Origin of the sequence: Kolteria novifilia, assembly GCA_007748055.1 — a bacterium.
Classification (GTDB): domain Bacteria; phylum Planctomycetota; class Planctomycetia; order Kolteriales; family Kolteriaceae; genus Kolteria; species Kolteria novifilia.
Genome location: CP036279.1, coordinates 6,286,196 through 6,401,538, shown reverse-complemented (window position 1 = coordinate 6,401,538; position 115,343 = coordinate 6,286,196). Strand labels below are relative to the sequence as shown.

Sequence of the window (115,343 nt, the reverse complement as noted above, 5' to 3'; positions counted from 1 at the left end):
GTCGCGTCCTGGGAATGGTCTTCGAAAAGCCCTCGTTGCGGACTCGGGTCAGCTTTGAGTCGGCGATGGCCCACCTCGGGGGCTCGAGCATCTTCCTCACCGGCCAAGACGTCGGGCTGGGAAAACGCGAGAGCATCGCCGACGTCGGACGCATCATGAGCACGTACGTCGACCTGCTCGCGGTGCGAACTTATTCGCACGATGTGCTCGAGGCGCTATCCCAGCACGCCAGTTGTCCGGTGATCAACGCCTTGAGCGACTTCCTGCACCCGTGCCAGGCGTTGGCCGATATGTGCACGCTTCAAGAGCACTTCGGTCGGCTGGACGGGTTGACGTTGGCGTTCATTGGCGATGGAAACAACGTCGCTCGGTCGCTCGCGTTCGCGTCGTCCTTGTGCGATGTCGAGTTCGTCCTGAGTTCCCCGGAAGGCTACAGCTTCGAACCGGAGTTCAAGGCTCACTTGCAGGCGTCGGGCATGGCGAGCCGCATTCGCTACGAGCCCGATCCCCTGAAGGCGGTCGAAGGGGTCGACGCGGTTTACACCGACGTTTGGGCGAGCATGGGACAGGAAGAGGAACGCGAGCAGCGCCTCAAGACCTTCCGGCCCTATCAAGTCGACTCCAAGATGATGGGGCAGGCCAAGCCGGGAGCGACCTTCCTGCACTGTCTTCCCGCCCATCGCGGCGAAGAGGTGACCGCGGAGGTGATCGACGGGCATCAAAGCATCGTCGTGGAGCAGGCCGCCAACCGAATGCATGCCCAGAAAGCCCTGATGCTCTGGCTTCTCACCGAGGCAAGCTAGGCAAGTCTGGTTTGCCCTGTTGATTCGACATTTTGCCATTGTCCGATCGCTGTGTCCCCTTGTCCAAGGGGCATTCCGATCGCTCTCCCTTGTCCAAGGGGGGCATTCCATTCGCTCCCCCTTTTCCAAGGGGGAGAAGGAGGGGGTCTTTCCTTTCGTCAACTGGCGGCCCTTTCCCAGCCTCGATGCGGGTGATCAAGACTCCATTGGTGAGGAAAAACGGGTGTCGCGAGAGAATGGGCGAACCCCCCTCAATCTCCCCTGGGTCGTTGGGAGCGATTGGAAAGCTCCTTTGCCATCGCATCTGGCGGAATTGCCATTGGCGCACGATTCGGCGCGCGCTATAGGCCGTCGTCACACCAAGGATATCTCCTCACACTGCGCTCAATCGAGAACCCAAACGACTCGAGAGAAGGGGCGAGACGGATGCGGTTTTTTGGATTTGCCGGGCTCTTGCTAGCCATTTGTTCCAGCCAAGCGCTGGCCCAAAGTTTCTTTGATCCCGCGGTCGCCAAAGTGGTCGACCTCCCGAAGGAGTTCGAACTCGCCGAGGACGATGGTCCCGTCTTGGTGAAAGTCTCCTCCTTCGCGGGAGATTCCGCCAGGCGTTCGGCGATCAACTTGACGCGCTACTTGCGTGAAGAACTGGAGGTCGACGCGTACGCCTTCCGTTACAAGGCCAACCCGACCGGACGGCCCTCCGACGAAGAGATCAAGAAGTTCAAACGCCAGTTCGAAAAGCGTTTCGACATCAAGCCTCGCCTGGGAACGCTCAACACGCCTCCCCAGGAGAACTGGGTCGTCCTCGCCGGCAACTTCGAGGAGTTCAACGACCGGACCGCCAAACGGATCCTCAAGAAGATTCGCAAGCTCGATCTCGAGGACCTTCCCAAGGGAGTCGTGATGACCCGCTTCATCACCGATCGCAGTCAGATCGACCACCCGTTCAAGACGGCCCACTTGGTTCGCAACCCGCTGGCCAAGAACGATCAGGGAGAGGGGATCGAGAAGGGCAAAGCCCGCATGCTCCTGGCGATGAACCAGGGCGAGATGTCGGCGTATCAGATTCCCGACCCGTTCACGATCTCGGTTCGTCAGTTTCGTGGGATCTCGGTGGTCGGCGACGAGCGGGCCGACGAGGTCTTCCGAAAGGGGCCGCTGCTGAGCAGCAAGCGGACGGGGTTGCAGATCGCTGGGGAAAACGCGACCAATCTGACGCAACTCTTGCGAAACATGGGGTACGACGCATACGTTTTCCATGGGGAATACGCGAGCATCGTCTGCATCGGTGGCTACTCGCATCCGAACGATCCCCGGCTCAAGGGCGACTTGAACAAGTTCGTGAACCTTCGCGTCGGGGAACTGCCATTGTTGCCGAAAGTCATCCCGACGCCGCGACAGCCGACCATGCGGGCGAACTAAGCTCCGTGATCGGCGAACCGATGGGGATAATCGGCGGACCCGGAGCCGGCCAAATGGCTCCGGTCTTGGTTCACTTTGGGGGCTTTTCCGTCCAGTTTGGGCGGATCATCCCCCGTTTCCGTTTACAAAGAGCCCGTTTCTCCCGAAAAACCGTTCGCGAGGAGGCTGGGAAATGCGTGGCGGGCGGGAATTCGTTTTGGAGCCAAAAGCCGCGGACCGCTAAAATATCCAGCAGTGCCTTGTTGTCCGCACTCCGCGGAACATGGAGAATCTGGCCGGTACGCTCGGGGCACGCGGTGGCGACGTCGTGTCAAAACTTCGGGAGGACCCACAAGCCGGCCCTGAAGTCACTTCTCACGTCCGTGTCCATTTGGCAAAATGGCGGCTCCGCGTTCCCTCACGATGGAACGGCCCTTCGTGGCTTCTCATTCGGATGAGGTAAATACATCGGTGAATTCGGCGAACAATCCGATCGAGCGTTGTCTTACAATCCTCGCGGAGGCGATCCGGCGTCCTTGCCGACGCACCGTCGGGGGCTTCTCCGCCCTGGCCGTGTGCTTGGTGCTGGCGACGTTTGCCCAGGCACAAGATGAGTCGAGCGGTCCCAGCGAGCGCCAAGACCGTCCCGTTCGCAATCGCGCGGTCATCGAATCGCTGAAGATTCAGAAGGATCTCAGCCGGAGCGCCGCCAAACCGACCGGCCGAGAGTACGACACGTTCGACGACATGAGGCAGCGAAAGATCGCCGCCGATCCCGCCCTCATCGACAAAGTCGCCAAGTACCACGTTTACAAGCTGACCGATCCCAACGAACTCGCCGACCTGACGCGGCATGCCGACCTGATCATGCGCGATGTTCGGGGCGCGAGCGTCGCGGGCAATTCCAAGCAACTAAGCGTCGAATTTCTCAAGGCGTACAAGGCCTCGCTCTTTAAGTACCTCAAGGATCTGACGGACAACAACTTCGTCGTCCGCATCAACGCTCTGGTGCTGATTGAGCGTCTCTACGATCCCAAGTCGGTCAACATTCACGACGGCGTGCCGATCCTCCTCGAGGTGCTCGGGGACAAGAAGCAGGAAGAAGCGGTTCGCTACCTCGCCCTGAGCGGCCTCGACGCGGCCAAGGAGGTCGGCCAAGCTCGCGTTGTCGATGAGCGCAAGGCGGTCAACGCGATCCTCGACATGGCGTCCGAGCCCGATGTTCAAGAAGTCACGCTCGAACAGTTGGTCACCACGCTCGGCAACCTCGAACGTCCCCACCGAGGCGACATCGCCGAACGAGCCGAAGTCGGCAAGTTCCTGGCCGATACCGCTCTCGACACCAACATGCCCGCGCGGGTTCGGGTCGCCGCGGGTATTTCTCTCGGCAAACTCCAGACCTCCGGCATCCGCGGCTGGAACTTTCGTCTCCAGTCGGTCGTGATGGGCAAGGCCCTCCAGGCACTCATCGATGCTCACACCGCGGTCTTCATCAACGATGAGAAGTACCGCCACTTGGCCCTTCGGCTCGGCCTGGCGATCGGGGCGATGAAGCGAGAGATGGCGGACAACACGAGCGTCAGCGAGGAAGAGAAGAAGGATGTCACGGAGTTCACCCAGATCGCCTTCGCCGTGATCACCCAAATCATCGACCGCGCGGATGTGAACATCGACCCCCTTCAGGAATGGCTCAAGAAGAACGACAACCCGCAGCAAAAACGTCTCGCTCCGCGAGCCGGCGATTTGGTCATGATCGGCCAAAAGCCTGCGGGGTGAAGACTCGCGGCCCCTCAAGGACGAGGTGGTCGGACGCGAACGCGTAACTGGGGCCAGGGAGGGTCCCGATGGCTTCAATCACGACCCTTTGCCTATCCCTGACGCTTCTCGGCGCCGATCCGGCGATGGGACGTTCCCTCCCCGCGGGCCACTCGCCGCTCGTCCGTCGGCAACGTCTTCGCGCCGTCCAGGACCTACTCACCGCCGAGCTCCTCGCCGAACTCGAGCATCCCTCGTGGAGTCTCCGCCCCATTCGCGAGGATGATCCGCCCGCGCCGATCTGTCCCTGGCATCATCCGGCGATCACCGAACTCGTTGCTCGGGCGAGCGATCCGTCCCATCGCGACGACAAGACTCGGATCACGACCTCCCTGCGGGAGGGACTCGTCGACGCGACGAACCGTTGGCGTCGCTTCAACGCCGCTGTGGCTCTCGCGCACTTGGGGAGCGATTCCGGCGTCGCGGTCTTGAGCGAAACTCTCCTCGATCCGGAGGTTCCACTGTCGGTCCGAGTTGGCAGTGCGTTCGCTCTCGCACAGCACCCCGGGCGGCTCGACGAGGCACGCTTGCGACGGCTGATGAGCACCTGGTTCGATGTCGTTCAAGAGCGGCAAATCGCGCCAAGCGATCCCGAGCAGATCTTCGACGAGGACCAGACCAAGGCGATTCGCCATTTCCGCGAGAAGCCGGTCCTCGTGGGGGCCGTGTTCCACGCGATCGTTCAAGTCGCGTCCCGACGGTCCAGCTTCGATGCCTCGCGCGACGAGGTCGTCATCGCGGCGGTCGGGATGCTCCCCACGGGAATTGTCGCGGTGGAGAACGATCCGAAGCTGCTTCGCCAAGTCGCCGCGATCGCTCATGCGAACCGCCCATGGCCCACGATGCCCGAAACGCTCCGTCGACTGCTGCGCGATCCCGACGCGATCGTTCGGCGAACGGCCCTCGCCGCCTGTGCGACGCACCCGACCAGCGCCGCTCACGATGTGGTGCTCGATGCCTCGTACGACGCGGATGCATCCGTGCGGCGGGACGCTTTGGAAACCCTTGCTCGCTTTCCGGGGCTCAAGTCCGCCGACCGCTTGCGCGAAGCGTCCGCTAGCAGTAGTCCAAGCGACCGACTCGCTTCGATTCCCTCCGCCGCGACGCTGGGATTGGACCGTCTATTGCTCAAGGCGACCGGCGACGAGTCGAATTTGGTTCGCGCCAAGGCCGCCGCGTTCTTGAGCGACTGTCAGGCACCCGGCATGGAGGAGGTGCTCCGGCGTCTGCTCGCGGATCGTTCCTCGGCGGTGCAAGAGGCGGCGATCCGATCGATCGTCCGTCGCCCGAAGAGCGAAGCAATTCCGCTGCTGATCGAGGGGCTCGATTCTCCCGCGTCACGAACCCGCGCCACCGCGGCCAAGGCGCTGGCGTATCTCTGGCCGGAGGCGCCGGCGTTCGACGCGGTCGCCTCGCCGGCGGAGCGCACGCAGATGCTCGCCACGATCGAGAACGAGTGGCGATCGGGACGGCGTCGGCATCTGGCGCGTCATCGCGGGAAGCTCTCCCTTGAATCACGACGGCAACTGAAGGAGAGCGTCGCGGCGCTTCTTGGTCGTTGGTATGGGCCGGAGCGACGGCCCCGAGGGGAGTTGAGCGAGGAGCTACTCGCCCTGGGACCACAAGCCGTTCCCTTCATCGAAGAAGTGCTCGAAGAGCACGACTCCTATCCCGGCCCGCAACTGCTCACGAAGGTGCTCGGACCACTCGACCCCACCTACGCCCTCTTGAACGATCTTTGGTCGAGCAACCCGCGAACCGAGACCGCCCGGATCGCCGCGATCGAGGAGGAGCTGGCTCATCTCTCGTTGACGCCGATGCAGGCGGCGGAAGTCGTTCGCTACACCCGGCGCCGCGACAGCGATGGCGCTTGGCTTCGCTTGCTAGAGTTGGTGGAACGCGACGCCCCCGAGACATCGCGGTCGATCGACGAGCTGGGATTGCGCCACCAGAACCCACACATCCGTCGGCGCACGCTGGAACGCATGCTCGAACGATCGGGTCCCCAGAACGCCCAGATGCTGGTGCCGCTACTCAATGACAGTCACTCGTTGACCCGGATGCTGGCATTGCGAGCTGCTGGCCGGACGGGGGATGACTCGATCGCGCCGCTCCTGCGGGAGTCGATGCAGTCGCGCGACGACCGGACGAGCCTGGAAGCCGCCCATAGTTTGAGCCAACTTGGCGATCGCGAGGGCCTGTTCGGACTCTTGCGGCTGTGCCAAGCCCGGGACGAGTCGGTTCAGCGCGACGCGGTTCGTTACCTCGGCGACGTCAAGGTCGGAGGCGAGGATCAGGAACGCTTCGTCATCGGGCTCTTGCTTCGGTCGCTCGATGATCCGAAGCTGGAGATGCGGCGGGCGGCGTTGGCGGCGCTCGAGAAGCGGACCGGGCGCAGCGTCAAGTATGATGATCGCGGGCAACTTCTCTCGGAAGGAAAGCAAGCAGAGCTGTGGAGAAAGTCACTCGCGGGAATGTTCGACGAGAGCCCGACGCCGGAGTTCTCCATGCCGCGGCTGCCGCTGCCGTAACGATCCTGTCGCTGTTCGGTGCGGGTTGCCATTACACGCCGCCGGGCGGGCCGAGGACCTTTCCAACAACGACCCTGTCGGGAGTGGTGGTCTTTGGTGGGCGACCACTGCGCGGCGGGTTCGTGGTCCTCTACCCGACTAGGGGGACGGTCGGCAACCACGTCAGTGCCCGAATTGACGAGGAGGGCCGCTTCGCGTTCGAGGAGGCACCGGTTGGACCGGTCTCGATTCGGATCGACGTGGAGCGTCCATCGCTCCCGCCGGAAGAGCAACGGTTGGTCGACCCGCGGTTTCTCGAGCGGCTTCGTGGCCCGAGTTCTCCCTTCACTGCGACCACCAAGGCGGGGCGGAACGTCGCCTTGCAGATCAACCTTCAGCCACTTTCGATCAGAATATTGGAGTAGCGTCCTCGGGTTGAGAACGGAGAGGGCGTATCCCGCTTGCCGACGAACTCGCACGGCTCTGGGATGTTTCGATGGGAGAGTACTGGTGGAGAAGGAACCCCCTCACCCCTAACCCCTCTCCCACGGGGAGAGGGGGAACAAGAGGCTCACTCTCCCACGGGGAGAGGGGGAACAAGAGGCTCACTCTCCCACGGGGAGAGGGGGAACAAGAGGTTCACTCTCCCGCGGGGAGAGGGGGAACAAGAGGCTCACTCTCCCACGGGGAGAGGGGGAAGCCGGGTGAGCGGAAGCGTTCGGGTCAGTCGAGACCTTCGATCTTGATGACCGAGCCCTTCATGCCGCTGCCGCTGTCGGCGGGTTGACCCAACGCGGTGATGTAGAGCGAACCATCCGCGGCGAACGCCATCGCGGTCGGGTGCAGGATCTTCTGGAGCTGCGTCGACTTCGCCGAATCACCATCGACCTTGATGGTGAAGAGACCACCATCCTCCGGCTTGAGCCAAGCGAAATCGAGAGCGTAGATCTTCCCACTCTTGGAGAAGGCCAGCCCCGTGATGTCGTGCAGTCCGATCTTCACCTTCTTGGTCAGCTTGTGCGAGGCGGGATCGTAAGTCGTGTAGAGCGAGTCGTGGGGGACGGTGATTTCGCCGAGTTGGCCCACCGCGAGCTCTCCCTCGGGGCTCTTCGCCACCGGGGTGGGAGCGTCGACGCCGGTCACGACTTTGGTGGCGATCGTCGGGGTCAGCTTGCCGGGCTTGCCTCCCTGCAGCGCGATTGTCGAGACCCAGCCCTTGGTGTCGTCGCCGTTGCAACTGATGAAGAGCGTCGTTCCGATCGGCACGACGCCGTAGAAGTTGCCTTCGCCGCGCACCGAGTCCTTGCCGGGAGGAATCGGGCCGCTCTTGAACTTCATGTCGTCGGCCTTCTTCGGCTGGCCGGGCGTCGAGCCGACCTCGTAGAAGCGAACGATTTCCTTGCCGTCGGGGAGTCCGCCGCCACCGACCACGAGCGTGTTCGAGTCGAGGAAGGAGGCGCCCAGCCCGCTGATGTTGTACTTGGGGCCCTTTCCGTAGACGTCGGTCGGAAAGCCGACGATCTCCTCATGGGTTTTCCCGGGAGCCTTGGGGTCGATGCGTAGGACACTCTTGTTGCAGGTGACGAAGAGGTGTCCGGTGTCGGGTTGGATCGCGATGCCGCAGGGATTGTCGAGGCCCGACGCGATGGTCGTCATCTTCAGGTCGTCGGCGCTCACAAGCGACGCTCCCGAGAGAAGGGTGGCCAGCACCGAGAGCGAGAGGAGGGGGGCGGTAGTCTTCAGAAACGGCATCGAGTTCCCTTTCCTGGAGCTGGCAAGCGGCCGTCGCCGTGGCGGACGCTTGCCATGGAGAGCAGAATCCACGTGATCATTGGGGCAGTGTCGGCACTTCGACATACGGGTAGTTGTCGCTGGCGAGCCCTTCCTTGAGGAAGGTGATCAGGTCCTTCTTCTCCTCGGCGGTGAGGTTCAGAGGGAACATCTCCTCGTCCAACTGATCGTTGATGATGCCACCTTTGTCGTAGAGGTTGATGACATCTTCGAGCGTCGCCAAGCTTCCGTCGTGCATGTAGGGGGCGGTGCGAGCGATGTCGCGCAGGGTCGGGGTCTTGAAGCTGCCTCGATCGCCGAGCAGATGCGTCACGGTCTCGCGTCCCACGTCGGGGTTGTCGCGATCCATGCCGACTCCGGTGTTGTGAAAGCCGCCGTCGGTGAAGCTCGGTCCGCTATGACAGGCCGCGCAATTCGCCTTGCCGAAGAAGAGATCCTTGCCTCGCAGCGCCGCGGCGGAGAGGGCCGACTTGTCACCGGCCTCGAAGTGATCGTAGGGAGCGTTGCCGCTGAGGATGGTTCGCTCGAACGCCGCGATCGCCTTTTGCAGGTTGGTCGCGGTGATGCCGTCGGGGAAGACCTTGCCGAACTCCTCTTGGTAGCCGGGCACCTTCTTGAGCTTGGCCACGACTTCGTCCATGGAAGGCATCGCCATCTCCACGGGGTTCAGGATCGGGTGCATTGCCTGGTCCTCGAGGCTCGGCGAGCGACCATCCCAGAATTGAAAGTAGTTGTACGCGGCGTTCATGACGGTGGGAGCGTTGCGGGTGCCGGTCTTGCCCTTGACGCCGTCGGAGACCGGTTGGCCATCGCTCCAGCCCGTTTTGGGATCGTGGCAGCTCGCACAGGAGGTGCTGTTGTCGAGGGAGAGGCGGGGATCGAAGAAGAGCCGCTTGCCGAGTTCGACCTTGGGGTGGGTCATCACGTTGTCGTCGGGTACCGGAACGGGGTCGAGTCCCTTGGGGGCCTCGAGCTGGAACGCTCCCGGGGCGGCTTGTGACTGGCCCGAGGTTCCCTGGCCGTTGGCCACGCTCAGGACCAAGAGGAACGCTCCCGCGACGACCGCCATTCCCGCGACTGTCTTACTCCGCATGCGCGCTTTCATCGTCCGCATCGTTGGATCTCCGAAACCCTATGAGAGAGAATGTCACGAGAAACGAACAGATGTTTCTCAGCCGGTGACTGTCGGAACGTCGCGCTCCCTCGTTTCCGGAAGGGTAACCTTCCAGCGTTCTCATCGTGTTGACCGGCTGGGGTTCGTCGAGCGTGCAGCGTGGCGGCCAGATCCTGGCCTCCACGAAAACCCCCGTCATCGTAGTCAGCTTAGCTAGTGAGACAAGTCGCCGAAGGCGGCTCCGCGAATCGAACGTCCGCCCGAAGACGGGCAAGAGTTTGTCCCATCCGGTGACGGGGACTTGAAACTCCTACCCAACCTGGCAAACCTTGAACGAGATCTTCGCGGCGCACGCTTCGGGCGCCAACGGTCCTGCCGATCTGAGTGTGGGAGAACTACGAGTGAGCCAACCACGGTTGTTGTTACGTGTTATGCTGCTCTCCGCGTTTGTTTGCAGCACGCTTTCGTTGGAGACTGGGGCGACACGGGCCGCGGAGCTGCTCCACGATCCCAAGTCGGTTCGAGGAGGATTGGTCGTCTCCGTCGATCCTGTCGCATCGGAAATCGGCGCGAGGGTTCTGGAGCGGGGTGGCAACGCCGTCGACGCGGCCGTTGCCGTTGGGTTCGCCCTGGCGGTGACTTACCCGCGAGCGGGGAATATCGGTGGTGGTGGATTCATGGTCGTGCGGATGGCCAAGGGCCCGCGCGCGTTCATGGTCGACTACCGAGAGAAAGCTCCCGCGGCCGCCAAAGCGGATCTCTTCCTCGACGAGGACGGCAAGCTCGATCAAGCGAAGGCGACGCTCGGCTGGCTCGCGGTCGGCGTGCCGGGAACGCCGATGGGGCTCTGGCTCGCTCACCAAGAGGCCGGCAACCTGCCGTGGGAGCAGCTCGTCGACCCCGCCATCAAGCTCGCCCAGGAGGGCTTCGTCGTCGATGACGTCGTCGCCAGGGGCTTGGCGAGTCAGCGGCAAATCTTCGACCAAATGGGAGAGCCCGCGAAGGTCTATTTCCCCGACGGCGAACCTCCCAAGGCCGGGACTCGGCTCAAACTTCCCGAACTGGCCGAGAGTCTTAGACGCATTCGCGATGAAGGGCCCGCCGGTTTCTACACGGGCCGGACCGCCGAGTTGCTCGCCAGCGCCATGAAGTCCAACGGCGGCATCATGACGACGGAGGATCTCGCCTCCTACAAGGCGGTTCTTCGCGATCCGGTCCGAGGAACCTACCGCGGCTTCGACATCCTTTCGGTCGCTCCGCCCAGTTCCGGCGGGACGGTCATCACCGAAGTGCTCAACATCCTCGAAGGTCGAGACGTCAAGGCGATGGGGCCGACCTCGGCGGAGCGCTACCACCTCCTTGCCGAGGCGATGAAACGAGCCTACTACGACCGGGCCAAGCATCTTGGCGATCCCGACCATTCGGACATCCCCGTCGATCGGCTGACGTCGAAGGAACACGCCGAGCTGCTGCACAAGAGTATCAACGCGCGGGCGACGCCGTCGGACACCTTGGGCGCCGACATCCTGACAAAGAGCGAATCGGAGGAGACGACGCACTTCTCGGTCATCGATGCCGAGGGGAACGCGGTCAGCAACACCTACACGCTCGAGGGCAACTACGGGGCGAAGGTGATCGCCCCTGGGACCGGATTTCTGCTCAACAACGAGATGGGCGATTTCAACCGCAAACCCGGCCTGACCAATCGCTCGGGGCTGATCGGCACATCCCCCAATCTCATCGCTCCGGGCAAGAGGATGCTCAGCTCCCAATCGCCGACGATCGTCTTGAAGGATGGCAACCCGTTCCTCGTCATCGGCTCTCCCGGCGGGCGGACGATTCCCAACACGGTCCTGCAGGTGATCGCCAACGTCATCGACCACGACATGGAGATTCAGGCAGCGATCGACGCGCCGCGCATTCATCATCAGTGGCAGCCCGATCTCCTCTATCTCGAGAAGGGCGTCCCGGAGTCGACCGCCGAGGCGCTCCGGGAGAAGGGCCATCGGGTTGGACGCCGAGGATCGCAAGGAGACTGCCACGCCATCTTCGTCGATCCCAAGACCGGCGCGTATGTTCCCGGCATCGATCGCCGGATTCGCGGCAGCGCCGTCGGATTCTGACTGGCGCGAAACTTGCACCGCGAAGGAGGCGTAGTGGATTCGCCACGCGTTCGGCAGATAGTAGGGTAGACGCTCATCTCGATCGGGAGACTCTTGTTCATGGCACGCATCGTTGCACTCTCCGCGGCCCTTTGTGTCGGCTTCGGTTTCGTCTCGTCAACTCTGGCGGCGGAAGCGGCCCAACGCTCGGGGGTCAGTAAGGAACTGCGGGAGAAGTCGAGCCAAGCGATCGATCGGGCGGTCGACTTTCTTCGCAAGCAACAGCTCGATGACGGTCGCTTCGCCGACGGCGCCAACGCGCCGGCCATCACGTCGCTCGTCGTCACCGGTCTCCTGAAGTCGGGACACGTGACGGCTTCGGATCCGATGGTCTCCAAGGCTCTCGGCTACTTGGAGAAGCACGTCCAACCCGACGGGGGAATCTACCTCGAGGGGGGACGCAAGAACTACCCGACCGCGATCGCCACGATGGCCTTCGCCGCGGCCAACACCAACGACCAGTATCGCTCGCTCCTGGACAATGCGGTCAAGTTCCTCAAGAAGGAACAGTGGGATGAAAGCGAGGGAATCACCCCCGAGGATGCCCGCTATGGCGGCGCCGGCTACGGTCGCAAGACCCGCCCCGATCTCTCCAACACCGCCTTCTTGCTCGAGGCGCTCAGGGACTCCGGGCTCTCGAAGGACGACCCCGCCTTCAAGCGGGCTCAACTCTTCATCAGCCGGTGTCAGAACCTCACCGGCGAAGGGGCCAACGACTTGCCCCAAGCCGCGAAGATCGACGATGGGGGCTTCTACTACACCCCCGCTGAGGACTACAACCCCGGTGGCGGAACGACCGGCGCTGGGCTGCGGTCCTACGGCAGCATGACCTACACCGGCCTGAAGAGTTTCATCTACGCGGGCGTCGGCCCGGACGATCGCCGGGTGAAAGCCGCCCTCGGTTGGATCAAGCGACACTACACCCTCAAGGAGAACCCCGGGCTCGGCGCTCAGGGGCTCTACTACTACTACCACACCTTCGCCAAGGCCCTGGCGGCGCTCGAACTCGATGAACTGGTCGACGTCGATGGCGTTCACCACGATTGGCGCGGCGACCTCGTCAAGCAACTCCTCGCCAAGCAGCAGCCCAACGGCAGTTGGATCAACGAGAATCCGCGATGGCTCGAGAACGATCCGACCCTCGTGACGGCCTATGTCCTCCTGACGCTCGACGCGACGATGGGCAAAAAGTAGGCGTGCGGTGATTTTTTGCCCGCGGCTGGTTGTGCAATCCTTTCTCTTTCCTTCCTGACACGGCGAATCGTCCCCATCGCTTCCCCCCGGCCACACCGGGCGATTCGCCGCGACCGCTCTCCCGTGAAATTCTTTAGCTCCCCGACGCAAACTTTCATGGCACGCGCCACGGTTCCCCGTCTAGGATGGGGAAATCATCGGGTTGTCCTCCAGCCCGGGGAAACTGGGGATCGACGCAAAATCTCAACTGTCCGACATCGAGCATGGCATCGGACCGAGCGACGCCAGGAGACGATGGCGCCTCGCGGTCGGCCGAGTTCGAATGGACGAAGTCGCTGAGCTTGCGTTCGACCACGAATTGACGACCTACCGAGATGGGAAGCTCTCCATGCGAATCACTGTCGGTGTCTTGACACTCTTGCTGACGCAGTCGCTGGCGTCGAAGGCGGACGAGTATGTCATTCGTCCGTTTAAGAAGCACCAGTTGTCGACGGACTTCTACGCGGAAGGAGTCGCGGTCGGCGACATCAACAAGGACGGCAAGCCCGATGTCGTGGCCGGGCCGTTCTGGTACGCCGGCCCGGAGTTCGAGGAACGCCGGGAGTACCGCCCCGCGAAGGTCTACAACAAGAAGGGCTACTCCGACAACTTCCTGACCTACGCCGATGACATCAACGGCGACGGCTGGGACGACATCCTCGTCGTCGGCTTTCCGGGCAAGGAGGTCCACTGGTACCAGAACCCGCAGTCGAGCGAGGGACACTGGAAACAGCATCTCATTCACCCCGAGGTCGACAACGAAGGGCCGCTCTATGCCGACCTGACCGGCGACGGCCGCAACGAGCTGATCTTCCACACCAAGGGAGTCTTCGGTTGGGCCGGGCCCGATCCCAAGGATCCGACCAAGCCCTGGACCTTCCATCCCGTTTCGGAAAATCGTCGCTATACCCGCTTCACTCACGGGCTGGGTGTCGGCGATGTCAACGGCGACGGCCGTGCCGACATCCTCGAAAAGGCCGGCTGGCACGAGCAGCCTCCCGCGACGTCCGACGTGAAGGAATGGGCATTCCATCCGGTCAAGTTCGGCGACAACCCATCGCAGATCCTGGTCTACGATGTCGACGGCGACGGCGACAACGACGTCATCGCCGCGAAGAACGGCCACGGTTACGGCTTCGCCTGGTTCGAGCACGTTCCCAAGGGGGGCGCGGTGACATTCGTTCCCCATCGCATCATGGGGGAGAAGCCGTCGGAGAACGACTACGGCGTCGTCTATTCCCAACTGCACAACCTCGACCTGGTCGATATGGACGGTGATGGCATCAAGGACGTCGTCTCCGGCAAGCGGCACTGGGCGCACAACGGCAAGGACCCCGGCGGCAACGATCCCGCGGTCCTCTATTGGTTCAAGATCGACCGCGCGCCCGACGGCGTTTCGTTCATTCCCCACAAGGTTGATCCCCATTCCGGGGGCGGCACGGAGATCCTCGCGACGGATGTCTCCGGCGACGGCAACCCCGACATCGTGATCTGCAACAAGCTCGGCACGTTCGTCTTCGTCCAGGAGCCGAAGAAGGTCGACCGCGCGACGTGGGAGAAGCAGCAACCCAAGAAGGTCGGGGAGAAACCGAAAGGGACGACCAAGGCGGTCCGCCGTCGTCCTCCCGAGCAGGTGGGGCGTCAGCCGGAGGAAGCCGCCAAGGCGATGACTCTGCCCGAGGGGTTCTCGGTCAAGGTCCTCGCGAGCGAACCGGACGTCCGCCAACCAGTCGCCCAGGCGATCGATGACAAGGGACGCCTGTGGATCGCCGAGTTCTATTCCTACCCACATCGTCGGCCCGACAACGAGGCGAAGGATCGCATCCTCGTCTTCGAGGACACCGACGGCGACGGCGCTTTCGACAAGCGGAGCGTCTTCTACGAGGGACTCAATCTTCTCTCGGGGCTCGAGGTCGGCCACGGGGGCGTTTGGGTCAGCGCCGCTCCCAACTTACTTTTCATCCCCGATCGCGATGGGGACGCGGTCGCCGACGGCAAGGCGGAGATCCTCCTCGACGGCTGGGGCTACCACGATACCCACGAGCTCCTCAACTCCTTCATCTGGGGCCCCGACGGTTGGCTCTACGGTTGTCACGGCGTCTTTACGCACTCGCTCGTCGGCAAGCCGGGCACGCCCAAGGAGGAGCGGACGCCGCTCAACGCCGCGATTTGGCGTTATCATCCGGTTCGCCACGAATTCGAGATCTTCGCTCACGGAACCAGCAACCCGTGGGGGTTCGACTTCAACGATCAGGGACAGTCCTTCCTGACCTGTTGCGTGATTCCCCATCTCTTTCACGTGGTGCAGGGGGCTCGCTACCATCGCCAGGCGGGCTCGCACTTCAACCCGTACACCTACGACGACATCGAGACGATCGCCAAGCATCGCCATTGGACGGGGGCCCACATTCGCGATCCCAAGTCGAAGATCGCGGGGGGCGGCCATGCCCACGCCGGGGCGATGATCTATCTCGGCGGCGCCTGGCCGGACAAGTACCACAATCAGATTCTCATGAACAATATTCACGGCGCCCGGCTCAACCAGGATCAGCTCGAGCCGAAGGGATCGGGCTACGTCGGCGATCGCGCTCCGGATTTCCTGATGGCCAACGACATCTGGTCGCAGATCATCAACCTGCAATACGGCCCCGATGGCCAGATGGTCATGATTGACTGGTACGACCGGACACAATGTCACCAACAGCGTCACAACACCGACCGTTCCAACGGCCGCATTTTCAAGGTGATCTACGGCGACGAAAACCCGGTGAAGGTCGATCTGACGAAGCTTTCCGACGCGGAACTGGCCGAATTGCAGCTTGATTCCAACGACTGGTACGTGCGGCACGCTCGTCGCTTGTTGCAAGAGCGAACCGCCGCCGGCACGCTCGATCCGAAGGTGCGTTCGCGGCTCGTGTTGATCGCCTTCGACCATCCCGAGGAGAGTCGACGGCTTCGTGGACTATGGGCTCTCTTTCTCACGGGAGGACTGTCGGACGACGAGATCCTTCGCGCCCTTGAGGACGAGAGCCCCTATGTCCGCGGGTGGGCGATCCAGCTCTCCCACGATGACCGCAAGGTGTCACCCGCGTTGCTCGAACGATTCGTCGCGTTGGCGAAGGACGACCCCTCGCCGGTGGTGCGGCTCTACCTGGCGTCGGCGCTACAGCGACTTCCGCTCGCCGACCGCTGGGCGATCGCAAGGGCGCTGGTCGCTCACGCGGAGGACGCGGACGATCACAACCTGCCGTTGATGTACTGGTACGCCATCGAACCGCTGGCGCCGGTCGATCCCGCCAGGGCCATCGAGCTGGCCTATTCGTCCGGCATTGACCTGTTGCCGATGTACATGACTCGCCGGGTGACCTCGATCGGCACGCCCGAGGTGTTGACGATGTTGGTCGACCGCCTCGGATCGTCATCTTCCGCCAAGGAACAATTGACGCTTCTGCGAGGGATGAACGAGGCGTTCCGCGCCCGGCGCCAGGTGCCGATGCCCAAGTCGTGGCTCGACGTCGCGACCAAGCTGCGGGCCCACGCCGATCCGGAGATTCGCTCGCAGGCCCAGTCGCTGGCCCTCACCTTCGGCGATCCCAAGGCGCTCGCGTCGCTTCGCGCGACTGTCCTTGACGAGAAAGCACCGACCAAGCGTCGCGTCGACGCGATCGAGGCATTGGTCAAGGCCCGCGACGCGGCGCTTCCTGAAACGCTCCATCGCGTCTTGAGCGATCCGAAGATCCGCTCGGCCGCGATTCGCTCCCTGGCCGCGATCGAACACCCCGAGACGCCCAGCGTGTTGCTCTCCGCCTATGCCGGCTTGCCGCTTTCGGAGAAACGCGACGTGCTGGGAGCACTCGCCACGCGCGAAGCCTTCGCTCATCGGCTTCTGGACGCGATTGACGCCGGCCAAGTTCCGCGGACCGACGTGACGGCCGACATTGTCCGGCAGTTGCGGTTCCTGAAGAGTGACGCGATCGCCAAGAAGCTCACCGACGTCTGGGGCATCGTTCGCGAGACCGCCGCCGACAAAGCGAAGCTGATCGCCGACACGAAGACGATGATTGTCAAACGCCGGCCGAAGAACCTCGACCCAATGCACGGCCGGGCCGTCTTCGCCAAGAACTGCGCTCAGTGCCATCGGCTCTTTAGCACCGGCGGCAACGTCGGCCCCGACTTGACCGGCTCGAACCGGGCCAATCTCGACTATTTGCTCGGCAACGTCCTCGACCCGAGTTCCGTGATGGCCAAGGACTATCAACCGACTGTCTTCGCCACCGCCGACGGCCGCGTCATTACCGGGATCATTCGCGGCGAGGACCAGGAGAGCTACACCGTCGTCACCGCGAACGAGGTCGTCACCTTGCCGAAGGAGGACATCGACGAGCAGCGCCGCAGCGAGAAGTCGATGATGCCCGACGACCTACTCAAGCAACTCACCGAGCGACAGGTTCACGACTTGGTCGCGTACCTGCGGGGTGGCCGTCAGACCCCGATGCTCGCGACGCCCGAGAACGCGGGCTCTTTTTTCGACGGCAAGGGACTCGTCGGTTGGCATGTCCATGGGGCCGATTGGAAGGTCGACGACGCCACGATCGTCGGCCGCTCGGACCCATCCGCGAAGTTCGCTCGTTTGGTTTCCGACATGGCTCTAGGCGATGGGGAGCTAAGCTGCCGGGCACGCCTTGTCCCATCGGACGCGGAGGCGTCGTTGATCCTTCGTGGAAAGCGCCGAGGAAATGACGTGACCGGTTGTCGATGCATGCTTGGTCGAAAGAGGCAGGGACATCTCGATGGCCAAGCCGCGGTCGCGTTGCGGAACGCTTCCCACGACGACAAGGAATGGATCGATCTTCGCGTCGTGCTCGACGGTGCTCGCGTGACGACCTTTGTCGATGGGCGCAAGGTCGCCTCGTTGCAACGCGACGACTTGCCCGAACGCGGGCTGATCGCGTTCGAACTTCCCACCGGCCAGGAGGCCGAACTTCACGTCAAGGATCTCAAGCTAACGCTGCCGCCTGTCGCCAAGTAGCGTCTCCTCGACGTTCGCGCGCCAGGACCCCTCGAGGGCTATTTCGCCGAGTCGGGGTTCTCGTGGAGGGAACTGCTTCCGGTATGCGCGAGGGGCCCCTTGTAGAGCCGTCGACGCATCGAGGGATCGTAAGCGGTCCACGCCGAACCGGGATTGGCGTCTTCGCGGATCATGTGGACGTAGCCGTGGACCTTGGCATCGAGATTGTCGAGGTGGTGCAGCGCGATCGCTTCGGGCGTCATCGGCAGCCGCGGGCTTCCAAACTCGTACGTTCCGTGGTGGCTGAGGATGAGGTGCTTGATGCGGCAAACGACCTCTTGGGAGAGGGGCTCGCCGAGCAAGTCCTCCGCGACCGGCAGCTTTTCGTCGAGCATCTCCACGCCGAGGACGAGGTGACCGATCATCTCGCCGACGTCGGTGTAGGAGAAGACGCGATCGAACGCGAGTTCGCGCACCTTGCCGACATCGTGCAGCAGGATTCCCAACCGCAAGAGATCGTGGTCCAAGTCGGGGTAAAGGTCCGAGATTCGCTCGTGGATATCCAGGAGCGTCGTCACGTGTTCGAGCAAACCGCCGACGTAGGCGTGATGATTGCGGATGCCGGCCGGCGCCCGCATGAACTTCTGCATGAACTCGTCGTCCATCAGGAACGAGCGGGCGATCGCCTGCATCGTCGGGTCGCCGATGCGCTCGAGATAGCCCCGGACGCGGTTCATCATTGCGTCGACGTTCTTTTCCGTGGTCGGGATGAAGTCGGCGGCGTCGACGGTATCGGGATCGCAACGGCGAAAGGCATTGACGATGAGCTGGAGCTGACCTTGGAAGGTCTGCACCTTGCCACGGACCGAGAGGAAATCGCCCGGTTCAAAGGCGCGGGTCTCCGATTCGCTGGAGTTCCAGTACCGCGCGGCGATGGTCCCGGTGCGGTCATCGAGGTTGAATTGGAGATAGAGATTGCCGTTGCGATTGGCGCGAACTTGCTTGTCGCGGACAAGCAGCACGCGGTCCACAGCATCTCCATCGACGAGGTCTCGAACGTAGCAGCGGGTCATCAAATAGTGCCTTGATCACGATCGTCCTGAGTGTTCGAGGGATCAAGCGCGATGCACCCGACCCGACAGCCGACACTCCTTGCGTCGGCACGGCGCGAATTGGTTGTTGTACGGCGAGGACGTCCACGCGGCCAGCGATGGGGGTCGAGTCGAGGAGATCCTACGAGCGCCGGGCTCGGAAGTGTTCGACGAACTTGCGCTTCATCTCGCGATCGGCGGGTAACCCGAGACGTTCGCTATTGGCCCGCAGCGCCAGGTAGTACTCACGAGCCATCCAGGTCAACTGTTCCGGCGGGACCGCGACGGCATCACGCTCGTTGAACATCTCCACGAACGACTCGTTTGACGTCTTCGCATTTCCCTGACGACTTTCGACAATGCCCCGAAAGAGATAGCCAACCGACTGAAGGACCTTGGCGTCACGCTGGGTGAGTTGGTTGGACAACGCCAGCGCGTCACCATAGGCGCGCTGGTCGAGTTCGTGCTGGATGAGTTCTTGCGCGGCGGCGATCGTCTCATCAGTGTCCTCCGGATGCCATTCGATGACCTTGCGCAACCGCGCGAGTCGTTCCTCGGGGGAGGCGGCGATCCGGGCATACATCAATTGCAGCCACCCTTCGGACTTCTTGTCGATCGCGGGGGCTTCGGCGATCTCGGGGCTCGCGGCGACCGAATGACGAACGCGCCACGCCCATCCCGCGGAGGCTCCAACCAGGATGGTCACGAGGAGTCCCAGAGAGAGAAGTAGCGTTCGCGGCAACGTCGGGGCCTCGAGACGTCTCAGCACGCTAGGGGAGTTCTTCTCGTTGCTCGGCGGCGAGAGCGACGCGTTGTCCGACTTGAGCGCCGACAGGGCGGAGCGGACTTCTCTCGGGGTCGCGAAGCGGTCGACGCGGTTCTTCGCCATCAGCTTCTCGATGATGCGCGCCAGTTCGGGGGGAACATCGGGGCGCAATTCGGGAAGCGGTGTCGCCCGGCCTTGAACATGAAGCAACGCCACCGCCATCGCGGTCTGGCCCATGTAGGGCGGATGGCCGGCGAGCATGTGGTAGGCCATGACACCGGCCGAGTAGAGATCGGTGCGGATGTCGAGATCCTTGCCCTCGATCTGTTCGGGGCTCATGTAGAGCGGCGTCCCCATCGTCATGCCCGGCTGCGTCAAGTTGAGGTTCTCGCTCGTCAGCCGCGCCAGGCCGAAGTCCGCGACCTTCACTTCGCCCTTGCGGGTGATGAGGACGTTGTCGGGCTTGATGTCGCGATGGATGATTCCCGCTTCGTGGGCACGGTCGAGGGCCGAGGTCACCTTGCGCAGCACCCCGACGCAGTTTTGCCAACTGAGCGTCCCCTTCTTGTTGAGAAAGGTGCGGAGGTTTCCCCCTTCGACGTACTCGAACGCGATGTAGTGGATCCCGTCGGCCTCGCCGATGGCGATGACCGAGACGATGTTCGGATGGCTGATCGGGGCGACGGTGAGGGCTTCCGCCTTGAACCGCTTCAAGTAGTTCTCGTCCTTGACGAGTTCCGCGCGCAGGATCTTCAAAGCGACACTGCGTTTGAGCGATTGTTGCTCGGCGAGATAGACCTCGCCCATGCCCCCGCGTCCGAGTCGTCGGATCACCGCGAAGTCGCCGAGGGTCTTGCCGGTCAGGTCGACCTGGGGAGCTTCCCCCGATGCGCGAGCTTGGTCGGGACGTTCGATCGGGACGGTGAGGTCCGTCGGGGACGCCGTGGTCGGTTCGCTTTTTGGTTCGTCGCTATTGGACATGGCATCGGTTCCGCAAACTTGGCGACGTTCACCACCAAACGCGTCACGTTCCCCGCTTGAGTATAGCGCCCGCCCCAACGGCGAGTCGCCCCAAGGACGACGAGACGAGAGCGGCGCTTCCCATGGGAAGCTACCCCATGAGGAGCCGATCGGTGTCATCGCGGAAGACGACACCGGCGCCGACCGCTCCGTAAGTCGTGTGGAGAAGGTCTCTTGGAACGTTGTTGTACGGGGAGCGTTCCTCGGCGGCGACCGGGAAGGGGCGCCGCGACGTTCGCGGAAGCGAGATCGCTAAGCGTCGCCTCAATAGGCGTGCTTGTCCCACATCGCCCGAACGGTCATGAAGAGGATCCGGAAGTCGAACCAAATCGACCAGTTCGTGATGTAGTAGAGATCGTACTGGATGCGTTTTCGCAGCGAGGTGTTGCCGCGCCAGCCATTGACTTGGGCCCAGCCGGTGATCCCCGCCTTGACCGAGTGCCGGAGCATGTACTTGGGAATCGACTCGCGGAAGTTGTTGATGAAGTAGGGACGTTCGGGACGTGGCCCGACGAGGCTCATGTCGCCGCGAAGGACGTTGAAGAGTTGCGGCAGTTCGTCCAGGCTCGTTTCCCGAAGAAAGGCCCCAAAACGAGTGCGGCGCTGATCGCCCTGACTGGCCCAGACCGGCCCCGACTCCGTCTCCGCGTTGACCCGCATGCTGCGGAACTTGAGCATGAGGAATTTGCGGCCATCGAGCCCCATCCGTTCCTGGCCGTAGAAGATCGGGCCGCCGTCACTGAGCTTGACGATCAGCGCGATCAGCCCCATCAGCGGAGAGATGACCACGAGGCCGAGACTCGCGAAGACGACGTCGACGGTTCGTTTCAGCAGGCCGTCCAAGAAGCTGTAGGGACTGGAGCGAAGATTGAGGGTCGGGAGGCCCTCGAGTTCCCCGATCTGGACCGCCAGCGGCGTCAACGCCGGGACGTCGGGGATCAGGCGAACCTCGACCAGCGTGTCGCGCAGCAGTCGCAAGATTTTCTTCGTCGCGGCATAGCGGCTCAGCGGCAACGCCACGAAGACGCAATTGATGCCATGTTCCTCGACGAGCTTTGGCAGGTCCTCGATGCCACCGACCGTTTGGGTCGCCCGGCCGACGGAGGAATGCACGCCGTCATCGATGAAGCCCATCGGCTCCATCGCCATCCAGTTGTTGCTTCGCAGGGCGACGTCGAGGTTCTTGGCCAGTCGTCCGGTTCCGACGATCAGGGCCTTGCTGTCGACGAGTCCCCAACGGCGCCGCAGACGGAAGTAGATTCCCCAGCACCGCCGTCCGAGGACCAACCCGACGGAGGTCAGGGCCAGGAAGATGACGCTGGCGAGACGAGACTCGTAGGGATTGCGGGCGAAGAAGGTGGTGGCGACGAGCAACAGGAGCATCAGCCCCGTCGCTTTGAGGACATGGAAGACCTCCTGCCAGAGGGGCCAGCGTCGGCCGAGCTGATAGAGCCCCGAGAGGCGGTAACTGAGCAAGGAGACCAGGATGACCGCCGGGACGGTCCGCAGGCACCACCAGAAAGGGGGCGTTTCGCCCTGTTGCGGGTAGAAGTCGAGGCTCCACGCGAGGCTTGAGATGAAGTACGAGGCAAGCCAGCTTACGACCGTGATGAGCACATCCATCGTGCACAGGTAGGCGAGAAACGCTTGCTCGAAACGCGACTGTCTCATGGCGATCGGATCTCCTATCCGTCGGCGGCGCCATCTTCCCCGGATCGGATTACCGAGTCGGCCGGCACCAAACGCGGAGCGCCTTCGCCGCACCGCTCCCAGGTTGCCCATGCTGCCACGAGGCGGAGCGATCACTGCGGGAAGGTCGTCCGCCGGGACCGTATCTGCTTGTTCCTTCGCTGTCAAGGCAGCGAAGGGGACTCGTCGCGCCGTCAGGTAGGTGTCTTGGTCGTTGTCATCCTTCCTGGCTCAACGGAGCAGAACGTTCATCCTCGCCTTCGACAAGGGGAGCAATCAAGCAGGGGTACCCCCGGTTGCTTCGCTACCGATTTCCTGGGTACCCCCGGTTGCTTCGCTACCGGGGCCGACGCAGTCGGCTCGATTCATTCTCGCCTTCGACAAGGGGGAGCAATCAGGCAGGCGTACCCCCGGTTGCTTCGCTACTAGCTTTCTTGGGTACCCCCGGTTGCTTCGCTACCGGGGCCGACGCAGTCGGCTCGAAGTCTCGTGGGGACGTCGGTCAACGAGCGATGACCGCCACGAACGACAGTCGTTGCCAATAAACTCCGTTTCACCAGCGATCGAACCTCGGACCGAGACTTCCGACGGCTTCGCCGCACCGGTAGCACAGCAACCGGTGCTACCCCTTGAGAAGAGACCCCCTCCTTCTCCCCCTTGGACCACGGGGAAGCGGTAAGAGTGTTCCTTGGACAAGGGCGAGCAATCAGGCAGGCGTACCCCCGGTTGCTTCGCTACTAGCTTTCCTGGGTACCCCCGGTTGCTTCGCTACCGGGGCCGACGCAGTCGGCTCGAAGTCTCGTGGGGACGTCGGTCAACGAGCGATGATCGCCACGAACGACAATCGTTGCCAATAAACTCCGTTTCACCAGCGATCGAACCTCGGACCGAGACTTCCGACGGCTTCGCCGCACCGGTAGCGAAGCAACCGGGGCTACCCCTTGAGAAGAGACCCCCTCCTTCTCCCCCTTGGACCACGGGGAAGCGGTAAGAGTGTTCCTTGGACAAGGGCGAGCAATCAGGCAGGCGTACCCCCGGTTGCTTCGCTACTAGCTTTCCTGGGTACCCCCGGTTGCTTCGCTACCGGGGCCGACGCAGTCGGCTCGAAGTCTCGTGGGGACGTCGGTCAACGAGCGATGACCGCCACGAACGACAGTCGTTGCCAATAAACTCCGTTTCACCAGCGATCGAACCTCGGACCGAGACTTCCGGCGGCTTCGCCGCACCGGTAGCGAAGCAACCGGTGCTACCCCTTAAGAAGAGCCCCCCTCCTTTTCCCCCTTGGTAAGAGTGTTCCTTGGACAAGGGGGAGCGGTCGGGATGCCCGTCGATGTGGGGGAGCCGTCGGAATGACCGTCGATATGAACCCAAGATTCGCCAGTTTTCCTCGAATACCACCAAGGGAGGCCGGCTTGGCTTTCGGGGTAGAATGGCCTTGGAGGAGGGGGCGTCGCCGTCGCTAAGGAGGCACGATCCCCCGATTCGACTCAACAAGGGATTCGTGGGGAGTTTCGTCATGGAACAACGACCCGGTCAGCTTCGGACGGCGTTCATGGGCATCTTCGTCTGTGCGGCCCTCGCGGCGGGAAGCCTCGGAGTCCTTCTGCTCGGGCAACGCGACGGATGGTTCAGCGACCCGATCGAACTCACCACGTCGATGGAGCAAGTCCACGGTCTTCGCACCGGCACCCGCGTGCGTGTCCTGGGAATCCCAGTCGGCCAGGTGTCGCGCATCGAGCCACCGGCGACGCCGGGTGAACCGGTCCGGGTCCATTTCTGGATCGAGGAGGAATACCAGTCGCTTATCCGAACCGACGCCACGGTGGAACTCGTGAAGGAGGGATTCGTCGGCGAACGCGTCCTCGAGATCAACCCCGGCACGGCCGAGGCGGCGATCGTCGCCGATGGCGCCGAGCTTGCTTCGCGGACGAGCCCGACGTGGGAGGAGCTGATGCAAAAGGCAAATCAGCTTAGCGAACAGATCGCCGAGGGCCAGGGAACGCTCGGCAAGTTGATCCAGAACCCCGAGGCATACGAGTCGCTGGAGCAGCTCTTGGGCGATGCGCGCAACGTCCTCAGCGGCGTCGACGAGAACCTCAGCTCGCTCAAGCAGAGTTGGCCGGTGAAGGGTTGGTTTTCCGACCGCTACGACATCCTCGTGCGTCCCGAAGCCGAAACCTTTCGGAAGATCTTCGCCGAGGAGGAGCTATTTGAGGCGGGGCGAGCCATCCTGACCGACGGGGGACGGGCGAAGCTCGACGAGGTCGCGACGTGGATTCACGACTTCGACCATCACCAGTCCGATGTCGTGGTCGCGGGGTTCGCGGCGGACATGCAAGATGGCCGCTTGGCCGACTTGATGAGTCAGAAACAAGCCGAGGCGGTGCTCGAGTACCTCACCTACCAGCATGGCATCCAGCGGACCGGATGGCTGACGCGGCGTACCGCCGACGCCCACGGTTTCGGAAACCTGCCCGCCCCCGACCAACGGAAAGACTTGCCTGCGCGCCGCATCGAGATCCTGACGATTGTCGAATAGCTTTCGCCGAGTGGGCCATTGAAAAAGGGCAGCCCCACATGCTCGCGGAGCTGCCCGTTAAGTTCAGGTTCAACCGATCGGCAGCCGAGAGGAGACTGCCGAGGGTTCGAGGCGTTTACTCCTCGACGTTGGCGCCGGTCGCTTCCGCCGCAGGAGCGGACTCTTTCGGGGCCGGTGTCTCGGCGACTGGTTCCGGTGCCCGGGTGGTCTTCCCCTCGAGTTCCTCGAGAGCCTCGGGCTTGATGCGAACCTCCGCCTCGTGGTGCATCCGGAATCCGGTCCCGGCGGGGACGAGGTGCCCGAGGATGACGTTCTCCTTGAGGCCGACGAGGTAGTCGATCTTGCTGGCGATCGCCGCTTCGGTGAGGACCTTGGTCGTTTCCTGGAAACTCGCCGCCGAGATGAAGCTGTCCGATTGAACCGAGGCCTTGGTGATGCCCAAGAGTTGGGTGCTCGCGGTCGCCGGGATCGGCTTGGCACACTCGGGAGGCGTTCCCCCCTCCTCGGTGATGCGGTTGACTTCCTCTTCGAAGACGTCCTTCGGAACGAGCACCCCTTCCTTGAAGTCGGAATCGCCCGCGAGCGTGACCCGGACCGAGTCGACGAGCTCTTGGTTGCGGCGACGGAAGCGGAATTTGTCGATCGTCGATTCGGGCAACAGTCCCGAGTCCCCGACCGTCTCGACTTTCACCTTGCGGAGCATCTGGGCGATGATGATCTCGATGTGCTTGTCATCGATCTCGACCCGTTGGCTGCGGTAGACGTTCTGAATCTCCCGCACCAGGTAGTCTTGCACCGCCTCTTCGCCCTTGATGCGAAGGATGTCGTGAGGAACGAGCGGACCTTCACAGATCGGATCGCCGGCACGGACGTAGTCGCTACTGTGAACGCGAAGCGACTTACCGGTCGTGACCAGATGCTCGCGTTCCATGCCCGACTCGTTGCGGACGATGATCGACCGCTTGCCGCGCTTCTTGTCGGGGGAGAGTTCGACCTCACCGTCGATCTCCGCGATGATGGCCGGCTCCTTCGGACGACGTGCCTCGAAGATCTCCGTGACCCGCGGCAGACCACCGGTGATGTCCTGGGTACCGGCGACGTCGCGAGGCGTCTTGGCGACCTGGGTTCCGGCGGTGATCTGCTGACCTTCCCGGACTTCGACGTAAGCCTTTTCCGGGATGTAGTAGACGTGCAGGATCTGGCCGGTGGCGTCCTCGAGGATGATCTGCGGGTGCAGATCGCCCTTGTGTTCCATGATCTGCCAACGCTCGGAACCGCCGGCGTCCTGCTCCTTGCGAAGCGTTTCGCCTTCGATGATGTCCTCGAAGCGGACGCGACCGCCGACTTCCGAAAGAATCGGCACGGTGTGCGGATCCCAGCGGCAGAGCGGGGCTCCTCCCTGGACTTCCTGGCCTTCCTTCACGTAGAGGAACGCACCATTGGGGATGGAGTACTTTTCGAGCTCACGACCCTTGGCGTCCTCGACGTAGACTTCACCATTACGGGCAAGCGCGACGAGGTTGCCGTCGCCGGTGTCGACCGCGGAGACGCGCTCGAAGCGGATCGTTCCGGTCTTCTTACAGCGGACTTCGCTCTCCTCGACCGAGCGGCTCGCGACACCACCGATGTGGAAGGTACGCATCGTGAGCTGCGTGCCCGGCTCGCCGATCGACTGGGCCGCGATCACGCCGACCGCGGTCCCTTCCTCAACGAGAGCACCGGTGGCGAGATCCATGCCGTAGCAGTGACGACAGACACCCAGCGGGGCGTCGCACGTCATCGGGCTACGGACGGTGAGCTTGTCGATGCCGAGGGCCTCGATTCGCTGCGCGATGTGGTGAGTGATCATCTCGTTCTCACGCAAGATGACCTCGTCGGTGATCGGATCGACGATGTTGTCGCGTCCGACCCGCCCGTGGATACCGTCGGAGAGACTCCGTTCGATCTGCTCACCCTTGTAGATGACACCTTTGGTGACACCGCGGGTGGTGCCGCAGTCGACCATGGTGATGACGACGTTTTGGGCGACGTCGGCGAGTTTACGCGTCAGGTAACCGGAGTCGGCCGTCTTCAGCGCCGTGTCGGCCAAGCCCTTTCGAGCACCGTGCGTCGAGCTGAAGTACTCCAGCACCGTCAGGCCCGAGCGGAAGTTCGCCTTGATCGGCTCTTCGATGATCGCCCCACTCGGCTTGGCCATGAGGCCACGCATGCCGGCGAGCTGACGAATCTGGTCGACACCACCACGAGCACCGGAGTGGGCCATCAAGTAGATCGGGTTGAGGTATTGCTCGCCACGACGGCGGTCGTCCTCGAGCTCCTTCATCATCGCCTTGGTGATCTCGTCACGGGCGTGGGTCCAGGCGTCGAGCACCGCGTGGTGACGTTCGGTGTCGGTAATGATGCCGCGTTGGTAGTTGCGGCGGTGCTGCATGATCTTCTTCTCGGTCTCGGCGATGACCGTCGGCTTGTTGTCCGGCGTCTTGAGGTCGTCGGTCGCGAAGCTCAGCCCGCTTCGGGTCGCCTCGTGGAAGCCGGTCTCCTTCATGCGATCGAGCAGGTCGATCGTCTCGCGCCGACCCAGCATTCGGTAGCAGTCGGCGATGATGCCCGAGAGCTGCTTTTGACCGTTGGTCTGGTTGTAGTACGGCATGCGATCGCTGACGATCTCGTTGAAGAGAATGCGACCGACGGTCGTCTCGAGCAGCCCACCGGGTTGGTAGTTGGACGCTCCTTCGCCGACGACCTTCTTGTTGGCGGGAATTCGGACCTTGATCCGGGCGTGGACGCCGACGGTCTTCAGCGCGAACGCGAGGAAGACCTCCATCGGCGAAGCGAAGATCTTGCCTTCGCCGAGCTCCCCTTCGCGCGGGACCGTCATGTAGTAGCAACCCATGACGATGTCTTGGCTCGGGCTGATAATCGGCGCCCCGTTGGCCGGGGAGAAGATATTGTTGGTCGACATCATCAGCGTCGAGGCTTCGACTTGCGCTTCGATCGACAACGGCAGGTGGACCGCCATTTGGTCGCCGTCGAAGTCGGCGTTGAAGCCCTTGCAGACCAGCGGGTGGATCTTGATCGCGTTGCCGTCGATCAGGACCGGCTCGAAGGCTTGGATACCCATGCGGTGCAAGGTCGGAGCACGGTTGAGCAGGACCGGATGGTTGCGGGTCACCTCTTCGAGGATGTCCCAGACTTGCTCGTCCTTGCGTTCGAGCATCTTCTTGGCGCTCTTGATCGTGTCGGCGTGACCGAGTTCCTTGAGGCGCCGGATGATGAAGGGCTGGAAGAGTTCCAGGGCGATCTTCTTCGAGGGCAAGCCGCACTGGTTGAGCTTCAGCTCCGGACCGACGACGATGACGCTTCGGGCGGAGTAATCGACGCGCTTGCCGAGCAGGTTTTCGCGGAAGCGGCCCTGCTTACCCTTGATCATGTCGGTCAAGCTTTTCAGCGGCCGGTTGGAGGAACCGAGGACCGGTCGCTTGCAGCGGTTGTTGTCGAAGAGGGCGTCGACCGACTGCTGAAGCATCCGCTTTTCGTTGCGGATGATGACTTCCGGCGCGTTGAGGTCGACGAGCTTCTTGAGACGATTGTTCCGGTTGATGATACGGCGATAGAGGTCGTTCAAGTCGCTGGTGGCGAAGTTGCCGCTATCGAGCAAGACGAGCGGGCGAAGGTCCGGCGGGATGACCGGGACGACATCGAGGACCATCCACTCAGGCTTGTTCTCGCTGTCCCGCAGCGCTTCGACGACCTTGAGCCGCTTGGAGAGATCCTTTTGCTTTTGCTTGCTGGCGGTCTTGGAGAGATCGTCGCGTAGCTCGTCGGGAAGCTTGACGAGGTCAAGACGGGTGAGCAGACGGCGCACCGCTTCGGCGCCCATGTCGGCTTGGAAGCCATCGCCAAACTGCTCGCGGGCGCGGCGATACTCCTCGTCGGTGAGGAGTTGGCGCTCCTTGAGGGCCGTCTCGCCCGGATCGACCACCACGTAATCCTGGTAGTAGATGATCTTCTCGAGGGCGGTGGTGCGCATGTCGAGCAGGGTGCCCAGACGGCTGGGCATCGCCTTGAAGAACCAGATGTGCACGATCGGGGCGGCGAGCTCGATGTGCCCCATCCGCTTGCGGCGCACCCGGCTGTGGGTGACTTTGACGCCGCAGCGATCGCAGATCATCCCCTTGTACTTCATCCCCCGGTACTTGCCGCAGGCGCATTCCCAGTCCTTCTCCGGGCCGAAGATGCGCTCGCAGAAGAGGCCGTCCTTTTCGGGACGGTAGGTCCGGTAATTGATCGTTTCCGGTTTCTTAACTTCACCGAACGACCAGCTCCGAATGTCGTGGGGGCTCGCCAAGCTGATCTTGACGGCTCCGTAGTCGTTGATGCGGTCGTAGGCATGTTCAGCGATGCTCACGCCAGGCACTCCTTAAGGAACATGCTGATAGTGGGACGAGCCCCGAGCGATCGCGAGAGATGCTGGGGAACAAAAGCAAAGGGAACTTGAGAGGACACGATAGGAGCGTGCCCGTTCATTGCGAGGTGGGTAGACGCTGTCCGTTCCCCGAGACAGACCCGCGATGGCCTGCTGGGGTTGCTTGACTCTTGTTCATCGCAGGGTCGCGGCAAAGCAACTCTCATGCCAAGTAAGCGTCCGAGCCTCTTAGGATAACCAGTGACGGGACGCCTGTGCAAGCGCAAAGCGTCCCCCGCGTCGGAGTTTTCCGTGCGTCGATCGATTAGATCTTCTTCTTTTCCAGTTGGAGATTCAGGGCAAGGCCGCGAATTTCGTTGGTCAACACCTCGAAGCTCGCCGGCGTACCAGCTTCGAGCGTATTCTGGTTCTTGACCATCGCTTCGTAGATCTTGGTACGCCCTTCCACGTCGTCACTCTTGACGGTGAGCAGCTCCTGTAGGATGTGAGCCGCTCCATACGCCTCGAGTGCCCAGACTTCCATTTCCCCGAAGCGTTGCCCGCCGAAACGGGCTTTCCCGCCGAGAGGTTGCTGGGTGATCAACGAGTAAGGACCGGTCGCCCGCGCGTGGACCTTGTCATCGACGAGGTGATGCAGCTTGAGCATATAGATGTAACCGACGGTTACCTCTTGCTCGAACATGTCCCCGGTACGGCCGTCGATCAGTCGCGCCTTGCCGTTCTCGGGCAAGCCTTGCTCGACGAGGAGTCGGTTGATTTCCGACTCCTGGATTCCGTCAAAGACCGGGGTGATGACTTGGACGCCCTTCTTCGCGGCCGCCCAGCCGAGGTGAGTCTCGAGAATCTGGCCCACGTTCATACGGCTCGGAACGCCCAGCGGGTTCAGAAGGATCTGCAGCGGCGTGCCGTCTTCCAGGAACGGCATGTCCTCCGCGGGCATGATCTTGGAGATAACACCCTTGTTACCGTGGCGGCCGGCCATCTTGTCGCCCACCGAGATCTTGCGACGGGTCGCGGTGTAGACCTTGACCATCTGCAAGACACCCGAGGGGAGCTCATCGCCCCGCTTGAGGCTGTTGAGCTGTCGTTCCCGCGCGTCGATCGCCGCTTCGACCTTCGGCCAATACTTGCGATAGATGTCGCGGGCGGCGTCGACCTTCTGCGGACTGCGGATGTCGATGTCGTCGAAGAGGAAGAGCGAGGCTTGCTCGGCGACGATCTTGTCGTCGTCCTCCTTGCCCATCGGACGGCCCTTGGCGTCGTTGAGCGTGCGACCGAGCGTTTCTTCCAGCTCGACGATCATCGGGCGGAAGAACTCGCAGATCGCCGCGTTACCTTCGGCTTCGGACTCCTTGAGTTCCTTCTCGAAGGCCTTGCGCTCTTCGTCGGTGAGGCTCATCCGGCGCGAGAACCGCTGCGTGTGGATGACGATGCCTTCGATGCCCGAGGGGACCTCGAGGCTGTCATTCTTGACGTCCTCTCCCGCACGCCCGAAGATCGCGTGCAACAGCTTCTCTTCCGGAGTCAGCTCGCTCTTGGACTTCGGCGAAACCTTACCGACCAGGATGTCGCCCGGCAAGACCCGCGTGCCGACGCGAACGATGCCGGTGTCGTCCAGGTTGCGAAGGGCGCGATCGCTGACGTTGGGAATGTCGCGCGTGAACTCTTCGCGGCCGAGCTTGGTTTCGCGGATTTCCGTCTCGAACTCCTCGATGTGGATCGAGGTGTAGACGTCGTCGCGGACGAGATCCTCACTGATGATGATCGCGTCTTCGAAGTTGTAGCCTTCCCACGACATGAAGCCGACCAGGACGTTCCGGCCCAGGGCCAGTTCGCCATTCTTGGTCGCGGCTCCGTCGGCGAGGACCTGACCCTTCTTGACCTCCTCGCCCAGCTTGATGATCGGCCGTTGGTTCAGGCAGGTCCGCTCGTTGAGTCCGGTGAACTTCCGCAACTTGTGGATGGTGTCGTTGACGACGATCCGCTCGGCGTCGACGTAGGTGACCACGCCATCTTCCTCGGCACGCACCACCATGCTGCTGTTCTCGGCGACGACGCGCTCCATCCCGGTCGCGACCACCGGCGGGTCGGTCTCGAGAAGCGGCACCGCTTGCCGTTGCATATTCGATCCCATGAGGGCGCGGTTGGCGTCGTCATGCTCGAGGAAGGGAATCAAGCCGGCCGAGACGCCGACCATCTGCATCGGCGAGATGTCGATGTACTCGACGTCGGTCGTCGGTGTCGGGATGAAGTCACCCGCCAGACGAGCGGTCGTCGACCCTTCGGCGAACTTGTCGCCATCGTTGGGCGCGTCCGCCGGGGCGATCTTCCGACGGCTCTCCTCGTCGGCCCGAAGCCAGTCGACATCCTTGGCGACCTTCCCCCCCTTGCATGGACGGTAAGGCGTGATCAGGAAGCCGAGCTCGTCGACCTTCGCGTAGATCGCGAGGCTCGAGATCAGGCCGATGTTCGTGCCTTCCGGCGTCTCGATCGGGCAGATCCGGCCATAGTGGGAAATGTGAACGTCACGCACTTCGAAGCCGGCACGTTTCCGGTTCAGACCGCCCGGGCCCAACGCACTCAGACGACGTTCGTGAGTCAACTGCGAGAGGGGGTTGGTCTGGTCGACGACCTGGCTCAACTCGCCTCGACCGAAGAAATAGTCGATCGCGGCCGAGATGCTCTTCGGATTGATCAAGGAGCGCGGCGTTAGCTCCTCTTGATCCTTAAGGTTCATCCGGTCCTGGACCGTGCGGCGAAGCTTGAGGAAGCCCTTGCGGAGCTCCTCGGCGGCCAGCTCGTCGATTGTCCGCAGACGACGATTACCAAGGTGGTCGATGTCGTCGATCTCACCTTCGTTGCGGCGCAGTCCGACCAGGTACTTCAGGGCGTTGACGAAGTCGCGGGCGCTAAGCGTCATCTCCTCTTCGGGGACGTTCTGCTTGAACTTGCGGTTGATGCGGAAGCGACCGACGCGACCGAGGCGGTAGCGGTTGGAATCGAAGAACTTCTCCTGGAAGAGGGTCTTCGCCTTGTCGAGTTGCGGCGGGGTGCCCGGGCGCAAGCGCTGGTAGATCTTCAAGAGCGCCTGTTCGTGGGTGTTGGTGCCATCCTCGACGAGCGAATTGAGCACGAGCGGGTCGTTCGTGTCGGAGATGACCGGCAGCGAGGTTCCCTGGAGCTTGCTGTCGGCGATCTTCTTGGCTTGCAGCTCGGTGATCGTGGCGCCGGCATCGGCGTAGATCTCGCCGTCGACCGGGTCGATGACGTCATCGGCCATCACCTTGCCGACCAGGCCTTCGCCGTCGCCGCTGACTTTGACCTCGTTGAGCTGGTGGAACTCCTTGATGATCGCGGCATTGCTCGAGAACTCGGGGCTCATCGCTCGCAGAAGCGTCATCGCGGAGAACTTGCCGCTCTGGTCGATGCGGACGCCGAGCGTCTCCTTGCGGGTGACGTTGACCTCGATCCAGCTACCACGCTCGGGGATGATCCGGCAGGAGTGGAGCTTGCGGTCGGTGCTCTCGGAGTCGATGACGAAGTCGACGCCGGGGCTACGGTGGAGCTGGTTGACGACGACGCGCTCGGCACCGTTGATGATGAACTCGCCGCCACCGATCATGATCGGCAAGTCGCCGAGGTAGACCTCTTCGTCGACCGGCTCGTCCTTGACCAAGCGGAGCCAGACGCGGAAGGGACGACCGTAGGTGAGGCGCAGTTGGCGGCACTCTTCCGGATCGTAGCGAGGCTTACCCAAATCGTAGCGCAGGTACTCGAGCTTGATTTGCCCGTCGTAGCTTTCGATCGGGAAGGTTTCGCGCAGAACTCCCTCGAGACCGACGGCTTCACGTTCGGGGGCGGGGATTTCGTACTGAAGGAAACGATCGTAGGACTTTGTCTGGATCTCCGTCAGAGGTGGCACTTGCACCGAAGAGAGATCGGTGGTACGACCAACATAGGTACGACCAGAGGAAGCCAAGGTTCGTTTCGCGGGAATCGGCATACGGCCCTACGCTCCAGACCAAAAGGAAACCCGTGACCACCGCAACGGACACGGGCTTATAACGCGACCCTCAAATTCGACTGCCCGGGTAGCCGGGAAGGTGTGACGCCACACGCTCCCCGCGAGGGGGAGCGGCGTCGGTAGTGTAGCGAAGCCGAATGGCAAACGCAATTTACTTGAGGGCGACGGTACCGCCAGCCTCTTCGAGTTCGGCCTTGAGCTTCTCGGCGTCTTCCTTGTTGACCTGCTCCTTGATCGGCTTGGGAGCGCCCTCGACCAGTTCCTTGGCTTCCTTGAGGCCAAGGCCGGTCGCGCCGCGGACGACCTTGATGACGGCGATCTTCTTGCCGGAATCGAAGGCCTCGAGAACGACGTCGAATTCCGTCTTTTCCTCGACGGCTTCCGCCGCTCCGCCACCGTCGCCGGGAGCGGCCATCATGACACCACCACCGACGGCGGCTTCGATGCCGTGGACGTCGGAGAGGTAATCCTTGAGTTCCTTGGCTTGCAGGACGGTCAGGCCGACCAGTTGATCACCGAGGCCCTTGATATCGTCCGAGAAGGTCTTCTCTTCAACCGCTGCTTCAGACATCGCTTCTGAACCTTTCGTCAATCTTCCGAGAGAGAGTATGTTTTCCACCGTGCGAACGCCGGCCCACGCCGCGTTCGTCGGACCGTTGCCGCGTTAGCCGTCGCCACTTTCGCGTTCGGCCAGTTGTTGAATTTGGCTGGCCACCTGAGCACCGACGTTGTTGATCATCGCCACCGGAGCGGAACCCGCGCCCAGAAGCATGCCGACCACTTGGCCGATCAATTCGACCCGGGAAGGGAGCTTGCTCAGCACGTCGACGCCTTGGGCATCGACCGCTTGGCCTGAGACGCACGCCCCCTTGACCTGGAGCTTCTCGACCTTTTTGGCCCACTCGGAAATCTCGCGAGCCAATTCCACAATCCCTTCGCCACCCCAGGCGATGGCCGAAGGTCCCGAGAGGATCTCGTCGACCGGGGGATACCCCATGTCGGCGAGCACCTTGCGGGCGAGACTGTTTTTGACGACCTGCATCTCGATCCCCTTCTTGCGAAGTTCGAGACGCAGCTCGTTGCTCTCCAGTGCCTCCATGCCGACGACGTTCACAATGACGACGTCTTCGACGCCATCCATGCGGCGTCTGAGGTGTTTCATCTCAAGTTCTTTGACGAATCGGCTCATCGTGAGTGATCCATGTTCGGGGGCCGGAAAGCCGGCCGAGCGTGTTAGAGACTGATGGCGATACCCGGGCCCATCGTCGAAGTCAGCGTGATGGACTGGATGAAGATACCCTTGACGCTCGACGGACGGCTCGAGCGAATGTGATTGATGAAGGTCTCGATGTTCTGCTTGAGCTTGTCTTCCGAGAAGCTCAGCTTGCCGACCAACGCGTGGACGTTGCCACTGGCGTCGGAGCGGTATTCGATCTTGCCCGCCTTGAACTCGCTGACCGCCGTCCCAATGTCGTTGGTCACCGTTCCATTCTTGGGCGTCGGCATCATGCCGCGGGGGCCGAGGACACGACCGAGCGGTCCGACCACCCCCATCATGTCGGGCGTGGCGAGCGTCATGTCGAAGTCGAGCCAGCCGCCCTTGATCTTGTCGGCCAAGTCCTTGCCGCCGACGAAATCGGCGCCCGCGTCCTTCGCGGCTTGCTCGTTGTCACCCTTGGCGAAGACGAGCAGCCGGACTTCCTTGCCGGTGCCGGCGGGCAGACTGATCGCGCCGCGGATAATCTGATCGGCTTGACGCGGATCGATCCCCAGGTGCAGAGCCGCTTCGACACTCTGATCGAACTTCGTCGTCGCGAACTGCTTGAGCAGCGCGATCGCCTCGTCGACGTCGTGGTATTCCTTCTTCAGCAGCTCCGCGAGCTTGCGATAGCGCTTCGAATGTTTCGCCATGAGCTTTGTCTCTCCGGACTCGCGGCGGAGAGCCCCCTCTGTGCTAAATGGATGAGTCGTCTTTACTCGACGTGAATGCCCATGCTCCGAGCCGTTCCCGCGATGATGCGCGCGGCATGATCGAGGTCACGGGCGTTCAGATCGGCGAACTTCTTATTCGCGATCTCTTTGAGTTGATCTTCCGAAACCGTCCCGACCTTCTCGGTCCGGGGATTGGAAGCTCCCTTGGCGATTCCCGCTGCTTGCTTGAGCAGGACCGCCGCTGGCGGACTCTTCAAGATGAAGTCGAAGCTGCGGTCGTTGTAGACCGTGATGACGACCGGAATCGTCACGCCCATCATGTCCTTCGTCCGGTCATTGAACTGCTGGACGAATTGACCGATGTTCACGCCATGCTGACCCAGCGCCGGACCAACCGGCGGGCTTGGGGTCGCTTGACCGCCCGGTACCTGCAACTTGATTTCCGCGACAACCTGTTTCGCCATCGCCCATTCATTCCCTATTCGCTGGCCACGAGGGCCAGCATGGTTTGATGTTGGAATCTGCTATTTTGGGAAGAGCAGACGCAAATTCCAGTCCCGGAATTGAAAAACCGGTCTGGAGCCTGAAGTAACGTTCGAAACCGGGCGAGGTTCCCGGCTTGCGGCCCAACCTCCGTGTGCCCAACCTAGGCGACGCCAATGTCTTAGCGTCTTGGGCACGCCCAACGTTGTTGGTACGGACTCCCCCCTTGCCCAAGGAGCATTCCGATTGCTCCCCCTTATCCAAGGGCAAGCCAAATTGCTCCCCCTTGTCCAAGGGGGAGTTAGCTGGGGTCTCCTTGCACGGCGTTTCCGGCTAAACCATCAGGAGGGAGAAAGCCCCGACTCCCCTCATTCCCCCTTCGACAAGGAGGGGGGATGCTGGGAATCCAAAGGCCATGCTCGTTCATTGGCGAGTACTCGCGGCCGGACGGTTCCCGGTCGGCGAGCCTTAGACCGGTTCGACCTGCCAGTACTCCAACTCGACCGGCGTCGGACGATTGAAGATCTGGATCATGACGCGAACGACGCCCTTTTGCTCGTTGACTTCCTCGACATCCCCTTCGAAGTTCTCGAAGGTGCCTTCCTTGATCTTGACGCGGTCGCCCTTCTGGAAGTTGATCTTGAGTCGAGGAGCGGCTTGCTCGCTCTCTTCCTGTCGCCCGAGCATCCGAGCGACATCTTGGTCGGTCATCGGGACCGGACGTCCGCCGGCGCCGACAAAGTCGCCCACGCCGGGGGTTTCGCGAATCACGAACCAGACCTCGTCGTTCAGATCGAGCTGGACCATGATGTAGCCGGGGAAGAACCGACGTTCGACCACCCGCTTCTTGCCATCCTTGATCTCCGAGACCTTCTCGGTCGGGATGACGATCTCGGTGACGTACTCCTCGACCCCTTCGATCTTCAGGCGCCTAAGGATCGCCTCGCGAATCGACTTCTCGCGGTTACTTTGAACCTTGAGGACATACCAGGGGCGAGTCTCTTCGGGAGGAGCCTCTTCGACTTCCTCCTCTTCAGCCTCTTCCTCGTCGCCCTCCTCCGCGGAGGCTTCGGCGTCGTCTTCTTCCTCGGCGACCTCATCCTCGTCGGCGTCGTCGCTGTCCTCGGGCTCGCTTTCCGCGGCGGCGGCTTGCTCGGCCATCTCCGCGCCGTTCTCTTCCGCAACCTCTTCGGCGACTTGCTCGTCAACGTCGGACGGGTCGGCTTCGACGTCGGAGGAGTCCTCCGCATCGTCGGATGCGGCGGCGGGCTCGTCCTCTTCGTCGGACGCGGCCGCGACGGGTTGCTCGTCTTGGGCTTCGTCGGTCGATTCCGCGGGAGCGTCGGCGTCGCTCGCGGCGGGGTCCGTTTCGAGAGGGGCACCGTCGGCGGCGGTCTCTTCGACTTCGGCTGGCTCTCCCGTCGACGTGTCCGGAGTTACTGCCGATTCGGGAAGACGCTCGTCACTGGACATGAAACCGACCACCTGTCGTATCGATCAAAAGAGGAACCACGATGCCCAATCTCCAAGACTGGGCAATGAAGGAATCCAATCCTGCCACGAGAAGGGCACGATCATGTTCGGGTTGCCGCCACCGAGGATCCCGCCGATGCGGAGGAATCCGCACACCGTCAGCAGCCATTGCCACATCCGGTCGGCGACAAACATGAACCCGGCGACGAGCACGACCGTAATCAGGACGACGATCGTCGAGACCTTGACCTCGTCGCGCGTCGACCAGGAGACCTTGTTCATCTCCGCTTCGGTGCTGATCAGGAAATCGGCAAACCGCGGAAAGTGAACGATCCGGTACGCGAGCCAAAGGAAGATCACGCCGCCAACCGCAGGCACACCCCATTCCAGGATTGGCCCGGAGGTCGCATTGATCCGGCTCCAGGAATACATCCCGAAGAGGATGAGGATCCCGAGGGCCGCGATCGTGCCGTGGCGGGCCTTTATCCCTTGGCCGGGCTTGTAGGCCTGGGAGGAGAGGATCGCCCGAAAGAAATCGCCGCTTGTTCCGGTCATCAACGCCATCTGCCAACTTCCCGCTTCTTGCGGCCACGCACCGAATCGTCGCGATGTCGGCTCGTGTATGCCATCATGACTTGATTCGCCCTTCCCACGTCCAGCGAACGACTAGGCCTCGCGTCGCGCGGGAAACGTTGTCTCGTCCTAGAGCAGGATGCCTCGTTCCGCTCTCGGGCGGGACGGAATCCTTCGAATGCACATCAGTGTACCCGAGATAGACAAACGGGAGGGAGACGAGTCTTGCCAATGTCCCAGCGTTTCTCTCGTCCATCGGGCCCCGGCATCGCGTACGTGTGGGGAATCGGTCACGCGATGACAAAAGAACAGGGGCGGAGGGACTCGAACCCGCAACCGCTGGTTTTGGAAACCAGTGCTCTACCGATTGAGCTACACCCCTCTGGCGGACTGCCTGGCGAGCCGGCAACGCCTCCCACGATGGCGAGACGAGATGGCTTTCGCGGCGAACAAGGCGGTCGGCAGTGTCGCGCTCCGGGCGAGGCGGCCTGCTCCTTGGTTCGCCACGAATCGCCCTTAGGGATCGCTGAACATCGCACAACCTCGCCGCCCCGACCTCAAGGGCGAAGCGACGAGGAATTCGCGAATCGCAGCTCGGATTCCTCCGGCGATACGCCGAAAGTCACCCGGCTACTTACTCGATGACCTTGGTGACGACGCCCGCGCCGATCGTCCGGCCACCTTCGCGGATCGCGAAACGGAGGTTCTCCTCCATGGCGATCGGCTTTTGCAGCTCGACTTCCATTTCGACGTTGTCGCCGGGCATGCACATTTCCGCGCCACCCTTGAGCTTGGTGGTTCCGGTGACGTCGGTCGTCCGGAAGTAGAATTGCGGGCGATAGCCGGCGAAGAACGGCGTGTGACGACCGCCTTCTTCCTTCGACAGGACGTAGACGTTGGCGTCGAACTTGGTGTGCGGGGTGATCGAACCCGGCTTGGCGAGGACGTGGCCCCGCTCCAGGTCGTTCTTTTCAACACCACGAAGCAGAACGCCGACGTTGTCGCCCGCGATCCCGCTGTCGAGTTCCTTGTTGAACATTTCAACGCCGGTGACAACCGTCTTGCGGGTGTCGGTCAAGCCGACGATTTCCGCTTCGTCGCCAACCTTGATCTCGCCACGCTCGATACGGCCGGTGCCGACAGTACCACGACCCTTGATCGAGAAGACGTCCTCGATGCTCATCAGGAAGGGCTTGTCGGTTTCGCGAACCGGATCGGGGATGTACGCGTCGAGAGCGTCGACGAGTTCGTCGACCGACTTGCCGGCCTCGTCGCTGGAAGGATCCTTCATGCAGGGAAGGGCGCTTCCACGAATGACGGGGATGTCGTCGCCGGGGAACTCGTACTTGGAGAGAAGTTCGCGAACTTCCATCTCGACGAGGTCGAGCAGTTCGTCGTCATCGACGAGGTCGACCTTGTTGAGGAAGACGCAGATCGCCGGCACGTTGACCTGGCGAGCCAGGAGGATGTGCTCGCGGGTCTGCGGCATCGGGCCGTCGGCGGCGTCGACGACGAGGATCGCACCGTCCATCTGGGCGGCACCGGTGATCATGTTCTTGATATAGTCGGCGTGGCCCGGGCAGTCGATGTGGGCGTAGTGACGCTTTTCCGACTCGTACTCGACGTGAGCCACGGAGATCGTGACGATCTTGGAATCGTCACGCACGGTACCGCCCTTGGCGATTTCCGCGTAGGTCTTCACCTTGCTCCCTGGGAATTTGTGTGCCTGCCGCGTCAGAAGGGCGGCCGTTAGCGTCGTTTTGCCGTGGTCAATGTGACCGATAGTGCCAACATTGACATGCGGCTTCGTACGCTCGAACTTCTCCTTGGCCATCGTTGCTCCTACACCACTGCGGGTTTGCCTATAACTGTTTCACCTAAGAAAGACTGGGACACAACCTTCCAGTCTTTACCGGCGAAGAGCTGCTGAAGGGATTTGAACCCTTGACCTCATCCTTACCAAGGATGCGCTCTACCACTGAGCTACAGCAGCCCGAAGATCAGCTAGCCCAGTGCCCGGCCAGCCCCCATCTCGCATCCGGGACGGACCATTTCTATGCTGTCGGCCGGTCATCGTCCAGCAGCATAAGCCCGTCTCGGACACCAAGAAACAAAACGCGACGGGGCTGGCCACCCGGTGGCCCAGGTCGCCGCCTCGTCGGTGTGAACTCGAGAGCGGGTGAAGGGAATCGAACCCTCACAACCAGCTTGGAAGGCTGGGGCTCTACCATTGAGCTACACCCGCACCGATCGACAACTCGCTCACGAGTCGCCTGCTTCGTCGCTCATCGGCAATCTCGCGATTGACGATGGAGCGAGGAGCCATCTGATTCGTCGCTCACCGGCAATCTCGCGATTGACGGTTCGACGACGAGTGGAGGGAACAGGATTCGAACCTGTGTAGGCATAAGCCGGCAGATTTACAGTCTGCTCCCATTGGCCGCTCGGGCACCCCTCCGTAGGTCGCTCTCCCTCGGTCTCGTCTCGCAGCCCGTCGACCTATTCGACGCCGGCTGTGAACGACCCTTTTGACCAGCCTCGGCTACAAAGAAACTCGACGAATTGACAGATTCGCCTCCGTTTCCTCTCTTTGGTCCTGGCCAACATGGCTCGTGCTCGCCTTGGCCCGCTTACATCAACGGACTGCTAGCCCAGGAAGCTGTCACTCCAGATTGGCCTGGAATGGCATTTCCCTGCTTGGGGAAGAGGGACAAGGACGGAATTCGTCGGGCTCCAGCCTGTCGGTGGGTGCCTCGGGTTGTCCGCCCAGCGACGCTTGTCGCGAGCTTTCGCTCAGTGGCTCGTCGTGTTTCGCGTCACCGCCAGAGCTAGCGGTCAGACTCGAACTGACGACCTGCGGTTTACAAAACCGCTGCTCTACCAACTGAGCTACGCTAGCCTCGAATCCACATCACGCTCGCTCAACAGCATACCATCGGGCGAGCCAATTTCGAAGAGCCACTCTAGCAGTGACTTTAGGGCGATCAAGGCCAAATTCCCCAAAGGGCGTATTGTAGGAGCCGCACCCCGATGCGTCCATCGACCCGTTGCCGAGATTTACGACACGTTTTCCCACGACGACGTTCGGGCCGAATGGGGGAGTCGGATTTGGTCGTTGCGGGGCTGCGGGAGCCCCGCCGTCAGGTCCGTCGGATCGCGCCGATTCCGCATCAGGCTCCGCGGACGAACTTCTCGTCCGGAAGATCGTGAGGGCTCGGGCCGAGTTCGCTCGGGAGGCCGGCCGATCGAGCGGTGCGCAGGGGGCTCTTGCCCACTCCTGCAGCAACCTGGATAGGATTGGTACTTCCAATTCCATAAGAACACTAAACGTGGGGCAAACGGCTTGACAGGGTTGCGATTGGCCCACTAAGGTGATTAGTGAACGTTCCGGGGAACCATCGTTTCCCAATCCCCAACCTGAACCGGGTGACTCGGTGGGTCTCTACGCTCTCATTTCCGATATTCACAGCAACTACGAGGCCCTCACGGCGGTGCTTGAGGACATCGAGCAGCACGACGTCGATCAGGTCTACTGCCTTGGCGATGTCGTCGGCTACGGGCCGAATCCGTGCGAGTGCATCGATGTCGCGATGCAGTGCGATGTCTGCATTCTCGGCAACCACGACCAGGGAGCTCTCTTCGACCCGGAAGGTTTCAATTCCGGCGCCGAACGAGCCATCTTCTGGACGCGAGCCCAGCTCGAGAACGCCACCGACGCCCAAGCCGAGGAACGCTGGGACTTTCTCGGCGAGCGCCCTCGCTCCCACCGTCACGGCGACTTCCTCTTCGTGCACGGGTCGGCACGCAACCCGCTCAACGAGTACGTCTTCCCCGAGGACATCTACAATCCGCGGAAGATGGAGCGGATTTTCCAGCTCATCGACAAGTACGCTTTCCAGGGACACACGCATGTGCCGGGTGTCTTCACGGAAGATTTGAGCTTCTTCTCGCCGGCCGATCTCAACTACTCGTACAAGCTCGACGGCAGCAAGGCGATGGTCAACATCGGCTCGGTCGGGCAACCCCGCGATGGAGATCCGCGAGCGTGCTACGTCCTGCTCGACATCGACGAGGGGACGTTGAACTTTCGGCGGATTCAGTACGACATGGACACGACGATCGAGAAGATCTACGCGATTCCGGATCTTGACAAATTCCTGGGCGATCGCCTTCGCGTCGGACGCTGACGTTCTCTTTTCCTACCTGACTTGATTCTCGTGACAGGAACGCCGCGCGGCTGGACCTCGGCCATTGTGCCGTCGTCACCGGTACAGATTTCGATGGTTGGAGGGCGAGGCGTTCCCAGCATGCCCACGACGAGGCGTGGGCAGGCCCCTGGCCAGCCGAAGCCAGAGCCGACTTTTGAGACGGAGCCTCGTGCTCTGTTCCGACTTGTAGTTGGTGTTGGCGCAACCCTAACCCGTTGGCACTGGAGGACAAGCAGCCAGTGGCGCCCCAAAACTTAGATGGACCAGCGCACTAGCGGCTGAAGGGCATCTCGGCGCCCCGCGGGTCCGTCTTGGCGGCGGTCGCTTCGACCTTGCGGCGGATGATCCGCCACTTGTCGCCTGTCGGCATCCGGCCACGGAAGTCGTCCGGGCTGATGTCGATGTTGATCCAGATCCGCGTTCCGGTCTCCTTCGGGTCGGGATCGGCGAAATCGAAGGTCACTTCGCTCTGATTCGGCTCGGTGAAGAAGAGCTTCTCGGGAAGGAACGTCTCGCGATTGAGCCAGAGCTCGACCGTCGTGAAGTTCTGCATGTCCTCTTGGAGTTTCGGCGTGATCTTCAGGTGAACGAGCTTCTCGTCCTCGGCGATGATGTCGATCCGGTAGCGAGCTTTCGCCTTCCCAGGATCGGCGCCAAGCAAGAACGGCAGCGGGCCGTCCTGAAGATCGGCGTCCTTGCGCATCTCCTCGGGGAGTTCGAAAATCGTCAGTTGTTCGATCGCGGCTTTGTACTCCCAGATCTCGCCGTCGCCGGTGAGGACATACGATTCGGGGTTGTCGCCGCCGATGTCGAGTCGGGCCATTTTGGGCGCCAGGTAGCGGGCGCTGCCCTTGGCGACTTCCTTGGCCCGCCAGACCGGATCGAAGGTCGTTCGCGTAAACTCGACGTAGAGCGACTCGATCTTCGAAGTACGCTCGGACCACTGGCGAAGGAGCGTGTCGACCCGATCGTCCAGGATCCCGATCGGCGGTTGGGCAAGGGCGACGCCAAGGCTGGCGAGGGTCCCAATGAGTAGGGGAATGATGATTTTCAGGGTCGGCTTCACCTCTGTCTCCTCACGGATGCTGCGACGTCCGGGGTGATGGGCCCCCAACGTCGCGTGCTTATAACAGCGGCTCTTCAACGGGGGAAGGCCGGCTTTGCGAATTCGGGCCCACCGCTGCGCGACTTCGAGGCAATCAGCGACGTTCCTCTCCAAAGTGACCGATTTCTGCCGCCATCCTGAGCCGAATTCGTACGATTTTCGTCTGATTTGGAACGATTCCGCGCAAAAAAGGAGCCGACGATGTCACGTGATGACGGTCGTGCCAATGATGTCCATCGTCCCGTGACGATTCAGCGTCGATTCACCCGCACTGCCCCAGGCAGCGTCCTGATCGAAATGGGAGGAACCCGCGTCCTCTGCACCGCCAGTGTCGAGCAGGAGGTCCCCGCTTGGCTCGAGGGCAAGGGGAAGGGATGGCTCACCGCCGAGTACTCGATGATGCCCTCGTCGACCCGTCCCCGCAAACGGCGCGATCGTGGCCCCAAGACCGATGGGCGGACCGTCGAAATCCAACGGCTCATCGGCCGGAGTCTGCGCAGCGTCGTTGCGATGGACCAGTTCGCCGATCACACCTTCTGGATCGACTGCGATGTCCTCGATGCCGACGGGGGGACCCGAACCGCGAGCATCACCGGGGCCTACGTCGCGTTGGTCGACGCAATCCGGGAGTCCCCATTGGCCGGGCGCGAGCAAACAATCCTAACCGGGAGCGTCGCGGCAATCAGCGTCGGCATCGTCGGGGGAACGCCCGTCTTGGATCTCGACTACAGCGAGGACTCGACCGCCGACGTCGACATGAACCTCGTCATGACGGGGTCCGGCCAGTTCATTGAAGTCCAGGGGACCGGCGAGCAGCAGACCTTCTCCTGGGAGCAACTTCAGCAGTTGATCGAACTTGGGCGAAAAGGGATTGCCAGCCTGACGGAATTGCAGCAAGTCGCGCTCTCGGCCGAATGAACCATGACGCTGGCTGGCGGCTAGCTTGCGTTGACGGAACCAGTTGTTTTTATTACCGTTACAACCACATGGGACTGTCACACTCCGCGAACGGGTGGCCCGGTTGAGCCGAGTTGGGCAAGTCGGGGTATCGGGAAGCCGGAAATGACGCTCCGGCTTGAGCGAGCAAGGGCGAGAGTGACAGTCGAGCAGTAAGCCGGCTTGCGGAAAGGAACTCCATGGGCGGGAGTATCGGGGAAGGGACCACCAACGAACTGCGCACGGGTCGCGATCGCGACTATCCCAGTATTCGTCAGTTCTCTATTTTCTCTCCGAACAAGGTCGGGGCTCTTCAGAACCTGGTGCGGCTCATTGAGACGCATCGGCTCCGCGTTTGTGCTCTCTCCGTCTCCGATTCGGCCGAGTGTGCGATCATCCGTCTCGTGGTGACCCATCCGGAACGGGCATTCGAACTCCTCGAGCAGGATGGCTATGCCTTCACGGAGGTCGACCTACTCGTGGTCGAGCTTCCCAATCGCCCGCAGCCGACGTTGGCGATTTGCTCGACTCTTCTTCAAGCCGAGATCAACATCCAGTACTGTTTCCCGATGACGGTCCGCCCCTATGGCCGGCCGGCGCTCGCCTTCAAGGTCGACGACCACGAGCAAGCCTCGAACGTCCTCGATTCCAACGGCTTTATCGTTCTCACCGAGAACGACCTCGAAGCGTAGAGCCTCATATGCTCCCCCTTGTCCAAGGAATACTCTTACCGCTTCCCCTTGTCCAAGGGGGAGAAGGAGGGGGGCTCTTCTCAAGGGGTAGCACCGGTTGCTTCGCTACCGGTGCGGCGAAGCCGTCGGAATTCTCGGTCCGAGGTTCGATCGCTGGTGAAACGGAGATTATTGGCAACGATGGCCGTTCGTGGCGGTCATCGCTCCCTGACCGCCATTCCCACGAGGCCTCTAGCCGACTGCGTCGGCCCCGGTAGCGAAGCAACCGGGGGTACCCCTGCTTGATTGCTCCCCCATATCGACGGGCATTCCGACCGCTGCCCCATATCGATGGGCGTTCCGACCGCTCCCCCTGGTCCAAGGAATACTCTTACCGCTCCCCCTTGTCCAAGGGGGAGAAGGAGGGGGGCTCATCTCAAGGGGTAGCACCGGTTGCTGTGCTACCGGTGCGGCGAAGCCGCCGGAAGTCTCGGTCCGAGGTTCGATCGCTGGTGAAACGGAGATTATTGGCAACGATTGTCGTTCGTGGCGGTCATCGCTCCCTGACCGCCATTCCCACGAGGCCTCTAGCCGACTGCGTCGGCCCCGGTAGCGAAGCAACCGGGGGTACCCAGGAAATCAGTAGCGAAGCAACCGAGGGTACGCCTGCCTGATTGCTCCCCCTTGTCCAAGGAATACTTTCACCGCTCCCCGTGGTCCAAGGGGGAGAAGGAGGGGGTCTCTTCTCAAGGGGTAGCACCGGTTGCTTCGCTACCGGTGCGGCGAAGCCGTCGGAATTCTCGGTCCGAGGTTCGATCGCTGGTGAAACGGAGATTATTGGCAACGATTGTCGTTCGTGGCGGTCATCGCTCGTTGACCGACGTCCCCATGAGACTTCGAGCCGACTGCGTCGGCCCCGGTAGCGGAGCAACCGGGGGTACCCAGGAAATCAGTAGCGAAGCAACCGGGGGTACGCCTGCCTGATTGCTCGCCCTTGTCCAAGGAATACTCTCGCCGCTTCCCCTTGTCCAAGGGGGAGAAGGAGGGGGGCTCTTCTCAAGGGGTAGCACCGGTTGCTTCGCTACCGGTGCGGCGAAGCCGTCGGAATTCTCGGTCCGAGGTTCGATCGCTGGTGAAACGGAGTTTATTGGCAACGACTGTCGTTCGTGGCGGTCATCGCTCGTTGACCGACGTCCCCATGAGACTTCGAGCCGACTGCGTCGGCCCCGGTAGCACAGCAACCGGGGGTACCCAAGAACAATCAGTAGCGGAGCAACCGGGGGTACCCAGGAAAAATCAGTAGCGGAGCAACCGGGGGTACCCAGGAAAAATCAGTAGCGGAGCAACCGGGGGTACGCCTGCCTGATTGCTCGCCCTTGTCCAAGGAATACTCTCGCCGCTTCCCCTTGTCCAAGGGGGAGAAGGAGGGGGGCTCTTCTCAAGGGGTAGCACCGGTTGCTTCGCTACCGGTGCGGCGAAGCCGTCGGAATTCTCGGTCCGAGGTTCGATCGCTGGTGAAACGGAGTTTATTGGCAACGATTGTCGTTCGTGGCGATCATCGCTCGTTGACCGACGTTCCCGCGAGACTTCGAGCCGACTGCGTCGGCCCCGGTAGCGGAGCAACCGGGGGTACCCAAGAAAAATCAGTAGCGGAGCAACCGGGGGTACCCAAGAAAGTTCAGTAGCGGAGCAACCGGGGGTACCCAGGAAAGCTAGTAGCGAAGCAACCGGGGGTGCGCCAAGACCGACGCTGCCTTGATCCCCCCTTGGCCAAAGGAGGCCAAAGAGAGGCCACCCTTGTGGTGGCTACTGGCTTGCCGATGATGAGGAACCGGTGCTCGACAACACCGGGTCGTTGATCTCCTTCATCTTCGTTCGGATCTTCTGGTCGAGCTTGTCGATGACGCCTTTCACCTTCTCATCGGAGCTGTCGATGAGGTTGTGGGCCTCGGCGGCGTCGCTCTTGAGGTCATAGAGTTCGTCCCGCCCGGCGTTGTTGAAGTCGCGAATGAGCTTCCACTCCGGCGTCCGATAGGCCCGCATGTCGGTGCGCGTCTGGTGGCTGGTGCTGTACTCGGCATAGAAGTCGTTGTCCCAAGGGATCACTTCTCCCTCCAGTAGCGGCAGGAAGTTGTGCCCGCGAGCGCCGGCCTCCTTGGGGACCGGAACGCCCGCCATCGCGAGGATCGTCGGATACCAGTCGAGGTTCGAGATCGTCTCGGTGATGACGGTGCCCGGCTTGATCTTGGCCGGCCAACGCACCGCTGCGGGAACGCGGAGCGAGTTGTCGTACATGTTCGGCCGCTGGCCCTTGGGAACGTTCGTCGTTCCGGCGGGCGGATCGGTCAAGATCCAATGGCCGTTGCCTTTCATCCACATGCCGTTGTGGCCCATGTTGTAGCCATGGTCGCTGGTGAAGATGACGACCGTGTTGTCGCTCAGCTCAAGTTCGTCGAGTGTCCGCAGGAGCCGGCCGAGATTGCGATCGACGCCGCGAACGCTGGCGAGATATTCCCGCGTCGCGTTCTTCACTTTGGGCACGTCCAACTTGGGATAGTCCGGGTTTGGGATTTTGGGGTCCATGTTCTCGAAGGGGGCCCAGTCCTCGTCGGCGACCGGCAGCCATTTCCGATGGGGAGCGCGGTAGTGAACCGAGAGGAGGAACGGGCGCTTCTGATTCTCCTTGAGAAACTCAATCGCGTGATCGGTCAGGATGTCCGTGGTTAGTCCCTCGAACTTCTGGACGACTCCATCCTTCTCCAAGGGAGGGTCTTTCGGCCTAGTCCCCCCCGCCCGGAAACCGAAGAAGTGCTCGAAGCCCATTCGCGTCGGATGAAACTTGTCGAGCAGGCCGAGATGCCACTTGCCGATCAAGGCGTTGGTGTAGCCATGCTCGGCGAGGACTTCGGGCCAACAGATCGTTTCGGGGTCGAGTCCCTTCTTGGCATCCTTGGTCGGATGGAGCCACTCGGTGATGCCGAGTTCAGTTCCGTAGCGTCCGGTCATCAGGGCCGCTCGCGACGGGCTGCAAACGGGGGTGACGACGAAGGCGTTGGTCAGGTGGGCTCCCTCGGAGAAGAGCCGATCGAGGTTGGGGGTCTTGGCTTGGTCGTAGCCCGAGGCGCCGAGGGCCCACGGGGCCTGATCGTCGGTGAGGACGAAGACGATGTTGGGTTGCTCGGCGGCGATCGTGACCGAGGCCAACCAGAGCGCGAGCATACTCGCCATGGGAGCAATCTCCTGAAACAGAGAGTTCGCGGCCACCGGCAAGAAGGAGGCGGCCATTGGGTGAAACGTGAGCGAGTGTACCAAAGTCGCCGGAGGTGATCAGCAAAAGGAGGGGAGAGGAGATGATCGTGGGAGCAACGCGTTGCTCCCCCTTGTCCAAGGGGCAAGTCAGATTGCTCCCCCTTGTCCAAGGGGCAAGTCAAATTGCTCCCCCTTGTCCAAGGGGGAGTTAGTGGGGGTCTCTTCTTCTTTCTCCTCTTGGGTAGCACCGGTTGCTGTGCTACTGGTGCGGCGCAGGTCATGGGCAGTGGAGGAATGCCGACAACGTGTGTTTGTCGCCAGATGGAGGTTTTACCCGAAACCTCTTACGTGCTTCGCACGCCCAGGTTGAATCAACCAGAGGGCCCCCAAAGCTGGGGCTCGTCGCCCCTGCCTACCCTTCCATCCCTACTGGCCCGCTGATGACGACGAACTCGCGCTGCGCAACACCGGGTCGTTGAGTTCTTTCATCTTCGCGCGGATCTTCTGGTCGAGCTTGTCGATGACGCCTTTGACCTTCTCGTCCGAACTGTTGATGAGGTTGTGAGCCTCGTCGGCGTCGTTCTTGAGGTGGTAGAGCTCATCCCGTCCGGCGTTCTTGAAGTCACGCACCAGCTTCCATTCCGGGGTACGGTACATCCGCATGTCGGTTTTCGATTGATGCTTGGTGCTGTACTCGGCATAGAAGTTGTTGTCCCACGGGATGCTCTTGCCTTCCAATAGTGGCAGGAAGTTGTGCCCGCGAACGCCGGCCTCCTTGGGAACGGGAACTCCCGCCATCGCGAGAATGGTCGGATACCAATCGAGGTTGGAGATCGTTTCGGTCACGACGGTGCCCGGCTTGATCTTGCCAGGCCAACGGACCGCGGCCGGAACGCGGATCGAATGGTCGTACATGTTGGGGCGTTGGCCGGCGGGGACGTTGGGCGTCGGCTTGGGATTCTTCGTCAGCACCCAGTGGCCGTTGCCCTTATGCCAGATTCCGTTGTGGCCCATGTTGTAGCCATGATCGCTGGTGAAGATCACGACGGTGTTATCCTCGAGATCGAGTTCGTCGAGCGTCGTGAGCAGGCGTCCGAGATTGCGATCGACGCCGCGAACACTCGCGAGATACTCGCGGGTCATCTTCTTCACACGCGGCGTGTTGAGATTCGGGTAGTCGGGGTTAGGGATCTTCGGGTCCATCTTCTCGTAGGGGGCCCAGTCCTCGTCGGCGACCGGCAGCCACCGGGCGTGCGGGGCGCGGTAGTGGACTGAGACTAGGAACGGACGCTTTTTGTTCTCCTTGAGAAACTCGATGGCGTGATCGGTCAGGATGTCGGTCGTCAGTCCCTCGAACTTCTCGACGATCCCCTCCTTCTCAAGCTTTGGGTTGCTCGGCGAGTTGCCGCCGCCGCGGAACCCGAAGAAGTGGTGGAAGCCCATCTCGGTGGGATGGAACTTTTCGAGCATCCCCAGATGCCACTTGCCGATCAGGGCGTTGGTGTAGCCGTGCTTGGCGAGCACTTCGGGCCAGGCGATCGTCTTGGGATCGAGGCCTGCGTTGGGTTCCTTGCTGGAATGGAGCCAGTCGGTGATGCCGAGTTCGGTCCCGTAGCGTCCCGTCATGAGCGCCGCCCGTGACGGGCTACAGACAGGGGTAACAACAAACGCGTTGGTCAGGTGAGCGCCTTGCGAGAAGAGGCGGTCCATGTTGGGCGTCTTGGCTTGGTCGTAGCCCGAGGCGCCGAGAGCCCAGGGGGCTTGATCGTCGGTGAGCACGAAGAGGATGTTGGGTGGCTCGGCGGCAACGGTCATGGTCGCCAAGCAAAGAGCGAGCAGGCTCGCCATGAGGAGTGTCTCCTGGGAATGAGCTTTGGTGCGCAAGGTTGATGCTTGCGGCGTTTTGTCGAGGCCCGAGGAGAGTGTACCAAGTTCGCGGGTGGCGATCAGCAAAAGGAGGGGCCCTTCGCTGACTTCTCTTGGGTAGCACCGGTTGCTGTGCTACCGGTGCGGCGAAGCCGCTGGAGGTCTCGGTCCGAGGTTCGATCGCTGGTGAAACGGAGTTTGTTGGCAACGATTGTCGTTCGTGGCGGTCATCGCTCCCTGACCGCCATTCCCACGAGACTTCTAGCCGACTGCGTCGTTCGATCGCTGGTGAAACGGAGATTATTGGCAACGCGATGGCCGTTCGTGGCGGTCATCGCTCGTTGACCGACGTTCCCGCGAGGCCTCTAGCCGACTGCGTCGGCCCCGGTAGCGAAGCAACCGGGGGTACCCCTGCTTGATTGCGCCCCCTTGTCGAAGGCGAGAATGAATCGAGCCGACTGCGTCGGCCCCGGTAGCGAAGCAACCGGGGGTACCCAGGAAATCAGTAGCGAAGCAACCGGGGCTACCCCTGCTTGATTGCTCCCCCATATCGACGGGCATTCCGACCGCTGCCCCATATCGATGGGCGTTCCGACCGCTCCCCCTTGGACAAGGGGGGACAAAAGGAGCTTCCTACTTGCGGCTCTTAAGGAACGCGATCAGGTCGGCGAGGTCGGTGACCGAAAGATCCTTCTCGAAACCTTCGGGCATGATCGACTTGCCGGTCGCACGCATCTCCTCGATGTCACCACGAGGAACAATGTTCTCCTTCCCCTCGGCACCGCGAAGGACGATCGCCTCGGATGTCTCTCCCGCGAGCAGGCCGTTGACGACGTTGCCATCGTTGGTGACGATCACGTAGTCGGTGTAGCGGGGATCGACTGCTCGGTTCGGATCGAGGATGTCGTAGAGGAGCGTTTGCGGCGTCTTGTTGCGAACGTCGCTGATGTCGGGGCCGACAATATGGCCCTCGCCCGCGATGCGGTGACAAACCGAACAGCGTTTGCGAAAGACAAGCTGTCCGTGATGGGGATCGCCCGGATTGCCGAGGGCGGGGAGGTACTTGTCGACGACTTCGCGACGGTTCTCGCTGATCTCACCACCGAAGACCTTCACTGCGAGCGCCTTGATGTCCTTGTCGCGATGACGCAGCAGCAACCGACGTCGCTCAAGCCCGACGACGCCACGCGGAACATCGCCGCTGTCCATCGCCTCAAGCAGTCCCTTGGTCGTGTCGGACCGGCGGAAGGCGAGTTCGAGTGCCGCCGAACGTTGGGGGGGGAGAAGCGTCGACCAAGCGTTGACGAGAATGGGTAGGCTGCGGGGATCGTTCAGCGTCTTCATCGATTCAATGGTCGCCGTCGCCAAGGCGCCGGTCTGGTTCGGCTTGAGCAGGGCCGTGAAGACGGGACTCGCCTCCTCGAAGGAGAGATGCCCGACCAGACGCACCGCGCCGATGCGATCGCGCTGGGGACGGCTTTCATCCTTCGCGATGTCGGTGGCGCTGGTGAGGATCTTGCGGATGTTTTCGACCGAACCCTGAAGAGGTTCCGGCGGTGACTGAAGTAGTTTACCGAGAGTCGTTCGCCCCAACCCCCCTCGGTGGTAGCGAAGGCCCTCGGCAAGTCCGTCGATCGTGACGGTCTGCCACCAGGCGTCCGCGTCGTCACTCTCGGCGATTAGCTCGAAGAGCAGACGCAGTTCGTCGAGGTCACCCCGTTCGCCGACCGAGCGGGAGAGCGACCGCATCAGGTCCATGCCTCGGGTTCCCTTGGCGACCTTGAACTCGGAACGGTCCACGAGTCGGGACAGCAAGAGAGCCGACCGCGTCGCGCACGAGGTGAGCAGGGCACGACGCATCCAAGGATCGTCGCCGTCGCGAACCGCCAGTTCGGTCAAGGTCGGCAACAGGCCGGGATGATCGCTTTCGCCCAGGGCGAGCATGAGCTCGAAGCGGACCTTCGGATCATCCGACGTGGTGAGGGCGATGAACTTCGCGAGTAGCCGAGGATGGTCCTCGAGTTCCCCGACGGCGAGCTTGATCGCTTGGCCTTGGACGCGAGGATCGTGATCGTCGAGCAGACGCTCGAGATCGCTGACGCTGACTTTGTCGAGGCCGTCGAGCGCGCCGAGGGCGTGGACCCGGGCAAGGGCGCTCGGAGCGGTCAGCATCGAACGCAGTCGCGGCACCAAGTCGGTGCGCTGCTGGTCGACGATGAGTCGCTGGGCGAGGTCGCGCTGCCAGCCGTTGGGAGACGTTAGCAGTGTCAGCATCTCGTCATCGGAAGCGGGTGGCGTGTAGTCGAGCGACGGTCGCCCCTTGACCCGGATGCGATAGATGCGCCCCTTGTCCTCGCCGGCGCGAAGATCGAGCGTTTCCGCGAGCCCCTTGGGCATGAACTGCGGATGTTCGATCACCTGGCGGTACATGTCGGCCAGGTAGAGGGTGCCGTCGGGGCCGTTGGCCATGCTGACGGGGCGGAACCAGGGATCGTCCGATGCGAGGAACTCCGACCGCTCCTCGGTGCGGAAGGCCTTGAAGGTCGGTCCGTCGGGTTCGAGACGATAGCGGGTGACCAGGTGCCCGGTTGGTTCGCAAACGAAGACGTTTTCCAGGAAGTTGGGGCCCAACGCGCTGCCGCGATAGCACGTCACGCCGCACGCGGCGGTGTTGGTCCCGGCGTGGGTGTCAGCGGTCGTCTTCGTCGCCACGATCGGGTAGACCTTGGCGTCGCCGCCGAAGGGGGCCACGTCGGTGGAGGTGTCGGTAAGCAGCGCGTAGGGGTTCCGCTCGACCGCGTAGTGCGGCAGAACCGCGTGGCGGATCGGGTTGCGGTTGCTGCAATAGAAGCGGTGTCCCCAGTTGTCGAACGTGTTGCCGAACTGGGCACGCCCCGTCGTTCGCTCGAACGCGAGGCTATTGGGATCGAAGCGAAGATCGAAGCCGCGGATGTCGAGTCCCTTGTCGGCCGAACCCGGTTTGGAAATCTCGCCGCCGCTGAGTCCATTGGTGACGTAGATCCAGTTGTCGAGGCCGCGACGCGGGTGGGCGGTGCGCAGTTGCGGGTTACCCGGCTTGAAGCCAGTCAGCAGTGTCCGCTTGACGTCGGCGCGGTGATCGCCGTCGGTGTCCTTGAAGAAGCAGATGTTCGGGGCGGCGGTGACGATGACGCCGTCGTTCCACGCTAGGACGCCTTGCGCGAAGGAGAGATCCTCGGCGAAGATGTGCGACTGGTCCATGATCCCGTCGCCGTCGGTGTCCTCGAGCAGCTTGACCCGCGAGAGGGGCGGTTCCCCTTCGTTGGGGCCGTTGGGGTAGTCGCGATACTCGACGACGTAGAGTCGGCCGAGCTTATCGAAGCTCATGGCGACCGGATCGACGACCAAGGGCTCCGACGCGACGACCTCGAGCACGATGTTGTCGGGATGTTCAATACGCTTGAGGGACTCGCTCGGCGAGAGCGGCCCGGGGGCGTTGCTCGACGGTTCCGCCGAGAACGTGCAAACGATAGCGACGATCAATCCAAAGGTCACGGACCAACCTCCGACGGAATTTGCCTGCTGGGTAAGTGGAGGGCCAACGGGGCGGGAAAGTCGCGACGCCCTCCATCCTCACATGGTAGTCGAAATGGCCGCCTACTTGGCGCCTTTCTGAGCGGTCGCCAGTTCGTCGAGCAACGTCAGCAACGTTTTCTCGATCTTCTCGGCGACGTCGACCTCGAGATAACTCGAGCGCGCCCGCCAGGTCTCGTAGCCCTTTAGGCCGTGATGCTTGCGGGTCGGCAGGTAGCCGTTGTAGCCGTTGGCCAGCGAGACCACGAAGGTCGGCTTGAAGGGGCTCTCCTCCTTGATCGCCAGGCCGATCTCGACGAAGGTTTCGCACGGAATCGAGGCGATGCCGAGCTCCCCGACGCGGAAGGCCTGCAGGATGAAGTCGACCTCGTCGGGGTAGTCGGCGAGTTTGATCGCCTCGCGAGCGTAGATCTCCTGGAGGGTCTTCATCCGCTCGCCTTCTTTCTTGTTCTTGAGCAGTTCCCGGGCCTTGGCGAGCTCCTTCTTGTTGGCTTTGCGGACGCCGCCGCTGATCTCCTTCTGCCGGGCATCGAGCGAGACCCAATCGCGGAATTCGATCTGCTGGTAGGTGTCGTAGGCGACGCGGGCGACCGAATCGGCGACGACGCGGATTTGTTCGAAGGGTTGCTGGCGGACGCGCGGTTTCGAGAAATCGATGTTGTTAATATCGCCACTGGTGCCGTTGGACATGATGCCCACGAACTCCTTGTCCGCGTCGAGCAATTGGCCCAGCCGGTCGGCATAGACCGCGAAGTAGTCCGCGGAGAGTCCGCCACTGGTGCCGCCGACGTAGTGCAGGGAGTAGTTGGTCAGCACCGCCATCGGCTTGCCGTCGGGAGAGCGGACCGCCAACAGCGAGACCTCGGGATCGGTCGGACCGGCCGACTTGATGAGATTGGGGCTCGCGGCGGGCGGGTTCATCTTCACCTTGTCGTCAAACGTTCCGAAGGCGTTGACCGGAACCGTTCCCTCTTTCATGTACCAGCGGCGATTGAAGACCTGGGTCGGATCCTCGCCGACACCCCAGCCAACCTGGGCGGGGGCGAGCCGCTTGTTCGCGTTGATGATCCCCGCCGCGATCATCGCGGGGACTTCCTTGACGTAATTCTCGTCGGGGTCGGTTTGAAAGGCGGCGGTGACCGCCGGGGCGCTGTGAGTGTGTGTCGCGGAGATCAGGATGTGGCTCGTGGGGATGCCTGTCTCTTTCGACGCGATCTTCTTCGCCTGATCCATGATGAAGCGGGGCATCAGGCAGCTATCGCAGACCGCGAACGCGAGCTTGGTCGTGCCGTCGTCGAGTACCAGGCAGCGAGCGTGCATCCGGTCATGGGCGGCGGTGGCGGTACGGTTGCTCATGCCGCCGTTGACGTCGACAGGGAACTTGGTCGGCGTGATGTCTTGGGCGACGGCTCCCGCCTTGAAAACCTTCGCGGCTTCGGCCTGGGAGATCGTGAGGCAGCCTAGGGCTAGCACGAGCGGTAGGGTGAACCGGCGAGCGATCATCGGAAAAAAACTCCTGTGGGTCAGCGAGTTAGGCAAGCGGTCGCGGCAACGAGGGAGTGGGCCACGGGGGACATGCTTGCCGGCGGGTGGGAGGACTCGACGAAGCCAGCCTCCCCGACCGTAGGTAGCCTAACGATTTGAAAGCCCATGATGCAACGAGAAATCATCGAGAAATTGGCGATATCTGGGTCGGCCAGAAATCGACTTGTCTTCGCCCGCCGCCCCGTGGTTCAATGGGAAATCGAAACGTGACACCATCCCCCGGTTTCTTCTCGCCGTAGGACAGACTTTCCAGCCACGATTTCTTTCCAGGAGTTCGTCTGATGTCCCGCCAGTTTACGCGTCGCCATTTTCTCAAGACGTCGGCTATCGCCGCGACCGCCTCCCAAGTGACTTGGGGCGGTATCGTTCGTGGCGACAACGCCTCGCCCAACGACAAGCTCAACATCGCGATCATTGGACCGCACAACCGGGGCCATAGCAACCTCGTTGGCGTTCAGCACGAGAACATCGTCGGCATTTGCGATGTCGACGCGAACTTCCTCGAAAAGGAAGCCGCTCCGTTTCCCGACGCCAAACGCTACCGCGATTTCCGCAAGATGCTCGACGAACTCGAGCCGAAGATCGACGCCGTCGTCGTCTCGACCACCGACCACGTCCATGCTCCCGCCACGGTAATGGCGATGAACATGGGCAAGCATGTCTACTGCGAAAAGCCCCTCACGCACACTGTGGCCGAGGCCCGCTTGGTCGCCGAACTCGCCAAGAAGACGGGACTCGCGACCCAGATGGGCACGCAGATTCACGCGACCGACAACTACCGGCGGGTCGTCGAACTGATCCAATCGGGAGCCATCGGCCCCGTTCGCGACGTCCACGTGCTGATGGGCAAAAACCGTTGGCGTGACGGACGGTTCAACACCGGCAAGCCGGTGCCATCCCAACTCGATTGGGAACTCTGGCTCGGCCCCGCGACCAAAAGGCCCTACACCGACAACGTTCATCCCGCCAACTGGCGTAGCTTCTGGGACTACGGCATGGGGGTCCTCGGCGACATGGGATGTCACCTGATCGACCTCGTCCAGTGGTCGCTCGATCTTGGGCGTCCCAGCGTTGTTTGGGCCGAAGGGCCCGCGCCCCACGCTGTCGGCTGTCCCGCGTATGTCGAGGCCCATTGGGAATTCCCGGCGCGCGGTTCGCTCCCGCCGGTGACGCTGAATTGGTACGACGGGGGCCGTCAGCCCGCGGTCGCCAAGCAATTCAAGAATGCCGATGGATCGCCGATCAAGTTCGGCAACGGCGTCCTCTTCGTCGGCGACGACGGTTACCTCTTCGCCGACTACGGCAAGCGCATGCTCCTGCCGGTCGAGAAGTTTGGCTCCTTCACGCCGCCGCAACCGAGCATTCCGAAGTCGGTCGGTCATCACCAGGAATGGATCAACGCCTGCAAGACTGGCTCGCCGACGACGTGCAACTTCGACTACGCCGGCCGGCTGACCGAGACTGTCCTGCTTGGGACCGTTGCCTATCGCACGGGGAAAAAGCTCGAGTGGGACGCCGAGAAACTGACCGCGACCAACGCCCCCGAAGCACGCGACTTCCTCACCAAGGAGTATCGCAAGGGCTGGATTCTGGGGTAGGTTGACGCGATTGCCCGAGGGAGGCTCCCAATGAATCCGCCGAGGTCCATGGACCGACGGGTACCACGCTCGCGCGAGCATGCGGGGACGCCTCTAACGTCTTGATTGGCTAATGCATTGCTCAAGGAACTCTTGGGTGCCATGCACACGCTTGCGTGGGCATGCGGGAAGCGTCTCTGTTTTCGTGCAACTCTCGCCCAAGTGGGGACGAGCTTTCTCACGCGGCGACCTTGTCCCTCCCGCCACGATGGGCTATTGGCGAGTTAACCCTCAAGTTGGGGGCGTCCGCCGAGTTCGTTGAGGGCGTTTTCCGAGACTGGCGTCGCTCCGGCTCGCTTTTTCGCGCTCTTCAGCAGCGACTCCATCTGCTCGACCGTCGTCGCGTGCTCGGGATCTTCGGCGAGATTCGTGAACTCATCGGGATCGCTCAAGTAGTCGTAGAGCTCTCGCCCATTCTTGCCATTGCCCCACTCAGTGTAGCGGTAGCGCGGCGTCCGAATCGAGTACCCCATCACTCGTTCCCGCTTCCCTTGGGGGCCCTTCACGCGTATCCCGCGGCTCACCGTCACTGTCAGCGCTGCCTCCTTGCCCGGTTGGCTCGGGTCTTCCAGGATGGGAGCGAGGCTCCTTCCCTTGAGGTGCTTCGGTTTCGGCAGCCGGCAAAGATCGGCGAGCGTTGGGTAGAGGTCAACGAGTTCGGTGATCGCCTCGGTCGTCTCCCCACCGCTCTTTCCGTTCGGGTCGGTGATGATCAGCGGTACCCGGGCGGAACCCTCAAACAGATCCGACTTCTGCCACAACCCGTGCTGGCCGAGGTGATAGCCGTGGTCGGAAACGAAGACGACGATTGTGTTCTTCTCCAGGTCGAGTCGTTTCAGCGCCGCGAGTAGTCGGCCTACTTGCGCGTCCATGTACGTGACCGAGGCATAGTAAGCCTGGATGATCTCTTGCCGCTGTTCCTTCGTCAATTCCCGCTGCTTTGGCCGATCGGGCAGGGCCGCCTCGGGGATGTCGTCACGATCGCCCGGTTTCTCCATGACCGGCTCGATCGCGTTTCGAGGGTACATCTCGAAGTAATTGCTTGGCGCGACATAGGGCGTGTGAGGCCGGTAGAACCCGACCGCCAGAAAGAAGGGCTGCCCCGTCTTCTTCGGGTCGTGCGTTTCCATCAACTTGATCGCTTCGGTCGCGCCGATGCCGTCGGTGTGCTCGAGATCGTCGCTCTCGATATTCAGCCAGCTGAGCGTTCCGCCGAACTTCCCTTCCTGAAGGGTGTGGATCTTCTCGTGAACCTCTCGATCGATCCCGCGCGGGTTGACGACCTGGTCCCACGAGGCGGGATCGTCCTCCCCCGAGGTCCCGATCTGCGTTGGCACGCCGTAGTGATAGATCTTTCCCACTCGAGCCACGAAGTAGCCATGCTCGCGAAAGAGTTGCGGCAGCGTTGTCACGTTGGGGTTCTTGTCGCGAAAGTTGTCCTTGTTGGAAAGCACGCCCGTCTGATCGGGATAGAGCCCCGTCATGAACGACGACCGGCTCGGATTGCAGACCGGGTACTGGCAGTACGCTTTGTCGAACGTGACTCCCTTCTTTGCCAACGCGTCGATGTTCGGGGACTTGACGAGTCCATCCCCATAGCATCCCAAGTCGTTGTTGAGGTCATCGATCGTGATAAACAGCACGTTCTTCCGCGGCTTCTTGGTTTTCCCTTCCGCCGCCCGCGTCTTGCCATGAATGCTTCCGGCGACCATCACGGTCACCGCCATCAAGAGCCATACTCTCAAGCCGAGCATTCATCCATCCTTCCTTCTTGCAAGCCAGCAACCTCCACTCGCTCACATCATAACAAACAAGGCACCCAAAAGGGTGCCTTGTAGGGGGGGAATACAAGTTGACCGCCTCGTGTCATTCGTAACCGTTCACACCCTGTGAGTTGGTCTTTTCACGAAAGGGAGTTCGTGAGAGAATTCGCTCATGACAGGGAAGTCGAAGATACCTCCTGAACTCGCGGCCCAGATGACGCCGGAGGTGCGTGCCTTCGTCGAGTCGTTGCTGCTGCGAATCGCGGAATTGGAAGAAGCACTTGGCCCTCCCAAGACCCCGCGGAACTCGTCGCTGCCTCCCGGCAGTCAGCATCCGCATGCCAAGACACCACGCAAGTCGGCGCGATCGAAGCGGAAGCGTGGTGGCCAACCAGGTCATAAGAAACACGAACGTTCCTTGGTTCCCACCGAGGAATGCCAGGAAGTCGTGACGCTGCTGCCGAAGACCTGCCGGCGCTGCGACACGCCGTTGACGGGAGAGGACTCCGATCCGTTGCGGCATCAAGTGTGGGAACTCCCCGAGATCAGGCCGATGATCACGGAGTACCGTCGTCATCGACTCGCTTGTCCTTGCTGCGGCGAGAGCACCTGTGCTCCCCTGCCCGAAGGGGTACCGACCGGGCAATCCGGACCGCGTCTGATCGCGTTTACCGGCTTGCTGATGGCTTGCTTCCGCCAAAGCAAACGCCGCACGGCGTTGTTTCTCGAGTCGCTGCTTGGCCAGCCTTGCAGCGTCGGCTTGACGGTCAAACATCAGGCGATCCTCACCGAAGCCTTGCGGCCGGCCTACGACGAACTGGCGACGACCCTCCCGACTCAACCGCAACTGGGGGCCGACGAGACGCCGACCAAACAAGCGGGGCAGAAGGCATGGTTGTGGACCTTCGTGGCCAGCACCTTCACCCTCTTCACGATGCGTGGCTCGCGGGCGGCTACCGTGCTGAACGAACTGCTTGGCGAGAACTTCTCGGGCGTCGTGATGTGTGACCGAGCCAAGATGTACTGGCAGCTTGGCCGCCTGCAATGGTGTTGGGCTCATCTCAAGCGTGACTTCCAAGCCTTGATCGACAGCAGCGACCACCAAGTCAAACGCCTGGGTCATGACCTGATGCGACCGACCAAAAGACTCTTTCGCGAATGGGCACGCTGCCGAGACGGAACCATCACACGCCGAACACTCAAACATCGTCTGGCTCCCGTTCGTCGCGACATCGAGCACTTGCTGCTGCGCGGTCTCTTTAGCGGCAACCCGAAACTGATCGGCATGTGTCGTGAACTCTACGACCATCGCGAATGGCTCTGGACCTTTCTCGATCAAGATGGCGTCGACCCGACCAATAACCTCAGCGAACGTTCGCTACGTCACGCCGTGATCTGGAGGAAGCTCTCCTTCGGCACTCAGAGCAACGCCGGCAGTCGCTTCGTCGAAACCACACTGACCGTCATCGAGACCTGCCGACAACAATCCCGCGACCTCTTCACCTACCTCACCGACGCCGTCGACGCTCATTTCCGATCGCAACCAAGCCCATCCCTTATCACCAATCCGTGAACGGTTACCTGGTGTGTGTGCTTCGCCACCTCGAAGAAAGAGATCAACTCCGGGTGGGCTCTTGGAATCCAGTCCTCGTACCAATTCCATGTATAGTCCACTTCTGAGCTTGATTCAAACGCCTCTGCTGAGTCCTCGGGCTTGACGAATGGGAACTCTGCCGCCAGTTCACGAGTTGTGACCAACTCGACGATCCAGCAATGAAGTGATTTGGCAAATTTCTTCAGTTCCGGCGTGGCGCCGTTCGCAAGAGTGACGCCTCTTTGCCAGAAGTCGAACAGAAACATCCGCCTCTCGGCGCCGATGTAGACTTGAGAAGACCTTTCGTGTCGTTCGACATAGGCATACGCAGGAAAACCCTTGATGACTTTCCTCTGCTTGGGATCCAGTAGTTCGTCGAGGGTACGGACGTGAAGCAATGCGCCAACCTCGACGAGTGCCTGCTCAAGTCCAACCGCAAGCCCTCCTACCGCCAGTAGGTCCGGGTACAGTTTCGCCGTGTTGTTCGCATCTTCCGAGTTCATGACTCCGGTTCGTGCACCAACTCCACCGACCGGCCATCGGGATCTTTGACCACGGCTCGCAGGCCCCACTGTGTCTGTTTCCGATTACTCACGACGTCGCACTGATCTTTCAGTAACGCAAGGACTGACTTCACATCATCAACCTCGAATCCGATCCGAGTGGTCCCGTCCACTTCCTCAAACGACTGGGCAGGGTAGACTTCAATGACCAGACTGTCGACTTCGGCAGCCCAGTGAACTGGCCCCTTGCCGTGCTTCTCCTCCTGAAAATTCAGGCCGAGCAACTCATAGAAGCCGACCGTTTGGACAGGGAATTCGGATCGGATCACTAGCAGGTTGAGTCGAGGCGTGGTTATGTCTCGTTCTCCGACGAATTGCCACGCCATTCAGCAAGGCCCACGTTGGTTGCAGCGGTCGCACTCTTCGGAACGTAGACTCGCTCGGCAGGAGTGAGCAGACTTCCTGACCTCCAGTCGCCAATGAACGGTCGCTGCTGAGCTACGAAGCCACTCAAATCGACAATCTTGACAATCTCCTTCTTCCCGTAGGCTTCCAGTGTCTTGCCTCGAAGGCCGAGTTGAATCGCCCTGCGCTCGCACTTGCCGCCACTCGGATTGTGGTCTGGATCCCATTGGAGTCGCACGTCGGAACGTGCCCCTGCCGCCTTCCATGTGTCTTGGCTATCAAACAACTCCGGAACGAACGACGACGGCACGGACTGTTCCAGCAGCGAATCGAAGAAGGCCCGCCGAAGGCGGATCGCCAGAACGACTTCCTGTCCCTGTGACCGCCCCCAATCGCTACGATACATCATTCACAGGAAGTTCGGCTTGATCCAACTCATGCGGCTGTAGCTGAACTCACCGCCAAAGGCACTGTTCTTGACGGCGAAGTGCCCGATCTCCGGACGGTACGCCTGATAGACGATGATCGTCTCGTCATCAAACTGGGCGAGGATGTGGCGGCCGGAATCGGGCCATCGACACACTTGTTCGGAATAGGGGGTGGTTTCCACGTTCATCAATCGGTCCATCACAACAATCGCAATGCTCCCGTGACCTCGTCGATTCTTCCGGCCTCGTCCGGGCCGAGGGTTCATTGTCCCTTTCCCTCGCTCGTCACCAGACTATGACACTCGATCCACGTCGGTGGCTCGCACCTTTGGGCGAGTTTGCGGATCACCGGCTCAGGTACGGAATTACTCCGAGCGTTGTTCTGGCGAAGTAACGTCTCAAGGGGTGGTTCGAGATAGACGATCTCGATTCGGGCGTTGTAGTCGGCGAACAGGGAAAGCCAGCGGCCACGGGTCTGCCGCATCGTGTTGGTGGCGTTGAAGGCGAATGATGCTCCCGATCGAAGCAACTCCCGGCATCGCTCTTGCGCAGCCTGTGCCACTCGTCCCTGATCGTCGGTCGGCTCGAGACCGAGGTCTCCACGGATTTCATCCAGCGACACGACGGGAAGACCGCTGCGGTTCCGGGACAGCCATGTGTCCTTGCCACTGCCGGGAAGCCCCGCTATCAACGTCGCCGTGCAGGCGAATACTTCGTGGGGAACATAGTGCAGGTTGGGCTCCCGTTGCCGAAAGAACGTGAATCGGGCATGCTCGGTGGCGAACGGATAGGGCTGTTCATAGCAACCCGCTTCCTCGGCCATGAGTTTCCAGTAGTGCAGATTCTCCTCGGGCCGAGTCATCGAGTCGGTGTCCCTGCCTCGGGTGTCGGCAAGAGCGAAAAGATACAGCAGCCGATTGTTGACCAACCAAGACATCCGGACGACTTCGTGAGTCGGCTGATCACGTTCGAGCAGGAAGGCGGGACGCCCATGGTATCGGACCAGACGGGCGATCTCCTCACGTGTCGTCAGGTCGCAACCGAGATCACGCAGAACGGCACGGGCCACATGCTCTCCTTTGACGGCATGTTTCGGGGAGCGGACGCGGCCGGTTTCCGCATCGACTTCGGTCGTCAGCGGCTTGGCAACATCGTGGAACAGCGCCGTGTAGGTCAAAACGGTCCGCTCGTGTGGCGTGAGCGACGGCCACTCATCGAGTTTGGGCAGTTCGCCAAGGACCAGCTTGGTGTGGGTCCAGACATCACCCTCGGAATGCCACTCAGCATCCTGAGCGCAGGCCGCCATCGCCTGACACCACGACTGGCTTTCGGCCCAGTCGACGATGCCATCCAGCGACAACAGGTTGAGCTGATCCCATGTCATGACCAGATATCCACACCTTCGGCAAGCATGTTGGGCACCATCCGCTGGCGCTGCCAGTGCGTGCTTTGCTTGATCTTTTCGACAAACTCGGGCCGCACAAACTTGGCTCGTCCCGTGACGACACCGTGCGCCTCCGTCCGCAGGTAGAGACCTTCCATCAGGTTGTCGGGGCGATTGGTGGTCGGATTCTCAAAGTGACTGTCGAATTGCGATGGTCCGATCAAGTCTTCGAGATCATCACGTGTCACTGTGCCCCGATGAACGATGGGCACCGTCTGGATTCCCATTCCTTCGAGCAACGCCAGCCGCTGGTTCAGATCGAGAAAGACTTCCCGCTGCTTGTCGTAGATGTCGAACTCGAAAAAGTAGTGCGGCAGCTTCCGGTAGTGAACCGAGTGCCGGGCGTAGACCCATTCTCCGAAGAGCAAGTATCGGTTTTCGAGCCGTTCGTCGAGCACGTGACGCTTAACCGCTGTCCACTGTTTGAACAGGTCATACTGCGGGTGCATCCCATCAGTGATGAGATGGCCTCGGCATTGGAGGATCATCTCGCCCAAGTCCGAGAAGTGGATGCCGACGTTGGTGCCGTCGATCTTCTCTTCGACGATCAGCGACTCATCAGCGATGAATGCTTTCGATTCCGCCTCACCGAGATGCTTGTCGTCGTCCGTCCCCTTCGACCCGAACAGGTGGGGCGTGCGGGGATACTTGGTGAAATCACCTTGTGAAGCCCCCATCGTCAGGCTCCTTCCGCTTGGGCTGGGAGGCGGACCCACCTCGCTAGGGCTCCAAGAAGTGCAATCGGCCCGCCCGGTCATTTCGAACCGAGCGAGCCATTGATTTCTTCTTGAGACGGTCAGTCCCTAAAAGTAGTGGTCCCGGTTCACGCCATCAAAAGCGGCCTTTCGAGAGACAGCACGTTGCGAAGCGTTTGCCGGAATCGCAGGGGCAAGAATCATGTCGCCCGAGCTTCTCTTCCAGCAACTTGTCGCCGTGGACGACCCGCACTCCCTGCTTCACGTGAGTTTCGGACGGGTATCCTCGGCGGCGTTTGCTCATCGTCTCGAAAAAAATGGCAGTTCGTCAAGTTGCTCGTGGTTGCCGTTTCGCATGGCGCACCTCTTTCATTCCGGGTGCCGTACTCTCAGACACCACTTGTCGGGAGAGGTTCGGGGTGCTGCAGCGATTGTTGGAATCAAATGGCTTTGACTTCTGGAGAGGATCGAAGTGTTTAGGCGCCGTCTTCCACAACTCGTTTCCAACCGGATGGTTTCCCTTGAGCGACGACTGGCCAATGCGCAGGTGTGGTCTTTTGATCTGACGGAGCAGGGAGGAGAAATCAACCGACCGTAGCGGTCGCTTGGCGCATCGAGCGCCAAGGTCTGGAAACGGGCTGCCTTCACAAGATGAACAGATAGTTGAAGTCGGATGGAGTCGAGTCGGCGGGAGAATACCGCAACGCAAAGAGGGCCGAATTGGATACGGATTCGGGACGGTCAAAATTGGATACGAATAGAGCCAAATAAAAAAGCCATAAACCCTTTTGGCTTATGGCTTTCCGAGTACACCCGCAGGGATTCGAACCCCGAACCTTCGGTTCCGTAGACCGACGCTCTATCCAATTGAGCTACGGGTGCGGCAAACGGACATTTTAAGAGGTGATGGCCTTCAGACAATCCCTGGATGGCACTTTCGTTGAATCGGCTCGCGAAAGGCCGGAAAAATGCCGCCGACGGGAACGGAAAAGATGACGCGCGGAAGCAACGAAGGGTTCACTGGCGATGAAACGGGCGGGGAAAAAGGAGGTGGGATTCGACTCGTCAGAATCGATGAATTGCGACTTCTCGCGACAAACCCGACCAATCGCTTGATCCAACACAACCGGATGCACCCGGCCAGCCCCAACCCAAACTTGCGCCCGCCGATGCCGCGGCGGTTCCCACGGTCAAGCCATCGCCGTCGGGGGACCGAAACTACCCGTGGTACAAGCAAATGCCTGGCATGACGCCGTGGGGCCGAACCGACCGCGACCGCGTTCTTCCGACGAGGAACCTGGCGCCAAAGGGTCCTCGCTGTCGATGCCGGCGATGTGGACGGACCCCTCATGAAGCACCCTCGAATCAGCACCTTTGCCATGGTGGTCGCCGCTCTCCTTGCCGTTGGCGGGCTCGCGCAAGCAGGTCCATCCTCGAGCCGCATGACCCCGTTGGTGAAGGCCATCGCGCGTGTCCGCCCCGCGGTCGTCAACATTCACAGCGAGAAGAATGTCGCTCCCGCGAGCGGCCCCTTCACGAACGTCGCCGCCACCCCCAACCGGCTCAGCGGGATGGGGACCGGCGTGGTGGTCGACGCTCGCGGCTACGTCGTGACCAACTACCACGTCATCGAGGACGTCAGCAGCATTCGCGTCACCCTCTGGGATGGCTCGACCTACTCCGCCCAAATCGTTTCGCACGATCCGGGAACGGACCTGGCCCTCTTGCGGATTCATCCCCGCAAACGGCTGCAAACGATGCCCTTCGGATCGAGCGACGATCTGATGCTCGGCGAGACCGTCATCGCGATCGGCAACGCGTACGGCTATGAGAACACCATCACGCGGGGCATCATCAGTGAACTGCACCGCGACGTCCGACTCTCGGACCATCAAGCGTACCGCGACCTAATCCAGACCGACGCGAGCATCAACCCCGGAAACTCGGGCGGGCCGCTCATCAACGCCGACGGGGAGATGATCGGACTGAATGTCGCCATCCGGGCGGGAGCTCAATGCATCGGATTCGCCATCCCGGTCCGCGAGGTGATCCACGTCGTCGCGAAGTTGATGAGCGTCGAGCGGGTCGGTCAGGTTTGGCACGGACTGGAGCTTCAGCCGGCGGATCTTGACGATACCAAGCCTGGCAAAGTCATCATCAAGCGGATTACGTCGTCAAGCCCCGCCGACAAGGCGGCGATTCGCGTGGGGGATCGGCTCCTGAGCGTGGACAACGAGAGCGTCAACACGCCGATCGATCTCGAGCGGATCCTGTTGGATCGTCGGCCCTACGACAAGATCGAGGTGACGCTCGCTCGCGGCCATCGCCAGGTGACGACGACCTTGGTGCTTGAGCCGACCCCGTCACAGAAGGACCGCCCGGGCGAATATGTCTGGCGACACTTGGGGGTCCGTCTCCGGCAGCAATCGGGCGACAGCGACATCAAGCAGATCTCTCGGCAGCTACGCGGTGGGATGCGGATCCTCGAGATCGAGGAGCACAGTCCGTGTGACCGAGCGGGGATGCAGGTGGGCGATGTGCTGGTCGGCTTGCATCACTGGGAGACGCTGTCGCTGGACAATGTGCTCTACGTGATCTCGCGTTCGAATAAGCAGAGCCTCAACCCGGTGCGGTTCTTCGTTGTCCGCAACGGGCAGATTCAGCGCGGCTGGTTGCAGATTCCGGAGACGTCCAACTAGCGGGAGATCGTCCGGGGGCGCGTCCGCAGCAACGCGGGGGCGCCCCGAAGGTGCGGTGGTGGTTTCTCGTTGGATGCCCACGCAAGCGTGAACAAGCCGTGGTTCGATGAGCCTGCACGCTCCAGAGGGGAACTGGCACCTCGAAAGTAGTTGTTCCGTCGAAAGATGGCTCAAGAAATGAAGTGGGCCGCCCGCATCGAGTGAATCGACGGGCGGCCCGTGGCGTTTCTTGGGCTCCAATCGACTAGTGAGCCGAGAGGAGCGATTCCTTGAGGCCGTCTTGGCTGGCGGCGGCACGGAGCTTGTCGAGAGCGCGGTTCTGGATCTGTCGGACCCGCTCCTTGCTGACGAGCAAGACCTTGCCGATGTCGCGAAGGCTCAATCCGCCCTCGCCGGTGAGTCCGTACCGCAGCGTCAGCACGGTCCGTTCCCGCGGCTGCAGGTGATGCATCAGGTGCCCGAGCAGTTCCTTGAGCTCGAACTGATTGCGTTCGGCGAAGGCATCCTGCTGGGTCACGACATGCGAGAGCGAGAACTCCGACGACTCGTCGAGGGTTGCGTCGATCGAGACCGGCGAACGAGCCACGGCTTGCAGACGCGTCAGTTGGGCGCTTTCGACGCCCTTCTTCTTTTGGACCTTCTCGTTGGAAGGGATCTTGGCGTCGGCGTGGGCCATCGCCTCGACCTCTTGCTGCCAGCGGCCGAGCTGCTGGAGGTGGTGAGGCGAGAGCGACACCAGGTGCGACTGCTGCGCGACCGCGATCTGAAGGGCCTGACGGATCCACCACGTGGCGTAAGTCGCCAGACGGGTATCGAAGTTCAGGTCGAAGCGATCGATCGCGTGCATCAAGCCACAGACCGCTTCGTGAAGCAGGTCGGAATAGGGGACGCCGTAGCTGCGAAAACGCTTGGCCAAGTGAGCCGCAAGCCGAATATTCGCGGAAGCAAGACGGTGCTTGAGGTGCGTGTACTCGCTGATCAGGTCGCGCGTCTTCTTGTCGCGCCAACGACGGCGGTGCATGCGGTTGGAGATGAACTTCGCCAGGGCGAGCGGGTTCTTGCGCTCTTCGACGGTGATCTTCTCCTTGAGCGCCTCGCTGAGCCGCTTACCAAGCGCGCGCTTCGTCTTCCAGAACTGCTTGAGAAGCTTGCGTTCTTCATCCGTCGATAGAACCCGCGAAGAGAGCTGACCTTGCTCAGTCTCGCTGATGCCATCTTCCATGTCGGTTGGCCTCGATGGAGTCGACACTTTTCCCCCTGACCTCGTGGAGGTCGATCTAAAGATGCTGCTACTTGTCAGGTAGAGGTGGCAGGTAAACTAATTCGTGCGTCGGGTGGCTTGCTGCGAAATTGCCATCAACTCGGCTTCCGCGAGCCAAATTTGACGTGCACGGGGCACTCGTTGGCTGTGATTTCTCCACGGATTGTAGCCTCGAATAGAGGGACTTCAAGCATCATTTCTCGTTCGTTCGATATTTTCGCCAAAAAACGCAGTGCCCTAACACAACCTCTTTCAGCTTCGCGACTTGTGGCTCTGATGGGCCCCTTGGAACGTGCCGCGACCGATGACGCACCCTGCCTACAACCTCCTGTGGTTCAACGTGTTACGCCAAACTGGCTGATCGCTTTTCCCGCCTGGTAAGCCTTTAGGGACGAGCCCGATCTGACACCTGGGAAAAGATGAATGCCAGAGCCGACCGAGGAGCATTCCTCCTACGATCCGTTCGTCTCCGACAATCGTTTGGAATGGCCCTTGCACCCTACTACGTCGATTTCGAGACCGATCGTTGTTGCAGCCAACCGAATATCCATTCACTACGCTGAATCTTTACAGGGAACGCTCGACGGGGCGCTTCGTCCACCAATATTGCCCGACGTCGTGTCACGCGAGGACGTTCCCCCTCGGGGAATCGACGCATAGGGAGAGAGCCGATGGGCATGCTAGCGAGTCGCGTGCGGATAGATCGCCTTGGGTTGGGAGGGTTGCTCTCGACGGTGCTGCTCGTCGCCGGTTGCGGCGAGAGCGTGATGCCCAAGGGCTCGGGAGCCTCGGGACGCCTGCAGGGCGCTCAGGTCGAGCCTCAGGAGACGCTCGGGCTCAAGGAACTCAATAAGCTCACCGAAGATCAGCAGCGGACCGCCGACTACCTCCAGCAGCCTTTCGACAAGGTCTTCTCCAAGGGAGGTTCCGGCAAGGCCTACGACATCCTCAAGGAGGGCTGGGACAAGCTGCCCTTCATCGACGCCCCCGGGGATGAGCGCCACTCCTACGCCGTCCGCATCGAGACCAACGTCGCCGCGATCACCTTCAACCTGGCTCCCGACAGCGTCCCCAACGTCGTGCGGAGCTTCTTGCTGTTGGCCGAAGCGGGCTACTTCGACGACCAGCCCTTCACGGCCGAGGACGCGGTCGCGACGGTCGACGCCGACAAAGGGGCATCGGCCCCGCGGATCGAGCCGATCTTCTTCTCCCGAGCGCCGGGCGAGGGTTCCCTCGTCATGCTGACCGACGCGGAAGGCCTTTTGCCGGTGACGTCGTTTTCGCTGACGTCCAAGCCCGCCCCCGAGCTTCTCGGCAAGGCGACGGCGTTCGGAGTCGTCTACACGAGCATTGGCCGTCAGAACGTCGCCAAGATCGTCGACCAAGCGCATGGGGAGCCGGGATCGGTGCGGATCAAGTCGGTCGAAGTTCTCAAGAATTCCGAGCCCCTCTTCTCGCCAATGTCGTCGGAACCGGCGATTCCAAAACTAGGGGCCAACGGCCTGCCTCCCGGATTGGTCTCCGCCAAGGAACTCGAACTGCTCACCAAGCCGAACGAGGAGCCGAAAGACTCTCCCCCCGGCAAAGCGACTCCGAAAACCGAGCCGAAGAAGGCCATGACGACGGAACCGGCCAAGACGCCGAAGAAGCCTGCCGAGCCCAAGCCGTCTTCGAAGACCCCCGCGAAGAAGGAGCCGGCACCCTCGAAGCCAAAGGCGGAGAGCAAGGGCAAGCCAAAGGCGGAGAGCAAGGGCAAGCCAAAGGCGGAGAGCAAGGGCAAGCCAAAGGCGGAGAGCAAGGGCAAGCCAAAGGCGGAGAACAAGGAGAAGCCGAAAAGCGAGCCGTCGTCGACAAAACAGACGAAAGAGAGCCCCAAAACGGCCCAAAAGGCGAAGGAAAAGGCCGAATCGTCTAAGAAAACGAGCGAAAAAGGCCAAGAACCCGCCAAGGCAAAGGACGACGCCTCGTCCGCCGAGAAGCCGAAGAACTAGGTCGCGACGCGAGCGAGGAGGTAGAGCGATGGCCATGATGGAGAAGAACATCTTCCTCGACATCGTCGAAGGGAAGATTCCCGCCGAGATCGTCTACCAGGATGATCACTGCCTGGCGTTTCGAGACATCAGTCCCAAGGCGCCGACGCACATCCTGGTGATCCCCCTCAAGGAGATCCGCACGCATGCTGACGTGACCGAGGAGGACTGCGAACTCCTCGGACGCATGCAACTCGCCGCCGCCAAGATCGCCAAACAGGAAGGGCTCGACGGCTATCGGCTCATCATCAACTGCGAGGAGAGCGCCGGCCAAACCGTCCCCCACCTGCACTTGCACGTCATGGGGGGGCGTGACTTCACCTGGCCGCCGGGCTAGGCGAGGAGTGAATTGGAAGTCCAGGGTATCGTGTTCTCACTGGCTGATCCCCAGCCAGTGACGCCCGAACTTCATCAGTAGGAAGGACTTGCTACGAGTTCTTTTGGAAGGAGACGGCTTCCGCGAGCATCGTCTCGCTGACGGTGTGGCCGAGGCGCCGTTCGATCTCGGAGACCTTTTTCACGCGGCGGGCATGGCGGCCCCCCTCGAACTCGGTTGTCAGGAAGATATCCAGCATCGGGCCGACCAAGCGATCGCTGACCAAGTCACCCGCCAAACACATGATGTTCGCGTCGATGTAACGCCGCGCCGACTCGGCGGAGACTTCGTCGTGCACGGGGGTGGCGCGAATGCCGGGAACTTTGTTGGCCGTGATGCACATGCCCAAGCCGGTTCCGCAGCACAACACGCCGAAATCCGCGCGGTTCATGACCACTTCGTTGGCCACGAGCAACGCGAAGTCGGGATAGTCGACGGAGCTGTCTCCGTTGCACCCGACGTCGACGACTTCCGAGCCGCGATGGCAAAGCCAGTCGACGATTCGCTGTTTTAGGCCGAAGCCCCGATGATCACTCCCCACCGCCACTCTCATGCGCTTTCTCTCCTATCGACCCCACCGCCTCTGCGGCCTAGTGGGCCTTCCCGACTCGTCCGTGATCTCGGGAACGAATCTCCTTGGATCGTATGCCGGCTTGAGATTGCTAGGAAGTGGCCGCTGTGGCTCTCCCCCCCCCACCGGAACGAGCTACCTATGATTCGCAACGTCTTCAATTGGGCGCCGTGACATCGTCGAGCAATGATCGCAACTGGTCGGCGATCTGACCCGCGCAGCGCTCGTAGCGATCGTACGTGCCACCGATGGGATCGCTGACGTTCCGATCGCCACACAACAAGGTCGTCCTAGATTCTACTTCAGGCCAGAGCCGACATACCAGCGATTTATGATCTTCCGTCATCACAATGAGTCGATCGGAGTAGAGCGCCAACTCGTCGGTCAGCGGCTGGGAGATGTGGTCTTCCAGGTGCGCGTTGTATTCTCGAACGACGGATACCGCATTTTCCGCCGCCGGGGTGCCCGGGTGGGCCGCGATGCCCGCCGATGCCACGGTGTAGCCTCGCTCGGGAAGCTCCTCGATCGAGCAGCCCAATTTGTCCGCCAGAAACCGTTTGAAGAGCGCCTCGGCCATCGGGCTACGGCACGTATTGCCCGTGCAGACGAACGTGATCATCTCCCCGGAGAGCCGCCGAATCCAAGATGAGGAGACGACGCCCTCCTGCTCGACCGCGACGCCGTCGGTTCCGATCCGGACGATCGTCGAGGGCTGACCGAAGCGGGTCTTGCCGTCGTCGATCATCGCGTCCGCAATCTCGCCGAATTCCTCCATCGCGACACTCTGATCACTGAGAATCCGCGTCGGATCCTTCGCTCTTGAGGCCAAAATCAGTGGAGTTTTGAGGAATTGGGCCGTTGAGGCAATGGCCGGATGTCCAGGACAGGCCAAACAGGCGGCTCCCAAATCCGCCGTAAGCGATTTGACCATCTCGGCCGTATATTCAACCAGGGACGCGTCGGGGGCAACGACGAAGTCGATCGGGCCAGGCCAAGTCCGCCGGGCCAAACGTCGGCCTTCGGGTGTCTGACCAGGTAGCGACTCGACCAGTTCCTTGGTCGGCGCCAGCGCGAAATGGATCCATCGGGTCGGCCGGGAATACGACTGCCACAGCGCCGCGACCGCGTCGGCTTGATCCGCGGACGCCGCCAAGACGTACTCCGTCTCCGTGGGGAAGATCACGAGTCGTCCCATGACGAGGTGCTCGACCGCTCGATGCACGAGATCGCGCTTGTCCTCGGAGTTCGTCCAATCGAGTTGATCAAGCATGCCGTGTCCCGGTTTCTCCGTCCCGCGAAAGCGACGTGGTGAGGTGATTCAGCCAGGCTGCCATGCCGGCGGTTGCCGTCGCGAGAACGAATATGTTTGCCCAAGGAAGAGTGGATCGCACCACGACCAGCCCACATCGTCGCGAGTGTCGACGGACCGACCTCTCCCCCTCCAGTTAGGCAATTGTAAAAGGACAGGCCCCACAAAGTAGGGAAACCCGATTTGCTCTTCCCGTAGCACGGGGCTGTGACCCACCCGCGGAGCGAACCGACCCGTAGGGCAGGCCATTTGCCTGCCGTGAACGACGGAGATACCGACGTAGGCAGGGGCGGCTCGAGCCTGTCCCGCTAATCCCCCTTCCCAAAATCTTCCGGCAGCTCCAGCGACCAGACGTCGTTGACCAAGGGCGGTGTCATCCCGCCGGCCACGATGATCTTGTCCTGAAACACGTAAGTCGAGTGTTCGTGGCGTTCCTTCCAGATCACCTTCGAGCGGAGCCGGCGCCAGTCGCGACCGTCCTTGCTGAACCAAACATCTTGCCAGTTCTTCGACGGATGATTCGACCAGCCGCCCAGCACCCACATCCGGTCCCGGTAGACCACCGACGAGAACCAGAGCCGTGGGGACCAGGGAGCGCTCTCGGTGACTTGCTCCCAACTCGTTCCGTCGCTCGAGGCCCAGACATCGTTGAAGGCCCGGTACTCGGGAACATAGTTGCCGCCGCCGAAGAGGTAGATCTTGCCATCGAGCACCGCCGCCTGATGATAGGCCCGCGGCGCCCAGCCCGCATCGGCCGTTTCGAGCCGCCATTCTTTACCATCCGCCGACGACCAGACATCATTGTTGAGGCTGCCCTCGTCGCCGAAGTAGTAGTTCTCGGTGCCGCCCAGGATCCACATCCGGCCCTTGAATTTTACGATCGCCGACGCCGCCCGTGGCGACCAAGTCGCCTTTCCCGCCAAGTCCCACGTCACCCCATCGGCCGAGGACCAGACTTCGTTCGTCGCCCCGTGCCCCTCGAGCCGGCCGTTGTACCAGCCTCCCATTAGCCACATCCGGTCGGCAAATGCGATCGTCATCGGTAGATCGCTGTACTTCCACGGCGCCCTTCGCTTCGTCAGCGACCAGGTCTTTCCCTCCCCCGACGCCCAGACATCGCGTGGCGGCGCCTCGTACGAATTGAACCACCCGCCCAGCAGCCAGAGCTTGTCCTCGAACACCATCTCGCCGCTCGAGTCCCGCGGCTTCCACGCCGCCTCCTTCGTCACCAGTTTCCAATCGGGGCCATCGACGACGAGCGGTTCGTTGGCTCGGGCTGTCGTGACAGCGGCTGCGACGAGGCAAAGGAGGACGGTGGAGAGGGGAAGCTGTCGACGCGTCGTGGGCATTGGCAGGTACGAGATCATTGGGTCCTTTCGTGTCCTCGGGTCGTCGGCCACTTTGACAAGCGGTCTCGAGAGTGTCCAGGAAAACCTTGCCCACGGCGGAAGAGTTCCCCAGCGTGCGCTATCGCGACGCCGGGCTATATTGTTGCATCCTTTCGGCATGCTTGGGGTTCCCAGCGTGCGCTATCGCACCTTGGGTTATGTTGTCTCATACCTTCGGCATGTTTGGAGTTCCCCAGCGTGCGCCGGGCTATGTTGCTTCATACCTTTCGGCATGTTTGGATTCTTCTACGGCAACGCCGTTGCACAACACAGCCCAAGGTCGCGCAGCGCACCTTGGGTCATGGAACCACCCCAATCCAAACCCCGAAGCGGGTTTGACACGTGATGCGTTCGATTTGTCATCACAATGACATCTCGGTCGAACCCTTGCAGGGTTCTGGTGGGACGGACAATCGTTCCCCAGCGTGCGCTATCGCGACGCTGGGCTGTGCTGTCGCATACCTTCGGCATGCTTGGAGTTCCCCAGCGTGCACTATCGCGACGCCGGCCTCTGTCGTTGCATCCTTTCGGCATGTTTGGATTCTTCTACGGCAACGCCGTTACACAACACAGCCCAAGGTCGCGCAGCGCACCTTGGGTCACGGAACCACCCCAATCCAAACCCCGAAGCGGGTTTGACACGTAATGCGTTCGATTTGTCATGACAATGACATCTCGGTCGAACCCTTGCAGGATTCTAATGGGACGGACAATCGTTACCCAGCGTGCGCTGTCGCATACCTTCGGCATGTTTGGATTCTTCTACGGCAACGCCGTTGCACAACACAGCCCAAGGTCGCGTAGCGCACCTTGGGTCACGGAACCACCCCAATCCAAACCCCGAAGCGGGTTTGACACGTAATGCGTTCGATTTGTCATGACAATGACATCTCGGTCGAACCCTTGCAGGGTTCTAATGGGACGGACAATCGTTACCCAGCGTGCGCTGTCGCGACGCTGGGCTGTGCTGTCGCATACCTTCGGCATGCTTGGGGTTCCCCAGCGTGCACTGTCGCGACGCCGGGCTATGTTGTTGCATCCTTTCGGCATGTTTCGGGTTTCCTAGCGTGCTATCGCACCTTGGGCTATGTTGCTTCAAACCTTCGGCATGTTTGGAGTTCCCCAGCGTGCGCCGGGCTATGTTGCTTCATACCTTCGGCATGTTTGGATTCTTCTACGGCAACGCCGTTGCACAACACAGCCCAAGGTCGCGTAGCGCACCTTGGGTCACGGAACCACCCCAATCCAAACCCCGAAGCGGGTTTGACACGTAATGCGTTCGATTTGTCATCACAATGACATCTCGGTCGAACCCTTGCAGGGTTCTAGTGGGGATATCGCTCGTTTCCCAGCGTGCGCTATCGCGACGCTGGGCTGTGCTGTCGCATACCTTCGGCATGCTTGGGGGTCCCCAGCGTGCACTGTCGCGACGCCGGGCTATGTTGTTGCATCCTTTCGGCATGCTTGGATTCTTCTACGGCAACGCCGTTGCACAACACAGCCCAAGGTCGCGCAGCGCACCTTGGGTCACGGAACCCCCCCAATCCAAACCCCGAAGCGGGTTTGACACGTGATGCGTTCGATTTGTCATCACAATGACATCTCGGTCGAACCCTTGCAGGGTTCTGGTGGGACGGACAATCGTTACCCAGCGTGCGCTGTCGCGACGCTGGGCTGTGCTGTCGCATACCTTCGGCATGCTAAGACGCGAGGACAAGTAGGGCAGGGCATCTCAAGTAGGGCAGGCCATCTGCCTGCCGTCGAACTTGCCGGGGATCGATCCCCAAGAGAAGAATGTCAGGCAAATGGCCTGACCTACGGAAGAAGTGTTTCGTCGAAACGGGCCGCGCATGAAAAAGGGAGCCGCGATAACGTGGCTCCCTTCCATCAACGTGTCGCCGAGCTTGGAAGGCCTGGCGACCCTTAACAACTACTCGACGCCGACCGCCTCGGCGGCGCGCGCCTTTTTCGGTTTCGCTTTGGGCTTTGAACGCGGACGCTTGGTCGCTTCCGGGTCGCGGGGGCGGAAGGCGAGGGTGCCGATCACTTCGTCACGCTGGACCTGCTGGTTGAGAAAGATCTCAACGTCGGTCAGCAATCGACCCTGTTCGCGCGAGAGAAGGGTGTAGGCCTTGCCGTCTTTGCCCATGCGGCCGGTGCGGCCGATGCGATGGACGTACGCCTCGGGATCTTCCGGGATGTCATAGTTGATGACGTGGGAGATGCCCTGGACGTCGATGCCACGGCCGACGACGTCGGTCGCGACCAGGATGCGGATTTTGCCATCGCGGAATTGCTGCATGACGCGGCTGCGGACATTCTGAGCCATGTCCCCTTCCATCGCCATGACGCCGCGGATGCGTTTGCCGAGTTCGGCCGCGAGCTTGCGCACGCTGACCTTCATCTGGCAGAAGATGATGCACTGACGGGGCTTTTCGCGAACGAGCAGCCTCATCAAGAGGTCGACTTTGTTCTGGTTGTCGACCGAGATGTAGCGCTGCTCGACCTTCTGCACCGCGACGGTTTCGGGGGTGATGTTGATCATCACCGGATCCTTCATGTAGCGCCGCGCCAGTCGCAGGACCGGAACGGGCATCGTCGCCGAGAGGAGCATGGTTTGCCGCTCTTGACGAACTTGCTTGAGGATCCATTCGATGTCGGGACGGAAGCCGATATCGAGCATGCGGTCGGCTTCGTCGAGGACGACGCAGTTGATGGCCGAGGTCTTGATGACCCGGCGTTTGAGCAGGTCGATGACGCGACCAGGCGTGCCGCAGACGAGCTGCGAACCCTCTTCGAGCGAGCGAATCTGACTGGCCAGGCCTTGGCCGCCGTAGGCCGCAGTGACAACGATGTCGCGGTCCTTGACGAGCCGTTGGGCTTCGGCGACTACCTGGCAGACGAGTTCGCGGGTCGGTCCGAGGATGAGCGCTTGCGGCTGTTTTTGTTCGTTGAGGCGTTCGATGATGGGGATGAGAAATGCAGCAGTTTTGCCGGTCCCGGTTTGTGCCTGCCCGATGACATCCGACCCATTAAGGGCTTCGGGGATGACGGCGGCTTGGATGGGCGTCGGCGCGGTGTAGCCGATCTCTTTGAGATTCGCCCTCATGGTGGGACCAAGCGGCATTTCGTCAAAGCCAGCTTGGCATTCGGTGATCATAAAGACTCGCGGTGTACTCCAGTTTTTCCATTGACGTGATCGAGAAGACTGTTCTCGATTGCACCCTAGTATACGACAACGGCCGTTGCGTCAACAGAATCGTTTTGCCGTCTCAAGAATTTCTCGTCTTTTTCATCAAGCTTGCACCCTGCGAGCGGATCGGTCGGAAGAACCATCCAGGGGAGGCAAACGAAAGGCCCCGTCAGGGGAGATCCGGGTCGAGGGCTCGGGCTCGCTCCAGGTCGGCGTTGCCCCACTCGGTGTGGTTGGCGGAGAGGTAGGAAAGTCCTCGATAGTAGTAAGCCTTTGCTAGGTCTGGGTTTATCGTCAGGGCTGCGTTGAAGTCGGTGACCGCTTCCCGGAGCTTCCCGGTGCTAAAGTAGACCCGGCCGCGGTAGAAGTGGGCCTGGGCACTCTTGGGGTTCATCTCGACAGCTTGAGTTAGATCCGTGAGCGCTTTGGCGTAGAACTCGTCGCTTCCGAGACGTCGACCAGCCTTCCAATAAGCTTCCCCGCTTCGGAGGTAGCCGTTGGCACGCTCCACATTCGTCGAATGGTCACCTGGGGAATTCGAACCGTCCGTCGGGGTTGCCTTGTGGTCCGATCCGAGCGTCTTTTGCTCCGTTTTGGGCGATTTTCTCGCCATTTCACGCGCTTTTTTGTGCATATAGGCTCGATATTGGTCGAAATCGAACCCGTTTCGGCTCGGAACGTAGTGTTGTTTCCTCGGCTGCGTTCTCGTCGGAGGAGCCTGCTTGACCATCGGCGGGACCGCGCGATTCGTGCCTCCCTGGAGTTGGTCGAGGAGTCCCGGGAGCGCCCCGAGGCCTCCAAGTCCCTGGTTGCCGCCGGTTCGACCATTTGTCAGTTTGCGCAGATTGCCGAGTTGACCTTGAAGCTGCTGAAGGTTGCCGAGCGGGTTTCCCCCCGCGCCCCCTTGGCCTCCTAGTCCGAGTCCGCCCAGGCCTTCGAGACCACCTAGCTCCCCGAGGCCGCCAAGTCCTGGCATGTTCACGGTTTCGGTCTTGCCGTCGACGGTGACTTGGAATTGGCCGTTGGCCCCTCGTTTGACGTCGATCGTTTGGCCGGCGACGTTGACACGGTACTTGTCTCCGCCGAGCGATTGAGCGGAGAAGCTCTCGCCGGCGACGGTGCCGCCGTACTTGCCGCCACCTAAGTCCTTGATGCCGACTTGTTTACCGCCGACGTTGAGGTTGAGCTGTCCCGGTTGTTGGGACTGAGCCCAAGCCGTGCCGGTGAGAAAGGCGACCAGTCCGAAGCTGAAAAGTGTCGGGCGCATCTGCCAATTCCCTGGGGAGCAAAGGTACTTCGAGACGCTCTGCCTAGACCCTAGGTCACGCCCATCGGTCTGTCAATTGGTCGCGACATTGATGAAGAGGTTCAGGGGTGATGGACCACGAGAGGCGAAACCTCGGGTGATGCGCGAGCCCCTTCCGCTACCAGCGGCGCCAGCCGACCGGGCACGATCCCGAGGGGATCTCGTCGCCTTGTGGAAAGAGACTCTCGGCCGCCGAGGGGCCCCAACCACCGGCGGGGTAGTTCGGGTACTTCGGCGGAGGGATCTCGTCCCAAGCACTGAGAATCGCGTCGGCCCACGTCCATTGAGCACGCACCTCGTCCGACCGGGTGAAGAGCGTCGGATCGCCGACCAAGGCGTCGAGCAGCAATCGCTGGTAGGCCTCGGGAATCGACTCGTGGAATTCCCGTTCGTATTCGAAGTCCATCGAAACGGTCGAGATGCTCATCCCCGCACCGGGCTTCTTCGCCCCAAAGTAGAGCGTGATCCCTTCCTTCGGCTGGATGCGAAGCACGAGCATGTTGGAGCAGTGCCCGCAAATCTCGTGACCGCGGAAGAGCGACAGCGGCGGCGTGCGGAACTGAATGGCGATCTCGGTGCCGCGTTTGGCCATCCGTTTGCCGTGCCGCAAGAGGAAGGGAACGTGGGCCCAGCGCCAGGTGTCGATCTGCAGGCGAAGGGCGACAAAGGACGGGGTCGTCGAGTTCGGATCGGTGTCCCCCTCCTCGCGATAGCCGGGGACCGATTCGCCGTTGATCGTTCCGGGGCCGTATTGCCCGCGAACAGTCGATTGCTCGACCTCCGACAGCGACTGGGGCACCCGCACCGCTTGCAGGACCTTGACCTTCTCGTCGCGAATCGACTTGGCGTTCATCCGCGCTGGGGGCTCCATCGCCGTCAGGCAGACGAGCTGCATCATGTGGTTAATGACCATGTCGCGCATCGCGCCGGCTTTCTCGTAGTAGTCGCCGCGATTGCCGATGCCGAGCGACTCGGAGACGGTGATCTGCACCGAATCGATGTACTTTTGGTTCCAAACCGGCTCGAAAAGGCCGTTGGCGAAGCGAAAGGCCAGCAGATTCTGCACGGTCTCCTTGCCGAGGTAGTGGTCGATGCGGTAGACCTGCTCCTCGTCGGCACACGCGAGGATGCGACGATCGAGTTCCTTGGCCGAGGCCAGGTCGGTGCCGTAGGGCTTCTCGATGACGAGCCGGGTCCACGGTCCCTTGTAGTCGGGGCCCTGTTTCTCCAGGAGGCCCGACGCGGCGAGGTTCTCGGTGATCGGGGCGAACCACTGCGGGCCGACGGCATAGTAGAAGAGCCGCTTGCCGGGGAGCCCGCGCTCCTTCTCGAGGCTTTCGAGCTTCGCCCGCAGGCTCTTGAAATCCTCTTCGGTGCGGATCTCGCCCTGGTGGTAGTCGAGTTGCTTGGTGAATTCCTTCCAGTCGGCGGGGTCGGTTTGAGCGACGCCGACCTTGCCGTCGAGCAGTTGGAGGTACTCGTCGCGGTCCTTGGCTCGTCGGCCGATGCCAACGATGAGGCAGTCCCTCAGTCGCTTTTGTTGCCAATTGTTGAAGAGAGCGGGAATGAGCTTTCGCCCGGCCAAGTCGCCGGTGCCGCCAAAGAAGACCAAGGTTGCGTTGGTCACAACGTCGTTCGTCATGAGAGTCCTCGTTGTTCGATCGCCGCTCATCCCCGGGTCCGTCCCCGGTCCTGCCGACGTTGTAGCGAGATGCCCGGGTTGGGCCAGAAGGTTTCCTTTCGGGACGCTCGGCGCAGCCAACGACAAGGGTACGAAGGTGCCATGCCCCACGCTTGCGTGGGCATGCGAATGGGCCGGGTGGCCCAGGTTGCTCGTCAATCTGGGCGTGCGAAGCACGCAAGAGTCCCCGAGGAGAACGCCCGATGCCAAGGTGCGACTGCTCTATTGCCGGGTGGCCCAGGTTGCTCGTCAATCTGGGCGTGCGAAGCACGCAAGAGTCCCCGAGGAGAACGCCCGATGCCAAGGTGCGACTGCTCTATTGCCGGGTGGCCCAGGTTGCTCGCCAACCTGGGCGTGCGAAGCACGTAAGAGTCCCCGAGGAGAACGCCCGATGCCAAGGTGCGACCGCTCTATTGGCTCTCGTCATGCTAAGCAGGCCGTCGCACCATTCTCTTCAATGCCTGTCAAGGCGCCCCGAGAATCGGTGAGTCGAGTGGGACATCGACCGGTCCATGACGACGAGATGTTCGCCCACTTCGTCACGTTCTCTTGCTTTCGAAGGAGAAAGATCCTCGACCCCTTGGAGTTCCGCTTGCTACTACGAGTTGGGCAAGTCAATCGGTGTGCCCATTGAGTCTGTCGGCGACAGGGGCTCTTGTGGCTTTCCACCCAGGTTGACGAGCAACCTGGGCCACCCTGTCAATGGCGTTCCCACGCAAGCGTGCGTCCGGCAACCTGGGCGTGCGAAGCACGCAAGAGTCCTTGAGGTGAACGCCCGATGCCAAGGTGCGACCGCTCTATTGCCGGGTGGCCCAGGTTGCTCGCCAACCTGGGCGTGCGAAGCACGCAAGAGTCCCCGAGGAGAACGCCCGATGCCAAGGTGCGACCGCTCTATTGCCGGGTGGCCCAGGTTGCTCGCCAACCTGGGCGTGCGAAGCACGCAAGAGTCCCCGAGAAGAACGCCCGATGCCAAGGTGCGACTGCTCTATTGCCGGGTGGCCCAGGTTGCTCGTCAACCTGGGCGTGCGAAGCACGCAAGTGTCCCCGAGGTGAACGCCCGATGCCAAGGTGCGACCGCTCTATTGGCTCTCGTCATGCTAAGCAGGCCGTCGCACCATTCTCTTCAATGCCTGTCAAGGCGCCCCGAGAATCGGTGAGTCGAGTGGGACATCGACCGGTCCATGACGACGAGATGTTCGCCCACTTCGTCACGTTCTCTTGCTTTCGAAGGAGAAAGATCCTCGACCCCTTGGAGTTCCGCTTGCTACTACGAGTTGGGCAAGTCAGTCGGTGTGCCCATTGAGTCTGTCGGCGACAGGGGCTCTTGTGGCTTTGCCACCCAGGTTGACGAGCAACCTGGGCCACCCTGTCAATGGCGTTCCCACGCATGCTACTACGAGTTGGGCAAGTCAGTCGGTGTGCCCATTGAGTCTGTCGGCGACAGGGGCTCTTGTGGCTTTGCCACCCAGGTTGACGAGCAACCTGGGCCACCCTGTCAATGGCGTTCCCACGCAAGCGTGCGTCCGGCAACCTGGGCCACCCAACCAGCTCGAACAGAATCCGGATTTGTCACCACTCGCCCCATTCATGACCTAAGCTTGCCTGTCCGCCAATTGGTGTAGTGGTCGGGCGTGCGCAGGATGACGTCCGCGCTTGGCGAGTGGGTGAGCAAACGAGGGGATGACGATGAGCGAGAAGGACGACGCCGAGGAACTGATGCGCATCCTTAAGGAGCATCGCGTCTTGTTGTTCCCCAAGGACCCCGTGAGGATCGAGTTGCTCAGCTTGCGAGACGACTGCATCACGGAAGAGGTCTTTTCGCGGCTCCACGCGCTGCCGCGGCTGAAACGAGTCTCCCTGTCCGGTTCGCACATCACCGATGCCGGGTTGGAGTATCTGGCCGACGAGTGTCAACTCGAGGAGTTGAACCTCCGCTCCTGCAAGGAGATCACCGATGAGGGGATGAGACACCTCGCGACGATGACGTCTCTACGAAGGCTGGACCTCTCCGATACGAACATCGGCGATGTCGGTCTTGAACATTTGACGTCGCTCGGCGACCTCGAAAAGCTGGATCTTCACAGCACGCGCATCACCGATGCGGGGCTTGCCAAGATCACCAGCCTCTCGAAGCTCAAGCACCTCGACGTCGGCGGCCCGGGGGTGACCGATGCTTGCTTGGAGCACGTTGGTCAGGTGACGTCGCTCGAGTGGCTCATTCTCTGCGAGTCGACCTTTACCGATGCCGGACTTGCGAAACTCGGTGAGTTGGTTTCGCTAAGGTATCTGTCGATCGCGTGGACCGAGATGACAGGCGTGGGATTCAAGACGCTTTCCAAGTTGAAGAAGCTGAAGTCATTACTGGCCACCGATACCCGGTTCGGGGATGAAGGTCTCCGGTATCTTGCGGCTTGTCAGGGCCTTGGCGACCTCGGTCTTTCTGGCACGAGAGTGACCGACAAGGGACTGGTGCATCTCCAGGAACTCAAGCACTTGAAGTCGCTGGGTCTGGGAGGGACACGCGTCACGCAGGAAGGCAAGATGGCTCTCAAGGGGGCGCTGCCGCGTTGCGTGATCACGATCACCGAGGGTCAGGAAGAGGTCGATCTCAGCCAGTTCGACGAGGAGTACTACTGGACCCACCCGCCGCACTGCATCGCCGGCTTCAACGCGAAGGCTCTTCGGAGGAAGAGATTGGTCACCTTCCAGCTCGCCTGTTCGTGTGGTAGCGGGACGGGGCAAGTGCTCGGTTACCCGCTCTCGAAGTACAATGAGGACTACGAGGGCGACATGTTCGTCGGCCCCTTGGGCTTTCAGTGCTCGGCGTGTCAAAAGACAACGGAGATCATCGACACCGAGAAGCACGGTTGGAATGGAGAGCTTGGGTGTTCCTGCACCAGTCGAGGGACGGGGCCTCGCGTTGGCTTTCGTTGTCCGGATTGCGGGTCGCAGGAGATGAGCGTCGTCGTGTGGTTCTCGAATGATGGCAACGAACTGGAGATGGTCGAAGACGATCCGACCATCGCGCCCGAGGACTTCTTCGGCTGGTTCACGGCGACTGGGATTTGCGCTTCCTGCCAAGCCGAGCACACCATCGCCGACTTCGAATGCGCGTGAGTTCTGTAGGGCAGGCCATTTGCCTGCCAATGAATTGCTCGGAAACTCCATTGCGAGAGAAGACCGTCAGGCAATGGCCTGAACTACGGGATCGTGGAACCGCGATCTCTCTCTTACGGCAACGCCGTTATAGAGCACAGCCCAAGGTCGCGCAGCGCACCTTGGGTCACGGGAACAGCACAAGTTCAAACCCCGAAGCGGGTTTGACCCGTCCAACGAATGCGTGTTGTCATGATGGTGGCACCTCGGTCGAACCCTTGCAGGGTTCGTGAGATGGACGCCTGTCGTTACCCAGCGTGCGCTGTCGCGACGCTGGGCTGTGCTGTCGCATACCTTCGGCATGCTAGGACGTGCGGACAAGTGCGCTGTCGCGACGCTGGGCTGTGCTGTCGCATACCTTCGGCATGCTAGGACGCGAGGACAAGTGCGCTGTCGCAACGCTGGGCTGTGCTGTCGCATACCTTCGGCATGCTAGGACGTGCGGACAAGCCGGGCAGGCCATCTCAAGTCGGGCATGCCATTGCCTGCCATTGGCTCGCTCGGCAACTTCATTGCGATAGGAGACCGTCAGGCAATGGTCTGCCGTACGGGATCGTGGCACCGCGAACCCTCTCTTACGGCAACGCCGAAATAGAGCACAGCCCAAGGTCGCGCAGCGCACCTTGGGTCACGGGTCACACAAATCCAAACCCCGAAGTGGGTTTGACAGGCCCTGGGAGGCGCTCTCATGATGGGACGACTTGGGTCGCCTTGCGCTTGGGGGATGGAAGCAGAAGGAGGAAGAATGTCGCGGGCTATTGGTGTTGTTTATCTGTGTTGGTCGCTGCTTGTCACCACGGTCGCCGCGGCTTGGGCCGATGCTCCGGTCGAGTCGGTCGAGTCGCCGGGCGAAGCGAAGTCGGCTGTTGACAAGAGCGACGCCCAAGGGGACGAGGTGCGTAACGCCCGAACGGCGAAGCATTCCCCGGTGTATTTGACGGCGAACAACATGTCGATCGCGACGGGCAAGCCCTCGCTCGTGCTGATGTCGAGCGTCTCGACGCACATCCCCGTCTGGTCGCTCTCCGGTGGCACCCCTGGGCAGTCGGTCGCCGGCTTCGTGACGGGGATTCCCAGCGATTGCGACGCGGTGAAGGTCGAGATCGTGGTGACGACGACCGACAAGGCGACGAGCCCCGACCATGAGGATGTCTACCGGGTGCACCTGACGCAGATGGTGGACGGCGAGCCCTTCACGGCGAGGTATGTGCTCGGCAAGCCGGTGCGGACAGCGCTTCCCGCCGGGCCATTGCACACGCGGACGATCGGTCTGGAGTCCTACTACGAGGTGGTGCCGGGCACGCCGCTCTACGTGCGGATTCAACGAGAACCCACCGACCCAGGCGACTCGTTCACCAGGCCGACCGGCTTGGCGATGGTCAAGGTGACACCCCTGGAGGCTCCCGAGAAGGCTCATGTCGTGCAGGACGTGAGCGGCTACAACTCCTGGCAGATGATTCAGGCGATTGGCGAGAAGCTGGTCTGTGCGTACAGCCGGGGCAGCGGGCACACGATCAACGAGGATGCCCGCGCGGTCTACGCTCGCACCTCCACCGACGGCGGGAAGACGTGGACGCCGGAATCGGTGGTCGCCGACTCGCCGGGCTTTGGCGACGTCACCGTCGGGAAGGGACTCGACTCCAAGGGGGCGATGCTGCTTTGGATTCGTCGGGTGGGGGCGAAGGGATGGTTCCACGATCTCTATCGGACGACCGATGGGGTGACTTACGAACTGATCGCGACGCCTGATCTTCCCGTGAGGCCGGTGCAAGTCACCGATATCTTCTCGGTCCCGACGGTCGGCCTGATGGCCCTCTGGTTTGGGGGAGACTATCGCGAGAGCACCAATCACTCGTGGGGAACGCTGACCAGCAGTGACGACGGCGCCACCTGGAAGCAGACCACCATCGAGTCGGAGCTTCCCAAGGACCAGTGGCCGACCGAGCCGGCCGCGGTCTATCTCGGCGATGGCCGGATCTTGGCCATCGGGCGGACGGAGATGGGGGGCAACTCCACCATGCGCTCTCAATTCCAGATGGTCTCGACCGACTACGGCAAGACGTGGACGCGGGAGAAGACGAACATCGGCGATGTCCATCTTTCGACGCCGACGCTAATCCTCGACACCAAGACCGGGCTCTTGAGCAACTATCACTTCGAGCGGGGACGGGGGATTCTTTGGCGTCGCGTCGTCGATCCGAACAAGGTGTTCGATCATCCGCGCCGTTGGCCCGCGTCCGAGGCGATCGCGATCGGCAGTCAAGTCGCGTTGGACACGGGCAACGCGAACGCCACCGCGATCGGGGAGACGCACTACATCTCGTTCTATTCGGGCAAGGCGCCCGACACGTCGGTCCTGGTCTCGGAGGTCCCCGCGCCGAGGTCGGGGGAGTAGGCTCTTTACCGGCGAAGGCGCTCGGCGTCGCGGGCAACGCTCAACTGCCGGTTGCCATCGGTCGCCAGGCCGCCTCGCCAGCGTGGAGAGGCGATCCTACTCGGTTTTCTCGGCGACCGTCAGGCAGTTGATCCCGAGCATGAATCTCTGATGGCGCAGGTTTCCGAAGCCGGCGTCCATCAGGAGCGTGTCGACCTCCTTGACGGTCATGCCGTAGACTTCGCCCTCTTTCATGCCGCGTTCGTGTTGGTCCGCGTCCCAAGGTCGTCGCACCCAGTGCCACCAGGCGGACAGTGTCGGAGGAATCATGGTGACGACGACTCGGCCCCCGTCCGCCAAGACCCGGTATGCTTCCTTCAGCACATCCTTTCGATTCGGAATGTGGTTCAGGGCCGCGATGACCGTCACGGTGTCGAACTCGCCGTCGTGGAAAGGGAGATGGGCGGTATTTTCGACAACCAGGTCGACGCCCTCCCACTGGTGAACATCGACACCGACGCCATTGCCGTGAAGGTCGACGAGTTGGTTGGCGCCGCATCCGATGTCAAGGAGTCGGCCCCGCACGAACCTCGCGGCCATTCGGTGTCGCCATGCGGCCAGCAGTGTTCCGAGCCTGTCATTCATCGATGAGTGTTCCGTTCCTCGGGGAGCGCGATCGCCAAGGGAGTCGCGGAGGGATTCCCCCCTGACACCATGGAGCCATCGTGCGATAGCATAGAGACCGGAACACGCGAGGGGGCGGCCTTTTCGCGGCAACTCGCGGTGCGGTGGAGGCGGCTCCCTCGAAATCCAGCCGTCCGGAACGTATGAAGAGATAGAGGCCACCGACGACCAACCATCGACTTTCACGGACTCCACCTCATGAGCACGCTGACCGCCGAGGATCTCGAACTCCTCAAGAGATACGACACCCCCACGATCGACAACGTCATCGAACTCTTTGACGTCCGTCCGCGCAACACGGGCTTCATGGACCCGCGGATCAAAGCGTGCTTCCCGGACCTGCCGCCGATGGTCGGCTTCGCGACGACCGCGACCTTTCGCTCGGGCTCGCCGCCGCGCGGTGGGGAAGTCTACGCGTCACTCGATGCCCAGGTAAAGGCGTTGCTGGAGATTCCCGCGCCGCGTGTCGTCGTCTTTCAGGACCTCGACGATCAGGCGGTCGGAGCGACCTTCGGCGAGGTGATGTGCACGACCTACAAGGCCTTCGGCGGTGTTGGCATCATCACCAGCGGCGGGGGAAGGGATCTCGACCAGGTGCGGTCGATCGAGTTTCCCGCCTTCGTCCAGAGTGTCATCTCCTCGCACGCCTACTGCCAGATCGTTGACATCAATGTCCCCGTCCGGGTCGGTGGGGTCACGATTCATCCCGGCGACCTGATTCACGGCGACCTCAATGGCGTCACGACGATCCCCAAGGAGATCGCGGGCGCCGTCGGGCGGACCTGTGATCCCTTCATCAAAGCCGAGGAACACGTCCTCCACTACGTTCGCCAGCCAGGAGCCACGCCCGAAGGGTTCTCCGAAGCCCGCGCCCGCATGACCGCCGCGGTGGCGGAGTTGAAGAAGAAGGTGCGGGGGTAGGTGGCTGCCACGCGAAGGGCCGTGGCCCCGTTCACGCTACTCGTCGACGGAGTTGAGGAACGTGCAACCGGCGGCGATGGTGGCGGCGCACTGGATGGCTTCCTGGATCGCTTCGTCGGGGATCTTCAAATCGCGGGCCTTGGTGACGTGCCCGGAGGTGCAAGGCTTGCACGCGTTGATGTCGCTGATGACGACGTTGATCAGTTCGACCGTCTTATCGTCGAGCGAGGTGTTCCCGAAGGCGTGAGCACGCAGGCCGACCGACATGCCGCCGAAGACGTCGCTGCCGGCGATGTCGCGGAATTTGAAGAAGATGTTATACATGTAGCACGTCGAGACGATCGCGAGGGCGTCGGCCAACTCCTGGTCGGAGTAGCCAAGCGACTTGCAACGCTCGGTGAGCGGGTCGATCCACATCTTGCAGTGCATCGAGCGAGCGACGCACAGGGCGATCAGGGCTTTCAACTTCGCGTCGAGTTTGCCGTCGGTGTAGACGAACTTCTTGACGTTCATGTAGAAGTCTTGGAGGAACGCCGGGACGCGACCATAGTAGAGGAAGGGCTCGGGGATGGTGTCGCTGCCGAGCATCTCCTTGATGCGGCCGTAGGTTTGCGCGGTCTTGTCGACCGCCTCGGACTCGGAAACGGGGGCAACGGGCGACATCGCTAAGACTCCTCAAGGGCTCGCAAGTCAATGCGGGCGGTTCAACTGGTGGTCGCGACCCGCCCTTACGAGTCGCGTTCGTCCGCGATTCATGCCGGGTTTAGTGCCCACGCGAGCGTGGACATGGCAACCTTGTTCAGGTTGAAGACGTCGTCGCCTCGTGCTCTTATTGGCCGGTGCGGAACGTGATGACTCGGCCCCCGAACGTGCGGGAGCCTTGCCGAGTTCAAGGCGTGTCCGGCCTGCCCACGACAAGCGTGTCCGGCCTGCCCACGACAAGCGTGGGCAGGGCACCCAGAAGGACTCTTGCGACAGAGCGTCCAACCAAGACCTTCGCGAGCAACTAGTTGAGGGTTTCTTCGCCCTTCTTCCAGTTGCAGGGGCAGAGCTTGTCGGTCTGCAGGGCGTCGAGGACGCGAAGGACTTCGTCGACGTTCCGGCCGACGCCGAGATCGTGAACCGCCATCCAGCGGAGAACGCCTTGGGGGTCGATCAGGTAGACGCCGCGATAGGCGAGGCCCTTGGTTTCGTCGAGGACGTCGTAGGCTTCGGTCAGGGCGTGGCCGGGATCGGCGAGCATCGGGTACTTGAGCTTGCCGAGGTCCTCGTGGACATCGCACCAGCCCTTGTGGGAGAATTCGCTGTCGGTCGAGGCGGTCAGGACGGCGCAGTCGCGGTCCTCGAAGTCGCCCAGGGCGTCGTTGAACGAAACGATCTCGGTGGGGCAGACGAAGGTGAAGTCACGCGGGTAGAAGAAGAGGCAGACCCACTTGCCCTTGTAGTCGCTGAGCTTGATCGTGCTGAACTGCTCGTCGGTGCCGTCCTTGGGACGGTTGTAGGCGGTGACTTCGAAGTCGGGGGCGGGCTTGCCGATTTTCGCGCTCATCAATGAATTCCTTCTGCTCTTGGATGAACTCTCGACGTGCCGACTTCCGCGTGGGCGCCGTCGAGTTGGTCACGACTGCTGTCTCGACCGCTTGGGGACTAGGCTCCGTCTCAAGACTCGGCTCTGGCTTCGACTCGCTGCATCGGCACGGGACTTTGTCGACCCGCACCGATTCATAGAGTCTCGGGCCGACGATCTACTCTTGAGACGAAGACCGCCTGGGCGGTAGTCAATCCGATGGCGCGATCAACGTGCCGGCACTGAGGATGGCCGGCGCGATCGACCCGCCGACGGCGAGGACCGCCGAATCACGCGGCCAATCGGTCGCGGATCGTCGAAGGTCCGGGTTGCTTGTCGACTCGGTTCTCTCCCGGGAATGTTAGACAAGCCTGTGGGGACTGGCAACTAGTCGCGGCGTGAGCTCGTCGGCGACGGTCGCGTGCGAGCCGATTTCATAGACAATAGGTGGGGTTGCTCCGAGTCACGAAGGGACGATCGTGGCCGATGGCCCACAAGATTGGGCATCCGCTGTGGTCTTCGCCGTCGCGACGACGAACTTGCGTTCGTGAGCACGAGCAACCAGCCATCCTCTGGCTGGCCGAAGTCAGCGCGTACCCGTTTTCCTCCCTCACGAAATGGACGGTCGATCATGCCTCGCATCATCCTCGTCGCCCTGCTGGCCTCCTTCCTTCCCAGCGGTGTGCTCTCGGCATTGCCTCCGGAGCTGAAAAAACACCAGGCTCTGGTCTACGGTCTATCCTTCTCGCCCGATGGCAAACTCCTCGCGTCGGCGGGCTTCGACAACAAGGTCGTGATCTGGAACACCGCCGACGGCAAGCTCGTTCGCGAGATCAACGCCGCCGGACAGCCGATCTACGCGGTCGCGTTCAGTCCCGACGGCAAGCTGGTCGCCTCCAGCGGTCTCGACGGGACGATCAATCTCTGGAACGTCGCCGATGGTAAGAAGGTCCGCTCGATGCGAAAGAGCGGCAACAACGTCGACGACATCGCGTTTCTCCCCGACGGGAAGGGAATCGTCTCGGTTGGCCAAGACAAGAATCTTCTGCTGTGGCAAGTCGCCGATGGCAAGCAACTCAAGGAATTGAAGGGCCACGCGGGCACGATTTACGCCGTTTCAATTTCGCCCGATGGGAAGAAGGCGGCGACGGCGAGCCAGGACAAGACGGTTCGCCTTTGGGATCTCGGCTCGGGAAAGCAGATCCGTGAGATCAAGGGGTTGCCCGACTCGGCCCTGTCGGTCGCCTTCTCCAAGGATGGCAAGATCGTCTTCGCCGGAGGGGCCGACAAGACGATCCGCGGTTGGGACGTCGGTTCGGGCAAGGAGGTCAAAAAGTTCCAAGGTCATCCCGGTCAGGTCTTCGATCTCGCGGTGGCCAACGACGGCAAGCACCTGATCGGCGTCGACTACACTGGCCACGTGATTGTTTGGGACACGACCAACGGCAAGCAGGTCTCGAGCCGCAAACCGGCTTTCGGGGCCTACTCGGTCGCGGTGGCGCCGAACACGAACGTCGCGGTGACCGGACACGAGAACGGGATCATCTACAGCAGTCCGCTTCCCAAGCCGCCGGCGCCTCCGACGCCCCCGGCGAAGAAGCCCGAGCCGCCGAAGAAGGAGGCGAAGAAGCCGATGCCTCCCGCGAAGAAGATGACGCCCAAGGCCGAGCCGAAAAAAGAAGCCACGAAGCCGGCTCCGCCGAAGAAGGAAACGCCTAAGAAAGCGGCTCCGAAAAAGGAAGCTCCCAAGAAGGAGAGCCCCAAGAAAGAGGCCGCGAAGAAGCCGGCTCCCAAGAAGGAGGAGGCCAAGCCCGCGCCTCCCAAGGAGCCCGCGAAGAAGGAAGCGGCCAAGAGTGACAAGAAGTAGTCGTCGATGACGACGGGAGCATCCAGATGGCTGACGAGCCGACCGCCTACGAACAGCTTGGCGTCTCCGCGTCGAAGGAGGAGGTTCACGCCGCCGTTGCCCAGACCGATCCGGGGCTCTATCCGGGAGCGTTTTGCCGGATCGGTCCCGATACGCTCGGTGGTGATCCCGATTGGTGCTCCGCGCTTCATGCCGACGGGGCCGGGACGAAGTCGATCGTCGCGTATCTTCGCTTTCGCGAGACGGGCGAGGCGAAGGTCTTTCGCAGCCTCGCCCAAGACGCGCTGGTGATGAATCTCGACGATCTCGCCTGCGTCGGGGCCGTCGACCGCTTCCTACTCGCCAACACGATCGACCGCAACAGTCGCTGCGTTCCCGGCGCGGCGATCGAGGAGATCATCCGCGGCTACCAACAGTGCCTCGAACTATTGGACCGTCAGGGCATCCGCGTCACGCCGACCGGTGGAGAGACCGCCGATGTCGGCGATTCGGTCCGAACGCTAATTGTCAACGCGGTCCTCGCAACTCGTCTTTCCCGCGAGCGTGTCGTCGACAATAGCCGGATTCAGGAGGGGGATCTGATCATCGGGCTCTCCTCGACGGGGCAAACGACCGACGAGGATCTCCCCAACAGCGGCATCGGTTCCAACGGGCTGACCCTCGCTCGGCATACGCTGCTGCACCGCTCCTACGCGGAGAAGTACCCCGAGACGCTGGCGCCGGAGACCGATCCGAGCGTCGCCTATCGCGGGCCGTTCCGCCTCGAAGACTGTCCCCGCGGTCTCAAGATGACGATCGGCGAAGCGCTACTAAGCCCGACGCGTCCCTACGCCCCGATCGTTCGCGACGTCCTCGGGACCCTTCCCGGCGAGGTACACGGCATCGTCCACAACACCGGCGGCGGTCAAACCAAGTGCCGCTCCTTCGGTGACGGAATCGCCTACCTCAAGGACAATCTCTTCGAAGTGCCGCCACTCTTTCGCCTTATCGCCGAGCACGGCGAGGTCGCCTGGAAGGAGATGTACGGGACGTTCAACATGGGCCATCGGCTCGAACTGATGGTCAGCCCGAGTGTCGCGAACAGTGTGATCGACATCAGTCGTCGCTACGGCGTCGACGCCAAGATCGTCGGCCGTTGCGAGCGTGCCGAGATCAACACCGTCACCCTCGCGACACCGTTCGGAACATTCACTTACTAGGCTCCCACTTCACCACGATGTTCGCCTCGCGCGGCGCGGTGCTTCCCGGTTGTAGATACCAGGTACGCGTCGCTGGTCCGTTGACGAGCACGTTGCCGGTCACGGTGACCTTGGTAGGCTTGGGAAACTTGTCTCCTCCCGCCGTCACCAGAATGAGATGCGGCTTGTTGGTGTTGGGCCGGCCATCGACGAAATTGTCGGCGATGGTGACGTGTCGGGAATCGTTGACGACGAGGATGACGCCATTGTTCTGTCGTCGGGAGCCGCCGACGATCTTGTTGCCGACGAGTTGAATGTTCTCCGAACGATCCTCCACGTGGAGGGCCTCGGAGCCGTAATTGGCGATGACGCAGTTTTCGACCCGGCCATCGCGGACGTTGGCGAATCCCACGGCGAATCCACTGCTGGCGCCCTTGCTCTGATTGTCGCTGAAGAAGCAATCCCGCACGACGATGCGGCGCATTTTTCCCTTGGGGGCATTGAATTCCAGGTCGGACGCGGTGTTGCGATGGAATCGGCAGTTGGTGACCGTTACCTCCTCGATCGTCCCCGTGGCATCGTTCGATTGAAAGAGTCCGTAGGCGCATTCCTCAATGGTGACTTGATCGAGCGTGAAGTCGCGTACCGTGCCGAAGCCGACGCGGAAGCAGTGGCAGGCGCCGCGATGCGCTGACTGATGGCCGACGATTCGGCAATCCCGGACGACGACGTGACTCGCGCTTCCGCCAAAAGGGAGCAGGACTCCCGTGAAGCTCCCGGCACGTTCGATGGTCAGGCCTTCGAGAGTGACGTTGTCGCTTGGCCGGAGAAACTCGCGATAGTCGGTGCCGCTTGCGTTGCTTTCAAGAAGAATCGTGGACTCGCCGCCGTGCCCCAGTAGGGTCACCCCCGCCGGAATCGTGAGCGCTCCCCCTGGGAGCACCACGCGATAGTCGCCCGGTGGGAAGTAGATGGTGTCGCCCGGTTGGGCGTCGCGGAAGGCTCGGCTCAGCGCGGAGCGACTATCGCCGGTCCCATCGGCCGTGGCCGCGTAGGGTGAGCTGGTTAGATCGAGGAGGCGTCCTTCCCCCTGCGGGGCCGCAACGAGCCATGAAGTCATGCCGATGACGAAGAAGGCGAATTGGTGCATCGAGTCGGTCACCCCGCTGTTGCTGGTTGCTCCGTTTTCCGATGCCATTGTAATCGCGAAGGGGCGAGGTGGTCCGAGTTCGGCGCGACTCTTCCCCCAAGTCGCCTACTCGGGGCCGTCGAGCATCTCGAGGTTGCGGAGCTTCTGACGTAGGGTCTTGCGATCGATGCCGAGAATCTTGCTCGCCCGGAGTTGATTGCCTTCGGTGCGTTGCATGACCTCGTCGAGGAGGACGCGATCGACCATCGTCCCGACCCGAGCGTAGACGTTCGTCTGTTCCCCTTTGAGCATCTCGGCGATGGTTCGTCTCAGGCTGTCGGGTTCGTGCTCGCCGTTGCCCTCGTGGCTGGCCTTGACGATGTGCCGCGGCAGATACTCTTGGCGGACGATCGGTCCGCGGGTCCGCACCATCGCTTCCTTGACGATGCTCTGAAGCTCGCGCACGTTACCGGGCCACGTGTAGGCCTCGAGGCAGGCGATCGCGTCGGGGGTGAAGCCGCGAAGATCGAGTCCGAGCTGGGAATTGGAGATGAAGAGGAAGTGGTGAGCTAGCTCCGCGACGTCCTCCAGTCGCTCTCGAAGCGGGGGGACGTCGATCGTGGCAACCCGAAGGCGATAGTAGAGGTCCGCCCGGAACCGACCCTGGTTGACCAAGTCTTCGAGGTTCTGATTGGTCGCGGCCAGGATGCGCGCGTTGGTTTGAATTGTCTGCGTTCCCCCGAGTCGCTCGAAACGCTGATCTTGCAATACGCGCAGCATCTTCGACTGGAGCGAGGGAGCCATGTCTCCGATCTCGTCGAGAAAGAGGGTACCGTCGCGGCACTGTTCGAATTTCCCGATGTGTTGTCTGACGGCGTCGGTGAAAGCGCCGCTCTCGTGACCGAAGAGTTCGCTTTCGAGCAAATGCTCGGGAAGGGCGGCGCAGTTGATGGCGATGAAACGTTTGTCGCTTCGAGGGCCATGTTGGTAGAGGGCGCGGGCGACGAGTTCCTTGCCGACGCCGCTCTCGCCCAGGATCAACACATTGACATCCTGGCGTGAGAGGAGGCCGAGATCCTTGCACATCTCCTGCATCTTCGGGCTGTGACCAACGATGCGGTCGCCCGCGTCTTGGTTGGGGAGAGGGCACGGTTGCCGCATCAACCGAACTTGCTCGACGGCTCGTTCGAGCAGCTCGGTCAGTTGGGCGAGGTTGACCGGTTTGATCAGGTAGTCGAAGGCGCCCTTTTTCATCGCTTCGAGTGCGGTTTCGGTCGTCCCGTGAGCCGTGATGAAGAGGACCGGGCACTTGGGATCGCGCTCGCGGATCCGTTGGAAGGCCTCCAGTCCCGAACCGTCGGGAAGGTTCAAATCGAGGACGACGACATCGGGGAGAAAGTCGTCGAAGGTCCGAAGTCCTTCCGCGAGGGTCGCGGCGCTGGCGACTGCGTACTCCATGCGCTCGACGACGCGCCGAAAGGAGTAGCAGACGCCCGGTTCGTCATCGACGATCAGCACTCTTGGGTTGGACATGCGGATTCGAGAATCCTTTCTGGAGCGAGTGGTAGGGTCACGACGAAACGGGCTCCTCCCTCGGGGCGATTCTCTGCCGACAGGGTGCCACCGTGTTCCTCGACAAAGTGCTTGGAGACGCTCAGTCCCAGACCGGTTCCGGTCTCTTTCGTGGTGGTGAAGGGCGAGAAGAGGTTGGGGAGGACCTCTTCGTCAATGCCTTTGCCCGTGTCCTCGATGGCGATCTCGACGACGCGCTCGTCCTGAAGAACCAGGAGGATGCGGAGATGACCTCCATGGGGCATCGCGTCGAGCGCGTTGAGGAGAAGATTGAGCAGGACCGACTTGATGCGGGCCGGATCGACATTGGCCGCGGCGGGAACCTCGGGGAGCTCGACATCGCACGCAACGCCAAGCCTCTTTCGGTTGACTCGAATGAGCTCGGCCGACTCGTGGACAATTCCTCTCAGGTCGCACGCGACTCGTCGCGGGGGGGAGGGACGGGCGAAGTCGAGGATGCCTTGAACGGTGTGTCCCATCCGTTCGATCTCGCTCTGGACGACGTTGAGATCGCCGAGACTGACCGGTTCGCGATCGTACGCCTCAATGGCGCTTTCGACGAGCCAACGCATCGCGGTCAAGGGATTGCGAATCTCGTGAGCGAGGCTGCTGGCGAGCTTGCCGATCGCCGCCAACTGCTCGGACCGAAGAATCTCGAGCTGCTGGGCCTGATGACGTTCGACGAGTCCTTGAACCCGCTCGACGATGACTTGCATCTCGCTTTGGAGACTGTCGAGATCCGAGTCCGCGGGGACGTCGATCATCTGAACGACGGGAGCCAGGTGCGAATGAACGTCCTGCACGCTGACCCGCAGTCCGGCGATCGACCGTCGGAGGGTCCGGGCGATGCTGAACCCGAAGAGGATACCCCCCAGTGGGCCGAGGGCGCCCAAAAGCAGTAGCGCCAGTTCCAGTTGCCGGCCCGAGGACTGGGTTTCGTGAATGGTTCGGTTGATCACCAGTTGGTTGGCGCGGAGCAGGGCTTGGCAGGCCTCGGCGACGCGCTGGATCGGGTGGGCCGTGGCCCACTCGATGAGATCGGCCGTCGAGCGGGAGGGTGTTCGGGACGTTTCCCCGTCGAGTTCCGCGCGATACTGATCGTAGGCCGTCTCGATCGTCGCGACGAGTCGTTGTTGATCGGCGGGGGCGACCGCCTTGGCTTCGGCGAGGGCGGCTTCGAACTCGGCATAGTCGAGTTCCACCGGGCGTTGTCGCTCATCAGAGGGCCCGGCGTGACTCAGCAGCAAGTCGTAGCGAAGTTGACGGACCGCGACTTCCATGTCGTGGGCCGCCGCGAGACAGACGAGCTTGCGTTCGACCCCCTCGATCAGCCCTTCGTGCAACGCGTGCAGGGACCACATCGTCAGCGCGCACACGCCGACCAAAACCAATCCGAGAAGGAGGGCCGGCGAGTGAACGAAGAACAGGAAGCGACGATTCATGAAACAGTCTCGGATCGCGTATCCACGGCGTCGTCACGAGAGGTTCCCCGGTGACGTTGCCAAGAGAGCCATGTCGCTGGGACGACCTCGGCTTGGTGGCGATGGGCCTCTCTATTGTACCGGTTCCCGCCATGGCACGCTCAAGTCAGCAAGGGGCTACGCGACGGGCCAATAGCTCGTCACCGCCTTGGCGATCTCGATGTAGATCGGGATGCCGATCGTCACGTTGTAGGTGAAGGTCAAGCCGAGCGATGCCGCCAACGGTAGCGTTGGGCTCGCTTCCGGAATCGCCAAGCGTTGCACCGCGGGAACGGCGATGTACGATGCCGCGGCGCAGAGAACGGAGAAGAGGGCGTAGGTCCCCAAATCGAAGGGGACGCCGAGGACGTGACTGTAGACGTGGGCCGACAGGATGCCGATCGTGGCGAAGAGGTTCGGAGCCAGAAGCCCAAAAGCGATGAAGGGCCAGCCGGCATGGCGAAGGTCATGCAGGCGTCGGCATGCCGTGATCCCCATCTCCAACAGAAAGAGGCAGAGGAATCCCTGGAACAGCATCACGAAGAGTTTGTCGTCCGCTTCCGTGACGCTCGCTCCTTGCAGACGGCTGACATAGCCGATGAGGATGCCGCCGAAGAGAAGGAAGAGCCCTGGGTTGAGGAAGATCTCGTGAAGTACCTTGGGGCTGAGAAAGCTCTTGCTCTTGGGAGCGCCGTGAGAGGTCGCGGCGGCGTGGGTGACGGAGGTAGAGGTATGCTCGCCCGTCGCGTCGTGATCGGCGGTCGGCTGATGGATCTCGTCGTCGGCGAAACGTTGGCTCTCCTCGAGCTGCGCGTAATCGTAGCCTTTCTCGCCCGGCAGGTAGCCATTGCTGTCCATGCCTTCGCGCCGGAAGTGCGAGATCAGCGTCAACGCCACGAGACAGCCGGGAACCTCCATGACGGCGAGCATGACCGGCATGTAGGGCGCGAAACTGATGTTCGCGGCGGTGAGGACGCCGAGGCAGGTGACGAACGTGCCGGCCGAGTCGGACCCGTAGTAGCCCGCGACGGTGGCCGCGTCGATCTTTCTCAGGTTGGTCACGACGCGAAGAATGAGGTAAGCAAGGATGCCGATGCAGAAGTTGACGACGAAGCCCAATCCCATGAACCCGAGCGACTCGAGAAATTCTTCCTCCGAGACGTTGGCCAGTTCCTCGCCCCCGTGCCAACCGATGGCGATGAGCAAGTACATGGTGAGCCCTTGGTAGAGAACCTTGGGGAACTCGAACTGGACCTTCAGCAGCGGGACCGCGAACCCCATGTAGAAGAACAGCAGCAACGGCTTGAAGAGATTGTGAGTGAAATTGAGCCAAAGATCGTGAAACATCTTACCTCCCATGACCCTCCGCCAAGCGATCCACGCTGGGTCGGCATCTGATGGAGGGCAGGGAGTAAGCATCTACCGAGCCAAACGACACGGTAAGTGGTGAGGTTTGACGCAAGTGGTTGTGGGTGAATGAGTTGTCGGTTTCTCGTGGGGGACGGGGATCGAAGGGACGCGGCGAGTCAGGGGCCGATCCCCTCATGCGAATCGGAAGGCGTGGGGTGAATTTCCCCAGTGGCCGGTTCGCGGAAGGTGACCTTGAGGAGACTCCCCCCGCCGAGCAACGGCATGCCTTGAAGACGATTGACTCCACGGCGCTCGCTGTTCGGGCCCGCATCGTTTGGCCGATCGTCATGGGAGAACATTGGTTTGCCAAACGGCGCAGAGGAAAGCTTTCGCTGGCGGGGGCGACGATTGTCGTCTATAACGGGGCGTAGGGGCTATCTAGTACATCATTCTTGTTGCGGTCGGATCTTGGACCGTCGCAAGCCACCGGGGGATTGTGGTATGTCCAGGGGAAGGGGAACGCGCCGAGCGTTTACGCTGGTCGAACTCTTAGTGGTCATCGCGATCATCGGGATTCTCGTCGCACTGTTGTTACCGGCGGTTCAGCAGGCTCGTGAGTCGGCTCGCAGGATGCAGTGCCGAAGCAACCTCAAAAACATCGGCACGGCGATGCACAACTACATCGAGGCTCACTCGGTCTTCCCTGTGGGCGGAACCTGCGCTCGCGACTACATCTACGCGACATGGGGACCTTGCGGCTACAGTTCGGGATGGAACGCCCTGGCCTTGTTGCTTCCCTACGTCGATCGGGCGGCGCTCTACGAACGGGCCAATTTCGAGATCCCGCCGAAGAACTTCTTCGCATCATCGCCGAACGCGAGCCCCAATGAGGATGTCCTGAAAGCGCGGATTCCGGTGTACAACTGCCCCTCGGATCCGCTGATCGCCAACAACCGCAATACGACGAGCTACGGGATGGTTCGCGGTTCCCATCAGGTCTCCAATCCGACCGGCGTCGCGTCATGGACGGGGGATTCCCACCTCGGGATCTTCACCACGTCCGCGACTCGAGTGGCGGACGTTTCTGACGGCATGAGCAAGACACTCGCGTTCAGCGAGATCGGCAAGGCCCGGACGCTCTACGAGGCGGTCAACTCGGACCAGAACAACTGCCACGCCGCCGAGACGATTCATCCAGATCCCTACACACTCCTCTACCGGGGGGATGAGTGGCCGGTGAAGGAAGGCCGCAACTACATCTCGATGGGACGTTCGCCGAACAGTCTTGAGGTCGACTGCCAGCGTGACGGCGATTGTCCGCACTGTCCCGATGTGCTCAACGGAGCGGGAGCGGCGATGCCACCGCGCAGCGCCCATCCGGGGGGCGTCAATGGTCTCCTCGCCGACGGTTCGGTGCGATTCTTCAATGACAGCTTGGATGTCAATCTCTCGCGGGCGATTGGAACGCGTGGTCAAGGGGAGCGCTTTGACGGTGATCTGTAAACAACGTCTCCACCTGATGCTGGCCCCTTGGCGGTTGGTCGTCGTCTTGGGAAGTCTACTGGCGCTAACCGGGTGCGCGGAGCGACGACGGGTCGCCGCCCCCGTGGAGAAGTTACCCCAGCAAGGCGTGCTGGTGAGTGGAACGGTCGCCGACGACCGAGCGAGTTCGCTCCTCTTTCTTCCCGTCGAGGGAGGAGAGAAAGCCATCATCACCGTGGTCAGCGGCAACTATCGCTGGAAGGTGATGCCCGGGACGTACGATGTCTTCGCCGTCGTGTCGGGAGGCCGGGCGCTCGTGAAGAAGGGCGTCTCACTCAGCGATGCCGAGGGTAGTCTCACGTTGGACGTGCCCGCCGACTTGAAGTGGGAGGCCGACAAGGAGACGGTGCCGACCGGGTGATCTTCATTTCGTCCCGCGACACGCGTCGTCGCGGAAGAGCCGCCGGACGCCATGGGCGAAGAGGCCACGCTCCAAGCCTTCGTGCAGAAATAACAACAGCGTCTCACCAGCCTCGGCGACCGCCGATCTCCAGGTCCGAGTGAAGGCCGCGGCGAGTTCGTCGGGTCGACGAACGATTCGAAAGTGTTCGACCAGCCATGCCAGCTCCGGCTCGACCTCCCAGGAGAGTGAAGGAACATCGACGTGGACGACACGATAGCGTCGACGTTCGATGCGTTCCTTCAAGACGACCCGTTCGATCATCACTTCTCCCAGAAGCGCGACCGCTTCGCGAAAGCGATCACCATGCCTCGATCGGTCGTTTCGAGTCGGTCCGTCCTCGTCACCGGTGAAGAATCGGGGCCGATGCGCGTTTTCGATCCAGTAGTCGTCCATCCGCAGTTCGGGTTCCGGTGGAAGGAGCGGGTGAACGGTCTTGGGTCGAAGGAGGTTGTCGTAGGAGTCTTGGAACTCGCGGTGGGGATCGGCGACCCGGTACTTCTCGAAACGCTCGCGGCGCTGGCGATCGGTTCCCGAGTGATGAAAGAACCGGATACTCAGTAGACGCGTCTCTTGCTCGAGCACCGACAGTGGGATCGGCAGGCCGTGGAGCCGGCGTTGGGCGAAAGGGGCATCGCCGACGTAACGGTACATCCTCGGCAAGTGGATCGGAGCGGAGATTCTCTCGCCGTCGGTCGAAACTAACGGAAAGGCGTAGGCGCGAACGGATGCGGGGGCCCCGAGCAGCGTCTCGCGATGATCGCGGAACGACCCTTCCAGTTCCTCATCGGAATCGATGACCAGTGTCCATTCCGGACAAAAATGGCTCACGGCTTGGTGGAGCAAGTAGCGGTTGGCGGCATCGTCCCACTCGGCGAGGTCGCGCCGTTGTCGGTGAAGGATCCTCACGACCAAGGGGTCCTCGCGCAGGATCCGTGGCGTGTGATCCTCGCTGCCATCGTCGAGTGCGACCACGCCGTCGACGGCGCCGCGAAGTGAGTCGAGGCAGGCGGGGAGAAGGGCTTGGCGATCGCGAACCGGGAGCAACGCGAGGAGCCGGTACTTCGTTCCGGGAGACACTTCCGGTCGTGTCCAACAGTCCAATGGGGCGAGTCGGGAGCCCCATGCCGCGTCGGTCGGTGTCGCCGCCAGTCGCATATCGGCATCCTTTCTCATCGAGAGTTCGTGGGGCCCCATCCCGCCGGCGCCGACACCGATGCACGTCGCCGCCGCTCGTGAGTTCGGTCAGATGAGTTGACGCCTCGCCATCTGCTGGAAGGGGCCGTCCTCGTCCATCAGTTGCTCGTAGCTTCCCTCCTGGACGAATCGTCCCTTGTCCAGAACGCAGATGTGATCCGCGTCGGCGATCGTGCTGAGACGATGGGCGATCACGACGCGGGTAGCTTGCAGCGAAGCCACTCCCTTGGTGACCTTGTCCTGGGTTCGATTGTCGAGAGCGCTGGTCGCCTCGTCGAAGAAGACGACGCGCGGCTTGCGAACCAGCGCGCGGGCGATGAGCAGTCGCTGGCGCTGACCGCCGGAGAGCGTGCTGGCTCCTTCGCCGAGGACGGTGTGCATGCCCATCGGGAGTCGTTGAATATCCTCGTCGAAGCCGGCCATTCGTGCCGCTTCCCAGGCATCCGCGAGGGAGCATTCGGCCCCGACGGTGATGTTGCTGAAGATATCGGCGGGGAGAAGTTGTCCGCTTTGCAGTACGACGCCGAGTTGACGGCGCAGGGCTTGGGGGTGGAGTGAGGCCAGATCGTGTTGGTCGAAGAAGACCGTTCCCGATTCGGGGGCCTCGAAGCCGAGCAGCAACCGCAGCAGGGTCGACTTGCCACTGCCCGAGGGCCCGACGATCGCCACGAACTCGCCGGGCGAGATCCGTAGGTTCACGCGGTCGAGGATGGGACGTCCTTCCGGCTCGTAGCGAAACGTGACGTTGGCGACCTCGATCGCGCCGCGAAGCACGCCAGGGTCGGTCTTCATCGGACCGACCTCCGGGGCCTCGGTGAGAATCGGCACCATGCGGGTGCCCAGGGGAATGGAAGCCATCAGTGCTCGGAGTGGACGAGCCATCCATAGCGTCGCCTCGAGGATCAGGGTGAAGGCCGCGATGAAACCGAGGAAGTTGCCCGTCGGGATCTTCGTCGGATCCTCGTGAGTTCCCAGCCAAGCGAAGAAGATACCGAGGCAGACCAGGGGCAAGTTCCCCTCCAAGATCGCGGCGATGTTGTTGATTTGATTGACGCGAAGTCTGGCACGAGCGCGTTCTCGGTACATCTTGCACCAGCGGAAGAAGGCGCGACGCTCGGCCGCGTTGGCTCGTAGCTTGGTGACCCCCGTCAGGAGTCCGAAGACGAGACTTTCGAGCTTGCCTTCGGTCCTGGCGAGCGAGTTGGTCCAGCCGTGCTGGGCGAACGAGAGCAAGACCATGATCGACATCGCCCCGACAATCAGCAAACACGCCAATCCAACCAGGGACGGCAAGTAGGCGATGAGCAGGATCAGGGCGGTCCACGAAAAGACGAACTCAAAGACGGGGAGCAAGTTCCAGGCACGCAGTTCGCCACGCATCAAGCGGAAGCCGAGGGCTCGATTGGCCAGGTCTCCCGCGGAGTAGCGTCCGAAGAACTCGGCCGGCAGGTCGAGGAGACGACTCATCAGCGCCGACTGAAGCCGGGTGAGGACGCCATCACTCAGACGAAGCGTGGCGAAACTCCGGGCCAGGGAGAATGTGACCGAAGAGACCGACACGATGGCGATGACGATGACGACGATCAACAACTGGGACTGGTTGGTCGACGGAAGGATGGTGTTGAAGATCTGCGAGGTCGCCATCGGCAGAGCGAGAAATGTGGTCGCGAGCACGAACCCGCTCAAGAGGATCGACCAGAGATCGGGGAACGAGTTCTTCATGCCAAAGGAGACGATGCCCGCGAAGGTCAGCTTCTCGTGAGGCAGTGGTTCGTAGAAGACGATGGCGCGTTCTTCGAACGACTCGGCCTCGCTCGCGGTGAGTCTGGTTCGCTTGCCGGTGGTCGGATCATCGAGTTCGAAGACGCCGTTACCGTTCGGAATGAGGGCGACCGGGCGGCGGTCGTCCCGGCGATGGGCCAGGAGGGGACCATGGCCGGACCGCCACCACGTTCCGGTGAGGCGGACGCGCCGGAATCGTAGGCCATTGGTCCAGGCCATCGCGATCAGCCACTCGTGCGTCGACGAATCGAGCTTACTTCGCGGTCGATGGAAGTCGATGCCGAACGACTGCACGATCGCGGCACAGGCTCCCACCGTGGGATCGAGATCGAGCGCGGAGACCGAGGTCTCCGCGCGCGTGAAGACGGAACTGAGCCGTCCGACGGCGTGGGCTAGCTGTTGGGCATCGACGGTGGACCGGCGCCGTAGACGCTCGCCTTCCTCCTGGAGACCACGCTCGACGTCCTCGAGCCACAGCGCGATGATCTGTCGATGAAGCGCGGCAAGCCCCGCGCGCCAAGACTCGGTGCCGAGCGCCGAACGGGAGTCGATCGCTTGTACTTGGATCGCCCGGGAGGTGGAGAGCCAACCGGCCGGGCCGAGTGGAAAGAGCTTGCTCGATTCCAGGTCGACCTGGTCGTTCCAGCGCGCCCCTGAGGCGTTGGGGCGAACCCAGATCGCCGCGTGTTGCGGACTGGCGATCCTACCGGGGGCGAGGTCGAAGGTCGCGTCGCTCCCGAATCGCAGATGGCGTTCGTTGGGTGATGGGCGTCGCGCGGCGCCGGCGAGAACCCCGATCCAGCCATCGAGGAGGGCGGCTACGTCATCGAGAACCTCCGGATCCTTGAGGTTGTTCGCAAGGACCGTCGGGGAGATCCGCCGTAGAACGACACGCCCGGCCGGGATCGCCGTGACTTGAAGACGCTCGTCACCCAGGCGACCGATCATCTGCCCCGGGCCACGGCGAAAGAGGGGACGCCGAACGATTCCACCCTCGCGAATCTCGAGAAAGAGATCGAGGTGACCCTCGACGAGGAGCCAAACCGAGTCCTCGTCAAGCTCGACGGCTTGGTTGCCCATGAAGGCGATCGTTTCGCCAAGGTGGTCCAGGGTTCCGGTCGCGATGCTTGGCACGTCGTGTTTCCTAGTCCGACTTGATCAATTCAACATAGGCGCCGTCGCGAGCGACGAGTTCGTCGTGCGACCCTCGTTCGACCACACGCCCTCGTTCGAGAAGGATGATCTCGTCCGCGTCGCGGATCGTGCTGAGCCGGTGGGCGACGATGATTGAGGTGCTGCCGCGTTGACGAAGTCGATCGTTGACGCGTTGTTCGGTGATGGGGTCCAGCGCGCTGGTGGCCTCGTCCAGGACGAGCATCGTCGGATCGACGACCAGGGCTCGGGCGATCTCCAGCCGTTGGCGTTGGCCGCCGGAGAAGTTGCGGCCACCCGCCTCGACGTGGCTGTCGTAGCCGTGCTGGCGACCGGCGATCTCGTCGTGGATGCACGCGTCCTGGGAGGCGCGGACCATGGCTTCCTCGGAGATCGTCTCGTCCCAAAGCGTCAGGTTCTCGCGAATCGTTCCCTCGTAGAGGCTGATCTCCTGATCGACCATCGCGAGCGAACTGGAGAGAATGTCGCGCTTCCAGGCCGATCGTGGCTTGCCGTCGATGAGCACCGATCCGCTCCAGGGGTCGAGGAGACCGGCGATCAGCTTGCCGATGGTCGACTTGCCACTGCCACTGGATCCGACGAGCGCGACTCGTCGACCGGGCGTGAGGACCAGCGAAAACCCTTCGATCAGCGGCGGGTCGAAGTAGGAATAGCCAAACGTGACATCGCGAAGTTCGACGTAGCCCGAGGGGCGGCGCACTCTTGAAGGCGGCTCTTGTTGCTCTCGTTCGTCCTCCGGGCCGTCGTCGGAGGAATCTAACTCGGTCAGGACGATCTGGCGGTCGAGTGGATGCTGGTGCACATCCTCGAGCCGCTTGATGTCGGCGGAAACCTCTTGAATTTGTTGTCCCATCTGGATGATGCGGGCCAGCGGGTCGAAGAACTGCGCGCTGAGAAGCTGGTATGCGATGAGGTCCCCTACCGAGAGCAAGCCGTTCATCACTTGCCAACTGCCAAGGCCAAGGACCGTGATGCGCGAGAGAGAGATCAACAACAGAGGGCCGGCCCAGACCACGATCTGGATGCCACCGGCCCGATAGCGGGAATTGACCGCGTTGGCCTCCTGGCCGGCCCAACGCGCGAAGTAGTCGTGTTCGGTCCCGTTGGCCTTGAGCGTTTCGATCACGCTCACCCCGAAGACGGTCGACGCGAGCACGCGGGCGTGATCCTCGGCCAGCTTCATTGAGGTGTCGGTGCGGATCCGTTTTGTCGTGACGATGACGATGGTCGACAGAATCGCCACGCCAACGGAAACGATCGTCAACGTCACGTCGAAGAGGAGCATGATCGCTCCAAAGAAGACCATCGTCAGCAGGCCGACGAACGCGGTCGCCAGCTCTCCGGAGAGAAGTGACGCGATACGGTCATTGGAGACGACGCGAGCGCTCAAGTCACCGGCGTAGTGATGGGTGAAGAAGCTGGTCGGTAGGCGAAGGACGTGCCAGAAGAACTTTCCCGACGAGACCAACGCCAACTTGATCTCCAGTCGCGCCAAGAACGACTGCCGTAACCACGTCAGTCCGAACTGAATCAGGAAGGCGACCGCCATCGCCAGGATCAACGGAGCCAACCACGTCTGCCGTCCCTCGATCATGATGCGATCGACGAAGACCTTCGCGAAGAGGGGGATCGAGACCTGGGGGACGATGAGGAGCAGCGACGCCAGGACGATCAGCAGGACCGATCCTTGACTGCCCTTCAGCCGACTGGCGAGCGACACCGCCAGGGACGGAGCTTGGCCGCGCGTTTGAAAACCGCGGCCGGGCCGAAGGAGCAACGCGATTCCGCAGTAGCCCCGCTCGAACTCCGAACGCGACAGCTTTCGGGGGCCGCTGCGCGGGTCGTTGATCCGCACGCCGCGCCGCGTGATCCGTTCGAGAAGCACGAAGGATTGAAACTTCCAGAGAATGATCGCTGGATGGGGCAGGCGCCGGAGACCCTCGATGTCGGTCTGATGGGCCTCGCCCTCCAGATCCTGACGCCGGGCGACCTCGAGGAGTAGCTTCGGGCTTCCCGCGTCGCGGGACGAACGGTAGTGGGCGTTGATCTCCTCAAGGGGGACCCAGCGACCGTGAAACGCGAGAAGCGACGTCAAGGCCGCGGCGCCACTCTCCTTGGGGTCGCTGACGATGATCGTCGGTGTGCGCCGGCGTTGGCGGAAGGGCCAGATCATGAACCGTCGACTCCGTCCAGGACGCTCGTGTCGGCGGGCGACGGCATCGCCGCGTTGATTGGGCGAACGCGATCGAACACGGCAACGAGTTGTTCGACGACCCGCGTTGCGTCGAATCGTTCCTCGGCAATGCGTCGACAGTCGCTACCCGCAACCGCGAGCGCCGCCGTCAGGTCCTCATCGAGCTGATCGAGGTTCCGGCCGGAGGCGTGGCCGGTCAGGTTGCGTTCGAGAAGCTCGTCGAGCCGATCGGGGGTGACCGCTCCTCCATAGTCGAGTCCGACACACAGGGCGGGCAGGCCGCACGCGAACGCTTCCATCACGCCGCGAGCGGAGGAGACGACCAAGTCGAACTGGGGCAGGAAGCGATGGATCGAGTGACAGGGGATGTGATTGATCAACGTGAGGCGGTGTCCGAGCCGATCGCTGAGATCCCAGAACCCCGCGCCGTCGCCGAGCACGGTGAGATCGATCGCTCTCTCCACGAGCCGATCGACGACTTGACGCACGGCATCTTGCTTGTTGTCGTCAATCCGAGACGCGACGAGGACTCGGGGACGCGCGCCGTCACGACGGGCGACGGTTCGTGTCGGTGAGAAGCGATCGAGATCGACCCCCTGGATGGAGAGAAAGAGCTTTTCCGGATCGAACGTTCGCCTCTGCTTGACCAGCGAGGTCGGCGACATGCAAAGAACCGCGTTGGCGCGGTCTTGTTTGAACGAGGAGAAGCAGTGATCGGAGTTGTGAACGACCGCGATCAGGGGCGTTCGCGCGGGAAGTGATGAGAGCGACTCATCGCTTGCCCAGTACTCGGCGATGGCTCCATCGGTCCCTTCAGGCGACCATGCCGACGTCTTTACCACGCGCGCTGGGTGCCGCAGCGCGGCGCTGAGAGGAAACAACTCCGGTTCGTCGAGGACGATCGTCCAGTCGTGCCCCAAACGACTTCCGACGCGGACGAGATCGTAGATGAAACTATGGGTGCCAAAGGAGAGGTGTCGTCCCCGATAGGGGAACCGTCCCCGGTACATGTCGTGGCTGGCGCCGATCAGGTAGGTGAGCTTCACCCTATTGCCCCTTCGCCCGTCTCCATGCGACTTACCCCTTCCTGAAGCCCCGACGATGTCACCAGACCTCGATCTCGAGTTCCAGCCACACGCCATGGACGTTGGCAACTCGCTCCCGGACATGGTCGATTAGCCGAAGCACGTCGTCAGACCTCGCCCCCCGATGGGCGACAATGAAGTTCCCGTGGAGGGGGCTGATTTCCGCTCGACCGATGCGCAGGCCTTTGAGTCCAGCGGTCTCGACAAGTCGTCCGGCGAAGTCACCGGGGGGATTGCGAAAGATACAGCCCGCGCTGCGCTCGGCGAGTGGTTGATCGGCACGCTTGCGCTGAAAATGGTCTCGGCAGCGTTGGAGAGCCTCTTCTCGTACACCCCGTTCAAGCCGGAAGACCGCTTCGAGGATGACACTTTCCGCGAACGAGCTCGAGCGGTACCCAAACGACAGTTCGCCTCTCGGGAGCGTCACGACGTCGCCGTCGCGATTGAGCAGCGTCACCGAGCTCAAGCGCTCGGCGATCGTGACATCGCGTCCTCCCGCGTTGTTCCGAAGCGCGCCGCCGACGGCGGCGGGGATGCCGACGAGCCCTTCGAGACCATGAAATCCTCGCCCCACACAGAAGCCGATCAACCTCGACAAGCTAACGCCCGCCCCCGCGGTGACTTCGTACCCTTGAGCGCGAAGCGTGCCGAAGCCGCGTCGGTCGAGGCGGATGGTCAGTCCGGGAAGCACTCGGTCGCGCAGGAGGAGGTTCGACCCGTGTCCGAGGATGCGCGTGGGCCAACCGCGCCGACGGCCCAGCGCGATGGTCTCGGCCAATTCCCGGATGCTCGAAGGTTGCACCAGTCGCTCGGCGACACCGCCGAGTTGGAAGGTGGTCATTCTCGCAAGTTGGGCGTGGTACTGGATCAACGAGAGCTCCCGCGAGTATCCCTAGCGAGTATCTTAAGCAGACGTTGGCACACAGGGAGCAGGGTGTCTCGGACCTTCATCAATACTTCATTTCTGATCGAGACACGTTCGCACTAAAAATAATCACGCGGGCGTGTCGTCTCCCTCGACGAGGGAGGTCCGCGCCGACGCGCCAGGAGCCCTCTTCTCACCGTGTCGTCGGTCTCTCCATTGCCGAAGGAGGCGAGATACCTTGTCGACGTTTGGGACCCACCACGTTTGAGCGTCCCTCACGAACCGGGAACGATCGTTTTCCCAGAAAGCTCCCTTGCGGCATGGACGCCGACCACGACGTCCGCCGATGGGTTGTCCTTGTTGCCTGAGGGTTCATGAACGCCGAGCAGTCCGCGATCACTGTCCCGCCCTCGCACGAAACGCCCGCCGGTGGCGACGTGTTGCTGGTTTCGCCCAATGGGCCACCCCGGGGCGAGCTCACGATCGATGGCGCGAAGAACAGCGCCTTGCCGCTGATGGCGGCGGCTCTCCTCGTCGAGGAGGGGATCACCGTGCTCGAACGGGTTCCCGCCGTCGACGACATCTTCACGATGATGCAACTGCTCCGCCAACTCGGCGTCGCCATCGACGAGGACTGGCGGGGCAAGCGACTGGTGCTCGACGCGACCGAACTCGTTTCGGACGAGCCGGACCTTCACGCCACCCGATCACTCCGCGGCTCGGTCATGTTGATGGCTCCGCTGCTGGCGCGGTTGGGGAGTTTTCGTCTCGGCCACCCGGGAGGCTGTGCGCTCGGCACGCGAGGGATCGATATTCACTTGAGATGCCTACGCCGCCTGGGCGCCAGGATTGACGACGACGAATCAGGGCTCGTCGGCCGGGCGGAGCGGCTTGTTGGCCAGGATCTCCTGCTCGATCTGCCGACCCACACCGGGACGCAGCAGTTGGTCCTTGCCGCCGTCAGTGCCCAGGGCGTCACGCGTCTACACAACGCCTCCCAGGAACCGGAAGTGACCCGGCTCTGTCACGCGTTGGTGAGGATGGGGGCTCGTATTGGTGGCATTGGAACGTCACTGCTCACGATCGAAGGGCCGACCAGGCTACGTGGCGAAACGGTCCGGTGTTGTCGGTCCCGTTTGGAAACGGGGCTCTTCGCCATGGCGGGGGCACTCCCCGGTGCGGATCTGATCCTTCGGAAGGCGTCGCCGGAAGCCAATCCCGTCCTCGTCCACCTGCGAGGGATGGGAGCTACCATCGACTGGGTCGACGCCGAGACGCTTTCGGTTCGCGCTCCCAGAAGGCTCCATGCGGAGTCGATCCGAACCTGGTCCTACCCAGGATTTCCTACCGACAACCAACCTCCGTTGACCACCTTGGCGACCCAAGCCCATGGGCGAACGACGATTCACGAGACGATGTACGAGTCTCGCTTCGCCCACGTCGACGAGCTGCGCGGCATGGGCGCCTCCATCCTCGTTGATGGAAACGAAGCGGTTGTCCAAGGGCCGACGCGGCTACGGGGAGAAGTCGTCTCCTCGAACGATCTCCAGAGCGGGGCGGCCCTCTTGCTCGCGGGGCTCGCCGCCGAAGGGGAGACGGTGATCCGGCACGGTGGGACGCTTCACCGAGGCTACGCCGATCTCCCGGAACGGCTCGCCGGCCTGGGCTGTCGTTCGCGACTCGATGCGGAAGCGTTTGAACCGATGGATTGGCGATGAGGCGAGGCGCTACGCCCTCGAAGGAAAAGGACTGACATGACTTCGACATTGAATCGTCTCCTTGACTCCCATGACATTCGGGCGTCATCGGTGCCTCGCGATATGCTCATTTCGGGTCTGACGGAGTCTTCGCGCGAGGTGTCCCCCGGCGATCTCTTCTTCGCCCGCGCCGGATCGAGCACCGACGGCCATCGTTTCGTGGGGGAGGCGTTGACGCGTGGGGCCGCGGCGGTGGTTGTTGAGGAGGCTGATGTCCATCGCTCGTTGGAACGCTCGGTGCTTGTCGGCTCGACGTCGCGGGCGCTCGGGGTCGCGGCCGCGCGGTGGCACGATTGTCCCTCACGGGAAATGTCGGTGGTCGGGGTGACCGGGACCGATGGCAAGACCACGGTGACCTACCTCCTCGAGAAGATCTGGAACGCGGCGTCGAAGGCCTCCGGACTCATCGGGACGACGGGGGCTCGATGGGGCGTTCAACGTTATCCCATCTCGCTGACGACACCGCCCGCTCTGGAGCTACAGGGCTTGCTCTCACGAATGAAGCGGGACCGCGTTGATCACGTGGCGTTAGAGGTTTCGTCGATCGGGCTCGATCAGGAGAGGGTTGCCGGCGTCGCGTTCGATGCCGCCGTCTTCACGAATCTCAGCCCCGAGCATCTCGATGTTCACGGCGACATGGAAACCTACTTTCGCGCCAAGGCGAAGCTCTTTCGTGACTTCGAGGTTCCCATCGCCGTGGTCAATGTGGACGACCCTTGGGGACGTCGCTTGGTCTACGAGGGATCGACTTCGACGCGTTGGTTGACCTACTCCGCGAAAGCGAGGGCGGCGACGATTCGGGTGCGACACCTGCAAGTGGAACCGTCCCGGATGCGCGCGACGATCGATACTCCCTTGGGACGAATCGTGCTCGAGACCTCCTTGATCGGTCGGTACAACCTCGCGAATTGTCTCGCGGCGTTGACGGTCGCCTACCAGGAGTCGATCGATCTCGATCTCGTGCTTCAGGCGATTCGGGATGTTCGGGTGCCGGGACGTCTGGAGCCGGTCGATCTCGGATCCACCGCACCGACGGTCTTCGTCGACTTCGCTCACACGCCCGCCTCGCTGGCGGAGGTGATCGCGGTTCTTCGGCGCCAGACGGACGAGAGTCGGGGCCGGCTGATCACCGTCTTCGGTTGCGGCGGGGATCGCGATCCCTCCAAGCGCGCCGCCGCTGGCCGAATCGTCTCGGCGGGCTGTGATGTCACGATCGCCACCTCGGACAATCCGCGAAGCGAGGATCCTGAGAAGATCCTCGATGACATCGAATCGGGGATCGACGCCAGGGCCACGGAGTTTCATCGGGCCGCCGATCGGCGTCTGGCCATCGAGCAAGCCATCCGGTTGAGTACGCCCGACGATATCGTGTTGGTCGTCGGCAAGGGACACGAAACGACCCAGCAGATCGGCTCACGCTTTCTTCCTTTCGATGATCGAGAAGTTGTGCTCGAGTCTTGGAACGCCCTCCAAGGAGTGGGACTGGTGCCATGAAGAATTGGCTGATCATAGGAGCGGGTGTCTCGGGAAAGGCGGCGGCGTTGTACCTCCGAGCGAGGGGCCACGGCGTTCGCATCTCCGAGAAACGTTGGCTCGAACCCGCCGAGCGCGACGGGTTGGTCGACGTGGGGGTCGACGTTCGCGACGCCGGCCACGACGTGAACCACCTCGACGCGATCGACGCAGTGGTCGTCAGTCCAGGGGTCGCGACGAATCACTTCTTGGTTCGGTCGGCGCTCCAGCGCGGGCTGGCCATCGTCCCGGAGATCGAGCTGGCGCTGGACGAGGTTCGCGGGCCGCTGCTCGCCGTCACTGGAACCAACGGCAAGTCGACCACCTGCGCGATGATCGCGCACCTGCTCGAGGGGCTCGGCCAACGACCGATCCTCGCGGGCAACTTCGGCATTCCCCTGAGTCACTTTCTGATCGATGGGCCAACCCACGCGCCCGTCGTCCTGGAGGTCTCCTCCTATCAATTGGAGTTCTGCGATCGGCTCCGCTCTCGCTCGGCGGCGGTACTCAATCTCGACGCGGACCATCTCCGACGGCACGTGACATTGGACAACTACCTCGCCAGCAAGTGGAAGCTGCTGGAACAGTGCGAGTCTGGTGGTACCGTCATTCTGCCAGCGGAACTCGACGATCGGGCGGCGCGTCTGCGGCTCATGCCGCCGCGCGCACGGAAGCTGACGGTGGGGATTGGCTCGAGTGATGCCGACGTCGTTCTTCACCAGCGTCAGGTGCGTGAGCGGGGCGGCAGCCAACTCGCCGACTTGGGCGTGCTTCCCTGGTCGGAGCCTCACAACGACTACAACGCGATGGTCGCGATGTTGCTGACGGCGTCAATCGTCCCCGAGTCGCTGTCGGTCTTGGCTCACCTCCTTCGCGACTTCCGCGGGCTGCCGCACCGTTGTCAGCCGATTGGTGAATTGCGGCACCGTCCAGTCATCGACGACAGCAAGGCGACCAACGTCGCCGCCACGTTGGCGGCCGTCATGTCGTTTGAAGAGCCCGTGACGCTGCTTGTCGGTGGTGAGCCGAAGGGCGACGCGTGGGAGGCGCTGCTGGAGGCTCGCGGCACGATTGACCATGTCGTCGCGTTCGGGGAGGCCGCTCCCCTGATCGAAAGAACGCTTTGCGGTAGGGTGGAAGTCACTTGCTATGCTTCCCTTCGTGATTGCCTGGAGGATGCCGAACGGTGGGCGAGACGGGAGGGGGGGCCCATCCTCTTTTCCCCCGGGTGCTCCTCGTTCGACGAGTTCGCGGACTTCGAGGATCGCGGTCGCTTTTTCCAGCGTTGGCTGTCGAGTCGACAGGATGCCGGGGGACGTGAGGTCGTGGCCAACGGGGCGTCTCCCTTCGGCCGGTGAGGAACTACGATGACGAGATCGAGCTTGGAAGGGCCGATTCACTTCATCGGCGTGGGGGGCGCCGGCATGGCTCCCTTGGCCCTGCTTGCCCATGCTCGAGGATTTCGCGTCCAGGGGAGTGATCTCCGGAGCGGATCGGTGACGCGGCAACTTACCGGGCGAGGCATCGATGTGTCGGTGGGGCACGATGCCGCTCACCTCGCCGGCGCTCGGACCGTGGTTTACTCGACGGCGGTGTCTTCGCGGAATCCGGAACTGCTCGCGGCCAGACGGGTTGGGTGCCGCTGTCTGTCGCGCCCACGGTTCTTGGACTGGACGATGCGGCACCATGAGTCGATCGCGGTGACCGGGACGCACGGGAAAACGACGACCGCCGCCATGGTGGGACATGTGCTCGATCGACTGGGTTTCGATCCGTCCGTTGTTGTCGGCGGTCGGTCGCTCGACGGCGCGACACTCGCTCGGGCGGGAAGCGGTCGGTGGTTGGTGGCGGAAGCGGACGAGTCGAATGGGTCGCTCGCGATCTACCGGCCCGAGCATGTCGTGTTGACCCCCGTCGGGCTCGACCATCTCGAGCACCTTGGGAGTTGGGATCGAACCGCCGAACTCTTTCGGTCGTTCCTCGAGCATGTCTCGGGAAGAACCGTGATCGCGGAGGGTGTTCTTCGGGAGATCACCGAGGGGCAGGAAGAGGCGGCGATCCGCTACGGCTTCGGCCAGAACTGTGACGTTCGGGCGGTGGACCTTCGCGTCTCCGCCGAGGGCAGCGAGTTCGTGGTCGCGAGGCGAGGAAGAAGACGGCGCTGCCGGCTGGCGATGATCGGTCGACACAACGTCGCCAACGCGTTGGGAGCGATCGCCTTGGCGACCGCGTTGGGGGCCGAGTTCGAGGACGCGGTCGATGCGATGGACAGCTTCGGTGGGGTCGAACGCCGGATGCAAGTCCTCTTTCGGAACGCGTCGCAATGCCTCCTCGACGACTACGGTCACAATCCCGCGAAGATCGCCGCCTCGATCGCCGCCGTGCGGGAAGTTTGGCCGAGTCATCGACAAGTGGTCGTGGTCGAACCTCATCGCCGCGAGCGGATGAGGAAGATGTATCACGACTTCGCCGGTTCGTTTGTTGGTGGTGACGAGGTCTTTGTCATGCCCGTTCACAAGGCCGACGGCGAAGTGGGAGACGAGTTTCCGCCAAGCCGAGTCGCTCGAGACATTGGGCGGTGGTCGGGGGTCGCGGCGTGGCCGTTCGAAAGCGCCGCGGCTTTCGCCGAGCGGATGTCGAAAGGGGCGCGTGCAACGGTGATCCTCACGCTCGGCGCCGGACGATCGAACCGAATGGCCCGCGAACTCGCGAGACTGTTGAGTCCTTCGGAAGGGTGAATCGCTAGCAGGTGGATGGTGACGATGGCACGACCAACGAGTTCCTCGAGCAAGCTTGATCGCGTGGCGTCTCCAGAACAACTCGATCGACTCGTCTCACTGACGACTCCGGCTAGTTGGTTGATGTTGGCTTCTTTCGGCCTGGTGACGATCGCCGTTTGTATTTGGGCGGTCCTGGGACAGATTCCCACCCGGGTCTCGGGGAGCGGCATCTTCTTCCGCAATCGTGAACTCGTCGCGGTCGTGGCTCCGGGGAGTGGTCTTTTGACGGAGGTTCATGTCACCGCCGGGGACAAGATCAAGGCCGACGATACGCTCGGAACCATCCAGCAGTTCGAGATCGAGGACGAACTGTTCGAGGCACGCGAGAACCTCGCGCAGCTCGTCGGCGCGGACCGCAAGTTCAAGGCGTTGGCCGACGCGGCCATCGAGCTTCAAGCTCGGTACACCCGCACCCGTCAAATGGGGCTCGAGGAGAACCTCAATCGAAGCGACCGGATACTCGATCAGTTCAACATTCGCTTGCAACGGCAGACCGTGTTGAAGGCTCGCGATCTCATCAGCACCGAGCGACTTCTTCAAACCGAGCAAGTGATGGATGAGACGGTTCGGCTGATCAACGACGCGCGGTCCGAACTAAGGGAGTTGCCCTACTCGCTCGAGATGCTCAAGCACCAGAAACAGGAGGCGGAGCTGACGCGCCAGATGGAGATCGAAGCGATCGGCCGCCAGATCAAGATTCTCGAGAATCGACTCGAGCGTCGTAGCCAAACGAAGGCTCCCACCGACGGCCATGTCGTCGAGGTGCGCGCCGAGTCGGGAAGGGAAGTCGAACTTGGCGAGGTCCTGATGTTGGTGCAGCCAAAGGCGGAAGAGCGCGCGCTCTTGCACGTGACGCTCTACGTCGATGCGCGGCGAGGCAAGGAGATTGAGGCGGGAATGAGCGCCGAGGTCGCTCCGACGATGGTCGCGCCCGAGGAGTTCGGCTACCTGACCGGCGAGGTCATTTGGGTGGCGGAGTACCCTGCCAGTCCCGGGAACATGGCGGTGCGTCTGAAGAACGAACAGCTCGTCCAGGAGTACACCGATCGGACGCCGTTCCCACTGGCCGTGCGGATCAAGCTGCACCGCGACGAACGAACCAAGTCGAACTATCGGTGGACATCATCGCGTGGCCCCGACATCGTCTTGACCGAGGGAACCATCTGCAACGGGCACATCACCACGAGGACGCAGCCTCCCATCTCTCTCCTGATTCCCTTCCTCAATCGCTGGACGGGGCTCGAGTGACGAGGGCTCCTCGGCCGACTCCTCGGGAGGTGGTTCGATCATCGGTCCGGGCACATCGCCGAAGAGGGGCGGGATCGCGGGAGAGCAGATCGGTCCTCCGTGGACTCGCTTGCCTTCGGGAGGCCACCAAACCAAGCTGTGCGCCCACTGCCAGGCACGCTGCTTCGACCCTTTGGCGTCGCGGGCGGCGGCCAGGTGCGTCTCAAAGAGGCTGATGTTCCCTTCCTGGAGAATCGTTCCCTGGGCGGACTGCCAGCGGGTCAGCGCTTGGTTGTAGTCCCTGAGAGAGCGCGCTGCGTCGATCTGCGCCGTGACGAGAAGCTGACGCGAGTTGAGCAGGTTGAACATCGTCGTCAGCCCCTCCGTCCAATAGACCTGCAGGGCGGCCAAGCTCACCGCGGCGGCCTGGCTCGAATCCTCACGCTGGGTCAAGATAAAGTAACCATTGATGACGTCGTTGTAGGCTTGGCGAAGTTCGAAGAGGACCGCTCGTTCTCTTCGGCGCAGTTCGGCTTTCGCCTTGCCGAGGTCGAACTGGGCGCGGCGCGTCTGGGCGTGCGCCGCACGTTCACCGATGGGCCGGCGGTAGTCAATCAGGAACGACCAGTTCTGGTAGCGGTTGTCGGCCACAACGTCGATGGAACGATCGAGGCGATTCGACAACCCGGTGATCGTGTAGTCGGCGCGAACCGAGAGGTCGGGGAGGCGGCGGTTCTGAACCTCGACCAACCGAAGTTCCGCCGCGCGAATCTCGAGTCGCTGGGCCACCAGTTCGGGCCGAAGATAGAGCGCGTTGTGGACCGCCGTGTTCCAGTCGGGAATGAACTCCGCGATCGTCGGGGAGTCACTCGGAACGATTTGGCGTCCGTCCTCGGGGGCGAGCCCCAAGAGAAGGCGAAGGTTCGCCTCCTCCTTGAGAACTCGGGCCAAAGCGTCGGAGCGATCGACGCGGAACAACTGGTACTGCTGACGGGCCTGGGCTGAGTCGGGGAGCGCTCCTTCGCCAACTTGCTTTTTGTCGAGTTCCATCTGCCAGGCCCGCAGCGATTGCTTGAGGGCTTCGCCTCGCCAGTAGAGATCCTGGTAGGCGAAGTAGAGCTGGAAGTACTGGAGGTCGACATCGCGAACGAGTTGCTGGACCGATGACTCGAATTGCCGGATCGAACGTTCCTGGCGAGCCCGCGCGATGAGGACGGGACTTCGGTTCACTTCGACTCCAGCCCCTTCCAGCAACGGTTGCTGGAGGCTGACGTTGACGTAC

The 115,343-nt window shown here is 62.0% G+C and carries 75 protein-coding genes, 6 tRNA genes and 2 pseudogenes (2 of these 83 running past the window's edge); 30 read left to right on the top strand and 53 right to left on the bottom strand.

Annotated features, from left to right (window positions below; all coding sequences use genetic code 11):
* From argF to Pan216_RS23535, 5 genes are all read left to right on the top strand, one after another.
* Window positions 1-803, top strand: partial view of an ornithine carbamoyltransferase gene (gene argF, locus Pan216_RS23555; RefSeq protein ID WP_145261973.1) — the 3' portion only. The gene continues 118 nt to the left of window position 1, outside the view; 803 of the gene's 921 nt are visible here — the last part of the coding sequence; the start codon falls outside the window, past its left edge; the stop codon is at window positions 801-803.
* 426 nt (window positions 804-1,229) lie between these two features.
* Window positions 1,230-2,225, top strand: a complete 996-nt coding sequence (locus Pan216_RS23550) for a hypothetical protein (RefSeq protein ID WP_145261971.1) — start codon at window positions 1,230-1,232, stop codon at window positions 2,223-2,225.
* A 450-nt stretch (window positions 2,226-2,675) separates the two neighbouring features.
* On the top strand, window positions 2,676-3,980 hold the full coding sequence (locus Pan216_RS23545) for a hypothetical protein (RefSeq protein WP_145261969.1): 1,305 nt from the start codon (window positions 2,676-2,678) through the stop codon (window positions 3,978-3,980).
* Between the two features lie 68 nt (window positions 3,981-4,048).
* The gene (locus tag Pan216_RS23540; RefSeq protein WP_145261967.1) at window positions 4,049-6,550 is read left to right on the top strand and encodes a HEAT repeat domain-containing protein; all 2,502 of its coding nucleotides are present in this window, start codon (window positions 4,049-4,051) and stop codon (window positions 6,548-6,550) included.
* Between the two features lie 83 nt (window positions 6,551-6,633).
* Window positions 6,634-6,954: a hypothetical protein gene (locus Pan216_RS23535; protein ID WP_145261965.1), complete on the top strand. Its 321-nt coding sequence runs from the start codon at window positions 6,634-6,636 to the stop codon at window positions 6,952-6,954.
* A gap of 298 nt (window positions 6,955-7,252) precedes the next feature.
* Here the strand turns inward: Pan216_RS23535 and Pan216_RS23530 are convergent, their stop codons facing one another.
* Entirely contained in the window at window positions 7,253-8,281 is a 1,029-nt protein-coding gene (locus Pan216_RS23530) for a hypothetical protein (protein WP_145261963.1), read from the bottom strand.
* Window positions 8,282-8,357: 76 nt separating this feature from the next.
* On the bottom strand, window positions 8,358-9,413 hold the full coding sequence (locus tag Pan216_RS23525) for a cytochrome-c peroxidase (protein WP_419192907.1): 1,056 nt from the start codon (window positions 9,411-9,413) through the stop codon (window positions 8,358-8,360).
* A gap of 437 nt (window positions 9,414-9,850) precedes the next feature.
* On the opposite strand from Pan216_RS23525, the gene ggt reads away from it, so the two are divergent.
* From ggt to Pan216_RS23510, 3 genes are all read left to right on the top strand, one after another.
* The gene (gene ggt, locus Pan216_RS23520; protein ID WP_419192906.1) at window positions 9,851-11,557 is read left to right on the top strand and encodes a gamma-glutamyltransferase; all 1,707 of its coding nucleotides are present in this window, start codon (window positions 9,851-9,853) and stop codon (window positions 11,555-11,557) included.
* Between the two features lie 99 nt (window positions 11,558-11,656).
* Window positions 11,657-12,790, top strand: a complete 1,134-nt coding sequence (locus tag Pan216_RS23515; protein WP_145261961.1) for a prenyltransferase/squalene oxidase repeat-containing protein — start codon at window positions 11,657-11,659, stop codon at window positions 12,788-12,790.
* 322 nt (window positions 12,791-13,112) lie between these two features.
* Window positions 13,113-17,858: a PVC-type heme-binding CxxCH protein gene (locus Pan216_RS23510; protein ID WP_145261959.1), complete on the top strand. Its 4,746-nt coding sequence runs from the start codon at window positions 13,113-13,115 to the stop codon at window positions 17,856-17,858.
* Between the two features lie 38 nt (window positions 17,859-17,896).
* Here Pan216_RS23510 and Pan216_RS23505 read toward each other — a convergent pair whose 3' ends face one another.
* The 4 genes from Pan216_RS23505 to Pan216_RS23495 form a co-directional block, all read right to left on the bottom strand.
* Complete coding sequence (locus Pan216_RS23505; RefSeq protein ID WP_145261958.1) at window positions 17,897-18,910, bottom strand: 3'-5' exoribonuclease YhaM family protein; 1,014 nt, start codon at window positions 18,908-18,910, stop codon at window positions 17,897-17,899.
* Window positions 18,911-19,070: 160 nt separating this feature from the next.
* A complete protein-coding gene (locus tag Pan216_RS23500; protein ID WP_419192905.1) occupies window positions 19,071-20,675 on the bottom strand; it encodes a serine/threonine-protein kinase in 1,605 nt (534 codons plus the stop codon).
* A gap of 130 nt (window positions 20,676-20,805) precedes the next feature.
* Window positions 20,806-20,982, bottom strand: coding sequence for a hypothetical protein (locus tag Pan216_RS28595; RefSeq protein ID WP_419192904.1), 177 nt, complete (start codon window positions 20,980-20,982; stop codon window positions 20,806-20,808).
* Complete coding sequence (locus tag Pan216_RS23495; RefSeq protein WP_419192903.1) at window positions 20,979-22,385, bottom strand: undecaprenyl-phosphate glucose phosphotransferase; 1,407 nt, start codon at window positions 22,383-22,385, stop codon at window positions 20,979-20,981. Before Pan216_RS23495 ends, Pan216_RS28595 begins: the two co-directional genes overlap by 4 nt.
* A gap of 1,534 nt (window positions 22,386-23,919) precedes the next feature.
* On the opposite strand from Pan216_RS23495, the gene Pan216_RS23490 reads away from it, so the two are divergent.
* Window positions 23,920-24,942, top strand: coding sequence for an MlaD family protein (locus tag Pan216_RS23490; protein ID WP_419192902.1), 1,023 nt, complete (start codon window positions 23,920-23,922; stop codon window positions 24,940-24,942).
* 115 nt (window positions 24,943-25,057) lie between these two features.
* Here the strand turns inward: Pan216_RS23490 and rpoC are convergent, their stop codons facing one another.
* The 14 genes from rpoC to Pan216_RS23420 all read right to left on the bottom strand — a co-directional run bounded on the left by rpoC (window position 25,058) and on the right by Pan216_RS23420 (window position 40,752).
* Window positions 25,058-29,350, bottom strand: a complete 4,293-nt coding sequence (rpoC, locus tag Pan216_RS23485; protein ID WP_145261950.1) for a DNA-directed RNA polymerase subunit beta' — start codon at window positions 29,348-29,350, stop codon at window positions 25,058-25,060.
* A 322-nt stretch (window positions 29,351-29,672) separates the two neighbouring features.
* Complete coding sequence (gene rpoB, locus Pan216_RS23480; protein WP_145261949.1) at window positions 29,673-33,371, bottom strand: DNA-directed RNA polymerase subunit beta; 3,699 nt, start codon at window positions 33,369-33,371, stop codon at window positions 29,673-29,675.
* Window positions 33,372-33,543: 172 nt separating this feature from the next.
* On the bottom strand, window positions 33,544-33,963 hold the full coding sequence (gene rplL, locus Pan216_RS23475; protein WP_145261947.1) for a 50S ribosomal protein L7/L12: 420 nt from the start codon (window positions 33,961-33,963) through the stop codon (window positions 33,544-33,546).
* Window positions 33,964-34,056: 93 nt separating this feature from the next.
* Window positions 34,057-34,581, bottom strand: a complete 525-nt coding sequence (rplJ, locus tag Pan216_RS23470; RefSeq protein WP_145261945.1) for a 50S ribosomal protein L10 — start codon at window positions 34,579-34,581, stop codon at window positions 34,057-34,059.
* A 44-nt stretch (window positions 34,582-34,625) separates the two neighbouring features.
* Complete coding sequence (gene rplA / locus Pan216_RS23465) at window positions 34,626-35,303, bottom strand: 50S ribosomal protein L1 (RefSeq protein WP_145261944.1); 678 nt, start codon at window positions 35,301-35,303, stop codon at window positions 34,626-34,628.
* A gap of 62 nt (window positions 35,304-35,365) precedes the next feature.
* Entirely contained in the window at window positions 35,366-35,788 is a 423-nt protein-coding gene (gene rplK, locus Pan216_RS23460; RefSeq protein ID WP_145261942.1) for a 50S ribosomal protein L11, read from the bottom strand.
* A 487-nt stretch (window positions 35,789-36,275) separates the two neighbouring features.
* Window positions 36,276-37,280: a transcription termination/antitermination protein NusG gene (gene nusG / locus Pan216_RS23455; RefSeq protein ID WP_419192901.1), complete on the bottom strand. Its 1,005-nt coding sequence runs from the start codon at window positions 37,278-37,280 to the stop codon at window positions 36,276-36,278.
* Window positions 37,281-37,304: 24 nt separating this feature from the next.
* Window positions 37,305-37,844 carry a preprotein translocase subunit SecE gene (gene secE, locus Pan216_RS23450; RefSeq protein WP_419192900.1) on the bottom strand — a complete coding sequence of 180 codons (540 nt, stop codon included), beginning with the start codon at window positions 37,842-37,844 and terminating at the stop codon, window positions 37,305-37,307.
* Between the two features lie 318 nt (window positions 37,845-38,162).
* Window positions 38,163-38,235, bottom strand: a tRNA-Trp gene (locus Pan216_RS23445).
* 252 nt (window positions 38,236-38,487) lie between these two features.
* Window positions 38,488-39,687 carry an elongation factor Tu gene (tuf, locus tag Pan216_RS23440; protein ID WP_145261940.1) on the bottom strand — a complete coding sequence of 400 codons (1,200 nt, stop codon included), beginning with the start codon at window positions 39,685-39,687 and terminating at the stop codon, window positions 38,488-38,490.
* 87 nt (window positions 39,688-39,774) lie between these two features.
* Window positions 39,775-39,846: transfer RNA gene (locus Pan216_RS23435), tRNA-Thr, on the bottom strand.
* A gap of 181 nt (window positions 39,847-40,027) precedes the next feature.
* Window positions 40,028-40,098 (bottom strand) — tRNA-Gly (locus Pan216_RS23430).
* A 130-nt stretch (window positions 40,099-40,228) separates the two neighbouring features.
* Window positions 40,229-40,311: transfer RNA gene (locus Pan216_RS23425), tRNA-Tyr, on the bottom strand.
* A 368-nt stretch (window positions 40,312-40,679) separates the two neighbouring features.
* Window positions 40,680-40,752, bottom strand: a tRNA-Thr gene (locus tag Pan216_RS23420).
* 535 nt (window positions 40,753-41,287) lie between these two features.
* On the opposite strand from Pan216_RS23420, the gene Pan216_RS23415 reads away from it, so the two are divergent.
* Entirely contained in the window at window positions 41,288-42,040 is a 753-nt protein-coding gene (locus Pan216_RS23415; protein WP_145261938.1) for a metallophosphoesterase family protein, read from the top strand.
* A 292-nt stretch (window positions 42,041-42,332) separates the two neighbouring features.
* Here the strand turns inward: Pan216_RS23415 and Pan216_RS23410 are convergent, their stop codons facing one another.
* Window positions 42,333-43,127 carry a LolA family protein gene (locus Pan216_RS23410; protein WP_419192899.1) on the bottom strand — a complete coding sequence of 265 codons (795 nt, stop codon included), beginning with the start codon at window positions 43,125-43,127 and terminating at the stop codon, window positions 42,333-42,335.
* 240 nt (window positions 43,128-43,367) lie between these two features.
* On the opposite strand from Pan216_RS23410, the gene rph reads away from it, so the two are divergent.
* Window positions 43,368-44,084, top strand: coding sequence for a ribonuclease PH (gene rph, locus Pan216_RS23405; RefSeq protein WP_145261934.1), 717 nt, complete (start codon window positions 43,368-43,370; stop codon window positions 44,082-44,084).
* 218 nt (window positions 44,085-44,302) lie between these two features.
* The gene (locus Pan216_RS23400) at window positions 44,303-44,794 is read left to right on the top strand and encodes an acetolactate synthase (RefSeq protein WP_145261932.1); all 492 of its coding nucleotides are present in this window, start codon (window positions 44,303-44,305) and stop codon (window positions 44,792-44,794) included.
* Between the two features lie 1,785 nt (window positions 44,795-46,579).
* Here the strand turns inward: Pan216_RS23400 and Pan216_RS23395 are convergent.
* The 4 genes from Pan216_RS23395 to Pan216_RS23380 all read right to left on the bottom strand — a co-directional run bounded on the left by Pan216_RS23395 (window position 46,580) and on the right by Pan216_RS23380 (window position 54,964).
* Window positions 46,580-48,001 carry a sulfatase family protein gene (locus Pan216_RS23395; protein ID WP_419192898.1) on the bottom strand — a complete coding sequence of 474 codons (1,422 nt, stop codon included), beginning with the start codon at window positions 47,999-48,001 and terminating at the stop codon, window positions 46,580-46,582.
* 447 nt (window positions 48,002-48,448) lie between these two features.
* Window positions 48,449-49,870 (bottom strand): sulfatase family protein, encoded by a 1,422-nt coding sequence (locus Pan216_RS23390; protein ID WP_145261928.1) that lies wholly within the window; start codon window positions 49,868-49,870, stop codon window positions 48,449-48,451.
* Window positions 49,871-50,521: 651 nt separating this feature from the next.
* Window positions 50,522-53,422 (bottom strand): PVC-type heme-binding CxxCH protein, encoded by a 2,901-nt coding sequence (locus tag Pan216_RS23385; RefSeq protein ID WP_145261926.1) that lies wholly within the window; start codon window positions 53,420-53,422, stop codon window positions 50,522-50,524.
* Window positions 53,423-53,524: 102 nt separating this feature from the next.
* Complete coding sequence (locus tag Pan216_RS23380) at window positions 53,525-54,964, bottom strand: hypothetical protein (RefSeq protein ID WP_419192897.1); 1,440 nt, start codon at window positions 54,962-54,964, stop codon at window positions 53,525-53,527.
* Between the two features lie 323 nt (window positions 54,965-55,287).
* On the opposite strand from Pan216_RS23380, the gene Pan216_RS23375 reads away from it, so the two are divergent.
* Window positions 55,288-56,604, top strand: coding sequence for a Gfo/Idh/MocA family protein (locus Pan216_RS23375; protein ID WP_145261922.1), 1,317 nt, complete (start codon window positions 55,288-55,290; stop codon window positions 56,602-56,604).
* A 263-nt stretch (window positions 56,605-56,867) separates the two neighbouring features.
* On the opposite strand, the gene Pan216_RS23370 is transcribed toward Pan216_RS23375, so the two are convergent.
* Entirely contained in the window at window positions 56,868-58,397 is a 1,530-nt protein-coding gene (locus Pan216_RS23370; RefSeq protein WP_145261920.1) for a sulfatase, read from the bottom strand.
* Window positions 58,398-58,578: 181 nt separating this feature from the next.
* Between Pan216_RS23370 and tnpC the strand changes: the two genes are divergently transcribed.
* Window positions 58,579-59,979, top strand: coding sequence for an IS66 family transposase (gene tnpC / locus Pan216_RS23365; RefSeq protein WP_145261918.1), 1,401 nt, complete (start codon window positions 58,579-58,581; stop codon window positions 59,977-59,979).
* Here tnpC and Pan216_RS23360 read toward each other — a convergent pair.
* The 7 genes and pseudogenes from Pan216_RS23360 to Pan216_RS23330 form a co-directional block, all read right to left on the bottom strand.
* Window positions 59,934-60,503 carry a hypothetical protein gene (locus Pan216_RS23360; protein ID WP_145261916.1) on the bottom strand — a complete coding sequence of 190 codons (570 nt, stop codon included), beginning with the start codon at window positions 60,501-60,503 and terminating at the stop codon, window positions 59,934-59,936. The genes tnpC and Pan216_RS23360 overlap by 46 nt on opposite strands.
* Window positions 60,500-60,889, bottom strand: a complete 390-nt coding sequence (locus Pan216_RS23355; protein WP_419193713.1) for a VOC family protein — start codon at window positions 60,887-60,889, stop codon at window positions 60,500-60,502. Before Pan216_RS23355 ends, Pan216_RS23360 begins: the two co-directional genes overlap by 4 nt.
* Window positions 60,856-61,524 (bottom strand): annotated as a pseudogene (locus Pan216_RS23350) (DUF4291 domain-containing protein). The gene Pan216_RS23355 and the pseudogene Pan216_RS23350 overlap by 34 nt, the downstream one beginning before the upstream one ends.
* Window positions 61,525-61,598: 74 nt before the next feature.
* Window positions 61,599-62,720, bottom strand: a complete 1,122-nt coding sequence (locus tag Pan216_RS23345) for an AAA family ATPase (protein WP_145261912.1) — start codon at window positions 62,718-62,720, stop codon at window positions 61,599-61,601.
* The gene (locus Pan216_RS23340) at window positions 62,717-63,457 is read right to left on the bottom strand and encodes an RNA ligase family protein (protein ID WP_145261910.1); all 741 of its coding nucleotides are present in this window, start codon (window positions 63,455-63,457) and stop codon (window positions 62,717-62,719) included. The genes Pan216_RS23345 and Pan216_RS23340 overlap by 4 nt, the downstream gene beginning before the upstream one ends.
* Window positions 63,458-63,611: 154 nt before the next feature.
* On the bottom strand, window positions 63,612-63,779 hold the full coding sequence (locus Pan216_RS23335; RefSeq protein ID WP_145261908.1) for an SEC-C metal-binding domain-containing protein: 168 nt from the start codon (window positions 63,777-63,779) through the stop codon (window positions 63,612-63,614).
* Window positions 63,780-64,283: 504 nt separating this feature from the next.
* Window positions 64,284-64,357: transfer RNA gene (locus Pan216_RS23330), tRNA-Arg, on the bottom strand.
* A 467-nt stretch (window positions 64,358-64,824) separates the two neighbouring features.
* Here Pan216_RS23330 and Pan216_RS23325 point away from each other — a divergent pair.
* Window positions 64,825-66,174, top strand: coding sequence for a trypsin-like peptidase domain-containing protein (locus Pan216_RS23325; RefSeq protein WP_145261906.1), 1,350 nt, complete (start codon window positions 64,825-64,827; stop codon window positions 66,172-66,174).
* Between the two features lie 244 nt (window positions 66,175-66,418).
* On the opposite strand, the gene Pan216_RS23320 is transcribed toward Pan216_RS23325, so the two are convergent.
* On the bottom strand, window positions 66,419-67,396 hold the full coding sequence (locus Pan216_RS23320) for a sigma-70 family RNA polymerase sigma factor (RefSeq protein ID WP_145261905.1): 978 nt from the start codon (window positions 67,394-67,396) through the stop codon (window positions 66,419-66,421).
* 710 nt (window positions 67,397-68,106) lie between these two features.
* Here Pan216_RS23320 and Pan216_RS23315 point away from each other — a divergent pair.
* A complete protein-coding gene (locus tag Pan216_RS23315; RefSeq protein WP_145261903.1) occupies window positions 68,107-69,426 on the top strand; it encodes a peptidylprolyl isomerase in 1,320 nt (439 codons plus the stop codon).
* Between the two features lie 34 nt (window positions 69,427-69,460).
* Entirely contained in the window at window positions 69,461-69,802 is a 342-nt protein-coding gene (locus Pan216_RS23310) for a histidine triad nucleotide-binding protein (RefSeq protein ID WP_145264304.1), read from the top strand.
* A 91-nt stretch (window positions 69,803-69,893) separates the two neighbouring features.
* Here the strand turns inward: Pan216_RS23310 and rpiB are convergent, their stop codons facing one another.
* The 6 genes from rpiB to zwf all read right to left on the bottom strand — a co-directional run bounded on the left by rpiB (window position 69,894) and on the right by zwf (window position 79,250).
* Complete coding sequence (rpiB, locus tag Pan216_RS23305) at window positions 69,894-70,394, bottom strand: ribose 5-phosphate isomerase B (protein WP_145261901.1); 501 nt, start codon at window positions 70,392-70,394, stop codon at window positions 69,894-69,896.
* A 175-nt stretch (window positions 70,395-70,569) separates the two neighbouring features.
* Window positions 70,570-71,682 (bottom strand): arsenate reductase/protein-tyrosine-phosphatase family protein, encoded by a 1,113-nt coding sequence (locus Pan216_RS23300; protein WP_145261899.1) that lies wholly within the window; start codon window positions 71,680-71,682, stop codon window positions 70,570-70,572.
* A 347-nt stretch (window positions 71,683-72,029) separates the two neighbouring features.
* Entirely contained in the window at window positions 72,030-73,088 is a 1,059-nt protein-coding gene (locus Pan216_RS23295) for a Kelch repeat-containing protein (RefSeq protein ID WP_419192896.1), read from the bottom strand.
* Between the two features lie 1,951 nt (window positions 73,089-75,039).
* Complete coding sequence (locus tag Pan216_RS23290; protein ID WP_419192895.1) at window positions 75,040-76,218, bottom strand: DEAD/DEAH box helicase; 1,179 nt, start codon at window positions 76,216-76,218, stop codon at window positions 75,040-75,042.
* A 253-nt stretch (window positions 76,219-76,471) separates the two neighbouring features.
* The gene (locus Pan216_RS23285) at window positions 76,472-77,569 is read right to left on the bottom strand and encodes a tetratricopeptide repeat protein (RefSeq protein ID WP_145261895.1); all 1,098 of its coding nucleotides are present in this window, start codon (window positions 77,567-77,569) and stop codon (window positions 76,472-76,474) included.
* 157 nt (window positions 77,570-77,726) lie between these two features.
* Entirely contained in the window at window positions 77,727-79,250 is a 1,524-nt protein-coding gene (gene zwf / locus Pan216_RS23280; protein WP_419192894.1) for a glucose-6-phosphate dehydrogenase, read from the bottom strand.
* A 1,725-nt stretch (window positions 79,251-80,975) separates the two neighbouring features.
* Between zwf and Pan216_RS23275 the strand changes: the two genes are divergently transcribed.
* Entirely contained in the window at window positions 80,976-82,406 is a 1,431-nt protein-coding gene (locus Pan216_RS23275; protein ID WP_419192893.1) for a leucine-rich repeat domain-containing protein, read from the top strand.
* 784 nt (window positions 82,407-83,190) lie between these two features.
* Complete coding sequence (locus tag Pan216_RS23270; protein WP_145261888.1) at window positions 83,191-84,840, top strand: sialidase family protein; 1,650 nt, start codon at window positions 83,191-83,193, stop codon at window positions 84,838-84,840.
* A 96-nt stretch (window positions 84,841-84,936) separates the two neighbouring features.
* On the opposite strand, the gene Pan216_RS23265 is transcribed toward Pan216_RS23270, so the two are convergent.
* Window positions 84,937-85,464, bottom strand: coding sequence for a class I SAM-dependent methyltransferase (locus Pan216_RS23265; RefSeq protein ID WP_145261886.1), 528 nt, complete (start codon window positions 85,462-85,464; stop codon window positions 84,937-84,939).
* 237 nt (window positions 85,465-85,701) lie between these two features.
* Here Pan216_RS23265 and Pan216_RS23260 point away from each other — a divergent pair, with 237 nt between their 5' ends.
* Window positions 85,702-86,424 (top strand): RraA family protein, encoded by a 723-nt coding sequence (locus Pan216_RS23260; RefSeq protein ID WP_145261884.1) that lies wholly within the window; start codon window positions 85,702-85,704, stop codon window positions 86,422-86,424.
* Between the two features lie 36 nt (window positions 86,425-86,460).
* On the opposite strand, the gene Pan216_RS23255 is transcribed toward Pan216_RS23260, so the two are convergent.
* Window positions 86,461-87,087 (bottom strand): carboxymuconolactone decarboxylase family protein, encoded by a 627-nt coding sequence (locus Pan216_RS23255; RefSeq protein ID WP_145261882.1) that lies wholly within the window; start codon window positions 87,085-87,087, stop codon window positions 86,461-86,463.
* A 343-nt stretch (window positions 87,088-87,430) separates the two neighbouring features.
* The gene (locus Pan216_RS23250) at window positions 87,431-87,973 is read right to left on the bottom strand and encodes a peroxiredoxin (RefSeq protein ID WP_145261880.1); all 543 of its coding nucleotides are present in this window, start codon (window positions 87,971-87,973) and stop codon (window positions 87,431-87,433) included.
* Window positions 87,974-88,622: 649 nt separating this feature from the next.
* On the opposite strand from Pan216_RS23250, the gene Pan216_RS23245 reads away from it, so the two are divergent.
* Both Pan216_RS23245 and Pan216_RS23240 read left to right on the top strand, forming a co-directional pair.
* A complete protein-coding gene (locus tag Pan216_RS23245; RefSeq protein ID WP_145261877.1) occupies window positions 88,623-89,858 on the top strand; it encodes a WD40 repeat domain-containing protein in 1,236 nt (411 codons plus the stop codon).
* A 26-nt stretch (window positions 89,859-89,884) separates the two neighbouring features.
* The gene (locus Pan216_RS23240) at window positions 89,885-91,057 is read left to right on the top strand and encodes an AIR synthase related protein (RefSeq protein ID WP_145261875.1); all 1,173 of its coding nucleotides are present in this window, start codon (window positions 89,885-89,887) and stop codon (window positions 91,055-91,057) included.
* Here Pan216_RS23240 and Pan216_RS23235 read toward each other — a convergent pair.
* The 4 genes from Pan216_RS23235 to Pan216_RS23220 all read right to left on the bottom strand — a co-directional run bounded on the left by Pan216_RS23235 (window position 91,047) and on the right by Pan216_RS23220 (window position 96,544).
* A complete protein-coding gene (locus Pan216_RS23235; RefSeq protein WP_145261873.1) occupies window positions 91,047-92,234 on the bottom strand; it encodes a right-handed parallel beta-helix repeat-containing protein in 1,188 nt (395 codons plus the stop codon). The genes Pan216_RS23240 and Pan216_RS23235 overlap by 11 nt on opposite strands.
* Before the next feature lie 57 nt (window positions 92,235-92,291).
* A complete protein-coding gene (locus Pan216_RS23230) occupies window positions 92,292-93,698 on the bottom strand; it encodes a sigma-54-dependent transcriptional regulator (protein WP_145261871.1) in 1,407 nt (468 codons plus the stop codon).
* Window positions 93,677-95,179 (bottom strand): sensor histidine kinase, encoded by a 1,503-nt coding sequence (locus Pan216_RS23225; protein WP_145261869.1) that lies wholly within the window; start codon window positions 95,177-95,179, stop codon window positions 93,677-93,679. Before Pan216_RS23225 ends, Pan216_RS23230 begins: the two co-directional genes overlap by 22 nt.
* A 156-nt stretch (window positions 95,180-95,335) precedes the next feature.
* Window positions 95,336-96,544 (bottom strand): sodium-dependent bicarbonate transport family permease, encoded by a 1,209-nt coding sequence (locus tag Pan216_RS23220; RefSeq protein WP_145261867.1) that lies wholly within the window; start codon window positions 96,542-96,544, stop codon window positions 95,336-95,338.
* Between the two features lie 218 nt (window positions 96,545-96,762).
* Here Pan216_RS23220 and Pan216_RS23215 point away from each other — a divergent pair, with 218 nt between their 5' ends.
* From Pan216_RS23215 to Pan216_RS23205, 3 genes are all read left to right on the top strand, one after another.
* The gene (locus Pan216_RS23215; protein WP_145261865.1) at window positions 96,763-96,978 is read left to right on the top strand and encodes a hypothetical protein; all 216 of its coding nucleotides are present in this window, start codon (window positions 96,763-96,765) and stop codon (window positions 96,976-96,978) included.
* 70 nt (window positions 96,979-97,048) lie between these two features.
* A complete protein-coding gene (locus tag Pan216_RS23210; protein ID WP_145261863.1) occupies window positions 97,049-98,050 on the top strand; it encodes a DUF1559 domain-containing protein in 1,002 nt (333 codons plus the stop codon).
* Window positions 98,040-98,450 carry a hypothetical protein gene (locus tag Pan216_RS23205; protein ID WP_145261861.1) on the top strand — a complete coding sequence of 137 codons (411 nt, stop codon included), beginning with the start codon at window positions 98,040-98,042 and terminating at the stop codon, window positions 98,448-98,450. Before Pan216_RS23210 ends, Pan216_RS23205 begins: the two co-directional genes overlap by 11 nt.
* 3 nt (window positions 98,451-98,453) lie before the next feature.
* On the opposite strand, the gene Pan216_RS23200 is transcribed toward Pan216_RS23205, so the two are convergent.
* The 5 genes from Pan216_RS23200 to murB form a co-directional block, all read right to left on the bottom strand.
* The gene (locus Pan216_RS23200; RefSeq protein WP_419192892.1) at window positions 98,454-99,665 is read right to left on the bottom strand and encodes a glycosyltransferase; all 1,212 of its coding nucleotides are present in this window, start codon (window positions 99,663-99,665) and stop codon (window positions 98,454-98,456) included.
* Between the two features lie 69 nt (window positions 99,666-99,734).
* On the bottom strand, window positions 99,735-102,602 hold the full coding sequence (locus Pan216_RS23195; RefSeq protein WP_145261857.1) for an NHLP bacteriocin export ABC transporter permease/ATPase subunit: 2,868 nt from the start codon (window positions 102,600-102,602) through the stop codon (window positions 99,735-99,737).
* A gap of 10 nt (window positions 102,603-102,612) precedes the next feature.
* Window positions 102,613-104,814: an NHLP family bacteriocin export ABC transporter peptidase/permease/ATPase subunit gene (locus Pan216_RS23190; RefSeq protein WP_145261854.1), complete on the bottom strand. Its 2,202-nt coding sequence runs from the start codon at window positions 104,812-104,814 to the stop codon at window positions 102,613-102,615.
* A complete protein-coding gene (locus Pan216_RS23185; RefSeq protein WP_145261852.1) occupies window positions 104,811-105,881 on the bottom strand; it encodes a glycosyltransferase family protein in 1,071 nt (356 codons plus the stop codon). Before Pan216_RS23185 ends, Pan216_RS23190 begins: the two co-directional genes overlap by 4 nt.
* A gap of 58 nt (window positions 105,882-105,939) precedes the next feature.
* Window positions 105,940-106,791 carry a UDP-N-acetylmuramate dehydrogenase gene (murB, locus tag Pan216_RS23180; protein WP_145261850.1) on the bottom strand — a complete coding sequence of 284 codons (852 nt, stop codon included), beginning with the start codon at window positions 106,789-106,791 and terminating at the stop codon, window positions 105,940-105,942.
* A 368-nt stretch (window positions 106,792-107,159) separates the two neighbouring features.
* Between murB and Pan216_RS23175 the strand changes: the two genes are divergently transcribed.
* From Pan216_RS23175 to Pan216_RS23155, 5 genes are read left to right on the top strand one after another with little or no spacing between them, the layout of a single operon-like run.
* Window positions 107,160-108,503, top strand: coding sequence for a UDP-N-acetylglucosamine 1-carboxyvinyltransferase (locus Pan216_RS23175; protein ID WP_145261848.1), 1,344 nt, complete (start codon window positions 107,160-107,162; stop codon window positions 108,501-108,503).
* Window positions 108,504-108,539: 36 nt separating this feature from the next.
* Window positions 108,540-110,036: a UDP-N-acetylmuramoyl-L-alanyl-D-glutamate--2,6-diaminopimelate ligase gene (locus Pan216_RS23170; protein WP_145261846.1), complete on the top strand. Its 1,497-nt coding sequence runs from the start codon at window positions 108,540-108,542 to the stop codon at window positions 110,034-110,036.
* Window positions 110,033-111,412, top strand: a complete 1,380-nt coding sequence (gene murD, locus Pan216_RS23165) for a UDP-N-acetylmuramoyl-L-alanine--D-glutamate ligase (RefSeq protein WP_145261844.1) — start codon at window positions 110,033-110,035, stop codon at window positions 111,410-111,412. The genes Pan216_RS23170 and murD overlap by 4 nt, the downstream gene beginning before the upstream one ends.
* 9 nt (window positions 111,413-111,421) lie before the next feature.
* The gene (gene murC / locus Pan216_RS23160; protein WP_145261842.1) at window positions 111,422-112,792 is read left to right on the top strand and encodes a UDP-N-acetylmuramate--L-alanine ligase; all 1,371 of its coding nucleotides are present in this window, start codon (window positions 111,422-111,424) and stop codon (window positions 112,790-112,792) included.
* Window positions 112,793-112,816: 24 nt separating this feature from the next.
* Entirely contained in the window at window positions 112,817-114,082 is a 1,266-nt protein-coding gene (locus Pan216_RS23155; RefSeq protein ID WP_419192891.1) for an NHLP bacteriocin system secretion protein, read from the top strand.
* Between the two features lie 894 nt (window positions 114,083-114,976).
* Here Pan216_RS23155 and Pan216_RS28710 read toward each other — a convergent pair.
* A pseudogene (locus Pan216_RS28710) lies at window positions 114,977-115,343 on the bottom strand (TolC family protein) (its annotated part continues 578 nt past the right edge of the window); the annotation flags it as partial.

Bases quoted from the DNA above. Each gene is read 5' to 3' on its own strand.
- Pan216_RS23515 (WP_145261961.1), top strand. From the start codon at position 11,657: ATGGCACGCATCGTTGCACTCTCCGCGGCCCTTTGTGTCGGCTTCGGT.
- Pan216_RS23155 (WP_419192891.1), top strand. From the start codon at position 112,817: ATGGCACGACCAACGAGTTCCTCGAGCAAGCTTGATCGCGTGGCGTCT.
- rplJ (WP_145261945.1), bottom strand. From the start codon at position 34,581: ATGAGCCGATTCGTCAAAGAACTTGAGATGAAACACCTCAGACGCCGC.
- Pan216_RS23355 (WP_419193713.1), bottom strand. From the start codon at position 60,889: ATGGCGTGGCAATTCGTCGGAGAACGAGACATAACCACGCCTCGACTC.
- Pan216_RS23245 (WP_145261877.1), top strand. From the start codon at position 88,623: ATGCCTCGCATCATCCTCGTCGCCCTGCTGGCCTCCTTCCTTCCCAGC.
- Pan216_RS23390 (WP_145261928.1), bottom strand. From the start codon at position 49,870: ATGGCGAGCCTGCTCGCTCTTTGCTTGGCGACCATGACCGTTGCCGCC.
- nusG (WP_419192901.1), bottom strand. From the start codon at position 37,280: ATGTCCAGTGACGAGCGTCTTCCCGAATCGGCAGTAACTCCGGACACG.
- Pan216_RS23380 (WP_419192897.1), bottom strand. From the start codon at position 54,964: ATGATCGCTCGCCGGTTCACCCTACCGCTCGTGCTAGCCCTAGGCTGC.
- Pan216_RS23285 (WP_145261895.1), bottom strand. From the start codon at position 77,569: ATGCGCCCGACACTTTTCAGCTTCGGACTGGTCGCCTTTCTCACCGGC.
- Pan216_RS23360 (WP_145261916.1), bottom strand. From the start codon at position 60,503: ATGAACTCGGAAGATGCGAACAACACGGCGAAACTGTACCCGGACCTA.
- Pan216_RS23340 (WP_145261910.1), bottom strand. From the start codon at position 63,457: ATGGGGGCTTCACAAGGTGATTTCACCAAGTATCCCCGCACGCCCCAC.
- zwf (WP_419192894.1), bottom strand. From the start codon at position 79,250: ATGACGAACGACGTTGTGACCAACGCAACCTTGGTCTTCTTTGGCGGC.
- rplL (WP_145261947.1), bottom strand. From the start codon at position 33,963: ATGTCTGAAGCAGCGGTTGAAGAGAAGACCTTCTCGGACGATATCAAG.
- Pan216_RS23510 (WP_145261959.1), top strand. From the start codon at position 13,113: ATGGACGAAGTCGCTGAGCTTGCGTTCGACCACGAATTGACGACCTAC.
- secE (WP_419192900.1), bottom strand. From the start codon at position 37,844: ATGGCGTTGATGACCGGAACAAGCGGCGATTTCTTTCGGGCGATCCTC.
- Pan216_RS23190 (WP_145261854.1), bottom strand. From the start codon at position 104,814: ATGATCTGGCCCTTCCGCCAACGCCGGCGCACACCGACGATCATCGTC.
- murC (WP_145261842.1), top strand. From the start codon at position 111,422: ATGACGAGATCGAGCTTGGAAGGGCCGATTCACTTCATCGGCGTGGGG.
- Pan216_RS23505 (WP_145261958.1), bottom strand. From the start codon at position 18,910: ATGACCCGCTGCTACGTTCGAGACCTCGTCGATGGAGATGCTGTGGAC.
- Pan216_RS23325 (WP_145261906.1), top strand. From the start codon at position 64,825: ATGAAGCACCCTCGAATCAGCACCTTTGCCATGGTGGTCGCCGCTCTC.
- Pan216_RS23220 (WP_145261867.1), bottom strand. From the start codon at position 96,544: ATGTTTCACGATCTTTGGCTCAATTTCACTCACAATCTCTTCAAGCCG.
- Pan216_RS23530 (WP_145261963.1), bottom strand. From the start codon at position 8,281: ATGCCGTTTCTGAAGACTACCGCCCCCCTCCTCTCGCTCTCGGTGCTG.
- rpoB (WP_145261949.1), bottom strand. From the start codon at position 33,371: ATGCCGATTCCCGCGAAACGAACCTTGGCTTCCTCTGGTCGTACCTAT.
- tnpC (WP_145261918.1), top strand. From the start codon at position 58,579: ATGACAGGGAAGTCGAAGATACCTCCTGAACTCGCGGCCCAGATGACG.
- Pan216_RS23540 (WP_145261967.1), top strand. From the start codon at position 4,049: ATGGCTTCAATCACGACCCTTTGCCTATCCCTGACGCTTCTCGGCGCC.
- Pan216_RS23525 (WP_419192907.1), bottom strand. From the start codon at position 9,413: ATGCGGAGTAAGACAGTCGCGGGAATGGCGGTCGTCGCGGGAGCGTTC.
- Pan216_RS23230 (WP_145261871.1), bottom strand. From the start codon at position 93,698: ATGTCCAACCCAAGAGTGCTGATCGTCGATGACGAACCGGGCGTCTGC.
- Pan216_RS23315 (WP_145261903.1), top strand. From the start codon at position 68,107: ATGGGCATGCTAGCGAGTCGCGTGCGGATAGATCGCCTTGGGTTGGGA.
- Pan216_RS23270 (WP_145261888.1), top strand. From the start codon at position 83,191: ATGTCGCGGGCTATTGGTGTTGTTTATCTGTGTTGGTCGCTGCTTGTC.
- Pan216_RS23335 (WP_145261908.1), bottom strand. From the start codon at position 63,779: ATGAGCAAACGCCGCCGAGGATACCCGTCCGAAACTCACGTGAAGCAG.
- Pan216_RS23225 (WP_145261869.1), bottom strand. From the start codon at position 95,179: ATGAATCGTCGCTTCCTGTTCTTCGTTCACTCGCCGGCCCTCCTTCTC.
- Pan216_RS23300 (WP_145261899.1), bottom strand. From the start codon at position 71,682: ATGCTTGATCAACTCGATTGGACGAACTCCGAGGACAAGCGCGATCTC.
- Pan216_RS23500 (WP_419192905.1), bottom strand. From the start codon at position 20,675: ATGTCCAATAGCGACGAACCAAAAAGCGAACCGACCACGGCGTCCCCG.
- Pan216_RS23200 (WP_419192892.1), bottom strand. From the start codon at position 99,665: ATGAGAAAGGATGCCGATATGCGACTGGCGGCGACACCGACCGACGCG.
- Pan216_RS23310 (WP_145264304.1), top strand. From the start codon at position 69,461: ATGATGGAGAAGAACATCTTCCTCGACATCGTCGAAGGGAAGATTCCC.
- Pan216_RS23275 (WP_419192893.1), top strand. From the start codon at position 80,976: ATGAGCGAGAAGGACGACGCCGAGGAACTGATGCGCATCCTTAAGGAG.
- rplA (WP_145261944.1), bottom strand. From the start codon at position 35,303: ATGGCGAAACATTCGAAGCGCTATCGCAAGCTCGCGGAGCTGCTGAAG.
- Pan216_RS23255 (WP_145261882.1), bottom strand. From the start codon at position 87,087: ATGTCGCCCGTTGCCCCCGTTTCCGAGTCCGAGGCGGTCGACAAGACC.
- tuf (WP_145261940.1), bottom strand. From the start codon at position 39,687: ATGGCCAAGGAGAAGTTCGAGCGTACGAAGCCGCATGTCAATGTTGGC.
- Pan216_RS23250 (WP_145261880.1), bottom strand. From the start codon at position 87,973: ATGAGCGCGAAAATCGGCAAGCCCGCCCCCGACTTCGAAGTCACCGCC.
- murD (WP_145261844.1), top strand. From the start codon at position 110,033: ATGAAGAATTGGCTGATCATAGGAGCGGGTGTCTCGGGAAAGGCGGCG.
- Pan216_RS23320 (WP_145261905.1), bottom strand. From the start codon at position 67,396: ATGGAAGATGGCATCAGCGAGACTGAGCAAGGTCAGCTCTCTTCGCGG.
- rph (WP_145261934.1), top strand. From the start codon at position 43,368: ATGTCACGTGATGACGGTCGTGCCAATGATGTCCATCGTCCCGTGACG.
- rplK (WP_145261942.1), bottom strand. From the start codon at position 35,788: ATGGCGAAACAGGTTGTCGCGGAAATCAAGTTGCAGGTACCGGGCGGT.
- Pan216_RS23370 (WP_145261920.1), bottom strand. From the start codon at position 58,397: ATGCTCGGCTTGAGAGTATGGCTCTTGATGGCGGTGACCGTGATGGTC.
- Pan216_RS23550 (WP_145261971.1), top strand. From the start codon at position 1,230: ATGCGGTTTTTTGGATTTGCCGGGCTCTTGCTAGCCATTTGTTCCAGC.
- Pan216_RS23170 (WP_145261846.1), top strand. From the start codon at position 108,540: ATGACTTCGACATTGAATCGTCTCCTTGACTCCCATGACATTCGGGCG.
- Pan216_RS23400 (WP_145261932.1), top strand. From the start codon at position 44,303: ATGGGCGGGAGTATCGGGGAAGGGACCACCAACGAACTGCGCACGGGT.
- rpiB (WP_145261901.1), bottom strand. From the start codon at position 70,394: ATGAGAGTGGCGGTGGGGAGTGATCATCGGGGCTTCGGCCTAAAACAG.
- Pan216_RS23240 (WP_145261875.1), top strand. From the start codon at position 89,885: ATGGCTGACGAGCCGACCGCCTACGAACAGCTTGGCGTCTCCGCGTCG.
- Pan216_RS23260 (WP_145261884.1), top strand. From the start codon at position 85,702: ATGAGCACGCTGACCGCCGAGGATCTCGAACTCCTCAAGAGATACGAC.
- Pan216_RS23395 (WP_419192898.1), bottom strand. From the start codon at position 48,001: ATGGCGAGTATGCTCGCGCTCTGGTTGGCCTCGGTCACGATCGCCGCC.
- Pan216_RS23265 (WP_145261886.1), bottom strand. From the start codon at position 85,464: ATGAATGACAGGCTCGGAACACTGCTGGCCGCATGGCGACACCGAATG.
- Pan216_RS23235 (WP_145261873.1), bottom strand. From the start codon at position 92,234: ATGGCATCGGAAAACGGAGCAACCAGCAACAGCGGGGTGACCGACTCG.
- Pan216_RS23495 (WP_419192903.1), bottom strand. From the start codon at position 22,385: ATGAGACAGTCGCGTTTCGAGCAAGCGTTTCTCGCCTACCTGTGCACG.
- Pan216_RS23210 (WP_145261863.1), top strand. From the start codon at position 97,049: ATGTCCAGGGGAAGGGGAACGCGCCGAGCGTTTACGCTGGTCGAACTC.
- Pan216_RS23290 (WP_419192895.1), bottom strand. From the start codon at position 76,218: ATGAGGGCGAATCTCAAAGAGATCGGCTACACCGCGCCGACGCCCATC.
- Pan216_RS23490 (WP_419192902.1), top strand. From the start codon at position 23,920: ATGGAACAACGACCCGGTCAGCTTCGGACGGCGTTCATGGGCATCTTC.
- Pan216_RS23295 (WP_419192896.1), bottom strand. From the start codon at position 73,088: ATGATCTCGTACCTGCCAATGCCCACGACGCGTCGACAGCTTCCCCTC.
- Pan216_RS23175 (WP_145261848.1), top strand. From the start codon at position 107,160: ATGAACGCCGAGCAGTCCGCGATCACTGTCCCGCCCTCGCACGAAACG.
- Pan216_RS23375 (WP_145261922.1), top strand. From the start codon at position 55,288: ATGTCCCGCCAGTTTACGCGTCGCCATTTTCTCAAGACGTCGGCTATC.
- Pan216_RS23345 (WP_145261912.1), bottom strand. From the start codon at position 62,720: ATGACATGGGATCAGCTCAACCTGTTGTCGCTGGATGGCATCGTCGAC.